Source organism: Phenylobacterium koreense (assembly GCF_040545335.1).
GTDB classification, from domain to species: domain Bacteria; phylum Pseudomonadota; class Alphaproteobacteria; order Caulobacterales; family Caulobacteraceae; genus Phenylobacterium; species Phenylobacterium koreense.
This window is the reverse complement of record NZ_JBEPLU010000002.1, coordinates 389,949-501,100: the sequence shown is the minus strand read 5'-3', so window position 1 is coordinate 501,100 and position 111,152 is coordinate 389,949. Positions and strand designations below refer to the sequence as shown.

The 111,152-nt window shown below is 67.7% G+C and carries 105 protein-coding genes and 2 tRNA genes (2 of these 107 cut by a window edge); 55 read left to right on the top strand and 52 right to left on the bottom strand.

Going from position 1 to position 111,152, the window contains the following annotated elements; genetic code table 11:
- Both ABID41_RS14225 and ABID41_RS14220 read left to right on the top strand, forming a co-directional pair.
- A protein-coding gene (locus ABID41_RS14225) for a hypothetical protein (protein ID WP_331930405.1) crosses the window boundary here: on the top strand, nt 1–844 show its 3' portion. 719 nt of this gene lie to the left of the window's left edge; only the last 844 of its 1,563 coding nucleotides appear in the window; its start codon lies beyond the left edge, outside the window; its stop codon occupies nt 842–844.
- Between the two features lie 87 nt (nt 845–931).
- On the top strand, nt 932–3,607 hold the full coding sequence (locus ABID41_RS14220; RefSeq protein WP_331930407.1) for a TonB-dependent receptor domain-containing protein: 2,676 nt from the start codon (nt 932–934) through the stop codon (nt 3,605–3,607).
- Between the two features lie 140 nt (nt 3,608–3,747).
- Here ABID41_RS14220 and ABID41_RS14215 read toward each other — a convergent pair.
- Nucleotides 3,748–3,837 (bottom strand) — tRNA-Ser (locus ABID41_RS14215).
- A 187-nt stretch (nt 3,838–4,024) separates the two neighbouring features.
- Between ABID41_RS14215 and ABID41_RS14210 the strand changes: the two genes are divergently transcribed.
- On the top strand, nt 4,025–4,285 hold the full coding sequence (locus tag ABID41_RS14210; protein ID WP_331930409.1) for a hypothetical protein: 261 nt from the start codon (nt 4,025–4,027) through the stop codon (nt 4,283–4,285).
- A gap of 4 nt (nt 4,286–4,289) precedes the next feature.
- Here ABID41_RS14210 and ABID41_RS14205 read toward each other — a convergent pair whose 3' ends face one another.
- The 3 genes from ABID41_RS14205 to ABID41_RS14195 all read right to left on the bottom strand — a co-directional run bounded on the left by ABID41_RS14205 (nt 4,290) and on the right by ABID41_RS14195 (nt 6,936).
- Nucleotides 4,290–4,997 carry a hypothetical protein gene (locus ABID41_RS14205; RefSeq protein WP_331930411.1) on the bottom strand — a complete coding sequence of 236 codons (708 nt, stop codon included), beginning with the start codon at nt 4,995–4,997 and terminating at the stop codon, nt 4,290–4,292.
- A gap of 74 nt (nt 4,998–5,071) precedes the next feature.
- Nucleotides 5,072–6,343, bottom strand: coding sequence for a M20/M25/M40 family metallo-hydrolase (locus tag ABID41_RS14200; protein ID WP_331930413.1), 1,272 nt, complete (start codon nt 6,341–6,343; stop codon nt 5,072–5,074).
- Between the two features lie 56 nt (nt 6,344–6,399).
- A complete protein-coding gene (locus tag ABID41_RS14195) occupies nt 6,400–6,936 on the bottom strand; it encodes a sigma-70 family RNA polymerase sigma factor (protein WP_331930415.1) in 537 nt (178 codons plus the stop codon).
- A gap of 200 nt (nt 6,937–7,136) precedes the next feature.
- Here ABID41_RS14195 and egtB point away from each other — a divergent pair, with 200 nt between their 5' ends.
- Nucleotides 7,137–9,359 (top strand): ergothioneine biosynthesis protein EgtB, encoded by a 2,223-nt coding sequence (gene egtB, locus ABID41_RS14190; protein ID WP_354297888.1) that lies wholly within the window; start codon nt 7,137–7,139, stop codon nt 9,357–9,359.
- Here the strand turns inward: egtB and ABID41_RS14185 are convergent.
- The 5 genes from ABID41_RS14185 to ABID41_RS14165 all read right to left on the bottom strand — a co-directional run bounded on the left by ABID41_RS14185 (nt 9,356) and on the right by ABID41_RS14165 (nt 14,355).
- Entirely contained in the window at nt 9,356–9,574 is a 219-nt protein-coding gene (locus ABID41_RS14185) for a con-10 family general stress protein (RefSeq protein ID WP_331932899.1), read from the bottom strand. The two genes, egtB and ABID41_RS14185, sit on opposite strands and share 4 nt — an antisense overlap.
- A gap of 350 nt (nt 9,575–9,924) precedes the next feature.
- Entirely contained in the window at nt 9,925–11,280 is a 1,356-nt protein-coding gene (locus ABID41_RS14180; RefSeq protein ID WP_331932900.1) for an ATP-binding protein, read from the bottom strand.
- Nucleotides 11,277–12,026 (bottom strand): response regulator, encoded by a 750-nt coding sequence (locus ABID41_RS14175; RefSeq protein ID WP_331932901.1) that lies wholly within the window; start codon nt 12,024–12,026, stop codon nt 11,277–11,279. The genes ABID41_RS14180 and ABID41_RS14175 overlap by 4 nt, the downstream gene beginning before the upstream one ends.
- A gap of 42 nt (nt 12,027–12,068) precedes the next feature.
- The gene (locus tag ABID41_RS14170; protein ID WP_331932902.1) at nt 12,069–12,734 is read right to left on the bottom strand and encodes an MBL fold metallo-hydrolase; all 666 of its coding nucleotides are present in this window, start codon (nt 12,732–12,734) and stop codon (nt 12,069–12,071) included.
- A gap of 67 nt (nt 12,735–12,801) precedes the next feature.
- The gene (locus tag ABID41_RS14165) at nt 12,802–14,355 is read right to left on the bottom strand and encodes an amino acid permease (RefSeq protein WP_331932903.1); all 1,554 of its coding nucleotides are present in this window, start codon (nt 14,353–14,355) and stop codon (nt 12,802–12,804) included.
- 175 nt (nt 14,356–14,530) lie between these two features.
- Here ABID41_RS14165 and hrpB point away from each other — a divergent pair, with 175 nt between their 5' ends.
- The gene (gene hrpB / locus ABID41_RS14160) at nt 14,531–16,966 is read left to right on the top strand and encodes an ATP-dependent helicase HrpB (protein WP_354297887.1); all 2,436 of its coding nucleotides are present in this window, start codon (nt 14,531–14,533) and stop codon (nt 16,964–16,966) included.
- Here hrpB and ABID41_RS14155 read toward each other — a convergent pair.
- The 4 genes from ABID41_RS14155 to ABID41_RS14140 form a co-directional block, all read right to left on the bottom strand.
- Nucleotides 16,963–17,748: a TrmH family RNA methyltransferase gene (locus ABID41_RS14155; RefSeq protein WP_331929578.1), complete on the bottom strand. Its 786-nt coding sequence runs from the start codon at nt 17,746–17,748 to the stop codon at nt 16,963–16,965. The two genes, hrpB and ABID41_RS14155, sit on opposite strands and share 4 nt — an antisense overlap.
- Nucleotides 17,745–18,650 carry a class I SAM-dependent methyltransferase gene (locus tag ABID41_RS14150; protein WP_331929576.1) on the bottom strand — a complete coding sequence of 302 codons (906 nt, stop codon included), beginning with the start codon at nt 18,648–18,650 and terminating at the stop codon, nt 17,745–17,747. Before ABID41_RS14150 ends, ABID41_RS14155 begins: the two co-directional genes overlap by 4 nt.
- Nucleotides 18,651–18,699: 49 nt before the next feature.
- A complete protein-coding gene (locus ABID41_RS14145; RefSeq protein WP_331929574.1) occupies nt 18,700–18,921 on the bottom strand; it encodes a hypothetical protein in 222 nt (73 codons plus the stop codon).
- 72 nt (nt 18,922–18,993) lie between these two features.
- Nucleotides 18,994–20,247, bottom strand: coding sequence for a GNAT family N-acetyltransferase (locus ABID41_RS14140; protein WP_331929572.1), 1,254 nt, complete (start codon nt 20,245–20,247; stop codon nt 18,994–18,996).
- Nucleotides 20,248–20,429: 182 nt separating this feature from the next.
- On the opposite strand from ABID41_RS14140, the gene ABID41_RS14135 reads away from it, so the two are divergent.
- Nucleotides 20,430–21,065: a TetR/AcrR family transcriptional regulator gene (locus ABID41_RS14135; RefSeq protein ID WP_331929570.1), complete on the top strand. Its 636-nt coding sequence runs from the start codon at nt 20,430–20,432 to the stop codon at nt 21,063–21,065.
- A 288-nt stretch (nt 21,066–21,353) separates the two neighbouring features.
- Here ABID41_RS14135 and ABID41_RS14130 read toward each other — a convergent pair whose 3' ends face one another.
- Nucleotides 21,354–21,965 carry a peptidylprolyl isomerase gene (locus tag ABID41_RS14130; RefSeq protein ID WP_331929568.1) on the bottom strand — a complete coding sequence of 204 codons (612 nt, stop codon included), beginning with the start codon at nt 21,963–21,965 and terminating at the stop codon, nt 21,354–21,356.
- Nucleotides 21,966–22,256: 291 nt separating this feature from the next.
- Between ABID41_RS14130 and ABID41_RS14125 the strand changes: the two genes are divergently transcribed.
- Entirely contained in the window at nt 22,257–23,075 is an 819-nt protein-coding gene (locus ABID41_RS14125) for an aldo/keto reductase (protein WP_331929566.1), read from the top strand.
- A 13-nt stretch (nt 23,076–23,088) separates the two neighbouring features.
- Here the strand turns inward: ABID41_RS14125 and ABID41_RS14120 are convergent, their stop codons facing one another.
- Together ABID41_RS14120 and ABID41_RS14115 are read right to left on the bottom strand one after the other, a co-directional pair.
- Nucleotides 23,089–24,987: a sensor histidine kinase gene (locus tag ABID41_RS14120; protein ID WP_354297886.1), complete on the bottom strand. Its 1,899-nt coding sequence runs from the start codon at nt 24,985–24,987 to the stop codon at nt 23,089–23,091.
- A gap of 111 nt (nt 24,988–25,098) precedes the next feature.
- Entirely contained in the window at nt 25,099–27,252 is a 2,154-nt protein-coding gene (locus ABID41_RS14115) for a lytic transglycosylase domain-containing protein (protein WP_331929562.1), read from the bottom strand.
- Nucleotides 27,253–27,377: 125 nt separating this feature from the next.
- On the opposite strand from ABID41_RS14115, the gene dapA reads away from it, so the two are divergent.
- The 3 genes from dapA to ABID41_RS14100 are packed head-to-tail and all read left to right on the top strand — an operon-like array spanning nt 27,378 to nt 29,445.
- Nucleotides 27,378–28,262 (top strand): 4-hydroxy-tetrahydrodipicolinate synthase, encoded by an 885-nt coding sequence (dapA, locus tag ABID41_RS14110; protein WP_331929560.1) that lies wholly within the window; start codon nt 27,378–27,380, stop codon nt 28,260–28,262.
- Complete coding sequence (gene smpB, locus ABID41_RS14105; RefSeq protein WP_354297885.1) at nt 28,262–28,717, top strand: SsrA-binding protein SmpB; 456 nt, start codon at nt 28,262–28,264, stop codon at nt 28,715–28,717. The genes dapA and smpB overlap by 1 nt, the downstream gene beginning before the upstream one ends.
- Entirely contained in the window at nt 28,717–29,445 is a 729-nt protein-coding gene (locus ABID41_RS14100) for a GNAT family N-acetyltransferase (RefSeq protein ID WP_331929556.1), read from the top strand. Before smpB ends, ABID41_RS14100 begins: the two co-directional genes overlap by 1 nt.
- Here the strand turns inward: ABID41_RS14100 and ABID41_RS14095 are convergent.
- Nucleotides 29,442–30,089 (bottom strand): uracil-DNA glycosylase, encoded by a 648-nt coding sequence (locus ABID41_RS14095; protein WP_354297884.1) that lies wholly within the window; start codon nt 30,087–30,089, stop codon nt 29,442–29,444. The two genes, ABID41_RS14100 and ABID41_RS14095, sit on opposite strands and share 4 nt — an antisense overlap.
- Nucleotides 30,089–30,691 (bottom strand): LabA-like NYN domain-containing protein, encoded by a 603-nt coding sequence (locus ABID41_RS14090; protein WP_331929710.1) that lies wholly within the window; start codon nt 30,689–30,691, stop codon nt 30,089–30,091. Before ABID41_RS14090 ends, ABID41_RS14095 begins: the two co-directional genes overlap by 1 nt.
- Here ABID41_RS14090 and folK point away from each other — a divergent pair.
- From folK to ABID41_RS14070, 4 genes are all read left to right on the top strand, one after another.
- On the top strand, nt 30,690–31,229 hold the full coding sequence (gene folK, locus ABID41_RS14085; protein WP_331929708.1) for a 2-amino-4-hydroxy-6-hydroxymethyldihydropteridine diphosphokinase: 540 nt from the start codon (nt 30,690–30,692) through the stop codon (nt 31,227–31,229). The two genes, ABID41_RS14090 and folK, sit on opposite strands and share 2 nt — an antisense overlap.
- 93 nt (nt 31,230–31,322) lie before the next feature.
- Nucleotides 31,323–31,961: an HAD hydrolase-like protein gene (locus tag ABID41_RS14080; RefSeq protein WP_331929706.1), complete on the top strand. Its 639-nt coding sequence runs from the start codon at nt 31,323–31,325 to the stop codon at nt 31,959–31,961.
- An 84-nt stretch (nt 31,962–32,045) separates the two neighbouring features.
- Nucleotides 32,046–32,405, top strand: coding sequence for a DNA-directed RNA polymerase subunit omega (gene rpoZ / locus ABID41_RS14075; RefSeq protein WP_331929704.1), 360 nt, complete (start codon nt 32,046–32,048; stop codon nt 32,403–32,405).
- Between the two features lie 92 nt (nt 32,406–32,497).
- Nucleotides 32,498–34,666 (top strand): RelA/SpoT family protein, encoded by a 2,169-nt coding sequence (locus ABID41_RS14070; RefSeq protein WP_331929702.1) that lies wholly within the window; start codon nt 32,498–32,500, stop codon nt 34,664–34,666.
- A gap of 28 nt (nt 34,667–34,694) precedes the next feature.
- Here ABID41_RS14070 and ABID41_RS14065 read toward each other — a convergent pair whose 3' ends face one another.
- The 4 genes from ABID41_RS14065 to ABID41_RS14050 all read right to left on the bottom strand — a co-directional run bounded on the left by ABID41_RS14065 (nt 34,695) and on the right by ABID41_RS14050 (nt 36,976).
- Nucleotides 34,695–35,114 (bottom strand): CBS domain-containing protein, encoded by a 420-nt coding sequence (locus ABID41_RS14065; protein WP_354297883.1) that lies wholly within the window; start codon nt 35,112–35,114, stop codon nt 34,695–34,697.
- A 140-nt stretch (nt 35,115–35,254) separates the two neighbouring features.
- Nucleotides 35,255–35,698 (bottom strand): DUF378 domain-containing protein, encoded by a 444-nt coding sequence (locus ABID41_RS14060; protein ID WP_331929698.1) that lies wholly within the window; start codon nt 35,696–35,698, stop codon nt 35,255–35,257.
- A gap of 117 nt (nt 35,699–35,815) precedes the next feature.
- A complete protein-coding gene (locus tag ABID41_RS14055; RefSeq protein ID WP_331929696.1) occupies nt 35,816–36,241 on the bottom strand; it encodes a group II truncated hemoglobin in 426 nt (141 codons plus the stop codon).
- A 54-nt stretch (nt 36,242–36,295) separates the two neighbouring features.
- Nucleotides 36,296–36,976 carry an alpha/beta hydrolase family protein gene (locus ABID41_RS14050; RefSeq protein WP_354297882.1) on the bottom strand — a complete coding sequence of 227 codons (681 nt, stop codon included), beginning with the start codon at nt 36,974–36,976 and terminating at the stop codon, nt 36,296–36,298.
- A 275-nt stretch (nt 36,977–37,251) separates the two neighbouring features.
- Here ABID41_RS14050 and ABID41_RS14045 point away from each other — a divergent pair, with 275 nt between their 5' ends.
- The 5 genes from ABID41_RS14045 to acpS are packed head-to-tail and all read left to right on the top strand — an operon-like array spanning nt 37,252 to nt 42,014.
- Nucleotides 37,252–38,985 (top strand): N-acyl-D-amino-acid deacylase family protein, encoded by a 1,734-nt coding sequence (locus ABID41_RS14045; protein WP_331930578.1) that lies wholly within the window; start codon nt 37,252–37,254, stop codon nt 38,983–38,985.
- The gene (locus ABID41_RS14040) at nt 38,985–40,241 is read left to right on the top strand and encodes an amidase (protein WP_354298077.1); all 1,257 of its coding nucleotides are present in this window, start codon (nt 38,985–38,987) and stop codon (nt 40,239–40,241) included. Before ABID41_RS14045 ends, ABID41_RS14040 begins: the two co-directional genes overlap by 1 nt.
- Nucleotides 40,242–40,279: 38 nt before the next feature.
- Nucleotides 40,280–40,864 (top strand): orotate phosphoribosyltransferase, encoded by a 585-nt coding sequence (pyrE, locus tag ABID41_RS14035; protein ID WP_331932486.1) that lies wholly within the window; start codon nt 40,280–40,282, stop codon nt 40,862–40,864.
- Entirely contained in the window at nt 40,861–41,619 is a 759-nt protein-coding gene (locus ABID41_RS14030) for a pyridoxine 5'-phosphate synthase (RefSeq protein WP_331932487.1), read from the top strand. Before pyrE ends, ABID41_RS14030 begins: the two co-directional genes overlap by 4 nt.
- On the top strand, nt 41,616–42,014 hold the full coding sequence (gene acpS / locus ABID41_RS14025; protein ID WP_331932488.1) for a holo-ACP synthase: 399 nt from the start codon (nt 41,616–41,618) through the stop codon (nt 42,012–42,014). Before ABID41_RS14030 ends, acpS begins: the two co-directional genes overlap by 4 nt.
- Before the next feature lie 5 nt (nt 42,015–42,019).
- On the opposite strand, the gene ABID41_RS14020 is transcribed toward acpS, so the two are convergent.
- Nucleotides 42,020–42,934 (bottom strand): EamA family transporter, encoded by a 915-nt coding sequence (locus ABID41_RS14020; RefSeq protein WP_331932489.1) that lies wholly within the window; start codon nt 42,932–42,934, stop codon nt 42,020–42,022.
- Between the two features lie 179 nt (nt 42,935–43,113).
- Here ABID41_RS14020 and lepB point away from each other — a divergent pair, with 179 nt between their 5' ends.
- The 7 genes from lepB (at nt 43,114) to aspS (ending at nt 52,114) form a co-directional block, all read left to right on the top strand.
- Nucleotides 43,114–43,893: a signal peptidase I gene (gene lepB, locus ABID41_RS14015; protein WP_331932490.1), complete on the top strand. Its 780-nt coding sequence runs from the start codon at nt 43,114–43,116 to the stop codon at nt 43,891–43,893.
- The gene (gene rnc / locus ABID41_RS14010) at nt 43,890–44,588 is read left to right on the top strand and encodes a ribonuclease III (protein WP_331932491.1); all 699 of its coding nucleotides are present in this window, start codon (nt 43,890–43,892) and stop codon (nt 44,586–44,588) included. The genes lepB and rnc overlap by 4 nt, the downstream gene beginning before the upstream one ends.
- On the top strand, nt 44,585–45,520 hold the full coding sequence (gene era, locus ABID41_RS14005) for a GTPase Era (protein WP_331932492.1): 936 nt from the start codon (nt 44,585–44,587) through the stop codon (nt 45,518–45,520). The genes rnc and era overlap by 4 nt, the downstream gene beginning before the upstream one ends.
- A gap of 174 nt (nt 45,521–45,694) precedes the next feature.
- Nucleotides 45,695–46,426: a DNA repair protein RecO gene (gene recO, locus ABID41_RS14000; protein ID WP_354297881.1), complete on the top strand. Its 732-nt coding sequence runs from the start codon at nt 45,695–45,697 to the stop codon at nt 46,424–46,426.
- An 81-nt stretch (nt 46,427–46,507) separates the two neighbouring features.
- Nucleotides 46,508–48,757, top strand: a complete 2,250-nt coding sequence (parC, locus tag ABID41_RS13995) for a DNA topoisomerase IV subunit A (RefSeq protein ID WP_331931200.1) — start codon at nt 46,508–46,510, stop codon at nt 48,755–48,757.
- Nucleotides 48,758–48,822: 65 nt separating this feature from the next.
- Entirely contained in the window at nt 48,823–50,157 is a 1,335-nt protein-coding gene (locus ABID41_RS13990; RefSeq protein WP_354297880.1) for a serine hydrolase domain-containing protein, read from the top strand.
- 127 nt (nt 50,158–50,284) lie between these two features.
- Complete coding sequence (gene aspS / locus ABID41_RS13985; RefSeq protein ID WP_331927736.1) at nt 50,285–52,114, top strand: aspartate--tRNA ligase; 1,830 nt, start codon at nt 50,285–50,287, stop codon at nt 52,112–52,114.
- A gap of 74 nt (nt 52,115–52,188) precedes the next feature.
- On the opposite strand, the gene ABID41_RS13980 is transcribed toward aspS, so the two are convergent.
- Both ABID41_RS13980 and ABID41_RS13975 read right to left on the bottom strand, forming a co-directional pair.
- Nucleotides 52,189–53,007: a pentapeptide repeat-containing protein gene (locus ABID41_RS13980; RefSeq protein WP_354297879.1), complete on the bottom strand. Its 819-nt coding sequence runs from the start codon at nt 53,005–53,007 to the stop codon at nt 52,189–52,191.
- Nucleotides 53,008–53,184: 177 nt separating this feature from the next.
- Nucleotides 53,185–55,665: a TSCPD domain-containing protein gene (locus ABID41_RS13975; protein ID WP_354297878.1), complete on the bottom strand. Its 2,481-nt coding sequence runs from the start codon at nt 55,663–55,665 to the stop codon at nt 53,185–53,187.
- 170 nt (nt 55,666–55,835) lie between these two features.
- Between ABID41_RS13975 and ABID41_RS13970 the strand changes: the two genes are divergently transcribed.
- Nucleotides 55,836–56,231, top strand: a complete 396-nt coding sequence (locus ABID41_RS13970; RefSeq protein WP_354297877.1) for an NADH:ubiquinone oxidoreductase subunit NDUFA12 — start codon at nt 55,836–55,838, stop codon at nt 56,229–56,231.
- A 2-nt stretch (nt 56,232–56,233) separates the two neighbouring features.
- Entirely contained in the window at nt 56,234–56,926 is a 693-nt protein-coding gene (locus ABID41_RS13965) for a DUF2155 domain-containing protein (protein ID WP_354297876.1), read from the top strand.
- Here ABID41_RS13965 and aat read toward each other — a convergent pair.
- The 4 genes from aat to ABID41_RS13945 form a co-directional block, all read right to left on the bottom strand.
- Complete coding sequence (gene aat, locus ABID41_RS13960; RefSeq protein WP_331927869.1) at nt 56,866–57,513, bottom strand: leucyl/phenylalanyl-tRNA--protein transferase; 648 nt, start codon at nt 57,511–57,513, stop codon at nt 56,866–56,868. The two genes, ABID41_RS13965 and aat, sit on opposite strands and share 61 nt — an antisense overlap.
- A gap of 79 nt (nt 57,514–57,592) precedes the next feature.
- Complete coding sequence (gene accC, locus ABID41_RS13955; protein ID WP_331927867.1) at nt 57,593–58,945, bottom strand: acetyl-CoA carboxylase biotin carboxylase subunit; 1,353 nt, start codon at nt 58,943–58,945, stop codon at nt 57,593–57,595.
- A gap of 7 nt (nt 58,946–58,952) precedes the next feature.
- A complete protein-coding gene (gene accB, locus ABID41_RS13950) occupies nt 58,953–59,441 on the bottom strand; it encodes an acetyl-CoA carboxylase biotin carboxyl carrier protein (RefSeq protein WP_354297875.1) in 489 nt (162 codons plus the stop codon).
- A 21-nt stretch (nt 59,442–59,462) separates the two neighbouring features.
- Nucleotides 59,463–59,900: a type II 3-dehydroquinate dehydratase gene (locus ABID41_RS13945; RefSeq protein ID WP_331928113.1), complete on the bottom strand. Its 438-nt coding sequence runs from the start codon at nt 59,898–59,900 to the stop codon at nt 59,463–59,465.
- 87 nt (nt 59,901–59,987) lie between these two features.
- Here ABID41_RS13945 and thiS point away from each other — a divergent pair, with 87 nt between their 5' ends.
- The 4 genes from thiS to ABID41_RS13925 are packed head-to-tail and all read left to right on the top strand — an operon-like array spanning nt 59,988 to nt 62,446.
- Entirely contained in the window at nt 59,988–60,188 is a 201-nt protein-coding gene (thiS, locus tag ABID41_RS13940) for a sulfur carrier protein ThiS (RefSeq protein WP_331928114.1), read from the top strand.
- 1 nt (nt 60,189) lies between these two features.
- Nucleotides 60,190–60,978 (top strand): thiazole synthase, encoded by a 789-nt coding sequence (locus ABID41_RS13935; RefSeq protein WP_331928116.1) that lies wholly within the window; start codon nt 60,190–60,192, stop codon nt 60,976–60,978.
- Nucleotides 60,978–61,631: a 2-hydroxychromene-2-carboxylate isomerase gene (locus ABID41_RS13930; RefSeq protein ID WP_331928118.1), complete on the top strand. Its 654-nt coding sequence runs from the start codon at nt 60,978–60,980 to the stop codon at nt 61,629–61,631. The genes ABID41_RS13935 and ABID41_RS13930 overlap by 1 nt, the downstream gene beginning before the upstream one ends.
- Before the next feature lie 17 nt (nt 61,632–61,648).
- Nucleotides 61,649–62,446, top strand: a complete 798-nt coding sequence (locus ABID41_RS13925) for an SDR family oxidoreductase (protein ID WP_331928120.1) — start codon at nt 61,649–61,651, stop codon at nt 62,444–62,446.
- Nucleotides 62,447–62,454: 8 nt separating this feature from the next.
- Here the strand turns inward: ABID41_RS13925 and ABID41_RS13920 are convergent, their stop codons facing one another.
- The 4 genes from ABID41_RS13920 to ABID41_RS13905 form a co-directional block, all read right to left on the bottom strand.
- On the bottom strand, nt 62,455–63,948 hold the full coding sequence (locus ABID41_RS13920; RefSeq protein WP_331928122.1) for an FAD-dependent oxidoreductase: 1,494 nt from the start codon (nt 63,946–63,948) through the stop codon (nt 62,455–62,457).
- A 110-nt stretch (nt 63,949–64,058) separates the two neighbouring features.
- Nucleotides 64,059–64,811 (bottom strand): DsbA family protein, encoded by a 753-nt coding sequence (locus ABID41_RS13915; protein WP_331928124.1) that lies wholly within the window; start codon nt 64,809–64,811, stop codon nt 64,059–64,061.
- A gap of 40 nt (nt 64,812–64,851) precedes the next feature.
- Nucleotides 64,852–66,255: a M48 family metalloprotease gene (locus tag ABID41_RS13910; RefSeq protein WP_331928126.1), complete on the bottom strand. Its 1,404-nt coding sequence runs from the start codon at nt 66,253–66,255 to the stop codon at nt 64,852–64,854.
- Nucleotides 66,256–66,362: 107 nt separating this feature from the next.
- Nucleotides 66,363–68,990, bottom strand: a complete 2,628-nt coding sequence (locus ABID41_RS13905) for an Rne/Rng family ribonuclease (RefSeq protein WP_354297874.1) — start codon at nt 68,988–68,990, stop codon at nt 66,363–66,365.
- A 450-nt stretch (nt 68,991–69,440) separates the two neighbouring features.
- Here ABID41_RS13905 and ABID41_RS13900 point away from each other — a divergent pair, with 450 nt between their 5' ends.
- From ABID41_RS13900 to ABID41_RS13885, 4 genes are all read left to right on the top strand, one after another.
- Nucleotides 69,441–70,604, top strand: coding sequence for an N-acetylmuramoyl-L-alanine amidase family protein (locus ABID41_RS13900; RefSeq protein ID WP_331930461.1), 1,164 nt, complete (start codon nt 69,441–69,443; stop codon nt 70,602–70,604).
- A 136-nt stretch (nt 70,605–70,740) separates the two neighbouring features.
- The gene (locus ABID41_RS13895; protein WP_414695940.1) at nt 70,741–73,092 is read left to right on the top strand and encodes a penicillin-binding protein 1A; all 2,352 of its coding nucleotides are present in this window, start codon (nt 70,741–70,743) and stop codon (nt 73,090–73,092) included.
- A gap of 90 nt (nt 73,093–73,182) precedes the next feature.
- Nucleotides 73,183–74,305 (top strand): peptide chain release factor 2 gene (prfB, locus tag ABID41_RS13890; RefSeq protein ID WP_331930457.1). Its coding sequence is split into 2 segments (ribosomal slippage): nt 73,183–73,251 and nt 73,253–74,305, totalling 1,122 coding nucleotides; the frame shifts between segments, so codons are not numbered across the junction.
- Nucleotides 74,306–74,557: 252 nt separating this feature from the next.
- Nucleotides 74,558–75,265 (top strand): 2-phosphosulfolactate phosphatase, encoded by a 708-nt coding sequence (locus tag ABID41_RS13885; RefSeq protein WP_331930455.1) that lies wholly within the window; start codon nt 74,558–74,560, stop codon nt 75,263–75,265.
- A 2-nt stretch (nt 75,266–75,267) separates the two neighbouring features.
- Here the strand turns inward: ABID41_RS13885 and ABID41_RS13880 are convergent, their stop codons facing one another.
- From ABID41_RS13880 to tyrS, 5 genes are all read right to left on the bottom strand, one after another.
- Nucleotides 75,268–75,636, bottom strand: coding sequence for a tRNA-binding protein (locus tag ABID41_RS13880; protein ID WP_331930453.1), 369 nt, complete (start codon nt 75,634–75,636; stop codon nt 75,268–75,270).
- Entirely contained in the window at nt 75,636–76,082 is a 447-nt protein-coding gene (locus ABID41_RS13875) for a bactofilin family protein (protein WP_331930451.1), read from the bottom strand. The genes ABID41_RS13880 and ABID41_RS13875 overlap by 1 nt, the downstream gene beginning before the upstream one ends.
- On the bottom strand, nt 76,063–77,226 hold the full coding sequence (locus ABID41_RS13870; protein WP_331930449.1) for a M23 family metallopeptidase: 1,164 nt from the start codon (nt 77,224–77,226) through the stop codon (nt 76,063–76,065). Before ABID41_RS13870 ends, ABID41_RS13875 begins: the two co-directional genes overlap by 20 nt.
- A 365-nt stretch (nt 77,227–77,591) precedes the next feature.
- Nucleotides 77,592–78,056, bottom strand: coding sequence for a peroxiredoxin (locus tag ABID41_RS13865; protein WP_331930447.1), 465 nt, complete (start codon nt 78,054–78,056; stop codon nt 77,592–77,594).
- A 10-nt stretch (nt 78,057–78,066) separates the two neighbouring features.
- The gene (gene tyrS / locus ABID41_RS13860) at nt 78,067–79,377 is read right to left on the bottom strand and encodes a tyrosine--tRNA ligase (protein ID WP_354297873.1); all 1,311 of its coding nucleotides are present in this window, start codon (nt 79,375–79,377) and stop codon (nt 78,067–78,069) included.
- Nucleotides 79,378–79,568: 191 nt separating this feature from the next.
- Here tyrS and ABID41_RS13855 point away from each other — a divergent pair, with 191 nt between their 5' ends.
- Both ABID41_RS13855 and ABID41_RS13850 read left to right on the top strand, forming a co-directional pair.
- Entirely contained in the window at nt 79,569–80,681 is a 1,113-nt protein-coding gene (locus ABID41_RS13855) for an anhydro-N-acetylmuramic acid kinase (protein WP_354297872.1), read from the top strand.
- Between the two features lie 14 nt (nt 80,682–80,695).
- On the top strand, nt 80,696–81,997 hold the full coding sequence (locus ABID41_RS13850) for an amidohydrolase (RefSeq protein ID WP_331932436.1): 1,302 nt from the start codon (nt 80,696–80,698) through the stop codon (nt 81,995–81,997).
- Between the two features lie 4 nt (nt 81,998–82,001).
- Here ABID41_RS13850 and ABID41_RS13845 read toward each other — a convergent pair whose 3' ends face one another.
- The 3 genes from ABID41_RS13845 to ABID41_RS13835 form a co-directional block, all read right to left on the bottom strand.
- Complete coding sequence (locus tag ABID41_RS13845) at nt 82,002–82,838, bottom strand: hypothetical protein (RefSeq protein WP_331932435.1); 837 nt, start codon at nt 82,836–82,838, stop codon at nt 82,002–82,004.
- Nucleotides 82,835–84,298, bottom strand: a complete 1,464-nt coding sequence (locus tag ABID41_RS13840) for an oligosaccharide flippase family protein (RefSeq protein WP_331932434.1) — start codon at nt 84,296–84,298, stop codon at nt 82,835–82,837. The genes ABID41_RS13845 and ABID41_RS13840 overlap by 4 nt, the downstream gene beginning before the upstream one ends.
- Nucleotides 84,299–84,425: 127 nt before the next feature.
- Nucleotides 84,426–85,076, bottom strand: a complete 651-nt coding sequence (locus ABID41_RS13835; RefSeq protein ID WP_331932433.1) for an alpha/beta hydrolase — start codon at nt 85,074–85,076, stop codon at nt 84,426–84,428.
- Between the two features lie 180 nt (nt 85,077–85,256).
- On the opposite strand from ABID41_RS13835, the gene ABID41_RS13830 reads away from it, so the two are divergent.
- The 10 genes from ABID41_RS13830 (at nt 85,257) to ABID41_RS13785 (ending at nt 93,775) form a co-directional block, all read left to right on the top strand.
- Entirely contained in the window at nt 85,257–85,700 is a 444-nt protein-coding gene (locus ABID41_RS13830) for an Rrf2 family transcriptional regulator (protein ID WP_331932432.1), read from the top strand.
- Nucleotides 85,697–86,830, top strand: coding sequence for a cysteine desulfurase family protein (locus tag ABID41_RS13825; protein WP_354297871.1), 1,134 nt, complete (start codon nt 85,697–85,699; stop codon nt 86,828–86,830). The genes ABID41_RS13830 and ABID41_RS13825 overlap by 4 nt, the downstream gene beginning before the upstream one ends.
- Before the next feature lie 13 nt (nt 86,831–86,843).
- Nucleotides 86,844–88,313, top strand: a complete 1,470-nt coding sequence (gene sufB / locus ABID41_RS13820) for a Fe-S cluster assembly protein SufB (protein ID WP_331932039.1) — start codon at nt 86,844–86,846, stop codon at nt 88,311–88,313.
- A 26-nt stretch (nt 88,314–88,339) separates the two neighbouring features.
- Nucleotides 88,340–88,714: a hypothetical protein gene (locus ABID41_RS13815; RefSeq protein ID WP_331932040.1), complete on the top strand. Its 375-nt coding sequence runs from the start codon at nt 88,340–88,342 to the stop codon at nt 88,712–88,714.
- A complete protein-coding gene (gene sufC, locus ABID41_RS13810; RefSeq protein ID WP_331932041.1) occupies nt 88,714–89,460 on the top strand; it encodes a Fe-S cluster assembly ATPase SufC in 747 nt (248 codons plus the stop codon). The genes ABID41_RS13815 and sufC overlap by 1 nt, the downstream gene beginning before the upstream one ends.
- Nucleotides 89,457–90,491 carry a Fe-S cluster assembly protein SufD gene (gene sufD, locus ABID41_RS13805; protein ID WP_331932042.1) on the top strand — a complete coding sequence of 345 codons (1,035 nt, stop codon included), beginning with the start codon at nt 89,457–89,459 and terminating at the stop codon, nt 90,489–90,491. The genes sufC and sufD overlap by 4 nt, the downstream gene beginning before the upstream one ends.
- The gene (locus tag ABID41_RS13800) at nt 90,491–91,705 is read left to right on the top strand and encodes an aminotransferase class V-fold PLP-dependent enzyme (RefSeq protein WP_331932084.1); all 1,215 of its coding nucleotides are present in this window, start codon (nt 90,491–90,493) and stop codon (nt 91,703–91,705) included. The genes sufD and ABID41_RS13800 overlap by 1 nt, the downstream gene beginning before the upstream one ends.
- Nucleotides 91,706–91,713: 8 nt before the next feature.
- Nucleotides 91,714–92,076, top strand: a complete 363-nt coding sequence (locus ABID41_RS13795) for an SUF system Fe-S cluster assembly protein (protein WP_331932043.1) — start codon at nt 91,714–91,716, stop codon at nt 92,074–92,076.
- Between the two features lie 19 nt (nt 92,077–92,095).
- Nucleotides 92,096–92,497, top strand: a complete 402-nt coding sequence (locus ABID41_RS13790; protein WP_331932044.1) for a HesB/IscA family protein — start codon at nt 92,096–92,098, stop codon at nt 92,495–92,497.
- A gap of 84 nt (nt 92,498–92,581) precedes the next feature.
- On the top strand, nt 92,582–93,775 hold the full coding sequence (locus tag ABID41_RS13785; protein WP_331932045.1) for a low temperature requirement protein A: 1,194 nt from the start codon (nt 92,582–92,584) through the stop codon (nt 93,773–93,775).
- On the opposite strand, the gene ABID41_RS13780 is transcribed toward ABID41_RS13785, so the two are convergent.
- The 5 genes from ABID41_RS13780 to parE form a co-directional block, all read right to left on the bottom strand.
- Nucleotides 93,762–94,559 (bottom strand): enoyl-CoA hydratase/isomerase, encoded by a 798-nt coding sequence (locus ABID41_RS13780; protein WP_331932046.1) that lies wholly within the window; start codon nt 94,557–94,559, stop codon nt 93,762–93,764. The genes ABID41_RS13785 and ABID41_RS13780 overlap by 14 nt on opposite strands.
- A 74-nt stretch (nt 94,560–94,633) precedes the next feature.
- A complete protein-coding gene (locus tag ABID41_RS13775; RefSeq protein WP_331932047.1) occupies nt 94,634–95,683 on the bottom strand; it encodes a GGDEF domain-containing protein in 1,050 nt (349 codons plus the stop codon).
- A gap of 109 nt (nt 95,684–95,792) precedes the next feature.
- Entirely contained in the window at nt 95,793–97,283 is a 1,491-nt protein-coding gene (locus ABID41_RS13770; protein ID WP_331932048.1) for a DEAD/DEAH box helicase, read from the bottom strand.
- A 113-nt stretch (nt 97,284–97,396) separates the two neighbouring features.
- On the bottom strand, nt 97,397–98,575 hold the full coding sequence (locus ABID41_RS13765) for an acyltransferase family protein (protein ID WP_331932049.1): 1,179 nt from the start codon (nt 98,573–98,575) through the stop codon (nt 97,397–97,399).
- 64 nt (nt 98,576–98,639) lie between these two features.
- Nucleotides 98,640–100,697 (bottom strand): DNA topoisomerase IV subunit B, encoded by a 2,058-nt coding sequence (gene parE, locus ABID41_RS13760; protein ID WP_331932050.1) that lies wholly within the window; start codon nt 100,695–100,697, stop codon nt 98,640–98,642.
- 118 nt (nt 100,698–100,815) lie between these two features.
- Here parE and ABID41_RS13755 point away from each other — a divergent pair, with 118 nt between their 5' ends.
- Entirely contained in the window at nt 100,816–101,256 is a 441-nt protein-coding gene (locus tag ABID41_RS13755) for a methyltransferase family protein (RefSeq protein ID WP_331932051.1), read from the top strand.
- Nucleotides 101,257–101,320: 64 nt separating this feature from the next.
- Here the strand turns inward: ABID41_RS13755 and glnA are convergent, their stop codons facing one another.
- Complete coding sequence (gene glnA, locus ABID41_RS13750) at nt 101,321–102,733, bottom strand: type I glutamate--ammonia ligase (RefSeq protein ID WP_331932052.1); 1,413 nt, start codon at nt 102,731–102,733, stop codon at nt 101,321–101,323.
- A gap of 38 nt (nt 102,734–102,771) precedes the next feature.
- Nucleotides 102,772–103,110, bottom strand: coding sequence for a P-II family nitrogen regulator (locus ABID41_RS13745; protein WP_331932053.1), 339 nt, complete (start codon nt 103,108–103,110; stop codon nt 102,772–102,774).
- 230 nt (nt 103,111–103,340) lie between these two features.
- Between ABID41_RS13745 and ABID41_RS13740 the strand changes: the two genes are divergently transcribed.
- The 3 genes from ABID41_RS13740 to ABID41_RS13730 are packed head-to-tail and all read left to right on the top strand — an operon-like array spanning nt 103,341 to nt 106,920.
- Complete coding sequence (locus ABID41_RS13740) at nt 103,341–104,876, top strand: acetyl-CoA acetyltransferase (protein WP_331932054.1); 1,536 nt, start codon at nt 103,341–103,343, stop codon at nt 104,874–104,876.
- A gap of 4 nt (nt 104,877–104,880) precedes the next feature.
- Nucleotides 104,881–105,450, top strand: coding sequence for a histidine phosphatase family protein (locus tag ABID41_RS13735; RefSeq protein ID WP_331932055.1), 570 nt, complete (start codon nt 104,881–104,883; stop codon nt 105,448–105,450).
- A gap of 21 nt (nt 105,451–105,471) precedes the next feature.
- Nucleotides 105,472–106,920 carry an NAD(P)H-hydrate dehydratase gene (locus ABID41_RS13730; RefSeq protein ID WP_354298076.1) on the top strand — a complete coding sequence of 483 codons (1,449 nt, stop codon included), beginning with the start codon at nt 105,472–105,474 and terminating at the stop codon, nt 106,918–106,920.
- A 15-nt stretch (nt 106,921–106,935) separates the two neighbouring features.
- On the opposite strand, the gene ABID41_RS13725 is transcribed toward ABID41_RS13730, so the two are convergent.
- Nucleotides 106,936–107,020, bottom strand: a tRNA-Leu gene (locus ABID41_RS13725).
- Nucleotides 107,021–107,349: 329 nt separating this feature from the next.
- Here ABID41_RS13725 and tig point away from each other — a divergent pair.
- The 3 genes from tig (at nt 107,350) to ABID41_RS13710 (ending at nt 110,030) form a co-directional block, all read left to right on the top strand.
- Nucleotides 107,350–108,708, top strand: coding sequence for a trigger factor (gene tig, locus ABID41_RS13720; protein WP_331932056.1), 1,359 nt, complete (start codon nt 107,350–107,352; stop codon nt 108,706–108,708).
- 163 nt (nt 108,709–108,871) lie between these two features.
- Nucleotides 108,872–109,486 carry an ATP-dependent Clp protease proteolytic subunit gene (locus ABID41_RS13715; protein WP_331932057.1) on the top strand — a complete coding sequence of 205 codons (615 nt, stop codon included), beginning with the start codon at nt 108,872–108,874 and terminating at the stop codon, nt 109,484–109,486.
- Nucleotides 109,487–109,493: 7 nt separating this feature from the next.
- A complete protein-coding gene (locus ABID41_RS13710) occupies nt 109,494–110,030 on the top strand; it encodes a Rossmann-fold NAD(P)-binding domain-containing protein (RefSeq protein ID WP_331932058.1) in 537 nt (178 codons plus the stop codon).
- On the opposite strand, the gene ABID41_RS13705 is transcribed toward ABID41_RS13710, so the two are convergent.
- The 3 genes in view from ABID41_RS13705 to ABID41_RS13695 are tightly spaced (at most 3 nt apart) and all read right to left on the bottom strand, a layout consistent with a single transcriptional unit that may run on beyond the window.
- On the bottom strand, nt 109,978–110,271 hold the full coding sequence (locus ABID41_RS13705) for a hypothetical protein (protein ID WP_331932059.1): 294 nt from the start codon (nt 110,269–110,271) through the stop codon (nt 109,978–109,980). The genes ABID41_RS13710 and ABID41_RS13705 overlap by 53 nt on opposite strands.
- A complete protein-coding gene (locus ABID41_RS13700; RefSeq protein ID WP_331932060.1) occupies nt 110,271–110,660 on the bottom strand; it encodes a nucleoside triphosphate pyrophosphohydrolase in 390 nt (129 codons plus the stop codon). Before ABID41_RS13700 ends, ABID41_RS13705 begins: the two co-directional genes overlap by 1 nt.
- Before the next feature lie 3 nt (nt 110,661–110,663).
- On the bottom strand, nt 110,664–111,152 hold the 3' portion of the coding sequence (locus tag ABID41_RS13695) for an HAD-IB family hydrolase (RefSeq protein ID WP_414695987.1). The gene runs 177 nt beyond the window's last position; only the last 489 of its 666 coding nucleotides appear in the window; its start codon lies off the right edge, out of view — the gene reads right to left on this strand; its stop codon occupies nt 110,664–110,666.

The following is a 111,152-nucleotide window of genomic DNA, read 5'->3' as shown; positions in this document are numbered from 1 at the left end:
GTCCTACGTCCAGATCCGCTACTCCGGGTTCGTCCTGGGCGCGAACGTCGAACTGCAGTCGCTCACCACCGAAGGCGTCGGCTCGGGCACGGTGCTCGACCACATCATGAGCTTCAACAGCTCCGACGACGGTTCCGAGCACTTCGGCGGCTCGCCGACCATGAAGTACTACATCGCCGTCGGGGCCGACGACGACAGCGTCGATGTCGACACCGGCGCCCAGGCCAACTTCCAGTACGGCCTGCTGATCCAGCGCCCCGGCGCCGGCGACGCCCTGATGGAAATCGACAGCAACGGGTTCGAGGCCGACACGCCGCGCACCAAGCTGCAGGTCTCGAACTTCACGATGGTTCAGGGCCAGGTCAGCAGCAACAACGAAGCCAACGACCAGGCTTCCGTGCTGTACCGCGGCAACTCGGACGTGACGCTGGTGAACAGCATCATGGCCACGCCGAACAACGAGTGCATCCGGATGAACGGTTCGGGTACGACGCCGTCGACCCTCACCGCGCGCTCGGCGGTGCTCACCTGTAACGCGACCAAGTACATCGGCAGCGGCGCCTACACGGCCGCTCAGGTTGCGACCTTCTTCGGCGCCGGCTCGAACGGCAATCGCGACGACTTCACCTCGACGCTCTCCAACGGCTTCGTCAACGGCTCCAACGAGATGGGCGTCGCGGCGTTCAACGTGAGCGGCCTGGGCAGCGCCTTCACGGCCGTGACCCACATCGGCGGCGTCAAGGACAGCACCGACACCTGGTACGCCGGCTGGACCTGCAACAGCAGCACCGCGAACTTCGGCAGCGGCAACACCGGCCTCTGCACCTCGCTGCCGACCACCTGATCCGCCGCGAGACTTTGTTCCGGGGGGGCGGCCGGCGACGGCGGCCCCCCCTTTTTCAACAATCGAGCTTCCTGAGGGGGACCGGAAATGATCACGCGGCGGCTCACGTCCTTATTGCTGCTTTCCACCGCGCTGACCGCGCCGACACTGGCCCACGGCGCGGAGCCCGCTGCGCCGCCGGCCGCTTCTTCCGCGGCCTCCGCCTCTACGCCGGCCGCGGCGTCCGAGCAGGAGGCGCCCGAGGTTTCGATCCCCGGCGTGTCCGAGGTCGTGGTCGTCGGCGAGCGCACGAACGTCGTGCGGTCCACCACCCAGGTCCTGTCGGTCCTGTCGACCCAGGAACTGGCGCGAAGCGGCGAGGGCAACATCGCCGGCGCGCTCACCCATCTCACCGGTCTCAGCCTCGTCGGCCGGGGCTACGTCTATGTCCGCGGCCTGGGCGACCGCTATTCGCTCGCCCTGCTCAACGGCTCGCCGCTTCCGAGCCCGGAGCCGCTGAAGCGGGTCGTCCCCCTCGACCTCTTCCCCAGCAGCATCGTCTCGTCCGCCCTGGTGCAGAAGAGCTACTCGGTGAACTTCCCCGGCGAGTTCGGCGGCGGGGTGATCAACCTCACGACGCGCTCGATCTCCAAGGACGACTTCTTCAGCATGGATGCTGGGATCTCGATCGACACCGAGACGACGAACCAGCTCGGCTACACCTACTACGGAAGCAAGACCGACTGGTCCGGCTTCGACAACGGCGATCGCGACAAGTCGCCGGCGCTGAAGGCCTTCCTGGCGAGCGGCGAACGCATGAGCTCGGGCAAGGTGAATACGGGCGCGATCGCCCGCGAACTGGTCACCGGCCGCAACGCGGTCCTTCAGAAGGATAACCACCTGCCGGCCAACTTCTCGCTGGGTCTGGCGGGCGCCAAGTCCTTCGAGCTGGACACCGTGAACCTCGGCCTGATCGCCGCCGCCGGCTACAGCAACAAGTACCAGACGCGCGAGGCCATCAACCAGATGTCGCTGCAAGGCGACCTGTCGGACCTCGAAACCAACTTCCGTCGCATCACGACGGATAACCGGATCGTCTGGAACGGCCTGTTCGGCCTGGCCGCCGAGTTCGGCGACAACAACCAGCACAAGGTCCGTTGGACCAACGTCTACATCCACGACACCGTCAAGGAAGCCCGCCTCGGCATCGGCAATCGCCACGGCACCGATGTCGACTACATGCCGCAGGACACCGCCTGGTACGAGCGGCAACTGGTCAACACGCAGGTGGTCGGGGAGTTCAAGCCGACCGAGAATCTCGACGTCGACGTCCGTGCGAGCTACGCCGAGACGAAGCGCGATGCGCCCTACGAGCTGACCTTCGAATATGTCCGCACCAACGCGGAGGCCGACCCCTTCGGCCAGTACTTCATCAATCGCCTGAACAACGGCAACAACGGCGACGCCAAGGTCAGCTTCTCCGAGCTTGACGAGCGTCTCTGGTCCGGTGGCGCCGACGTTTCCTACCGGTTCTCGCCCGATCTCGCCGCGACCGTGGGCTACGCCTACAACGACACGCGCCGCACGAGCACGCGTCGCGACTTCCAGTTCCAGGCCCCGAACACGTTCCCGGCCGGGGTGGACATGTTCCGCCCGGATCTCCTGCTGCAGCCGTCCGTCGTCGACACCTTCGGCATCACCATGGTCGAGGCCAACGAGGGGACCCCGGCCTTCCTGGGGACCCTGAAGAACCACGCCGGCTATGGAAAGCTGACCGGGCGGCTGCTGGACTCGCTGAAGTTCGACGTCGGCGTCCGCTACGAGACCGCCAAGCAGTCGGTCTCTCCGATCCAGGTGTTCAACATCCCGGGCGCCTCGACCGCGGTGACCGATCTCGAGAAGGACTACTGGCTGCCGGCCGCGACCCTGACCTGGGAGGTCCGCGACGACATGCAGGTCCGCGCCAACGCGTCCAAGACGCTGGCCCGGCCCCAGTTCCGAGAACTGATCTACCAGTTCTACTTCGATCCCGACTCCAACCGCATGTATCGCGGCAACCCGCTGCTGACGGACAGCGAGCTGACCAACGCCGAGGTTCGCTGGGAGTGGTACTACGACGCCGATCAGCGCATCTCCGCGGCGGGCTTCTACAAGCACATCGACCGGCCGATCGAATCGTTCGTCTCCGGCGAGTCCTTCACCACCAGCTTCGCCAACGCGCCCAAGGCCGACCTCTACGGCCTGGAGCTCGAAGCCCAGAAGTATTTCGAACCGTCCGACTGGCTGAGCGGCGACTTCTGGTCGACCCGGCGCCTGCTGGTGGCCGGCAACTACACCTTCTCGAAGTCCGAGCTGAAGGTGTCGGCGGACGACTCGGTCGCGGTCTTCGCCTCGAGCTCGACCCTTGCCACCGACTTCTTCCGGGACGGCGCGCCGCTCACGGGCCAGTCGCGGCATATGGCCAACCTCGAGATCGGGTTCGAGGACAGCAAGGGCCTGTCGCAGCAGACCCTGATGCTCAACTACGCCAGCAAGCGGGTCACCAGCCGCGGCCTGGCCAACACCGGCCAGCCCGACATCTACGAATATCCGGGCCTCAGCCTCGATCTGGTCCTGCGCCAGGGGATCGAAGTGGCCGGCCACGAAGTCGAGCTGAAGTTCGAAGCCCGCAACCTCACCGGTCGCAAGTACAAGGAGTACCAGGAGACTGACGGCGCCCGCGTGAACGTGAACACCTACCAGCTCGGCCGGATCTTCAGCCTCTCGGCCAAGACCACGTTCTGATTCCAGGCCAACGGAGTAGCCCGCCAACTCCTCCAACGTGCGCCGCTCCGGTCCTCCGGGGCGGCGCTTCTCGTTTCAGAGCGGCCGCAGCCCGGGGCTGCGCCAGCGCCGCGAGGAGGGGACAGATTTCAGGGATTAGGTGGCGGTGACGGAGGGATTCGAACCCTCGATACCCTTTCGAGTATGACGATTTAGCAAACCGTTGCCTTCAGCCACTCGGCCACGTCACCAGCCCTGATCGGCTGCGGCTTCGGAAAGCCTGCGGGCCAAATCGGGTCGCACTCCATAGCCGAAACCGGCGGCCGGGAGCAACGGCCCTGGGCAAAGAAAAAGCAGCCTCGCTGTTTCCTCCGCGTTCGAGGCTTGAGCGTGGGCCCGTTAGGGTTAAGTCTGCGCCTCAAGCCAAGGCTCGGACCCATGACTGAAGGCCTCCAGAATCGCCTGAACGCCAAACTCGCCGAGCTTCGCGCCGCCGGCCGCGTCATCCTGCGCATCTCGGCAAGCGCGGACAGCATCGAGCGCCTGTTCGTGGAGGGAGGCGACGGCGCGATCCTGCTGGACTGCGATCCGCAGCGCGACACCGCCTGGTACGGCGACGTGGAACTGCAGGTCTCCGACGTCCCTGGCGCCTGGGTGATCGTGGCGGGGGAGGGCGGTCCCCAGCAGATCGCGGTCTGAAGGCCTAGACCTTGTCTTCGGGCGGGGTTTCGCCGCCTTCGCTCTCCGGCGCCGTCAGCGGGCCCTGCTGGTTTCGCCAGTCCGCGAAGCTGCGCTCGAAGTGGTCGCGGCGCTGGGAGCGGAAGGCGACATATTCCGCGTCGTACTTGCGCCGCTGTTCGTCCCGCCAGTCCGCATACTCGCGGTCATGGGCGCGGAGCTGTTCCTCGCGCCAGTCCAGATAGTCGAGTTCGAACTCGATGTCCGAATCCGGGTGATAGGCATAGTCGGCCGGCGGTCCGAACTGCCGGACCCCCTTGTCGGTCGGGTCGATCTCCTGGTCGCCATAGGGCATCTCGGGCCTTGTCCTGACCGGTCCTGGGCGACGCCGGACGATCGGCTCGCGGTGGCCGTGCGGCTCGATGCCGAACTCCTGACCGCCGTGCGGGCCTTCGAGGCTGTAGTAGCCGCGGGTCAGGGCGTCTTCCTCGTCATAGGGAAGCTCCAGGTCCGGCTGGCGCCCCGCATCGTAGCGGCCGCGCCGCCACGCCGGCCGCTCGCCGATCGGCCGGTGGGTGGCCAGCGAACTGAACGAGCGGTTGTCAGCCCCGTAGTAGCGGGCCTGGTCTGACGAATAGCGGCCTTCCTCGCCGAAGCTCCGCTGAGGATCGCGCTGCGATGCGCCGGAGCGCGGGGCGTTGGCGCGCGGGTCGTCGGGAGAGCGATTTCGCATCGTTTGATCCTCCTCGGCTCTTGAAGAGAAACGATATGGCCTGGGTCCCCGTTCCGGCGCGCCGACGAGCCTGATCAGTCCGTCCCGGCGACCGCCAGTATGGCGGCCAGGCCGACGCTCATCGCCTTGGCGCGGCCTTCCTTCGCCACGTCGATCCATTCGTCCAGGGAGTGGGCACGCCCGCCCTTGCCGCCGCCGCCGATGGTGATGGCCGGGACGCCCAACGCCATCGGGGCGTTGGCGTCGGTGGAGGAGGCGTCATACTGGGGCTCGTAGCCCATGGCCTCGATCGCGGCGGCCATGCTCTGCACCAGCGGCGTGTTCTTTGCGGTCTGGCCGGCGGGGCGGTCGCCGATCGGCTTGATCTCGACGCTCACCTTGCCGACGCTCGTGGAGCGGGTGGCGTTCTCGTGGTCGACCGCCTGCTGCATGATGGTCTTGAAACGAGCGTCCAGCTTGGCCAGTTCGCCGGCGTCGGCCGAGCGCATGTCGAACTCGGTGAAGACCTTGCTGGGGATCGCGTTGACCGAGGTTCCGCCGCCGGTCACCGAGGCGGAATAGGTCACTTTCGGGCTGGTCGGGACCTGCACCTCGTAGAAGTCGGTGATCGCCTTGCCCATTGCCGCCATCGGATTGACGATCCCGAACGCGCCGTAGGAGTGGCCGCCGGGGCCGGAGAAGGTCACGCGGTAGCGCTTCGATCCCACGCCGATGTGGGTGATGCCGCTGGGGCTCAGTCCGTCGACCGAGAAGAACGCCTTGGTGCGGTCCTTGTACTTGCCCTGATTGAAGAAGTAGCGGACCCCGCGCAGGTCGCCGGCGCCTTCCTCGCCCACGGTGGCGACGAACAGGATGTCGCTCTTGGTGCGGATCTTGGCCGCGTCCAGAGCGCGGATCCAGGCCAGCAATACCGCGAGATTATGGGTGTCGTCGGCGACGCCTGGCGCGTAGAGCTTGGTTCCCTCGCGGCGCACCTTCACGTCGGTGCCTTCCGGGAAGACGGTGTCCAGGTGGGCCGAAACCACCACGACCGGCCCCCCGGCAGTTCCCTTGCGAAGGCCCATGACGTTGCCTTCAGGGTCGATCTCCACATCGGTCAGGCCGTGGGCCTCGAGCATCGCCTTGTACGCCTTGGCGCGCTCGGCCTCCTTGAGCGGCGGGGCGGGGATCTCGGTCAGGGTGACGATGTCGGCGACCGTGCGGTCGTGGTCCTTGTCCAAGGTGGCCGTCACGGTCTTGAAAGCTGGGCTCCTGACGATCTTCGCCACGTCGTCCCTTGGCGCGGCCGTGGCGGAGGAGGCGGCGATGACGGACAGGGCGAGCGCCAGGGGCAGGCTGCGGGACATGGAGGCTCCGGTCGAATTCGAGTCGACCGGCATAGTAGCGGTGGTGACCTCCGCCGCTAGGCCCGGCTTGCCTCGGGGGTGTCCTGCGCCATGACGTCGGAGGCTTCCTCGGCGTCCATGATCTTCAGGAGGCGCGCGCGGGCGCGGTTGACCCGGCTCTTGATGGTGCCGAGCGCGCAGCCGCAGATTTCGGCCGCCTCCTCGTAGGAGAGGCCCGCGGCGCCCACCAGAATCAGCGCCTCCCTATGCTCGGGCGGCAACTGCGCGAGGGCTGACTGCAGCGCGCGCATGGCGACGCTCCAGTCCTGGGTCGGGGGGGTGCGGACGTTGTTGGCGTACTCGCCGGATTCGTCGCGCACCTCGCGGCGGCGGCGGATCACCTGGGTGTAGTAGGTGTTGCGCAGGATCGTGAACAGCCAGGCTCGGAGATTGGTCCCGGGCTCGAACTTGTCGCGGTTGGTCCAGGCCTTGATCAGCGTGTCCTGCACCAGGTCGTCGGCGTCGGAGCCGTTATGGCTCAATGACCAGGCAAAGGCCCGCAGCGCGGGGATCATCGCCACGACCTCGCTGCGCCATTCGCCGTCACCGCCCATGCTGACCTCAATTCGCCCGCCTTGGCCTGACGCCGGCGCGCGATTGCGTGGCCTTTCAACGTTCCCTTTGATCAACCGTTCCGGCTTGCGCTTCGTGGTTCAGCCACCAGATTTGGGAACCAAGGGCCGGTTGCCTGCGCTGCGGTCCTGTCGGGGTGAAGGGCGCCTGACGCCGGAAACCAATGACCGTGGAGCAGACGATGTCACCGACCGACAAGGCGATCTTCAGTCCTGCGGCAGAGCGGCCCACCGACGCCCGCGGGGCGCTGGGCCGCTTTCGACGGGTCCGGGAGGCGACCCTCGCCCTGGCCGCGCCTCTGTCGCCAGAGGACCAACTCGCCCAGTCGATGCCCGACGCCAGCCCCACCAAGTGGCACTTGGCCCATACGACCTGGTTCTTCGAGACCTTCCTGCTGACGCCGCATCTTGCGAACTACCGGCTGTTCGATCCGGCGTTCGGCTACCTCTTCAACTCCTATTACGAGGCCATTGGCCCGCGGCAGCCGCGCCCGCAGCGCGGCCTGCTGACCCGGCCGCCGCTGGAGCGGGTGCTGGCCTATCGCGCGCACGTGGACGAGGCCATGGGCCGGCTGCTGGCCAAGGGCGCGCCGGGTGAGCTGGCCGACCTGCTGAACCTCGGCCTGGCGCATGAGGAGCAGCATCAGGAACTGATCCTGATGGACATTCTGCACCTCTTCGCCCAGTCGCCGCTGAAGCCCGCCTATGCGCCGGCGCCGGCGTTGCCGGTGGGCCGTGATCCTGGCCCTGCCGGCGAGGTGGCCTTCGCGGGCGGGCTGGTGGAGATCGGACACCAGGGCGGCGGCTTCGCCTTCGACAACGAGGGCCCGCGCCACAAGGCCTATCTGGAACCCTATCGGCTGGCCGATCGGCTGGTCACCAACGCCGAGTGGCTGGCCTTCATGGCCGATGGCGGCTACGCGCGCCCCGAGCTCTGGCTGTCGGAAGGCTGGGCGCGCGTCCAGGCCGAAGCCTGGGAAGCCCCGCTCTACTGGGAGCGCGGGCCGGACGGGGCCTGGCTGGCCATGACCCTGCAGGGCCGCCGCGCGCTCGCGCCCCACGCGCCGGTGACGCATGTGAGCTTCTACGAGGCGGACGCCTTCGCCACCTGGGCCGGCGCGCGGCTCCCGACCGAGGCCGAGTGGGAAGCCGCTGCGGCGCTCGTGGATGTGTCGGGCAACTTCCGCGAGCAGCGCCAGTTCGGCCCCGCCGCCGCCAGGTCCCAGCCGGGCCTGCGGCAGATGTTCGGCGATGTGTGGGAATGGACCCGCAGCGCCTATTCGCCCTATCCGGGCTTCCATCCCGCGGCCGGGGCCGTCGGCGAGTACAACGGCAAGTTCATGGTGGGCCAGATGGTCCTGCGCGGCGGCTGCTGCGCGAGCCCCGAGGGGCATGTGCGGGCGAGCTACCGCAACTTCTTCTATCCCCATCAGCGCTGGATGTTCTCGGGGGTGAGATTGGCCTGGGACGAGGATATGCGAACCGACGCGTCGAGCTTCGAGCGGGATGTGCTGGCCGGCCTGGGCAAGCCGCGGAAGGCGCTGCCTGCCAAGTATTTCTACGACGCCGAGGGATCGCGGCTGTTCGAAGAGATCACCGAGCTTCCGGAGTATTATCCGACCCGGACGGAACTGTCCCTGATGCGGGACAAGGCCGCCGAGATGGCGGCGGTCATCCCGCAGGGCGCGGCCCTCGTGGAACTGGGTAGCGGCGCCAGCACCAAGACGCGCCTGTTGCTCGACGCAGCGCCCCAGGTGGCGACCTATGTCCCGATCGACATCAGCCGTTCGGCGCTGGACGAAGCGGCCCGCGCGATCGCCCGCGACTATCCGAACCTGCGCGTCGCCCCGCTGGTCGAGGACTTCACGAAGGCCCTGGCCCTGCCGGCCGAGGCCAAGGATCAGCCGCGGGTCGGCTTCTTCCCGGGATCGACGATCGGCAACCTCACGCCTGGCGAGGTGGTCGAGTTTCTCGAGAACGCCCGGCGGCTGCTGGGCGAGGGGGCGGAGTTCCTGGTCGGCATAGACCTGGTCAAGGACGAGGAGACCCTCGTCGCCGCCTATGACGATGCCCAGGGGGTGACCGCCGCCTTCAACCTGAACCTCCTGACGAGGATCAATCGCGAATTAGGCGGCGACTTCGATCTCGCCAAGTTCCGCCACAAGGCCGTCTGGAACGGCGAGGCGAGCCGGATCGAGATGCATCTGGAGAGCAAAGTCGAACACGCGGCGCATGTCGCTGGCCGCGTGTTCCGCTTCGCCGCGGGCGAAACCATCCACACCGAGAACTCCTACAAGTTCACGGTCGAAGGCTTCGGTCGGCTGGCGGCGCAGGCAGGTTGGAAGCTGGAACGGGCTTGGGAAAGCGCCGCTCCGAGCTTCGCAGTCGTCCTGCTGCGCGCTTAGCTTTCCAGCCTGTCGCCGCGGCTGCGGCCGCCGCCGCGCGAGGACTCGCCACCTTTACGTCCGGCCGAAGCGGCCAGGTCGCGGTCCTTGGCGAAGCTGCGCTTCTCGCCGGGCACGCTGGCGCCGCCCTTGCGGGCGATCTCGCGGCGGCGTTCGGGATTCATAGCTGCAAATCCGCGGCGGGACTTCGGCTTGGCGTTGGTTTCAAGATCCATGAGCGGCTCCTCTACGCATCGACCGTCTTGGGGAGGGCGGTCGACGCCTCACTTCCGGTTACGGTCAAGCAAACTCGCCAAGGGCGGCTGAGGTTGCGCGTAAAATGCGAAAGAGCCTGCGACTATTCGCGCACTGGGGGATCGCAGAATCGATTGAGCGTCGATTGGGCCGGGCCCGAAATCTTGCGGCGAGCCGGGGCGAAGGCGCGAAAACGGGGCGCGCTAAGTAGTTGTCGCGAAAAATTCTGACCTTCGTCGCGCCGCAAAGCTGAAAAAAGCGCTTCGCGAAATATCAGCCGTCGGATCGTCGAAAGGCGCATCCAACGACAAAGTGATCGTCGGCGCTTGCGTCAGAGCGGCAATTGGACCCGCGCGGTCAGGCCCCCGCCCGGCCGATTGACCAGGAAGGCGTCGCCGCCGTGACCCCTGGCGACCGAGCGGACGACCGCCAGGCCAAGGCCGATGCCCCCGGTCTGGCGGCTGCGTGAGGGTTCGCGGCGATAGAAGGGGTCGAAGACGCGTTCGGTCTCCTCGGGCGGGATGCCGGGACCGTCATCCTCGATCTCGACCACGGCGTTGGTCCCGTCGGTGAAGACGCGGGCGCGGGCGCGCTCGCCGAACTTCACGGCGTTTTCCAGCAGATTGGTGAAGAGCCGGCGCAGGGCGACGGGATCGCCGGTCAGGACCACCTTCTCGCCGCGCTCCACCTCGATGTCGAAGCCAGTCTCGGCCATCTCGTCGCACAGGCTTTCCAGCAGCGACGACAGTTCCAGCCGCGTCCGCTCGCCCGGGCGGTTGGTGTCGCGCACGAAGGTCAGCGCGGCCGAGATCATCTCCTCCATCTGGTCGATGTCGCCGACCATCTTGGCGCGGGCGTCCTCGGGCGCCGCCTCGACCCGGAACCGTAGCCGGGTGAGGGGCGTGCGCAGGTCGTGGGCGATGGCGCCCATCATGGTGGTGCGGTCCTCCACGTAGCGGCGCAACCGCTCCTGCATCTCGTTGAACGCCCTCACCGCGACAGCGATTTCGGCCGAGCCCTTGAGGGAGCGTGGCGACAGCGGCGGTGCGCCCGGGTCGCGGCCCAGCCGTTCGGCCGCGTCGGTGAACAGGCGGATGGGCGCCGACAGCCGCCGCGCCACGACGAGAGCGGCTGGAGCCATGGCCAGGGTCGAAAGGATGAAGACGAGAACCAGCCGCTGCTGCCAGGGGCTGAGGCCTATGCCGCGCTCGGGACGGACGACCTTCCATTTTCCGTCCGGCTGCGCCACCGCCACGTCGAAGGGCGCAATGAGGAAGTGTTCCTCTTCCTCGCCTGCCCGCGCCATGCGATCGCGGATCACCCGGAAGACCCGGCGGTCGGAGACCGGGAACCGCGAGGCCGAGGAGATCACCACGCTGTCGACCGGAACGCCGAGGCTCTTGGCGAGCTGAGCGCGGATCTTGGGGGTGACGTTGCTTTCGATCGCCATCGGCGGCGGCTCATCGCTGATCCTGACGATCAGGGGGCGTCGGTCAGTGATGTTCGGGGGCGGCCCGCGCAGCGCCTGCGTGATCTCACTGGCCCGATAGAAGTCCGGCGCCGGCGGCGGCAGGTTGAACAGCAGGATGAGGCTGATCGCCTGGGCGGCGACCAGACTGGCGCCGATCAGGGCCAGCAACTGCCAGAAGAGCGAAGCGGTCGGCCAGCCCTTCAAAGGGCGGGTCATGAACGCTTCACCTTCGGGGTGAACATGTAGCCTTCGTTGCGCACCGTGCGGATCAGGTCCTGGCCGCCGCCGTCGTCCAGCTTCCGACGCAGCCGGCTGATCTGGACGTCGATGGCCCGGTCGAAGGCGTCGGAGTCGGGGCCGCGGGCGAATTCCAGGAGCTGGTCGCGGGTAAGGACGCGCTGGGGACGCTCCACGAAGGCTCGCAGGAGCGAGAACTCGCCCGAGGAAAGGTTCACAACCACCCCCTGGGGCGAGCGCAGCTCACGCCGGACCAGATCCAGGCGCCATCCGGCGAACTCGCAGCCGGCGTTCACCGAGTTCGTCTGGCCGCGCTGCTCGGCGCGGCGCAGCACCGCGCGCACCCGCGCCAGCAGCTCGCGCGGATTGCAGGGCTTGGAAAGATAGTCGTCGGCGCCGAGCTCCAGGCCGACGATGCGGTCGGTGTCCTCGCCCATGGCCGACAGCATGATGATCGGCGGACCTTCGCTGACGGCGAGGCGCCGGCAGATGGCCAGTCCGTCTTCGCCGGGCAGCATGACGTCCAGAACGATCAGGTCGATGGGGCCGCGCTCCAGCGCCTGCTCCATCTCACGGGCGTCGCCCGCCGTTTCGACCTGATATCCGTGCTTGGCCAGAAAGTCGGACACCACGTCCCGGATGCCCGGGTCGTCATCGACCATCAGGATGCGGGCTGCAGTCTGGCCAGCCGCGGACTGTTCGGTACGCGTTTCCATGTTCAGCATATTAGCAGATTGCGTAACCGTGAGATTTCACGCCTGAAAGCATTAGGCGCCGGCCAGCACCTCGTCGGCCACGAAGGGATTGGTCTGCCGCTCCTGGCCGAAGCTGGACATGGGGCCGTGGCCGGGCACGAAGCGGACGTCGTCGCCGAGCGGCCACAGCTTCTGGGTGATGGAATCGATGAGCTGCTGATGGTTGCCCCGCGGGAAATCCGTGCGGCCGACGGATCCCTGGAACAGGACGTCGCCGACCTGGGCGAAGCGGGCCTGCCGATGGAAGAAGATCACGTGGCCCGGCGTGTGCCCCGGACAGTGCAGGACCTCGAACTCGGTCTCTCCCAGCGACACTCTGTCGCCGTCGCCCAGCCAGCGGTCGGGCGTGAAGGAGCGGGCGTCGGGCATGCCCCACTTGGCGCCCGAAGCGGTGATCTCGTCGATCCAGAAGGCGTCGTCCGGGTGCGGCCCTTCGATGGGAACGCCGGTCGCCTCCTGCAGGGCGGCCGCGCCTCCGGCGTGGTCCAGGTGGCCGTGGGTGATCCAGATCCGGTCGAGGGTGAGCTTGTGCTGCTCCAGGGCCTGCAGCAGGCGAGGGACCTCGCCGCCGGGGTCGATGATGGCGGCCTTGGAGGTCTTCGAGCACCAGACGATGGTGCAGTTCTGCTGCAGCGGGGTGACCGGCGCGATCAGGGCGCGGATGGGAGGCTCTTGCATGGCGTCCCTAACATCGGGCCTCGCGCCCGATAAGAAAAGGCCCGGGGCGAACCCCGGGCCTTCGATGTCAGCCGCGATCCCCTGGGGCCGGGGCGTCCGGCATGGGAGGAACTGCGGTGGGCGGGGCGTCCGCGGACAGCTCGGGAACCTCGACGAGGCCGCGGGCGACGTGGCTCTTGCGGAAGCCGTAGGCGAAGTAGAGCACCAGGCCGATCGCCGACCACACCGGGAAGACCAGTTTGGCGGCCGACGGCAGGAACATGAACAGGGTGATGCAGCCGGCGATGGCCACCGGCGCCACGACGAACACCGCCGGCGTCCTGAAGGGGCGGCGGCGGTTGGGATCGGTCTTGCGCAGCATCATGACCGCGACGGCGACCACCAGGAAGGCGAAGAGCGTCCCGGAGTTGGAGATGTCCGCAAGTTGGCCGACCGGGAAGAAGGCGGCGGCGAAGGCCACCGCCGCGCCGGTCACCATGGTGATGATGTGCGGGGTCTTGAAGCGGGGGTGGATCCTGCTGAACACCTCCGGCAGCAGGCCGTCGCGCGACATCACGAAGAAGATGCGGGTCTGGCCGTAGATCATCATCAAGATGACCGAGGGCAGGGCCAGGCCGGCGGCGAGGCCGAGCAGGTTGCCGATGACCGGATGGTCGATCTCGCGCATCACGTGGGCCAGGGCCTCGCGCGAGCAGACCAGCGGGGTTTCGGCGATTGCCGAGACCTCGGCGCAGCGGGCGGCCAGGGCCGAGGAGCCGGCGGCCAGGACCTCGCCGTTCGGGCCGCTGACCGGCTGGGCGCCGAAGGAGCCGATCGCGCCCGCGGCGACCAGGATGTAGAACAGGGTGCAGATCGCCAGCGAGCCGATCAGCCCGATGGGGACGTTCCGTTGCGGATCGCGCGTCTCCTCGGCGGCCGTGGACACCGCATCGAAGCCTACGTAGGCGAAGAAGATCGACGCCGCCGCGGCGATGATGCCGGGGGTGCCCATCGGGGCGAAGGGCCGGAAGTTCGCATCGTTGATGACGGGGATCGACAGCACGACGAAGGCGGTCAGCGCGGCGACCTTGATCGCGACGAGCACGGCGTTGACGGTGGCGCTCTCGGTGGTGCCGATGACCAGCAGCCCGGTGACGGCGAAGGCGATGACGATCGCCGGGATATTCACGATCCCGCCGGCATGGGGTCCGTTGGCCAGGGCGTGCGGGATGACTATGCCCAGGGAGTGGTCGAGAAGGCCCACGACATAGCCTGACCAGCCCACGGCCACGGCGCTCGCCGCCACCGCGTATTCCAGGATCAGCGCCCAGCCCACAAGCCAGGCGACGAATTCACCAAGCGAAGCATAGGAATAGGTGTAAGCCGATCCAGAAACCGGGGCCATCGCCGCCAGTTCCGAATAGCAGAGCGCCGCGACGGCGCAGACGACGCCGGCGATGACGAAAGAAATGAGCATCCCCGGACCGGCCTTCTGGGCCGCTTCCGCGGTAAGGACGAAGATGCCAGTACCGATGATTCCGCCGATCCCGAGCAGGGTAAGCTGTATGGGGCCCAGCGACCGGTGCAGTGATTTCTTTTCTGCGGTCGCTAGAATCGCGTCGAGCGATTTAACTCGCCACATATTTCCTCCAGGAAACTCCGGGCGGCCCCCGCCGCGCGGTCAATTGGCGCTACGTGGCCCGGTCCCAAGGTCGTGGTCAAGCGGCAAGCAACATGACCCCCTTGCCCCAAAGTCGGCGCCTGCGGGACAGGCGTGGCGACTTGGAACCGGATGCCGGCGCGGCTAGACCCGCTCCATGCTCCCCGTTGAGGAAATTTTGCCCGCGCTGACCTCGGCGCTCGCCTCTCGCAACAGCGCCGTGCTGGTGGCGCCGCCGGGCGCGGGCAAGACGACGGTCGTCCCGCTCCGCCTGCTGGATCAGGCCTGGCTCGGCGATGGCAAGGTCGTGATGCTCGAGCCGCGGCGTCTCGCCGCGCGCGCCGCCGCCGAGCGCATGGCCAAGACCTTGGGGGAACGGGTCGGCGACCGGGTCGGCTATCGCGTGCGAATGCAGTCCAAGGTCTCGGCCCGCACGCGCATCGAGGTGGTGACCGAGGGCGTCTTCAGCCGGATGATCCTCGACGATCCCAGCCTTGAGGGCGTGGGCGCGGTCATCTTCGACGAGTTCCACGAGCGCAGCCTGGACGCGGACCTCGGCCTCGCCCTGGCCCGCGACGCTCAGGGCGTCCTGCGCGAGGACCTGCGTCTCCTGGTGATGTCGGCGACACTGGACGGGGCCGCGGTCGCGCGCCTGCTGGACGATGCGCCGGTGATCGAAAGTCTGGGCCGCGCCTTCCCGGTCGAGACCCGCTATCTCGGCCGTGACGAGCGGGTGCGGCTGGAGGAGCGCGTGACTCGCGCCGTGCAGCGGGCGCTGGCCGAGGAGACTGGCAGCGTCCTTGTCTTCCTGCCAGGCCAGGGAGAAATCCTGCGGACGGCGGACCTGCTGTCGGAGCAGGTGAAGCGGCCGGATGTCGTGATCGCGCCGCTCTACGGCGCGATGGACCCCGCAGACCAGGACCGGGCCATTTCGCCCTCCGAGCCTGGCTTACGCAAGGTCGTCCTCGCCACCTCCATCGCCGAGACCAGCCTGACCATCGAAGGCGTGCGGGTGGTGATCGATTCCGGCCTCGCCCGCGTCCCGCGGTTCGATCCGGCCAGCGGCCTGACACGCCTGGCGACCGTCCGGGTCAGCCGGGCGGCGGCCGATCAGCGACGCGGCCGCGCAGGTCGTACCGAGCCCGGCGTCGCCTATCGCCTGTGGGAAGAGGTCGAGACCCGCGCCCTGCCGGCCTTCGCCGATCCCGAGATCCTCGACGCCGACCTCTCCGGCCTGGTCCTCGACCTCGCCCGCTGGGGCGCGCGCGTCCCGGCCGCCCTGGCCTTCCTCGATCCGCCGCCAGCCGCCGCGTTCAACGAGGCGCGCAGCCTGCTCGTCCGTCTGGAAGCCCTGTCCGAGGCCGGCGTGCTGACCGCCCACGGAGAGGCGCTCAGCGAGTTTCCGTTGCCGCCGCGGCTGGCGCACATGGTCCTGAAAGCGAACGCCTCGGGCCAGGCTGGCAGGGCGGCGTCGATCGCCGCGCTTTTGACCGAGCGGGGGCTGGGCGGCCGCGACGCCGACCTTCGTCACCGCCTCGAAGCCCTGCAGCGGGACCGTTCGCCGCGGGCGCGGGACGCAAAGGCCCTGGCCTCGCGCTGGGCGGCGCTGGCCGGCAAGCCGGGCAGGGAAGGCGAGATGGCCGATGGCCTGCTGCTGGCCTTTGCCTATCCCGAGCGGATCGCCAAGGCGCGGGGCGGGACCGGCGAGTTTCAGCTCGTCACCGGCCGCGGCGTCTTCGTCGAGCCGACCGACGCTCTGGCGCGGGAGAAGTGGCTGGCGGTGGCCGAGATGGGCGGAGGCGATCGCCGCGACCGGGTCCTGCTCGCTGCGCCTCTGGACGATGTCGAACTAACCAGCGGCTTCTCCAGCCAGTTCGAGGTCGAGCAGCGCCTGGACGAAAGCGGCGGCGGCCGCCTGCGGGTCAAGCGCGTGACGCGGCTCGGCAAGCTGACGGTCCGCGAAGAGATCGACGACAACCCGGACCCGGCCCTCATTGCCCAGGCGCTTGCGGCCAAGGTCCGCCAGGACGGCGTCGGCAAGCTCGCCTGGGGCGATGCCGCGACCTCCCTGCGCGAGCGGATCGCCTATCTGCGCGGCCAGGGCCAGGACTGGCCCGACCTCTCGGACGCGGGGCTGGCGGAGCGGGCCGACGAGTGGCTGATCCCGCTGCTGCACGGCCGCCGTGCATTGTCGGAGCTGAAGCCTGACCTGCTGGACGGCGCGCTACGGGCGCTCGTTCCCTGGGACCAGCAGCGGCGGCTGGACTCCGAGGCGCCCGCGCGCTGGACCGCGCCCACCGGCAACAGCTTCGCCATCGACTATGCTGCCGAGGGCGGTCCCAGGGTCGAGGTCCGCGTGCAGGAGGTGTTCGGCCTGTCCCAGCATCCCACCGTGGGCGGTCAGCCCCTGACCCTCTCCCTGCTGTCGCCGGCGCATCGCCCGATCCAGACCACCAAGGATCTGCCGGGCTTCTGGCGGGGCTCCTGGAAGGATGTGCGGTCCGACATGCGCGGCCGCTATCCCAAGCACGTCTGGCCCGAAGACCCGGCCAGCGCCGCGCCCACCACCCGGGCCAAGCCGCGAGGAACCTAGGTGGCCGCGTAGATCATGATCCCGGTCGCCACCGACAGGTTAAGGCTGTCGGCCCGGCCGCGCATCGGGATCTTGACGTTGACGTCGCAGAGGGCGGCCATCTCCGGCGTCAGGCCCTGTTGCTCGTTGCCCATCAGCACCATGGCGGGCTTGGCGTAGGTCGCCTGGCGATGGTCGACGGTGGCGGTCAGCAGGGTGCCGACCACCGAGCCCGGCCAGTTCGACCGCCAGCCGGCGAACTCCGCCTCGCTGGCCTTGACGATCGGCACCGCGAAGATCGAGCCCATGGTCGCCCGGACCGCTTCCACCGAATAGGGATCGCAGCACTCGCCCACCAGGATCACCGCCCCGCAGCCGGCCGCGTCGGCGGTGCGGATGATGGTGCCCAGATTGCCCGGGTCGCGGACCCGGTGCAGGGCGACGAAGCACGGCGCCGACTGAGGCTTCAGCTCGGTGAGCGACGTGTAGCCTTGTGCGAACACCGCCACCACCGCCTGCGGGTTATCGCGCCGCGAGACCTTGGCCAGGATCTCGTGGGTGACCTCGATCACTTCGCCGCGGGCGGCTTGGGTCGCCTGGATGGCCCGCTTGAGCAGCGGATGACCCTCGGCGTCCTTGCCGTACATCAAGATGCGCGGCGCGTGGCCCAGCTCGACCGCCTCGGTGACGATCTTCAGGCCCTCGGCGACGAACAGGCCCGAGGCGTCCCGCTCCTTGCGCAGATGCAGGGCGCGGACCGACTTGACCGTCGGGTTGGTCAGGGAAGTGACGGCGCGGCTCATGCGGACCACCGGCCATAGAAGGACATGCCGATCTGCCGGTCGCCGGCCTCCTCGACCAGGGTCAGTTCGCCCCAGTCGACGGTTCCTCCGCGGCCGCGCAAGGTCGCCGCGCACAACGAGGAAAGCGCCGCGCCGGAGATCCGCTCGGCGTAGGCGTTGAGCAGCAGGAACGACGCATTATCCGAGAGAAGTTGTGCACATAGCTCGAAAAGCTCAGGCAGGTTCTCGAACAGGCGCCACACCTCGCCGTCCGGGCCGCGCCCGTATTTCGGCGGGTCGAGGATGATGCCGTCGTAGCGCGAACCGCGTCGTACCTCGCGCTGGACGTAGCGGCGGGCGTCCTCGCAGATCCAGCGGACCGGCCGGTCCTCCAGGCCCGAAAGGGCGGCGTTCTCGCGCGCCCAGGCCACCGCTTTCTTGGAGGCGTCCACATGGGTGACATGCGCGCCGGCCGCCGCGCAGACCAGGCTGGCCACGCCGGTGTAGCCGAAGAGGTTCAGGATCTTCGGCTGGCCTCCGGAGAAGCTGCGCACGCGCTCGTCCAAGAACGCCCAGTTGGCCGCCTGCTCGGGAAAGAACGCCAGGTGCCGGAAGGCTGTGAACCGGGCGTGATAGCGCACCTGGCCCCAGCTCATCGGCCAGCTTTCCTTCGGCTTGCCGCGGAAGCGCCAGCGCCCGGCGTCCTCCTCGTCGGTGGGATCGAACACCGCGTCGGCTCGCGCCCAGACATCCTCGGGCAGCCGCGGCGACCACATGGCCTGCGGTTCTGGCCGCACGACGCTGTAGGGGCCGTAGCGCTCGAGCTTGCGGCCGCCGCCGCTGTCCAGCAGGGCGTAGTCGGCCCAGCCTGTCGTGCGCATGGCGCCGGGCAGGTCGGCGACGATGGGAGCGGTCCTGGTCATGGCGAGGCACTAGTTGTTCGCCGCGGCGAGGTCCAGCCCCAGCGGAGGTTCAGTGGCCCTGGAGCGCGGCTTCCGTGCCCTCGATCTCCTCGCGGATCCAGTCGTGGCCATTTGCCGAGAGGACGCCGTCGAGGGCCGTGATGTGGACGCTCAGCCGGTCCCGGATCTCCGGATCGACATCGTCGCGCCCGGCCATCCACTTGGCGATCAGGTGAAGGCCGAAGGCGCTGTGCAGCGCCAGGCGTTGCAGTTGGTCGTCGGGCAGTCGCATCGCCGCTCCTCGATTCTGAAGGGTCTTCCGGCAAGAGAACGCACGGAAGCGCCAAACGGCGCCGTGGCGAGGTCAGGGCAGGGCGCGTTCCATGGCGTAGTTGTGCATCGGCGTTTCGCCGAGGCGGAATTCCCGGCGCTCGGTCACTCGGAATCCCTTGTGCTCGAACAGCGGCCGGGCGAGTTCGCTGGCCTCGACATAGAGCCGCGGATACCCGGCCGTCCTCGCGCAGGTCGTCAGCTCCTCGACGATCCGCGAGGCGACGCCGGTCCCAGCCGCGTCGGGACGGCAATAGAGATGATCGATGTGGCCGTCCGCCTCCAGGTCGCCATAGGCGATGACTTCGCCATGGGCGTTCTCGGCGATCAGCGTGGTGCGGCCATCGGCGGCGCGGGCGTGGAAGCGTACGGGATCGGCCGGCTCCGGCGCCCAGGCGGCCACCTGCTCGGGGCTGTACCCCCGCGGGCCGATGGCGCGGACCGAGTCGAAATAGAGCTGCGCCATGTGCGGCGCATCGCCCAGGCGATAGTTGCGGATGACGAGGTCGTCGGTTCGCGAGCGCTCCCACCACGGCGTCGACGGCGCCAGCACATCCTGGTCCGCCGTCAGGCGATCAGCGAGCGCCAGCGATCCTGCGTTCGGCTCCCGTGGCGCTTCGGCGACCTGACGCCAACCGTCCCAGGGCGAAGTCAGCCGGTCTCGCACGGCCAGGCGGTCGCGCATCAGATCCACATGGGCGAACCACAGCCCGCGCGCCTCGCCGTGACCGAGATCGGTCGGGGTAAGGTCATTGGTGCGGCAGCGTCGCCAGGCCTCGTCCGCGGTCAGGAAAACCTCGTCCGGCAGGTCGGCGGGATCGAAGTCGACGCCAAGCGCCTGGCGCATCACCGTGTCGAGCTGGGCGTCGATCCTGCGCCATCGGTGGCCGTCCTGGACCTCGCAGATCCAGTGGTCCTCCCATGGCGCGCCGCCGAGATAGGTCGCAAAGCCGCAGCGAACCCGGGCCGCGACGCCATGGGCGCGCATGGCCGAGCAGAGGAGGAGCGCATAGTCGCGGCACGTGCCGAGAAGCCGTGCTTCCGGTCTCCGGGCCTCATCGAGCGGTCGCTCGTCGGCGCCAAGAATTTCGCCCAGGCGCGCCGACACGCTCAGGGTTTCTCGGTCGAACTCGCCGGGCGGCAGGCCGTAGTGTTCGAGCGCGCCGCCGTGGATGAGCAGGCCCTGAATGACGTCCATGGCGCGCGCCGGGTCGGCAGGGACTGCGCTAAACGCCCCTGCATGCTCGCCGGGATCGGTGAAGGTGCTGTGATCGAGCCATCGCCGCATCGTGGTATTCGGCAGCGCAGAGCGCGAGCTTGCAAGGGGAATGGTCAAAAACCAGGGGTTGACGCTGCGGAATATGATGGCTCTTAGCCATGGAATTGGTTCGGGTTTTCCCGCGCCGGACTTGCAACGGTGTTCTTTTTGGTTTCCGTTTGTTACAGCGAAAGGACTCGGAGGGTAGTGCGTTGACGACGACGGTGACGACGCGGCGATCGGCGCGAAAGCCCAAGGGCGATGGCCATCTTCGCCGTGCGGAGATCCTGGAGGCGGCCGAACGCATCTTCGTGGCCGAGGGCTACGAAGGCGCGACGATCCGCAAGATCGCCGACGAGGTGGGCGTGTCCTCCACCGCCCTCTACATGCACTTCCCCGACAAGGCCTGCATCCTGTTGGAGATCTGCCAGGCGACGATCCGCAACCTGCTGGAGCGCAACGCCGAGATCGCGGCCCGTCCCATCGATCCGGCGTCGCGGGTCAAGCAGATGCTGGACAGCTACATGCGCTGGGGACTCGAGCATCCCAACGCCTACGAGCTGGTGTTCTGCAGCACCGAGCGGCCTTCCGCGGTGATCACCGAGGAAGACGCCACCGCCGACCTGGGCGCCCAGTGCTACGAGATCTTCTCCGGCGTGGTCCGCGAGATCGCCGCCGAGGGCCGGCTGAGGACCGGCACGGCCGACAGCGCCGCCCAGGCGTTGTGGGCCTCGTGTCATGGTGTCGTGGCCCTGATGATCACCCGGCCGAAATTCGGCTGGGCGCCTACCGACGAACTGCTGGCGGTCACCCTTGAGGGCCTGATGTACGGCCTGCTGGCCGATTGAGGCGCGGCGCTAGGGAACGCCTTTCGTCGAGGGGAATTTTCCAGAGCGTCAGGACCCCCCTGATCCTGGCGATGGCCCCGCTCCCTGTCACGCAGTCCCCAAGCCCGGAGCGGGGCCGATCGTCGGGCCTGGCTCCGGCGACATCCCCGAGACAAATGCAATCTAACCGGGAACGAGCGGCCCGGGCGTGAGTTGAATCCCCGTCAGATACTCTGACAAGTCGAGCAACGGCTCCGCCCACGCCCAGCCCTAACCGTGGGCGGGGCCAGCTCCGCCAAGGGCCTTCGATCAGGCGCGGCGCATGCTCACGATCGGCACCGGCGGCTTCAGCCATTGGCCGCGCTGGTCGGCGAACTTGGTCTCGCCGTTGGTCGGAAGGGACAGGATTTTCTCCGCCACCGCCATGCCCTCCACCACTCGGCCGAAAGCCGCGTAGCCGAGGTTGTCGCCCGGCTCTCCCGGATGGGCGTCCAGATAGGGCTGGTCGCCGACGCAGATGAAGAAGTTGTTGGTCGCCGTGCCGGGTGCGAACCGGCCCAGCGACAGCGTGCCGTTGAGGTGGCGCAGGCCGGTCTTGGTGGTGCTTTCGTGTCGGATCGGCGGGAAGGGGCGGACCTTGGCGTCCGGGGCCCCGACGATGGTGCCGTCCTTCTTCACGCCCGGCGTGCGCGCGGCGCGGAAGAAGGTTCCGCCGTCATAGGACTTGGCGTCCACATAGCGCAGGAAATTGGCGGAGGTCAGCGGCGCCTTGCCGGCCTCTAGCTCCACGATGATCGGTCCGCGGCCGGTCTTGATGACCACGCGCGGCTTGCCGGGCGCGGCCCTGACGATGCTAGGCGCGGCGAGGGCCAGCCCGCCGCCGACGACCAGGTTCCGGCGTTCGATGGTCATGCCGCTCATGCGCGATCTGCTCCTTGCTGCTCTCGATTCTAGCGGCTTGCACGGGCCGCGTAAGGAAGGCGAGGTCAAATGTGACAATGGGCTGCGGCCGCCGCGCGCCGACACATGCGGCATTGTAATGACAGCTTACATTATCGCTGCTCGGTAACGCGTCGGCCACAGCGTCTGCTTGTGGATGCTTGGGTTGAAGGGCCTTCACACAGCCTTAAAAAATATCGCCGAGGCCGCGCCTTGCGCCCGGCTCGGGCTGAGCCAATCTTCGGCATCCTTCCGGGATTAGAGGACCATTCGATGGACCAGCCGCTGATCACCTTCAACGACGGCGCGAGCCTCCCTCAGCTTGGCCTCGGGGTCTGGCAGGTTCCCGACGACGAGGCGGCCGTGATCGTCAAGGCGGCGGTCGAGGCCGGCTATCGCCATGTAGACACCGCTGCGGTCTACCAGAACGAGACCGGCGTCGGGGCGGGTCTCGCCGCGGCCGGAGTCGGCGAGGTGGCCGTCACCACCAAGCTGTGGAACGAGAGCCAGGGCTACGACCGCGCCCTGCGCGCCTTCGACAAATCGCTGCAGCGGCTGGGCCGCGAAAGCGTCGAACTCTATCTGATCCACTGGCCGTGCCCGACCCAGAACCTCTACGTCGAAAGCTGGAAGGCGCTGGTGCGGCTGAAGGAGGAGGGGCGCGTCCGCTCGATCGGCGTCTCCAACTTCAACCCCGACCACCTGCGCCGGATCGTCGATGAGACCGGCGTCGTGCCGGCGGTGAACCAGATCGAGCTGCACCCCCGCTTCCAGCAGGCCGACCTGCGCGCCGCGCACGCCGAGTTGGGCATCGTCACCGAGTGCTGGAGCCCGCTCGGCCAGGGGACGCTGCTGCAGGATCCGGTGATCGCGGCGATCGCCGCCAAGCACGGCAAGACCCCGGCCCAGGCCGTCATCCGCTGGCATCTCGACAGCGGCTTCATGGTGATCCCGAAGTCGGCGAACCCCGACCGCGTACGCCAGAACTTCGCGGTCTTCGACTTCGCCCTGGACGCCGAGGACATGGCCGCCATCGCCGCCCTGGACGACGCCGGCGGCCGCATAGGCCCCAACCCCGCCACCCTCGGCTGATCCTCCCTTATATTCAGGCCGCCGCAGGGCGATCCGTGACTAGGGCGTCTATCGTGCAGGTGACGCCGCTGGGAGGGTAGGCGAGGTCGACGGCGCCGCGGAGCTCCGCGGCCAGTCCCTTCGTCAGCAGCCTCGCCCCGAACCCGGTCGTCGTCGGCGCGCTGACCTGCGGGCCGCCCGTCTCCTGCCAGGTGAGATGAAGGTGCGTGCCCTCGGCGTCCGTGCGGGTGGACCACCTGATCGACACCTTCCCTTCCGGGGTGGAGAGTGCGCCGTACTTGGCGGCGTTGGTCGCCAGTTCATGGAAGGCCAGGGCGACGGCGATCGCGCTCTTCGGATTGAGATTGACCGGCGGGCCTTCGATCACGAAGCGGCCGGCTCCGTCGGTCTCATAGGGCTCGGCGGCCTGGCGGGCCAGGTCGTGCAGGCTGGCGCCGACCCAACGCTCATCAGTGAGGACGTCATGGGCCTTGGACAGGGCGAGCAGCCGGTCCGTAAAGGCCTCGCGCACCTCGTCGGGGACAGCGTCGCCGCGCAGCGTCTGGGCGGCGATGGCCTGCACGATGGCCAGCGAGTTCTTCACCCGATGGTTCAGCTCATTGACCATCAGGCGCAGATGGGCCTCGGTGGTCTTGCGGCTGGTGATGTCGAGCGCCGCGCCAACGACCCGCACGCAGCGCCCGTCGGGCTCGAAGATCCCGCGCCCCTTCATGGCCACCCAGCGGACCACCCGGTCTTCGCGACCGATCGTGCGGAACTCCACGTCGTACAGCGCGCAGCTCTTGGGATCTAAGGCCGCGGCGAAGGCCGCCGAGACCCGATCCACGTCCCCAGGGTGGATGCAGGCTGCGACGTCGCGCGGCGTCAGGGGCGTGTCCTGCGGCAGGCCGAACATCTTCCGGATGCGTGGCGAGAGAAAGAGCGTGTCGGAAGGGACGTCCAGGTCCCAGAAGCCCACCTCCGCCGCTTCGCTGGCGAGGCGAAGCTGCTCCTCGCTGTCGCGCAGGGCCTTGGTCGCGCAGATCGCTTCGGTGACGTCGAAGCCTTCGCAGAAGATGCCTGTGACCTGGCCGTCCTCGATGATCGGGGCGTAGACGAAGTCTAGGTAGCGGGTTTCTTCGGGCGCGTCGGGCGCACGGTGGTAGCGCACCGGCGTGGCCGCGAAGACCAGCCGCTCGCCGGTCTCGTAGACCTGGTCAAGAAGCTCGAAGAACCCCTGGTCGGCGATCTCGGGAAAGGCTTCGCGTACGGGTCGGCCCAGCCACGATTGGCTGTTGAACAGCCGGCGATGGGACGCGTTGACGAACTCGTGCACGTGCTCGGGGCCGCGCATGATCCCGATGAAGCTGGGGGCCTGTTCGAAAATTCGCCACCAGCGCTCGGCCTCCTCGGTCCGTCGCTTCTGGGCCAGGACGATCTCGGTGGTTTCGCTGCAGACCACCAGCACGCCGCCGACCGCGTTCCGGGCCGCCTCGTCGTGGATCGGGCTGAAGCTGTAGGTCCAGTAGACCTCTTCCAGGTGGCCGTTGCGGGTGATCGGCGCCAACTGGTTCTCGTGCCAGGTGCCGGGGCCGCCGGACATCACCTGTTCGATCTGCGGCCCGATCACCGGCCAGGTCTCGGCCCAGCAGTCCTTCGCGCGCTGGCCGAGGGTGCTCGGGTGCCGCTCCGGTCCGATGGAGAGCGAGTAGGCGTCGTTGTAGATCTGGATGAGCTCGGGACCCCACCAGACGACCATCGGATGGCGGGTGGTCAGCAGCAGCCGCACGATCGTCTTGAGCGACTGCGGCCAGCCCCTGGGCGCGCCGAGCGGCGTGCGCGCCCAGTCATGCGCGCGGATCAGCACCCCCATCTCGCCGCCGTCCTGCAGGAAGTCCAACGTCGAGCTGTCGGGGGGGACGCGCGATACCACAGACCCGCCGTTGGGAGGCACGCTGGTTTCCCCAGGTTGTCGGGTAACCCTATTCCTGGCGGGCGAAGTGTGGAAGCGGCTGCGCGGCAGCCGAAGGTTGAGCTTTCTGTCCTAAGGGTTTGGAATCGGAGCGTTGCTGCCGGCCACCGGCGCGGGCGGCGCCGTCTCGGTCGGGCCCGCATAGGCGCCATAGGCCCCGCGCTTGAGGTCGGCGGTCAGGGTGATCGGCGCCGAACCGCCGTTCAGCCGGGCGCGATAGACCTGCATGCCCTCCATCACCCGCATGACGTAGTTGCGGGTCTCGGTGAACGGGATGCACTCGATGAAGTCGATCGGGTCGGTGGTCGCCCCGCGGGGGTCGCCGCAGAAGGTCACCCACTGGGGCGGCCGGCCGGGACCGGCGTTGTAGGCGGCGATCGCCATCGGATACGAGCCGGAGAAGTTGCTGACCTGGCGGCCAAGGAAGGCCTGGCCGATCTGCATGTTGTAGTCCGGCTGATAGAGCATCGAGGCGTCGAAGCTCACCCCGATCTGACGGGCGGTGGAGGCGGCGGTGGCGGGCAGCAGCTGCATCATCCCGCGTGCGTCGGCGCCGGACCGGACCATGGGGTCGAAGCCGCTTTCCTGCCGGGTGATGCCGAGGGTCAGCGGCAGCTCCGGCGCGCCGGGCGCCGACGGCGGCGTGCGGACCGGATAGCCGCGCTCTGTCAGGATGAAGCCGCGCTGGGCCGCCGTACGCACCACGCGCATGGAGGTGTCCTGGTCGGTGGTCGAGCGCGCGAAGTCGACCAGCAGGGCCTGTTCCTCGACCGTCGGCAGGATGTCGTCGAGGGCCAGGATGAAGGTCTTTAGCAGATCGCGTTCGCCCGCTTCGCTCAGCATCCGGGCGGCCCGCACGGTTTCGCGGCCCTCGAAGCGGGCGTGGTCGGTGGCGGTGAGCTTCGGATCCGAAGCCAGGACCAGGCGCTGGCCGAGCTTCTCGGCGGCGAGCTGGCCGTAGAAGGTCGTGTAATACTGCGCTCCGGCCCCGTAATAGCCACGGGCGGACGTGTCGTCGCCGCGCGCCTCGGCCGAACGGCCCAGCCAGTAGAAGGCGCGGCCGCGGGTGATCGGCGATTGCCCGATCCGTTCGAGGTTGGCGAAGTGGACCTGGGCCTGGGCAGGGTTCTTCAGGCGGGTGAGGGCGATCCAGCCGGCGTAGAACTCGGCGTCGGCCGCCGGTCCGCCGGAGGTCAGTCCGCTGTTGGCCGCCGCCGCATAGGCGCCGGCCGCGTCGCCGTTGCGCAGGGCGTACAGGATCAGCCGGTAACGCTCGGCCCAGATGCGGCTCGCCATGTCCCCGTGCGCCAGGTCGGTCGGGAAGTAGCGCAGATTGCCGATCGCCAGGGTCTCAAGGTTGCGCTGGCGATAGTAGCTGGCCCGCTCGAAGGCGACGCCGGGGCTGTTGACGAGGTTCGCCGGCAAGGCGGCGGCCATCTCGTTCGCGGTGGCCAGGCCCGAGCGGTAGGCCATGCGGACCTGGGCCGCCTGAAGCTGGTCGGGCGGCAGCAGGGGCAGGATGTCGCGCGCGGCCGGGCCTTGCGGGCCATAGAGCAGGATGTCGGCCCGGCGGACGTGGTCTTCCGGCGTCAGCAGCGCGCCGAAGCGCGCCAGCATGGCCTGCTGCTGCGGCTGTTCGAACAGCCGGTCGCGCCAGAACCCGCGAATGAGGTTGGCGGCTTTCTTCTGGTCGCCTGTGGCCTGATAGGCGCTGGCCAGGGCCATGCCGCCCTCGGCGGTCTGCGGCTCGGCGCCGTCGAACCAGGCGATGATCTCCTTGGGCGACTTGCCGGAGGTCTCGATCAGCTTCTCGGCCGCCTGTTGCCGCCGGGCCGGGCGCGGCCAGCCTTTCAGGTCGCGACGGGCCTGGTCGAGTTCGTAGAACGACATGGCGTCGGGCGCGGTGTCGATCAGCGCCCAGGTGGCCAGCTTCTTGGCGGTCGGATCGGTCAGGGCGGCGATGGCGCTGCGCGCGGTCATGGCGTCGCGGCGCTTGGCCGCGGCGAGCGCTGAACGCAGGGTGGCCGAGTCGGTCATGGACAGGCGCGCATAGGCGCCCGTCGGCGGCGTCTGGTTCAGCTCGATGGGCCGCGGGCCCTGGGCGAACGGCGTGTAGGGCCCCGGCGCGGGGGCGCCTTGTGTCGGCGCCTGCTGGGCGTTGGCCACCGTCGCGAGAAGAAGGACGGAGGCGGTGCTCAGAAACGCTTTGCGGGCCTTGCGAGCCAAGGTGGGGAACTCCATCGCGGAAAAGGGAACTAGATATGTTGCGGCGCAGGGGTGCGCCGCCATATTGTCCGGCCAAATCTTTAGGCCGCAACAACTGGCCTTCTCTTCACGGCTTTTTGCAGACCATGTCAGAAGTTTTGTTCAAGGGCGTCATGCCCGCGTTGGTGACTCCGTTCCGCGACGGCGCCGTGGACGAGAAAGCGTTCGTCGCGCTCGCCGAGCGCCAGATCGCCGGCGGCGTGCACGGCATCGTGCCGGTGGGCACGACCGGGGAAACTGCGACCCTTTCCCACGACGAGCACCGGCGCGTGGTCGAGCTGGCGGTGAAGACGGCCGCCGGCCGGGTCCCGGTGGTCGCCGGCGCCGGCTCCAACTCCACCGAGGAGGCCATCGAGCTGGTGGCGCACGCCAAGGCCGTCGGCGCGGACGCGGCGCTCGTGGTCACGCCCTACTACAATCGCCCCAGCCAGGAGGGCCTCTACGCCCACTATGCGGCGATCAACGAGGCGGTGCAGCTTCCGGTGCTGGTCTACAACGTGCCCTCGCGCACCTCGGTGGACATCTCGAACGACACCCTGGCGCGGTTGGCCAAGCTGCCGAACATCGTCGGCGTCAAGGACGCCACCGGCGACATGACCCGTGCGACCGCCCAGCGCCTGCTGTGCGGCGAGGATTGGGTGATGCTGTCGGGCGACGATCCGACCGCGCTCGGCCACATGGCCCATGGCGGCCACGGTTGCATCTCGGTGACCGCCAACGTGGCGCCGGACCTCTGCGCGACCTTCTTCAACGCCGCCATGGCGCATGACTGGAAGACGGCGCTCTACTGGCAGGACCGCCTGTTCCGCCTGCACAAGTCGCTGTTCACCGACGCCTCGCCGTCGCCGACCAAGTTCGCCCTGGCGCATCTGGGCCTGTGCCTGGAGGACGCGCGCCTGCCGATCACGCCGGCGTCGGAAGCCAGCCGCGCCGAGGTCCTGGCTGCGATGAGGGAAGCCGGCGTCGTCTGATGGCGGGCAAGGTCATCGCAGAGAACCGGCGCGCCCGGTACGACTATTTCCTCGAGGAACCCTTCGAGGCCGGCATCGTGCTGACCGGCTCGGAGGTGAAGTCGCTGCGCACCGGCCGCGCCAACATCGCCGAATCCTACGTCTCCGTCGAAGGGGACGAGGTGATGCTGATCAACGCCGACATCCCGCCCTTCGCCCAGGCCAACCGCTTCAATCATGAGCCCCGGCGGCACCGGAAGCTGCTGCTGCATCGCAAGCAGCTCGATCGGCTGATCGGGGCCGTGCAGCGGGAAGGCCGGACCATCATTCCGACCAAGCTCTATTGGAACGACAAGGGCCTGGCGAAGCTCGAAATCTCGATGGCCAAGGGCAAGAAGCTGCACGACAAGCGCGAGGCGACCGCCGAGCGCGACTGGCAGCGCGACAAGGCCCGGCTGCTGCGCGACCGCGGCTGATGGACGTCGAGGCGATCGAGCGGGCGACGGTCGCGGCCGTCGCGCCACGCGAAGTCCTGGAGATCGGCGGCTGGCTGGTCGCGCTCGATCCCGGAACCATCCATCGGGCTCGCAGCGCGGTTCCGCTGAGCCATGACCTCGCCCCCGACGCCGCGGTGCTCGACGCCATCGAGGCGGCCTATGTCGAGCGCGGCCTTGCGCCAGCCTTCCGGATCGGCGACCCGCCCGGCCTGCAGGGCCTCCGAGACGAACTGACCCGCCGCGGCTACCGCCCCGAACAGCCGACCCTCGTGAAGATCGGGACCGCGACCGGCATGATCGCCGCGGCGCGCGGCGAGCCGGCCGACGTCTGCGGCGCGCCCGTGGGCGCCTGGGCCTCCGTTTTCACCAGCGAGGGCTTCGATCCGGCCGATGGGGCCAACCGGGTGGCCGCGCTGAGTCGCTCGCCGGACGCCGTCTATGGCGGGATCGGGGAGGGGGAGCGGATGCTGGCGGTCGGCGTCGCCGCCTTCGGCTACGGCTGGGCCAGCGTGCATGGCATGCGCACCGACCTGGCTCGCCGCGGCGAAGGCCTGGCCGGCCGCGTCCTGGCGGGCCTGGCCCGGTCCGCCCAGGCCCGGCGCATCGAGCAGGTCTTCCTGCAGGTCGAAGAGGGCAACGAGGTCGCGCGCAGCCTCTATCGCCGCGCCGGCTTCCAGAAGGCCTGGCGCTACTTCTACTGGAGCTAGGCGTCCAGCAGCGCCCGGGCGCGGCGGAAGACCGCCTCGAACATCTCGGCGGTCAGGCGGCCGGTGTTCGTGTTGAGCCGCGAGCAATGATAGCTGTTGAGGATCACGTAAGGCCCTGCGTGGAACTCGGTCCCGTGGCCTGGCAGGCCGGCCGAGGCCTTCAGCCCCAGCGCCTTCAGCACGTTCCTGCGCGAAACGTCGCCTAGGGTGACGATGACCTTCAGATTCGGCAGGTCCTCCAGCCGCTTCGTCAGGAACTGGCGGCAGGTGTTTTCCTCGCTGGTCTCGGGCTTGTTGCCGGGCGGAGCACAGCGCACAGCGTTGGTGATCATGCAGTCGGTCAGCTCGAGCCCGTCGTCGGTGCGCGCATCGAACCGGTCGTTGGCGAATCCCGTCTTGGCCAGGGTGTCGTAGAGCATCCAGCCGGCATGGTCGCCGGTGAACGGCCGGCCCGTGCGGTTGGCGCCGGTGCGGCCCGGCGCCAGGCCCGCCACCAGCAGCCGCGCCGCCGGATCGCCGAACGACGGGGCCGGGCCGTTCCACCAGTCAGGATGCTGGGCCGCGTTCGCCTGGCGATAGGCCACCAGCCGCGGGCAGAGCGGGCAATCGCGGGGCGGCTCGGCGCCCCAAAGCTCAACGGACATCAGATATCGGCGTCGACGTCGTGGCCGTGCTCGTCGCGGGCGGCGCGGCTTTCCTGAATGAACCTGGGCAGGCGCGAGGGCCGGCCGATGATCTCGGCCAGATCCGCCAGGTCCACGAAGTTGTCCGCCTGCCGCCGCAGGTCGTCCGAAGCCATGGGCGGCTGCGACTTCACCGTCGAGACGACGGTCACCCGCGAGCCGCGCCGCTGCACGGCCTCGACCAGCACGCGGAAGTCCCCGTCGCCGGAGAACAGCACCAGATGGTCGGCGTGCTCGGCCATCTCCATCATGTCGACGGCGATCTCGACATCCATGTCGCCGCGCCAGCGCTTGCGGCCCTGCGCGTCGGTGTACTCGCGCGCCGGCTTGGTCACGAGCCGGAAGCCGTTGTAGTCGAGCCAGTCGACCAGCGGCCGGATGGGCGAATATTCCTGATCCTCGACCAGCGCAGTATAGTAATAGGCCCGCACCAGAACCCCGCGCTTGCGGAATTCCTCGAGCAACTTGCGATAGTCGATGTCGAAGCCTAGCCCCTTGGCGGCGGAATACAGGTTCGCTCCATCAATGAAGAGCGCCAGCCTGTCCGTGGGGTAGAAAGTCATGATTGCGAATATTCCTGCGAAAATGTCTCTGGGCTTAAAAAATCCGGACGATGCGGCTGTTGTCGCCTTGGGCAGCAATATGCCTGGCGACTATGGTTCGTCCGAAACCCTTCTCGAGGTAGCGCTTACTCGTTTCGCGGCGGCGGGATTGCCCATCCTGCGTCGGTCCTCCTGGTGGCGCTCCGCCGCGTGGCCGGACCCGAATAGTCATGAGTATCGTAATGGAGTCGTGCTTGTCGAGGCTCGCCAGCCCCCTGAGACGCTAATCAGGACACTGTTCATGCTGGAAGACGAATTCGGGCGCACGCGGCTCGCGCGAAATGCGTCCCGGACGCTCGATCTCGACCTGATCGCCTATGGGCGAATCGTTTCCGACGACCCGTCCCTGACCCTGCCGCACCCCCGCGCGCACGAGCGCCTGTTCGTGATGGGACCGTTGGCCGAGATCGCGCCCGAATGGCGCCATCCGGTGCTGGGCAAGACCGCGGCGGAACTGGCCCGCGAGGCTCCCGTGGGGCGCGACGCCCGCCCGGCCTGACGGCGGGCGTTCGCTGCGCCGGTGAGCCGCGTTGACGCAGCCGCCCAGGGGGTATACCCGCCGGCCCCTTCTGGAACGCGGGAGCCCCGAAGCTTGGGTTATCGCCTCATCATCTTCGACTTCGACGGCACCTTGGCCGACAGCGCCGCCTGGTTCGCGGTCGCCCTTAACGGGATGGCCCGGCGTTACGGCTTCCGGGAAATCGACGTCGCCGAAATGGCCCGGCTGCGAAGCCAGCCCAACCGCGAGATCATGCGCCGCCTGCGCGTCAGCCCGTGGAAGCTGCCCTTCATCGCCGCCCATGCGCGCAAGCTGGCGGCGGAGGCCGCATCCTCGATCAACCTGTTTCCAGGCGTGGCCGAGATGCTGCGGCGGCTGCAGGGCAGGGGCGTGAAGCTGGCCATCGTCAGCTCCAACTCCGAAGCGACGGTCCGCAAGGTGCTCGGCCCGGACCTGGCCGGCCTGGTCAGCCATTACGGCTGCGGCGCCTCGGTGTTCGGCAAGGCCCGCAAGTTCCGCGACGTCATCCGCAAGGCCGGCGTGGCCGAGGCCGACGTGCTGAGCGTGGGCGACGAGGTTCGCGACATCGAGGCTGCGCGCAAGGTGCGCCTGGCGACCGGGGCGGTGACCTGGGGATACGCCAATGCGGACATCCTGCGGGCCCAGCGGCCCAGCGCGCTGTTCGAAACCACCGACGACGTGCTGCGCGAAGCTGGTCTCTGCGGCATCTGAACCGGGGTCATCGCCGGTTGCGGCGTTGCACAATCGCGCCGAACCCTATATTTTATCGAGTTCTACCGCCCTTCTGAGGATTACATGGCCCGCGTCACCGTCGAAGATTGCGTCGAGAAGGTCCCCAACCGCTTCAGCCTCGTGCTGCTGGCGGCTCATCGCGCCCGTGGCATTTCCGCCGGCGCCCAGCTGATGGTCGACCGGGACAACGACAAGAACCCGGTGGTCGCCCTGCGTGAAATCGCCGATGACGTGGTGGACGCCGACGACCTGCGCGAAAACCTGATCGGCACGCTGCAGCGCGTCGACGAGCGTTCGGAAGCCGAGGAAGAGGCTGAAACCCTCGCCCTGCTGGCCGATCCGACCCACATGCAGATGAGCGAGCTGGAACTGGTCCGCGCCCTGCAAAGCGACCGCGACGGCGGCCAGGAGGAGCGGTACTGAGCCCGGACGGCGCAGACCCTCTCACTGTCGCGGCGGCGGCCGAAACCTCCGCTGATAGAAACGATGCGCCGGTCGCCAAGTCGCGGCCGAAGATGCTTCGCCAGTATGAGCTGATCGAAAAGGTCCGTTCCTACGATCCGACCGCCGACGAGGCGGTGCTGAACCGCGCCTATGTCTACGCCATGCGCATGCATGGGTCGCAGAAGCGCGCGTCCGGCGACCCCTATTTCGCCCATCCCATCGAGGTGGCGGGTATCCTGACCGACTATCGGCTGGACACCGCCACCATCGTCACGGCCCTGCTGCACGACGTGATCGAGGACACCTCGGCCACGCCCGAGGATATCCGCGGCCTGTTCGGGCCCGAGATCACCGAACTGGTCGAGGGCGTCACCAAGCTCACCAAGCTGGAGCTCAACAGCGAGCACACCAAGCAGGCCGAGAACCTCCGCAAGTTCATCCTGGCGATCTCCAAGGATGTGCGGGTGCTGATGGTGAAGCTGGCCGACCGCCTGCACAACATGCGGACGCTCCACTACATCAAAAGCCCCGCAAAGCGGGAGCGGATCGCCCGCGAGACCCTGGACATCTATGCGCCACTGGCGCGGTCCATCGGCTGTCACCGCATCTGTTCCGAGCTCGAGGAGCTCGCCTTCGAGCATCTCAACCCCGTGGCCCGCGACGCCATCGGACGTCGGCTGGAAGCGCTGCGCAACGAGCAGGGCCGGGCGGTGTCGGTGGTCTCGGGCGAGATCGCCGCCAAGCTGGAAACCGCGGGGATCGCGGCGCGGGTCTTCGGCCGCGAGAAGCACCCCTATTCGATCTGGCGCAAGCTGCAGCGCAAATCGATTGGGTTTTCTCAGCTTTCCGACATCTACGCCTTCCGGGTGATCGTCGATACCGAGGCCGATTGCTACGCGGCCCTCGGTGTTATCCACCGGGCCTGGCCGAGCGTGCCCGAGCGCTTCAAGGACTTCATCTCCACCCCCAAGCGCAACAACTACCGCTCGCTGCACACGACCGTGGTCGGGCCCAAGGGCATGCGGATCGAGATGCAGATCCGCACCGAGACCATGGACCGGATCGCCGAGGACGGCGTGGCCGCCCACTGGCGCTACAAGAACTCGTCCTACGGCTTCGACGCCGAGGCCCAGGCCGCCGACGGCGGGCGCGATCCGCTGGTGAACCTGCGCCACCTGGTGCAGGTGCTGGAGCACGGCGGCGACGTCGAGGAACTGGTCGAGCACGCCAAGCTCGAAATGTACCTCGACCAGGTCTTCGTCTTCACGCCGAAGGGAAAGCTGGTCAGCCTGCCGCGCGGGGCCATGCCGCTGGACTTCGCCTACGCCGTCCACACCGATGTGGGCGACACCTGCATCGGCGTGAAGATCAACGGCGAACTCAAGCCCTTACGGACGATTCTTCAGAACGGCGACGTGGTCGAGGTGATCCGCGGCGCCCGGCCCGTGGTGCCCGCCGACTGGCGCTCGCTCACCGTGACCGGCCGCGCGCGCTCGGCGATCCGCCGCCATATCCGCCAGACCGAGAAGGAGGAGTTCGTCCGCCTCGGCGCCGCGACCATCGACCAGACCTTCGAACGGGCCGGCAAGTCGCGCAAGGACGTGCTGCTGAAGCCGTCGCTGGAACGCTTCGCGGTGGCCAGCGAGGAAGAGCTCTTCGAGTTGGTCGGCCGCGGCCGCATTTCCCCGACCCAGGTGCTGGACGTGATCTTCCCCGGGCTGAAGGCCTCGGAGCGGGATGCGGCGGCCGCCACCCGGCGGATCGAAGGCGGCAAGGGCGCGAGGCTCTATGTGCGGGGGGGCGGCCTGACGCCGGGGGTTTCGCTGAACTTCGGCCAATGCTGCACGCCGGTGCCGGGCGACCGCATCGTCGGCATCCTGGAGCCGGACGGCACGGGCCTGACCATCCACACCATCGACTGCGCGCGCCTGGCCGAGTTCGAGGATCGCGAAGAGCTCTGGCGCGACCTGCAGTGGACGCAGGAGGCCGAGCGCAACACGGTGACGCTGTCGAAGCTGACCGCCACCATCCGCAACGCGCCCGGCGTGCTGGGCCAGGCCTGCACGGCCATCGGCGAAGCCGGCGGCAATATCGTGAACCTGCGCATGCACCGCCGGCAGTCGGACTTCTTCGATGTGGATTTCGACATCGAGGTGAAGGACGCCCGGCACCTCACCCATATCGCCGCGGCCCTGCGGGCCTATCCCAGTATCGAAACGGTCGATCGGGCGAAGGGATAGGTCCGCGCGGCGCGCAGATTGCCGTCCTCTAGTGGAACGTCTGGGAATGCTCGCCGCCGGGGCGGGAGATTCCGCCCAGGGCCTCGCCGGTGCGGGCGGCCTGGCTGATCGAGGCCAGATCGGCGATCGAGACGATGCCCACCAGGCGCTTGTCGCGGTTCAGCACCGGCAGGCGGCGGACCTGGATGTCGCTCATGTTCTGCAGGACGGCTTCGCTGTCGTCGTCCTCGAAGCAGTACCGAACCTCGCGGCTCATCACGTCCTTGACCTGGGCCTGCGGGCCCTTGCCGGTCGCGACGCCGCGCACGGCGATGTCGCGGTCGGTGATCATTCCGACCAGCCGATCTCCCTCACTGACCGGAAGGATGCCGGCGTCGAGGTCGGCCATCGTCCGCGCCGCGTCCTGCAGGGTTTCGCCGGGATTGGCCATCTTGACGTTTCGGGTCATGCAATCGCTCACCTTCATGGGGCGAACTCCTTGGACGTAGGTGGAAATCCAGGCCCGCCCTTGGCGGGCGGGCCTGATGGCGAAACCTGCGGACGGCCGGGTTGTTCCCGAACGCCTGGAGCCGGAGTGTTCCCGAACGCCTAGTGGCGCAGGCCCCGGTGATGCAGGTCGGCCTCGGCGTCGATTTCGCCGACCCGGACCGAGCGGAAGAGCGGCGCCAACTGCCAGAGGGCCGAAAGGCCGAACAGGCCGTAGGCGATCCGCGCGCCGATCGTTCCGTCGCCGCCGAATGCGTTGGCGATCACGTCAGCTCCATGGCCGCCAAAGGCGACGAACCCCCAGTTGAGGCCGCCGATGACAGCGAGAGCCAAGGTGATGAGATTGAGCCACTTCATTGTCTCCTCCTGGAGAGGAAGCTTCACGACATAACAACCAACGGCGAGCGAACGCTGTTCCGGCATGCGCGATTTTGTGAGGGGCCCCAGATGCAGCGAAGCCCGGGGGTTCGAGACCCACCGGGCTTCCTGTCCGACTATCATTTTCCATTTCTGGACGATTTGCCGGGCGTGGTCTTCGATTTTCATCTCCGACCGAATCATCAACGGGCAGGCCGTCAGCGGAGTTCCGCGGCGACTGAAAAATTTCCGGATGCGGACGGAATGGGGCGGGCGGGACCTCTCGCGACGCCGGGCCGCCTGAGTTCAGGCTCGCGTGCGGTCGTTGCGCAGGCCCAGGCACATATCCATGAACACTGGCTCGATCAGGCGCCGGGCGGGCTCCGGCGTTTTCGCCCGCGCGAAAGCCTTCTTCATGCAAGCCATCCAATCCTCGGCCATGGCGTCGTCGATCGTGAAGGGCGAATGGGCCGAGACGATGCAGGGCCGTCCCGGGTGTCGCTCGGCGTAGACACGTGGGCCGCCCATCCACTGGGCGAGGAAGTCGGCGAGGCGTGCTCGTACGGGGCCGAGGTCCGCCGCGTGAATCGCGCGCAGCTCCACGAACGCCGGGTCCTGCTCCATGGTGTCGTAGAAGGCGGCGACCAGGCGCCGGACGCCTTCCTCCTCGCCGATGAGCACGTAAGGGAACACACGCGGGCGTGCGGCGGCGCGTTGGACATGATCGCTCATGCGACAATTGTGGGCGCGGGCCCGAAAGCCGCGTTGATCTGGATCAAGGGCGCGTCAGGACGCCGCCTGAAAGCCCGTCATCCAGTCCGCGGCGCCGTCGAGAATATCGTTCAGGACTTCGGCGTCCTTGCGGCCTGTGCGGGCAGGGACGTGGAAGGAATGGTCGGCGCTCTCGGCCAGGATCAGGGTCGCGCGCTCGCCGAGGCTCGAGACGACCGGCGCAAGCAGCTCGAGCTGGGCCAGGGTGTCGGCCGTTCCTTGCAGGAAGAGCATGGGGATGGCCACGTCCGCGAGGTGATCGGCCCGCTCGACGCCAGGCTTGCCGGCCGGATGTAGCGGGAAGGCGAAGAACACGAGGCCGCGGACGCCCTCAAGCGGCGCGAGCGCCTGGGCCTGAGACGTCATGCGTCCGCCGAACGAACGGCCGCCGGCAAAAAGCGGCGCCCCGCCGGACCGGCGCGCGGCTTCGGCCGCGGCCGCGCGGACCGCTGCATGGGCGATGCGCGGCGGGTCCGGCCGCTTGCCGCCCTTCTCCATGTACGGGAACTGGAAGCGAAGGGTCGCGACGCCTCGGGCCTCCAGGCCGTCGGCGGTGGCGGCCATGTGCCGGTGCGTCATGCCTGCGCCGGCCCCGTGCGCCAGGCTCAGCACGGCCTTCGGGGCGGCCGGCGCCTGCCAGAGCGCCGAGACGGTTTCGCCATTCGGAAGGTCAAGGGTCAGGGTTTCGCCAGCCATGGCGCCAACATAGCGATCCGGCGCGGGCTTGGCATGGGTCTGGCGCCGAGGGGGCTGCTCGGAGAGGGACCCCAAGCGAAACGAAGCCCAGGAGGGGGATCCTGGGCTTCGCTGTCCGATCGAATTTGCGTTTCGGGATCGGGCTATGTCCATGTTCGCGTGGACAAGTCTTGAACCTCCTTCCGCGCAGGCGGTTCCTTCTGCGGGCGGATTTTTGCCACCTTGCCGGGCAAGCGGCGCCTGACAGGCGGGAAATTCTGGCTTCACATGGGCCCATGCAAAAACCCGTCCTCCTGAGTCTCGCCGCCTTCCTGCTCGCAAGCACCTCGGCCTGGGCGGCGTCGCCGCCGGCCTATGACCTCCTGATCCGCAACGCCGAGATCTACGACGGTTCGGGCGGCGCGCCGTTCAAGGGCGAGGTGGCGATCAAGGAGGACCGGATCGCCTATGTCGGGGCCAAGGCGCCGGAGACCGCGGCGAGCGTGATCGACGCCGGCGGCAAGGCGGTTTCTCCCGGCTTCATCAACATGCTTTCCTGGGCGACCGACAGCCTGATCGCCGACCCGCGCGGCCTCTCCGAACTCAAGCAGGGCGTGACGCTGGAGGTGATGGGCGAGGGCTCGTCCATGGGGCCGTGGTCGCCGGAAATGAAGCGGCTCGAAACCCAGCGGATGGGTGACATCAAGTACGACATCGCCTGGACCACCCTGGACGAATACATGTCCTGGCTGACCCGGCGCGGCGTCGCTCTGAACGTCGCATCCTTCGTCGGCGCGGCGACGGTGCGCGAGAATGTGCTGGGCGAGGGCGACGTCGATCCCACGCCCGAGCAACTCGCGCAGATGCGCAGGTTGGTGGTCGAGGCGATGGAGGACGGCGCGCTCGGCGTCGGCTCCTCGATCATCTATGCCCCGGGCAGCTATGCCGAGACGCCGGAACTCATCGCTTTGGCCACCGAGGCCGGACGCTGCGGCGGCATGTACATCAGCCACATGCGCTCCGAAGCCGATCGCCTGCTGGAGGCGATCGACGAGCTGATCGAAATATCCAAGGCGTCGGGCGCGCCGGCCGAGATCTATCACCTCAAGCAGGCCGGCAAGACCAACTGGGACAAGCTCGACCCGGCCATCGCGCGGATCGAGGCGGCCCGCGCCGCGGGGCATCGGATCACCGCCGACATGTACACCTACACCGCTGGCTCCACCGGCCTGGATGCGGCCATGCCGACCTGGGTGCAGGCGGGCGGCGTCGAGAACTGGATCGCGCGGATGAAGGACCCGACGACCCGCGCCAAGGTCCTGGCCGAGATGCGCCAGGAGAAGCCGGACTTCGAGAACCTCTACCGGCACGCCGGCGCGGAAGGCACGCTGCTGGTCGGGTTCAAGAACCCGGCGCTCAAGCCCCTTACCGGCAAGACCCTGGCGGAGGTCGCCAAGGAGCGCGGCGTCTCGCCCGAGGACGCGGCCATCGACCTCGTGATCGAGGACGGCAGCCGGGTGCAGGTGGTCTATTTCCTGATGTCCGAGGAGAACGTCGCCCGCCAGACGGCGCTGCCCTGGATGAGCTTCGGCTCGGACGCCTCGGCCCAGGCGCCGGAGGGACCGTTCCTCAAGTCCAGCACCCATCCGCGGGCCTACGGCAATTTCGCTCGCCTGCTGGGCAAGTACGTCCGCGACGAGAAGACCACGACCCTGGCCGACGCGGTCCGGCGGCTCTCGGCCTATCCGGCGCAGAACCTTGGCCTGAAGGACCGCGGCCTGTTGAAGGTCGGCTATCACGCCGACGTGGTGGTCTTCGATCCCCAGACGATCGGCGATGTGGGGACCTACGAGAAGCCCGCCCAATTCGCGACCGGCGTGCGTGACGTGATCGTCAACGGCAAGCTGGTCCTCAAGGACGGCGAGCCCACTGGCCAGCTCTCCGGCCAGGTGGTGCGCGGCCGCGGCTGGAAGGGCTGGGCCGACGGCGGCTGCCGCGTGAGCGCCAAGGACTGGAGCTGGGCCTGGTGATGACGCCGGACGAGCGCCGGCGCTTGGGCGAACGGCTGCACGCCTTCGTCACGACGTTCGATCCGCCGCTGAGCGCCGGGGGCCCGACCCTGGCGGTCAAGGACCTGATCGACGTCGCCGGGGTTCCGACCGGCGGCGGGGGCGTGGTTCCCCTCGATCCCGCGCCGGCCTGCCACGCGACGGTCGTCCAGCGCCTGATCGACGCCGGCTATGGCGTGGTGGGCAAGACCCACACGGTCGAGCTGGCCTGCGGCGGCTGGGGAACCAACCGTGTGGTGGGCGCGCCGTGGAACCCCTGGGACCCCTCGGTGCATCGCGCGCCGGGCGGCTCGTCGAGCGGATCGGCCGTGGCGGTCGCCGCCGGGCTCTGCGACGTGGCGCTCGGCACCGACACCGGCGGCTCGGTGCGGATCCCGGCCGCGGCCTGCGGCGTCGTAGGGATCAAGCCGGGCAGGGGCCTCGTCTCGACCCGCGGCGTCCATGACCTGGCGCCCAGCCTCGACACAGTCGGGGTGCTGGCGCGATCGGTGGCGGACGCGGCGCAGGCGCTGGCGGCCATGTCCGGGCCCGATGACGGCTTTTCGGCCCGTCCTGCGTTCGACGCGGCCGCCGCGCTTGCGACGCCGGTCAAGGGCTGGCGCGTGGCCGCGCTTCCGCTGTCGGCGGTCCCGGACATCCACCCGGACGTCGCCGCGCACTACGAGGAGGCCCTGCGCAAGCTTCGGGCTCTGGACGTGGTGGTCGAGGAGGCGCGGTTGCCGCGGCCGTTCTCGGACTATTTCGCGCCCAATGGCTGGCTGATGACCGCCGAGGGCTGGCGGGTGCGCGGGGCGCACGTCGAGGCGCATGGCGAGCGCATGGACCCTTGGATCCGCCGGCGCTTCGAAGCCGGCCGCGAGGTGACCGACGCCCAGCTCGCCCAGGCCCAGGCGCAGCGGGCGGCCCATCAGGCCGAATTCGGCGCCTGGATGGCGTCCTATCACGCCCTGGTCAGCCCGACCTCGCCGATCCCGGCCCCGCCCATCGCCGAGGCCGACGAAACCACCTCGCCGTTTTCGGCCATGACCCGCGCCGGCAACTATCTGGACATATCGGCAGCAAACCTGCCGATTGGGCTCGCAAAAACAGGGATGCCGATAGGCTTCCAGGTCATGGGCGGCGACGCCGACGAGACCTCCGTCGTCGCCCTCGCGGCGGCCCTGGAGAGGGTGTCGGGATGGAATGGGCGCATGCCCGACCTTTCGGGGTTCTCCTGACCGGCAGATTTGCGATAAGCGCAGATCAGGAGACCCAAATGAACACTGAAGACGTCCTGGAAGAGTTCCGCGCCTCGGGCGCCCTGCGCGAAGGCCACTTCGTCCTGTCGAGCGGCCTGCATTCCGGGACCTTCCTCCAGAAAAACCTGGTTTTTCAGTATCCGGAGCGCACCGAGCGGCTGTGCAAGGCGCTGGCGGCGAAGATCAAGGAAGCGGTCGGCGAGGTCGATCTGTGCATCTCGCCGGCCGTCGGCGGGATCATCCCCGGCTACGAGACCGCCCGCGCCCTCGGCGTTCCGTCGATGTACGTCGAGCGGGAAGGCGGAGAGTTCAAGCTGCGCCGCGCCTTCGCGATCCCGCCGGGCGCGCGGATCGCCATGGTCGAGGACATCGTCTCGACAGGCCTTTCATCGCGCGAGTGCGTCGAGGCGATCAAGAAGGCCGGCGGAAACGTCGTCGTCGCGGCCTGCATCGTCGATCGCTCCGGCGGCCGGGCCGATCCGGGCGCGCCCTTCGTCGCCCTGGCCCGGCTGGACGTGCCGGCCTATCCCGCCGACCAACTGCCGCCGGAACTGGCGGCGATCCCCATCGAGGACCCCGGGAGCCGGAGGCTCAACAAGTGAACAAGCTTCGGCTGGGCGTGAACATCGACCATGTGGCGACCATCCGGAACGCCCGTGGGAGCAACTATCCCGACCCGGTGCGGGCGGCCGAACTGGCCATCGCGGCCGGGGCCGACGGGATCACCGCTCACCTGCGCGAGGATCGGCGGCATATCTCCGACGCCGATATCGACGCCTTGGCCGCGATCACCCGCAAGCGTGGCCGGCCGCTGAACTTCGAGATGGCGGTGACCCCCGAAATGGAGGCCATCGCCCTGTCGCACCTGCCGCATGCGGCCTGCCTGGTGCCCGAGCGGCGCGAGGAGCGCACGACGGAGGGCGGGCTGGACGTGGTCGGCGGCCACAACCACATCGCCCCGGTGGTGAGCAAGCTGGCCGCCGCGGGCGTACGCGTCTCCTGCTTCATCGACGCCGACCCGGCTCAGGCGGCCGCGTCCAAGGCCATGGGCGCCCAGGTGGTCGAACTGCACACCGGCGCCTATTGCGACGCCGTCCGCGATCGCTCACCCAATGCCGGCAAGCTGCTGGAGGCCCTGCGCGTGACGGCCGCCGAAGCCGGGCGGCTCGGCCTGGAGGTCCATGCCGGCCACGGTATCGACTATGAGACCGTCAAACCGGTCGCCGCGATCCCCGAGGTCATGGAGCTGAACATCGGCCACTTCCTGATCGGCGAGGCGATCTTCGTGGGCCTGGCCCCAGCGATCCAGCGGATGCGGGCCCTGATGGACGAGGCGCGCGCCGGGAGGGCGGCTTGATCATCGGCATCGGCTCGGATCTTTCCGATATCCGTCGGGTGGCCGAGACCCTGGAGCGGTTCGGCGACCGCTTCACCCAGCGCATCTTCACCGAGATCGAGCGCACGCGATCGGACCGCAAGCCGGACCGAGCGGCCAGCTACGCCAAGCGCTTTGCGGCCAAGGAAGCCTGTTCCAAGGCCCTGGGCACCGGGCTCAGGGCCGGAGTCTTCTGGCGAGACATGGGCGTGGTGAACATGCGCTCAGGCCAGCCGACCATGGCGCTGACCGGCGGCGCGGCGAAGCGGCTGGAGGCCATGACCCCGCCCGGCCATAAGGTGGTGATCCACCTGTCGCTGACCGACGACCACCCCTATGCGCAGGCCTTCGTGATCATCGAGGCCGTGCCGGAGTAGGCGCCTCAGCCCTCGGTCTGGCTGGCCGGACGCGTGAGGCGGCCTTCCAGCCTGGGCCAGAAGATGTTGAGCGCCAGGCCGCTCATGACCAGCGCGGCCGCGCCGAGCTTCCAGCCGGGCAGGCTCTCGCCCAGGAAGATCGCCGAAGCGCCCATGCCGAAGACCGGGACCAGCATGGCCATGGGCGTGATGGTCGCGGCCGGGTGGCGCGACAGCAGCCATCCCCAGGCGGCGTAGCCGAAGAGCGTATTGCCCACCGATTGCCAGAGCACCGCGGCCCAGGTGGCGGCGTTGGCGGCGCGCACGCCTTCGATCATTGCGCCGGGGCCTTCGACGGCGAGGGCCAGGGCGATCAGGGCCGGCGCCGAGAAGAGGCTGGCCCAGACGACGTAGGCCAGCATGTTCACCTGGCCCGCGGCGCGTGAGAAGGCGTTGCCGCCGGCCCAGCTCGCCGCCGCGCCCAGCACCAGCAGCAGGCCAAGCGGCGTCACCGAGGCGTCGGTGTTGTGGCTGATGATCACCAGGAGGCCGATGGCCGCCAGGGCCAGGGCGAGGATCTGGAAGGAGCGAATGCGTTCCTTCGCAAGCCACATGGCCAGGCCGATGGTGAAGAACACCTGGGTCTGGACGACCAGCGAGGCGAGGCCGGGCGAGATGAAGCCCTTCATGGCGATGTAGAGCAGGCCGAACTGGCCTGCGCCGATCAGCACCCCATAACCGGCAAGGTTGCCCCAGGGCACGTCCGGCTTCTTGAGGAAGAACACCGCTGGGAGCAGCGCGAAACTGAAGCGCAGGGCCGCGAAGGTCAGCGGCGGCAGGTGGTCCAGGCCGATCCGGATGACCACGAAATTGGTCCCCCACACCGCGACCACGGCCAGGGCGAGGAGAATGTGCGAAGCTGGGAGGGCGGGCCGGCTCATGGGCGCTTAATAGACCCGTAGGGCAGGGCTTCAATCCACGAAAGCTGAGAGTGCGTCGACTTGCGCTGGGGTCAACCACGTCACCCCATGACAGAGAGTTCACGGGGCGCACGCTTGCCTGTGACCCGGCCAGCGTCTAGCTAGGCGAACTGTCCGTTGCTTCGGACCAAGGAATGAAGATGACCGACCGCGCACAGACCGCCCAGCACCCGGAGAAGGCGAGCGGGGTGAACGACTTCGTCGAAATCGTGAAGACCGTCGCCTACGCCCTTCTCATCGCGCTGTTCCTGCGCGTCCTGTTCTTCCAGCCGTTCACCATCCCGTCGGCCTCGATGGAGCCGACCCTGCTGGAAGGCGACTACATCATCGTCTCGAAGTACTCCTACGGCTATTCGCGCCACTCGATCCCGTTCAGCCCGCCGCTCTTCAGGGGCCGGATCATGGAACGCTCGCCGCAGCGGGGAGACATCATCGTCTTCAAGCTGCCGCGCGACGGCCACACCGACTACATCAAGCGCCTGATCGGCCTGCCTGGCGACCGCGTGCAGATGCGCGAGGGCCGTCTGTGGATCAACGGCAAGGAAATCCCGCGCAACGAACTGCCGCCGGTGATGATCGATTCCGGCTTCGGCTTCACCCGCAACGTCCAGCGGTTCCAGGAGACGTTCCCGAACGGCAGGACGTTCGTGACCTATGACTTCGGACCGGACGGGGAGATGGACAACACTCCGACCTTCGTGGTGCCGGAGGGCCACTACTTCTTCATGGGCGACAACCGCGACAACTCCCTCGACAGCCGCGCGCCGATGGAGATCGGCGTCGGCTTCGTCCCGGCGGAGAACCTGGTGGGCAAGGCGCAAGTCATCCTGCTCTCCTGGGATCCTGCCGCATCGCTGTTCAAGCCGTGGACCTGGGTGCTCGACGCCCGGCCCAGCCGGTTCTTCAACGTCCTGCAATGAATAGGCGAGAAGCCGCGGTCGCCGCACTCGAAGGCCGCATCGGCCACGTTTTTCACGACCGCGAGCTTCTGGAACGCGCCCTGACCCACGCCAGCGTGGGGGAGGGCGCGCTGAAGGTGCGGCATTACGAGCGCCTCGAATTCCTGGGCGATCGGGTGCTGAACCTGCTGGCGGCCGAGCGGCTGATGGCGCTGAATCCGGATGCGCGGGAAGGCGAGATGAGCCGGCTGATGGCGGGGCTGGTCAACTATCACGCCTGCGCGCGAGTGGCTCGGCGGATCGGCCTGCCCGAGGCGCTGCGCATGGCGCCCAGCGCCACCAAGATCGGGGCGAGGGACAAGGACACCGTCCTGGGCGACGCCTGCGAGGCCCTGATCGGCGCCCTATATATCGACGACGGGCTGGAAGCGGCGCGCGCCTTCTTCCTGGAGTTCTGGACCGACGAGTTCGCCCGGCTCGATGAGCCGCGGACCAAGGACCCCAAAACCCAGCTTCAGGAGTGGGCGCAGGGCCGCGGCCTGGCGTTGCCCGCCTACAAGGTGGTCGGCCGCGAAGGGCCCGACCACGCCCCGGTGTTCACCGTCTCGGTGAACGTCGGCGACTACGAACCCGAGCAGGCCGAAGGCCATTCCAGGCAGGAGGCCGAGAAGGCCGCCGCCACGATGATGCTGTTGAAACGAGAAGGACCTAAATGACCACCCGCGCCGGCTTCGCCGCGATTATCGGAGCCCCCAATGCGGGGAAATCGACCCTGACCAACCGCCTGGTCGGGGCCAAGGTCACCATCGTGACCCAGAAGGTCCAAACCACCCGCTTTCCGGTGCGTGGCGTGGCCATGGCCGGCGAGGCCCAGATCGTGCTGGTCGACACCCCCGGTATCTTCTCGCCGCGCCGGCGCCTCGACCGGGCGATGGTCCGTTCGGCCTGGGGCGGCGCGGACGAGGCGGACGTGACCGTGCACCTGGTCGACGTCCAGGCCGAGCTGGCCGCCGCTGAGCCGGGCGCCAAGGCCGCCGACAAGCGCTCGGCCGCCGACGTCGAGACGATCGTCGAAGGGCTGAAGACCGCCGGCAAGCAGGTGATCCTGGCCCTCAACAAGATCGACGGCGTCAAGCGCGAGCGCCTGCTGGGCCTGGCCCAGCGCCTGTTCGACACGGGTGTCTACTCCGAGGTCTTCATGATCTCGGCGGCGGACGGCGCTGGCGTGGACGACCTGAAGGCGCGGCTGGCCGAGCTGATGCCGGAAGGGCCCTGGCTCTACCCGGAGGAGCAGACCGCCGACCTGCCGGCGCGGCTGCTGGCCGCCGAGATCACCCGCGAGAAGCTGTTCCTGCGGGTGCACGAAGAGCTGCCTTACGCGGCCGCGGTCGAGACCACCGCCTTCCAGGAGCGCAAGGACGGGTCGGTGCGGATCGAACAGTCGATCTATGTGGAGCGCGAGAGCCAGCGGCCTATCGTGCTGGGCAAGAACGGGCAGACGCTGAAGTGGATCGGCCAGAGGGCGCGTGAGGAACTGATCGAGCTGCTGGACCGGCCGGTGCACCTGTTCCTGCATGTGAAGGTGGACGAGCGCTGGGCCGACAAGCGGGAGTTCTACGGCGATGTGGGCCTGGACTTCGACGCCTGACGTATTGAGATCCTCCCCCTCTGGGGGAGGTGGCGCGCGTAGCGTGACGGAGGGGGCCGCCGCAGGCGGTCCCACCTCTCCGCAGCAATCCTCCCCTGGCGGGGAGGCCCCCTCAGTAAGCCATTCGGCTGACAGCTCCCCCGGTGGGGGAGCATCTGCGGGAAGCCATCCCTGATGGAGTTCGAGGACGAGGCCTTCGTGCTGTCGGCTCGCGCCTATGGCGAGACCGGGGCGATCGTCGAGCTGCTGACCGCCCGGCACGGCAAGTACGCCGCGCACGTGGCCGGCGGCGCGTCCCGCCGGATGAAGCCGTTCCTGCAGGCCGGCGCGCGGACGCTGGTGCGCTATCGGGCGCGGGTGTCGGACCAACTCGGCTCGGCGGCCCTCGAGCCGGTCGGGGAGGGGCCTGCAGTCCTGTTCGACGACCGGATGGCGCTGGCCGGTCTTTCGGCCGCGGCGGCCGTAGCTGCGGCGGCGTTGCCCGAGCGCGAGCCGCATCCGGGAGTCTTCCTGGCGTTCGAGGCCCTGACCGCCGCCCTGATGATCCCCGACATCTGGCCGGCGGTGTTCGTGCGGTTCGAGGCGGGTCTGCTTCAGGAGCTCGGCTTCGGCCTCGATCTCTCGAAGTGCGCCGCGACCGGCGCCGTCGACGACCTGATCTATGTGAGCCCCCGCACCGGCCGGGCCGTCAGCCGGGCGGCCGGGGAACCCTACAAAGACCGCTTGCTGCCTCTGCCGCCCTTCATGCTCTCGGCGCAGACGGGCCTGGCGGAGGGCGACGTGAAGGCAGGTTTCGACCTGACCGCCCACTTCCTCGAGCTCTTCGTGTTCGGCCCGCTCAACAAGCCGCTGCCGCCGGCGCGGGTGTGGCTGATGGAGCGCCTGGCCGAGGGCGGGCGGCTTTAGGCGCGAAAGCCGATCGATCGGCCGCGGCGACTTCCGCGGCGTCGAGGGCTAGAACAGACGTGAACGACGAGTCCGATTCGAATGACCAAGCACACTCCACCGCCCGGTGAGGGCGACGGCGATCGCATTATCGACGAGCCGCTGACCGAGGCTCTTTCTCGGCGCTACCTGGCCTATGCGCTCTCGACCATCACCGGTCGGGCGCTGCCGGACGTGCGCGACGGGATGAAGCCGGTGCACAGGCGGCTGATGTACGCCATGCGTCAACTGCGGCTCGACCCGAACACGACCGCCAAGAAGTGTGCGCGCGTGGTTGGGGACGTGATCGGTAAGTATCACCCGCACGGTGACGTGGCGGTCTATGAGGCGCTGGTGCGCCTGGCCCAGGACTTCGCCCAGCGCTATCCGCTGGTCGATGGCCAGGGAAACTTCGGCAATATCGACGGCGATAACGCCGCGGCCATGCGATACACCGAGTGCAAGCTCACGGTCGCCGCCCAGCTCCTGCTGGACGGCATCGACGAGGACGCGGTCGACTTCCGCCCGACCTATGACGGCGAGGACGAAGAGCCGGTGGTGCTGCCGGCCGGCTTCCCCAACCTGCTGGCCAACGGATCGAGCGGCATCGCCGTCGGCATGGCGACCTCGATCGCGCCGCACAACGCCGCCGAGCTGATCGACGCCTGCCTCGTGCTGCTGCAGGACCCGAACGCCGACACCGCGCGCCTAATGGAACACGTGCAGGGTCCCGACTTCCCGACCGGCGGGGTGATCGTCGAGCCGCGAGAGAGCTTGATCGAGACCTACGCCACCGGCCGCGGCGGCGTGCGGGTGCGTGCGCGCTGGGAGAAGGAAGAAGCCGGCCGCGGGACCTACCAGATCGTCATCACCGAGATTCCGTATCAGGTGAAGAAGGCCGACCTGGTCGAGCAACTGGCCGACCTGATCGAGACCAAGAAGGCTCCGCTGCTGGGCGACGTGCGCGACGAGAGCGCCGAGGACGTGCGCCTGGTGCTCGAGCCCAAGAGCCGCAACGTCGAGCCCGAAGTGCTCATGGAGAGCCTCTTCAAGCTTTCCGCCCTGGAGAGCCGGTTCCCGGTCAACATGAACGTCCTGGACGCGCGCGGCGCGCCGGGTGTCATGGGCCTGCGCCAACTGCTGCAGTCGTTCCTGGACCACCGCCGCGAGGTGGTGGTGCGCCGGGCGCGGTTCCGCCTCGACAAGATCGAGGCCCGACTGCACATCCTGGACGGCCTGGTCATCGCCTTCCTGAACCTGGATGAGGTGATCCGCATCGTCCGCTACGAGGACGAGCCGAAGGCGAAACTGATCGAGGCCTTCGCCCTCACCGACATCCAGGCGGACGCGATCCTCAACACCCGACTGCGGCAACTGGCCAAGCTCGAGGAAATGGAGCTGCGCCGCGAGCATGCCGAACTGGTGGAAGAGCGCGATGGCCTGCTGAAGATGCTCGCCTCCGATGCTGCTCAGTGGAAGCTCGTGGGCGTGGGACTGAAGGACGTGAAGGCGATCCTCGGACCCGACACCAACCTCGGCCGCCGGCGCTCGACCTTCGACACCGCGCCGGTGGTGGACGCCGATGCGGCCATCGAGGCGATGATCGTGCGCGAGCCGATCACGGTGATCCTCTCGGCGCGGGGCTGGATCCGGGCCGCCAAGGGCAAGGTCGAGGATCCGTCGGAGCTGAAGTTCAAGGAGGGCGACAAGCTCGGCTTCATCGTCCCTGCCGAGACCACCGACAAGCTGCTGATCTTCGCCTCGGACGGCCGGTTCTTCACGATCGGCTGCGACAAGCTGCCGGGGGCGCGGGGCCATGGCGAGCCGTTGCGCCTGATGCTCGACCTGGAAGACAAGGTCGATATCGTGGACATCTTCCCTCATAAGCCGGGGACCAAGCGGGTCATCGCGTCGAAGGAAGGCTACGGCTTCATCCTGCCCGAGGAGGAGGCGATCAGCTTCCGGCGCGCCGGCAAGCAGGTGCTGAACGCCGGCGAAAAGGGGGCGGCCTTCTGCCTGCCGATGAGCGGCGACCACTTCGCGGTGATCGGCGACAACGGCAAGATCCTGATCTTCCCGCTTTCGGAGCTGCCGGAGATGCCGCGCGGCAAGGGAGTGAAGCTGCAGGCCTACCGCGAGGGCGGCCTGCGCGACGGGATGGTGTTCGCGGCCGAGGAGGGCGCGAGCTGGATCGACACCGCCGGGCGCACGCGCGTCTGGGGCGAGTGGCGCGACTGGCTGGGTCGGCGTTCGGCGGCCGGCAAGCTTGCGCCCAAGGGTTTCCCGACCAGCAAGCGATTCAAGCCCAAGTAGCAGCTTGCCCGAGCCGGAGCGGCCACTAAGCTTCACCCAACCATGTTCGGGGAGGGGAAGTTTTCATGACGCGTCGGCTGTATCTGTTCGCCAGCGCCATTGCGGCGGCGTCCATCACCTGGAGCGCGGCGCCGGGCGCACTGGCCAAGGAGCCCGCGGCGGCCCTGGCGAAGGCCGCCAGCCCGGAGGCGCTCGGCTTCGACAGCGCTCGGCTGGCGCGGGTGGACCAGGCGATGGCGCAGGCCGTCGCCGATGGCCGGGTGGCGGGCGTCCAGACCCTGCTGGCGCGCCACGGAAAGGTCGTCTCGTTCAGCAGCCATGGCGCGGCGAACCTGGAGGCCGGGACGCCGCTCAAGGACGACGCGATCTTTCGCATCTACTCGATGTCCAAGCCGATCACTGGCGTGGCCATGATGATCCTCTTCGAGGAGGGGCGCTGGCGCCTGGACGATCCCGTCACCCAGTATCTGCCGGAACTGAAGGACCTGAAGGTCTGGAAGGGCGTGGACGCGAGCGGTCAGCCGATCCGCGAGGCGGCGAGGCGGCCGCCGACCATGCGCGAGCTGATGAGCCATACGGCCGGGTTCGGCTATGGCCTGAGCGACAAGCATCCCGTCGACGTCATTTTCCGGGAGCAGCGGGTGCTCGGCTCGCCGAACCTCAAGGAGATGACCCAGAAGGTCGCCGGCATCCCGCTGATGTATCAGCCGGGTGAGCAGTGGAACTATTCGGTGGCGGTGGACCTGCAGGGCGCGATCATCGAGCGCCTGTCAGGCCAGACCCTGGGCCAGTTCCTGGAAAGCCGGGTCTTCAAGCCGCTGAAGATGACCGACACCGCCTTCTACGTGCCGGCTGAGAAGGTGGGCCGTCTCGCCTCGGTCTATGTCGGCGATCCCAAGACCGGGAAGATCATCGAGGCCAAGCAGGCGTTCGGCATGCCGGCGCAGGATTTCACTCAGCAGGGCCGGATGGAGTCGGGCGGCGGCGGCCTCGTCTCGACCACCCGCGACTACGCCCGCTTCGCCCAGATGATCGCCAACGGCGGTGAGCTGGACGGGGTGCGGATCCTCTCGCCGGCCGCGGTCGAGCTGATGGGGACCAACGTCATCCCGGAGGCGGCGCTGGTGTCGTCCAACGGTTCGGTGGGCACGCGGTTCAACAAGGCGGTCGGCTTCGGCCTGGACTTCATGGTGGTCAATGATCCGCGCCAGGCGGGGTCTCTGGAAGGCAAGGGGACCATGAGCTGGGGCGGGGCGGCCGGCACCTGGTTTTGGGTCGACCCGACCAATGACATCGTCTTCGTGGGCATGATCCAGCGTTACGGCGGGACCGGCGGGCCGGACCTGGGCGGGCTGACGCGGACGCTGGTCTATCAGGCGCTGGTCAAGCCGGAGAAGTAGGCGCGAGCGCGTGACGACGCCTCTGTGGTGGCGAGCATCTGGGGCGGGCGACGGCCACCCGCCTTGACTTTCGGGCGCCTCCATGCGCCCTTCCGCCCTCGATTTTCAGAGCCTTAGTGACTCCCCAATGCACGCCTACCGCACCCACACCGCAGGCGCCCTGCGCACCGCCGACACGGGCAAGACCGTCCGTCTTTCCGGCTGGATCCACCGCAAGCGCGATCACGGCGGCCTCGTCTTCATCGACCTGCGCGACCATTACGGCCTGACCCAACTGGTCATCGACCCGGAAACGCCTGGCTTTGCGACCATCGAGCGCCTGCGCGCCGAGAGCGTCATCAAGGTCGACGGCGAGGTGGTGGCCCGCAGCGCCGAGACGATCAATCCGAACCTGCCCACCGGTGAGGTCGAGGTGCGCGTGCGCATCGTCGAGGTGCTGTCGGAAGCGGCCGAGCTGCCGCTGCCGGTCTTCGGCGAGCCGGAATATCCGGAAGAGATCCGCCTGAAGCACCGCTATCTCGACCTGCGCCGCGAGACCCTGCACCGGAACATCGTGCTGCGCTCGAAGGTCATCCACTCGATCCGCAACCGGATGATCGAGCAGGGCTTCCTGGAGTATCAGACGCCGATCCTGACGGCCTCGTCGCCGGAAGGCGCGCGTGACTTCCTGGTGCCCTCGCGCCTGCACCCGACCAAGTTCTACGCGCTGCCGCAGGCGCCCCAGCAGTTCAAGCAGTTGCTGATGGTGTCGGGCTTCGACCGCTACTTCCAGATCGCGCCCTGCTTCCGCGACGAGGACCTGCGGGCCGACCGTAGCCTGGAGTTCTACCAGCTCGACGTCGAGATGAGCTTCGTGACCCAGGATGACGTGTTCGCGGCCATCGAGCCGGTGATGCACGGCGTCTTCACCGAGTTCAGCGGCGGCAAGCGCGTCTCGCCGATCGACCAGCCGATGTCCTACGAGGACGACTTCGGCAAGACGATCGAGCACAAGGGCTTCGAACGCCTGACCTATGTGCAGTCGATGTCGCGCTATGGCACCGACAAGCCGGACCTGCGCAACCCGATCGTGATGCAGGACGTCTCCGAGCGCTTCCGCGGCGGCGGCTTCGGGCTGTTCGCGCGCATCCTCGAGGACTCCAAGAACGCCGTCTGGGCGGTTCCGGCGCCGAAGGGCGGCAGCCGCGCCTTCTGCGACCGCATGAACTCGTGGGCGCAGGGCGAGGGCCAGCCGGGCCTGGGCTACATCTTCTGGAGCGAGGACCAGGGCGGCTGGGGCGGCCCGATCGCCAAAAACCTCGGCGCCGAGGCGACCCAGGCGCTGATGGACCAGATCGGCATGGGCAAGGGCGACGCGGCCTTCTTCGTCGCCGGCGATCCCAAGGCGTTCGCGAAGTTCGCGGGCCTCGCGCGCACCAAGGTCGGTACGGACCTGGGCCTGATCGACGAGGACCAGTTCAAGTTCTGCTGGATCGTGGACTTCCCGATGTTCGAGTGGAGCGAGGAAGAGCAGAAGGTCGACTTCTCGCACAACCCGTTCTCCATGCCGCAAGGCGGCCTGGACGCGCTGCTGAACCAGGATCCGCTGACGATCCGGGCCTATCAGTACGACATCGTCTGCAACGGCTATGAGCTGTGCTCGGGTGCGATCCGGAACCACCTGCCGGAGCTGATGGTCAAGGCGTTCGAAATCGCCGGTTATGGCGCGAATGTGGTCGAGGAGCAGTTCGGCGGCATGCTGAACGCGTTCCGTCACGGCGCTCCGCCGCACGGCGGTTTGGCGCCTGGCATCGACCGCATCGTCATGCTGCTGGCCGGCGAGACGGCGATCCGCGAAGTCATCGCCTTCCCGCTGAACCAGCAGGGCCAGGACCTGCTGATGAATGCGCCGTCGGAGGTGACCGACAAGCAGCTCAAGGAACTGCACATCCGGACCGCTCCGCCGATCAAGGTCTAGGACCAGATAGGATCAAGGTCTAGGACCAGATAGCAAGAAGCCTCCCGATCGGGAGGCTTCTTCATTTTTGGGGCTCAGTCGACAGCAACGAGATAGCGCGGCCTTGCGGGCGGCGCTGGAGGGGCAGGCGGACGTGGCGGCGCGGGCGGCCTCACGCGGGCGCCGCGATGGCAGGCCTTGGCCACCAGGCCCGCGGGCACGCGGGTCGAACCATCGGCGCACGCGTCGTCAAGCTGATCCTGATCCAGTCCCTTCGAGCGCGAGAGATCGACCCCGGCGATATTGGCCGATTGCAGGTCGGCGCCCCGGAAATCGGCGTTGATGAAGGTCGCACCGCTGAGGTTGGCGGCCGTCAGATCCGCATCGCGGAACGAGGCGTGGTCGAAGATGCCGGCGACCAGATTGCTTCCGGTCAGGGCGGCGTCGCGGAAATTGGCGCTGCGGCCGTTGGTCCGGCTGAGGTTTGCGGCCGACAGCTCGGCGCCTTGCAGCACGGCGTTGGCGAGGTTGGCGCGGGCAAAATTGCCGCCGCTGGCCGAGGCGTCGCGCAGGTCCGCCCGGGAGAGGTCGGCGCCGCCGAAGTTGACGCCCGGGGCCTCCACGTCGCGCAGGCGCGCGTCGGTCAGCACGGCGGCCCCGAAATTGGCCCCGACCATCTGGGCGTCGGAGAGATCGGCCCGGGAGAGGTCGGCCCTCGAGAAGTTCGCGCCTACGAAACGTGCGTCGCGCAGGTCGGACCCGACGAGGGAAGCCTGGACGAAGTTCGCGCCCATGAACTGGGCCCCGGCCAGCTTGCGGCCGGAAAGCTCGCATTTGGCGCAGGCCCCGCCGAAGGAGACCATCCGCGCCACGTCCTTGTCGCCCATGGCGGCGGTGGCGAGACCGGGCGCCATCGTCAGGGAAAATACGGCGATGCCACCGAGAAGCGACGCGATGCGCGAAGGCGAGAACATCGATGCCCGGTTCTGTTGGTCCATAGCCTGAGCATGTGCGCCCGTGGCCCTGTGGATGCTACTTAATTCGCGGTAATTGTCAGAGGCTTACGCGGTAAAATACTGATTTGGGATGGGCTAGCCGGCCAGATCCTCGCCCTGCTGGGCGGCGCGCGTCCCGCAGGTCTCGCAAATCAGGCTGGCGCCTTTGCGGACCACGGCGATGTCGCCGCAGGCGGCGCAGACGTCGGCTTCGGCGGCCAGGCTGCGCTGGTTGGCGCTGGGCAGGAAGACGAGATTGTCGGGCGCCGCGCCGCGAGCAAAGCCTCGGGAGATGAAGTGGCTGGCGGGCTGGGGCTCGTCATCGTCCTTGCCGCGGCCGAGGCCATCGGCGTTAAGCTCGTCGGGGTCGACATTGGCGAGGTCGGAGCGGCCGAGATAGGAGACGCCGAGCTCGCGGAACAGATAGTCGAGGATCGAGGTGGCCGAGCGGACGGAGTCGTTGCCGGTCACCGGGCCCGCCGGCTCAAAGCGGGTGAAGACGAAGGCGTCCACGAACTCGTCGAGCGGCACGCCGTATTGCAGGCCGATCGAGATGGCGATGGCGAAATTGTTGATCAGCGACCGGAAGGCAGCGCCTTCCTTGTGCATGTCGATGAAGATCTCGCCGAGTTCGCCGTCCTCGTACTCGCCGGTGTGCAGGTAGACCTTGTGGCCGCCGACGCTGGCCTTCTGGATGTAACCTTTGCGGCGGTCCGGGAGCTTTCGGCGCGTGCGTTCGCGCTCGACGATCCGCTCGACGATACGTTCCTGGGGCGTCGCGGCGGCCTTGGGCTCGGCCGCTGGCTCCGGCGCGCGCGTGGGGCGGGCCTCGGTCTTTGGCAGGTCGAGGACGAGGCTGGCCGGGGGCGGGGCGCGGCGAACCCGGATGGCCGGGACGCTGAGCTGCGCGGCCAGGGCGATCAGATCCTCCGCATCGCCGGGCGCGGCGTCCCACTCAAGCTCGAGGTCGGCCATCGGCGGCACGGCCAGGGCGTGGGCGATGGTCGAGAGCAGGTTGAAATAGGGCTCGGGACCGAGGTCGTCGGCGGTGTGGAATACCGCCTGCTGGGCGGGCGTGAGGAACGGAGCCTCGCTGAGGGCGCCGGTGCCCAGGGCGAAGGCCTCGGCCTGGGCGACCTGGGCCGCCGTGAAACCGGCGTGCTGGAGCACGTCGAAGTCGGGGTTGGCGAGATCCGCGTCGGTCGCGCCCAGGACGTCGCAAAGGAAGCCGGGGTCGATGTCGGCGAAGGCCTGGGAGAGGCTCGAGGCGAAGGGCAGGGCGGCCTCGGCCTGGGCGATCTCATGTTCGGTGAAGCCGCGGGCGTTGAGCGCCGCATGGTCGATGCCCGGCGCTTCCGAGAGATCGCCGCCGCCAAGCAGCCAGGCGCGGGCCTTGGCGGGCTCGGCGCCCAGGGCGGCAAGGCCGAGCAGCGAGGCTTCAGACATGACCCGCGCCATGGCGCCGTCCTCGGTCTCGGCGACGGTCACTGGACCAAGCCAAGGGGCGGCGGAGGCGCCCAGGCCGCCGAGGCGGAGCGCCAGCTCTGGATCGTCGAACACCGCCAGGCCGCCATTGAGGCGTGCGCCGGAAGCGACGCAGGCCGAAGCCGCGTGCCGATAGACGTCACGGACGGCTGTGAGGCCTTCGGGGCTCTCGTAGGCAAGGCCCTGGGCCACCAGCCAGTCGGCCACGCCCGCCAGGCCGAGCTGAACCGGCTCCTCCCCGGCGAGGGCGGCGAGCGCCGTGGCCAGCAAGGCGACCGCGGCCGCGAAACCCTCGGAATCGAAGGCCTCGCCAGCGCCGAAGGCGAGCAGGTTGATGGCCCCCCGAGCGCCGGTCCAGGTACGGGCGACGCCGCGGGCCGCCTCCGGCGTGAAGGCGACGGCTACGGCGCTTGTCTCCCAGGACACCGAGGCCAGGCTCGGATCGGGCGCTCGATCGGAGAGGCACACCAGCGAAAGGGCTTCGGCGTCCGCGACATCCGGCCCTACGGCGCCCCACTCGGATTCACCGGCCTTCGCCAGGGCGATGGCGTCTAGGATCATGGCGTCGGAAGCGCCGGCCTGGCGGGCGGCTTCGGCGCTGCGGGCGAGGTTGGCGTTGGAGCGGATGTCGGCGCAGGCCGCGGGATCGCCCTCGCAGCGCAGGATGCTGTCCATCACCGCCTGCAGCCGGCCGCTGATCTCGCGTGCGGCCGCGCGCGCCATGGCGCGGCGGCGGTGGCGGGTGCGAAGGTTGGAGAGCGCGGCCGGAACGCTATCGGCTTCGACGACCGCAGGATCGGCCACAGGCCGCGGGCTGCTGAAGGCGATGCGCCCGCCGAGCATCGCAGTCGCCAGGTCGCGGCGAAAGGCCGCGCGGGCGCGGGCGGTCTCGAACAGATGGCGATTGTCGCCGTGCCGGACCAGGTCTTCGGCGAAACGTGCGATCGCCGCGGGAAGGTCGGAAACCTCCTCCAGCCAGTCCAGCCAGGCCTCGACACGGGCATCCGTCCAGGCCGCCGGCGCTAGCACTTCGGCCAGGGAAGCGGCCCGCTCAAGCGTCCGCTGTTCGATCCTCGCTGCTTCGATAGGCATGTCCGGTTCTCCCGAAGACCGAGTCTAGGGGGCGCTCAGGAGGCGGGCAATAGATGTTGGGGGTCGGCAGTCTTCTATCCCCAAGATATTGCGGCGCGTCGGCCGCTGGACGGTCGGGGTTCCGGCGCCTATAGTCCGGCCGCTTCCTGTCTGTCCGGAAACTCCGAAAAGTGCTCAAGAATCTCTTCACCTGGTGGAACGGCGCGACCATCGGCATCCGCAATACGATCCGCCAAGGCGTCTTTGTCGGTAAGGACGAACTGGGAAACAGCTATTACGAGGCCAAGACCGACCGCGACTCCTACGACAAGGGCCGCAAGCGTCGCTGGGTCGTCTACAATGGCTATGCCGAAGCCTCGAAGGTGCCCCCGGATTGGCACGGCTGGCTGCACTACACGTTCGACGAGCCGCCGACCGTCGCGCCGCTGAAGCGCCAGGTCTGGGAACGCGATCACATTCCGAACCTGACCGGCACCGTGCACGCCTGGCGGCCGAAGGGCGCGATCGCCCGCGGCGGCGAGCGCCAGAAGGCGGCTGGCGACTACGAGGCTTGGCGGCCCGAATAGGCATGGCGCGGACCCCTGACATGCGCATGCGCGGTCGGGTCATCGCCGCAATGGCCGCGGCCGCCGCCAGCCTGGGCGCGGGCGCCGTGCTTGCGCAACCGGCTCAGGCACCCGCGCCGCCGGCTAATGGCGGCCAGCAATCGCCTGCGCAGAGCGGGACGCCGGCGCAACCGCCCTTGATTTCGCCACCGCCCCCGGCTCCGCCCGCCAAGGAAGAAGCGCCGCCAGCCGAGGTCACTGCGCCGGCGCCGGTGGCCGCCCCGCCCATCGAGGCCGAAGAAGTCGCGCCGGCTCCGCCCCCCAAGGCGCAGGTGGCCGCCAAGCCGACCGAAGCGGCCATCAAGCGGGCGCGTTACGATGTCGCGGTGATCCAGGCGCTGGACAAGATCTCAGCGGAATCCATGCGCTTCGAGGCCGCTGTCGGTCGGCCAGTCCGCTACAAGAACCTGGTCTTCACGGTTCGCGCCTGCGAGCGCTCCGCCGGGGACGAGGCGGTCGAGGACTCGATCGCCCACGTGACGGTGGAATCGCAGCCGCGCGCCGCGCCGGGCAAGCCGACCCCGCCGCCGCGCCAGGCGTTCCGCGGCTGGATGTACGCCTCGTCACCGGGCCTGAACCCCCTGCAGCACCCGATCTACGACGCCTGGCTGATCACCTGCAGGGCCGCGGCGCCGGGACCGACCGCCGCTCGCTGAAACTCGGCCTGGCCCTCCAAGGCTCGGGCGAGACGGCGGTGATACTCGGCGCGCGGGATTTCCAGCGCGCCGAAGGTGCTGAGGTGCTCGGTCATGAACTGGGCGTCGAGCAGTTGGAAGCCGTCCGCCAGCAGTCGTGCCACCAGATGGACCAGCGCGACCTTCGAGGCGTTGGTGCGCCGGCTGAACATGCTCTCGCCGAAGAAGGCGCCGCCCAGCGAGACGCCGTAGAGCCCGCCGACCAACTCGCCGTCCTTCCAGCATTCGACGCTGTGGGCGTGGCCCATGTCGAAGAGCTGGCCGTAGAGGTCTTCGATGACGCCGTTGATCCAAGTGTCGGTGCGGCCGGGCTTGGGCGCCGCGCATTCGAGGACGACCTGCCGGAAGGCGGTGTCCATGCGGATATCGAAGGGATCGCCCCGGACGGTGCGGGCCAGGCGGCGCGGAATGTGGAACGCATCTAGCGGCACGACGCCGCGTTTCTCCGGATCGATGAGGAATATCCGGTCATCGTCGCGGGCGTCCGCCATGGGGAAGACGCCGCGCGCATAGCACTCCAGGAGCTCGCTGGGGCCGAAGCGTTTCATGGGCGCAGCTTAGCGGGTTTGGGGCGGATTTTCGCGCCCGAGAAGGCCGACGGAGAGGCGTCCCTCCGTCGGATTTGGCTCAGGCCTCGTCCTGCTGGCTCTTCATCCAGCGTTCGAGCCAGTGGATGTTGTAGTCGCCAGCGATGATGTCCGGCTGCTGCAGCAGCTCCTGGAAGAGCGGGATCGAGGTCTCGATGCCGCCGACCACCATCTCGGCCAGGCAGCGGTTCAGCCGGGCGATGCATTCGGCGCGGTCGCGGCCGTGCACGATCAGCTTGCCCACCAGGCTGTCGTAGTAGGGTGGGATCGAGTAGCCGGCGTAGAGCGCCGAATCCAGGCGCACGCCCAGGCCGCCCGGCGCGTGAAAATCGGTGACCAGGCCCGGCGACGGCGCGAAGGTCTTCGGGTTCTCGGCGTTGATCCGGCATTCGATGGCGTGGCCCTCGAACACCACCTCTTCCTGCGTGAAGGAGAGCGGCAGGCCGGCAGCGATGCGGATCTGCTCGCGGACCAGGTCAATACCGGTGATCGCCTCGGTGACCGGATGCTCCACCTGAAGGCGGGTGTTCATCTCGATGAAGAAGAACTCACCGTTCTCGTAAAGGAACTCGATGGTCCCGACGCCGAGGTAGCCGATGGCCTTGATCGCATCGACGACGATCTTGCCGATCTTGGCGCGCGCCGCAGCGTCGATGACGGGCGAGGGGGCTTCTTCCAGCACCTTCTGGTGACGGCGCTGCAGCGAACAGTCGCGCTCCCCGAGATGACAGACGTTGCCGAACTTGTCGGCGATGACCTGAATCTCGATGTGCCGAGGGGTCTGGAGGTAGCGCTCCATATAGACCGCGTCGTCGCCGAAGGCGGCGCGGGCCTCGGAGCGGGCGGTGGAGACGGCCTCGGCGAGGTCATCCTCGGTCTGGGCGACCTTCATGCCGCGTCCGCCGCCGCCGGCGGCGGCCTTGATGAGCACGGGGAAGCCGATCTGGCGGGCGGCCGCGAAGGCCTCTTCCTCGGTCGTCACCGCGCCGTCCGAGCCGGGCACCACCGGGATGCCGGCGTCCTTCACCGCCTGCTTGGCGGTGATCTTGTCGCCCATCATCTTGATGTGCTCGGCGGTCGGACCGATGAAGGTGAAGCCGTGGGCCGTCACGATCTCGGCGAACCGGGCGTTCTCGGAGAGGAAGCCGTAGCCCGGATGGATCGCCTGGGCGCCGGTGATCTCGGCGGCGGCGATGATCGAGGGGATGTTCAGGTAGCTCTTGCCGACTGGAGCGGGGCCGATGCACACGCTCTCATCGGCCAGCCGCACCCACATGGCGCCGGCGTCGGCCTCGGAGTGGACCGCGACGGTGGAGATGCCCATCTCCTTGCAAGCCCGGTGGACCCGCAGGGCGATTTCGCCTCGGTTGGCGATAAGGATCTTGTCGAACATCGACCGGTTACTCGATGACGATCAGCGGCTCGCCGAATTCGACCGGCTGAGCGTCCTGGACGATGACCTCGGTGATCTTGCCGCCGCGGGGGGCGGGGATCGGGTTCATGGTCTTCATGGCCTCGACGATCATCAGCGTCTGGCCGGCGGTGACGGTATCGCCCACCTTGACGAAGGGCAGCGCGCCAGGCTCCGGCTGCAGATAGACGGTGCCGACCATGGGCGAGTTCACCACATCGCCCCGACGCTGCGGCTCAGCGGCCGCAACTTCGCCGGCCGGAGCGGCATGGGCCGCGACGGGCGCCGCCACAGGGGCCGGCGCATGGGCGTACTGCACCGCGGCGGGAGCGGCGGTCACGGTCTTGGCGACACGAATCTTCAGGTCGTCGCGTTCGACTTCGATCTCGGTCAGGCCGGTTTCGGTGAGAATGTCGGCCAGTTTGCGCACCAGACGCGCGTCGATCGGGTCGGCGGGGGCCTTCGGACTGCTAGCCATGAAATAATCCTTGAATTGGCTTCAGCGGGCCAGGCCCGCGGCGGCCTCGACGGCCAGTTCGTAGCTCGCCCCGCCGAAACCGGAAACCAGGCCGGTCGCCGCGAGGGAGACGTAGGTTTCCCGGCGGAACGCTTCGCGCGCCGCCGGGTTGGAGAGGTGACACTCGACGATAGGAATATCGAGCGTCTTGAGGGCGTCCAGCAGGGCCACGGAAGTGTGACCGTAACCGGCGGGATTGATCACCAGGGCGCAAGCCTCCGTCCGGGCTTCCTGAACCCAGTCGATGAGTTGGCCCTCATGGTTGGTCTGGCGGAACACGATGGCGCGGCCAAGGCCGCCGGCCCGACGTTCGCAGCGCATGCGCACGTCCTCCAGCGTTTCCCTTCCGTAAATCTCCGGCTCCCGGACCCCCAAGAGGTTGAGATTGGGCCCGCTGAGCACATAGATCGGTTGCGACATTCGGCTCCGCCGTCGATTCCGCCGTCTTGTACCGGGCTGCGGCGGGGGTCACAAGCATCCGCAACCCTGAAGCTTCACGAGGTCGTCATGACCCTGACCATTAACGGCGAACCGCGCACCCTGGGAACGGCCTCGACGGTGGCCGCCCTGGTGGCCGAGCTGGGCCTGGACGCCCGGAAGGTGGCGGTGGAACGCAATCTGGAGATCGTGCCCCGATCGGCCTATGGACAGACCGCGCTCGCTGACGGCGACCGCATCGAGATCGTGCATTTTATCGGAGGCGGCTGACATGGACGGATCGGTCCACGCGGAAGACACCTGGACGGTGGCGGGGCGCACTTTCACCTCGCGCCTGATCGTTGGGACCGGGAAGTACAAGGACTACGCCGAGAACGCCGCCGCAGCCGAGGCGGCCGGCGCCGAGATCGTCACCGTGGCGGTGCGCCGGGTGAACCTGTCCGACCCGAACCAGCCGATGCTGGTGGACTATGTGAAGCCCGACCGGTTCACCTTCCTGCCCAACACCGCCGGCTGCTTCACCGGCGAGGACGCGATCCGAACGCTGCGCCTGGCGCGTGAGGCCGGCGGCTGGGACTTGGTGAAGCTAGAGGTGCTCTCGAACACCAAGCACCTACTTCCGGATATGGAAGAGACCCTGCGGGCGCTGAAGCTGCTGGTGGCCGACGGCTTCCAGGTGATGGTCTACTGCTCGGACGACCCGGTCTACGCCAAGAAACTCGAGGACGCGGGCGCGGCGGCGATCATGCCGGCGGCGGCGCCGATCGGCTCGGGACGCGGCATCCAGAACTTTCTGAACCTCGGGCTGATCATCGAGCAGGCCTCCGTGCCGGTGCTGGTCGACGCCGGCGTCGGCACCGCGTCGGACGCGGTGCTGGCCATGGAGACGGGCTGCGACGCCGTGCTGATGAACACCGCCATCGCCGGCGCCAAGGATCCGATCGGCATGGCCACGGCCATGAAGCACGCGGTGCTGGCGGGCCGGGGCGCATTTTTGGCAGGACGCATGCCAAAACGTATGTATGCTGAGCCGTCGTCTCCACTTTCCGGCTTGATTTGATGGCGCTGACCCTCGACGTCTTCTGGTCCTTCCGCAGTCCCTATTCCTACCTGGTGACCCCGAGGCTGCGGGAATTGGCGGAGACCTACGACGTCGAGGTCAGGATGCGGCCGGTCTATCCGCTGGCCGTGCGCTCGGAAGGGTTCTTCACCAAGCAGGACCCGCTCTTCATCCCCTATCTGATGCGCGATATCCGTCGGCTGGCGGATTATCTCGGTCTGCCGCTGGCCTGGCCGAACCCCGACCCCGTGGTGATCGACCGCGCGACCCTGAACGGCGCTCCGGACCAGCCGCATCTGGACCTGCTGATGCCGCTCGGCGTCACGGCGGCTCACAAGCCGCAGTCGCTCGCCTTCTATGACGAGGTCTCGCGGCTGATCTGGAGCGGCCAGGACATGCCCTGGAACGAAGGCGACAAGCTGGAACGAGCCATCGCCCGCGCCGGCCTCGACCTGGCCGAACTGGCGACGGAGGCTGAAAAGCGGCCGACCGCCATCGCCGCCGAGATCGAAGCCAGCCAGGAAGCCCATCGCGCCGCGGGCCACTGGGGCGTCCCCACCATGGTCTTTGAAGATGAACCGTTCTTCGGTCAGGATCGCTTCGATGTGCTGGTTTGGCGCATGAAACAGCGGGGCCTTGCTCCCCGCACGTAGGCGATGGGGAGGACGGCATGGGCGCAGCCAACGGGCGGCAGGCCATTTTCATCACCGGGGCGGCGTCCGGCATGGGGCGCGAAACCGCCAGGTTGTTCGCCAGACACGGCTGGTTCGTCGGCGGCTATGACGTGAACGAGGCGGGGCTTGCGGCCCTGGCCGACGAGCTCGGCGGGGAGAACTGCGTCGTCCGGCGGCTCGACGTCACCAACCGCGACGATTATCGGGGGGCGCTGGCGCAGTTCGCGGTCGCCTCGGGGGGGCGGCTGGACGTGCTCTACAACAACGCCGGAATCGGCCGGGGCGGGCCGTTCGCAGATCAGCCCTTCGAGGACGTGATCGCAGTCGTGCAGGTGAACCTGATGGGTGTGCTGATCGGCATTCATGAGGGGATCGCACTGCTCAAGGCGACGCCGAACTCGCTGTGCTTCACCACCTCCTCGTCCTCGGCGACCTTCGGCATGGCCAATATCGCGGTCTATTCGGCGACCAAGCACGCGGTGAAGGGGCTGACCGAGGCGCTCTCCGTCGAGTTCAAGGCCTACGGCGTGCGCGTGGCGGATGTCCTGCCGGGGCTGATCGATACGCCGATCCTGCCACCCGGCGCGGCCGATGCCGCGCCCAAGGAAGGCATGTTCCGGGCGATCCCGCCCATCGAGGTCGCCAAGGTGGTCTGGGAGGCCTACCACTCCGACAAGCTCCACTGGTACGTGCCGCCGGAGATTGTCGAACTGGACAAGGCCGCGACCCTGACCCCGGAGGCCGTGCGCGACCAGATGGCCCAAGGCGGGCTGTTCAACGCCGCGGTCGAGTAGGGACGCCTTTATCGCGCCCGGATCATGTCGGCCTCCGCAGAGAGCCCCAAGGCTGCGAACATTTCCGAGCGTGTCGGTCCAGGCTTGGGTGGATAGGCGTCCGCCTTTAACTCCCGGCGCGTCGCCCAATAGCGCAGGACCTTGCCGAGATTGTCGGGCCGTTTCAGCCACGCCGAGGGGTGTTCCAGCATGTGGAAGCCGCGAAGCGCCTCGCGCAGCAGGTCGGGATCGGAGCGGACGGCGATGTTCACGCCGTCCTCCAGGAAGCTTTTGACGATGCGGCTCTTGATGCTCGGCCGGAAGCCGGGCGTGAGCTGATGGCGTGCGCGTCGCACGGCCGAGCGATCCTGGTCGCGCATGTTCACGTAATAGGGCCTCAGTTCGTCGGTGACCTTGGCCTGGAAGGCCGCGATGCGCTCGGCCGGGTCGGTCGTCGAGACGAGGACATCGCGCAGGATGTAGGCGGTGATTGCGGCGAACGAGCATCCGCGGCCATAGAGCGGGTTGGTTCGGACCAGGCAGTCGCCGACCGGGAAATAGCCGAGGACGGCCATGGCCTCCTCCCCTCCGATCTCGCGCCAGCGGCTGTGGAGCTCGCCCATCCCGAAGACCCGACTGGCGCCCTCGGAGATCTCGGGATCGACCCACGGGGCGAGGCCCGGAAGCCGGGCGCAGATGGCGTCGAAGACCTCTGGCTGGACGATCGCCTTGCGCAGCTCGATCTCCGGCTCGGGGACGCAGAGGGTGATGGAGAACCGGCCATTGTCGGCGGGAAAGACGCCGAACTTCAGGAAGCCAAGGTCGCCGGTGCCGCCGGCCCTGGTGCGCGGCGGCTCGCCGACACCGGGCCGCAGCCGGAAGTGACGCGTGAAGTAGAGGATGCCGGCGCTCTCGCTCTCCTCGCTTATGGGAGCGCCTTCCTCGATGAGCTGTTCAATGCCGGAGGAAGTGCGGCCGCCCGCGTCGATCACCACGTCGCCGATGATGTCCCGCGCTCCGTACGCGTCGGCCACCGAGACGCCGACCACCCGCAAGCCCTGAGGATCGCGCTGGGTCAGCAGTTTGCGGACGAAGGTCTCGGAATCGATCCGGACATTGGCATACCGTTCCACATAGCGCCGGATCACCAGCTCGAGGGTGGTGCGGCGGCTGGTGAGGACCACGAACTCCCTGTCCGCTGCCTGCGGCCGGTAGACCTTGCGATGGAGGTCCGTGAGCATCCGGTCGAAGCCGAGTTCCCGGCAGCCGGCGTTCAACAGCGCGAGATGGAGGTCTGGGTGCTCGGACCTGATGATCGTCCGAAGCCTCGCCAGGAAGGCGTGGCTGTGGCGTAGATGTCCGACGCCGCGGCGCGCCCAATCGTCGAAGGCCTGGTCGGCGCCGCCGGCCGGCGGCGGCGGGTCGCGCTCAAGTATGACGATGTCCCGCCCGGTTGGGGCGAGGGCCAAGGCCGTACAAAGGCCGGCGATCCCGGCCCCGATGATCAGCACAGTCTCGTGCATGCCCTTCGCCGTGGGTGGACAGGCAGACTCTCAAAGCACTCGCTTGGAAGCCTAGCTGCGTCGTTCCACGGCGAAAAGCGTGACTTGGGGGCAGGCCGAGTGGCCCTCGATCAACCTTTGTCTAGTTCGGGCGATCCCGGCGTCTTCAACTTGCCGGTCTTCACCTCGGCGATCGCCGCGCGCAGGGCGGCCATGTCGGCGCCGGGGATCATGCGGTCGCCGACGATGAAGGCCGGAGTTCCCTCAATGCCCAGCGCCATGGCGAGGGTCCGGGTGTCGGCGATGTGCTGCTTCACCTCGGCCGTCGAGCCGCCGGAGCGGGCGGCGGCGGGATCGACTCCGACGGCGCGCAGGTGGCGGTCGATGGCGGCCTCATCCAGCGCCTTCTCGCCCATGAACCGTTCGAAGAGCTCCAGGTTCTTCGGCTTGCCGGCAGGCGACAGCGCAACTTCGGCGGCCAGGTTGCTTTCGGCGCCGAAGATCGGGAATTCCTTGAACACGAAGCGGACGTCCGGATTCTCGCGGATCAGCTTCACCACTTCGGGGGCGCTCACCTTGCAGTAGCCGCAGCGGTAGTCGAAGAACTCCACCACGGTGTGCTTGCCGCCCGGATTGGCGACGAAGTCACGTGGGTCATGCTCAAGTTGCTGGCGGTGCTTGGCCAGCATCGTCTTGGCGCCTTCGGCGGCGGCCGCCTGCTTGTTCTGCTGCAGCTTGACGACAGCCTCCTCGATCACTTCGGGATGCTCGAGGAGATAGGCGCGGACCTTCTGGCCGAAGTCTTCCTCCTGCTTCTTTCCGCAGGCGGCCAGGGGGAGGGTGAGCGCGGCGCTGAGTAGCAGGGCGCGGGAAATCTTCATCATAGGTGGCAAATAGGTCAGAAGCTGTGCTTTGCGAAGGGGATTAGCGCGAGGTCCGGCTGACCACCGCGCCTTCGGCGGCCAGTTCTTTCAGATCTTCACGGCTGGGATTCGAAGTCAGGACGATATCGGTGGCGCGCCGCCATTCGGGAGTGTCTTTCTCCAGCTTCTCTCTCGCCCGCATGGCGAAAATGCGGGCTTGGGTCGGATCGCCCACAGCAAAGAAATATTCGCCAGTCGCCAGGCGGGCGAGCCCGTCCTTGCCTTGCTTGTCATAGGCCTGGGCCAGAATGCGCCACGCGGTGGCGTTGTCGTGCTCCTGACTCAGGGCGCGCTTCAGCTCTCCGATACCTTCCTCGACCTTCTTGTCGTCACTGAGGGCGATCAGGGTCTGGCCAAGGTTGATCCGCAGAAGCGGGGCTTCGGGCTTCAGTTCGACCGACTTGCGTTGCGGGGCTTCGGCCTCTTCCGCGCGGCCGAACTCGAAGAGCACCTGACCCTTCAATTCCCAGAGATAGGGGTTGTTCGGTTGTTCGGCGAGCAGGGCGTCGATCAGCTTCAGCGCCCGGTCGGGCTCCTTCATCTGATAGTAGGCGATCGCGCGCGCGTAGCGCGCCGGATAGGAGGTGTCCTTCTCGGTGTACTTCGTGATCGCGATGGTCGGGTTGATGAAGCCGTCGAGCTTGGCCTTCATGATCTCGTGCTCGGCGATCGCCTCGGGCGAGTCCGGCGTCTTGAAGTGCGCATTCTGCTCGACCCGATGCCGCAGGGCGTCGATCCGGGAGGACGAGAGCGGGTGGGACCGGAAATAGGCGTACTGTCGAGCCTGGGAGAAGACCTCCTGGAAGCGGAAATTGTCGAAGAAATCGACGAGGCCCTCGCCGGAAAGCCCGGCTCGTTCGAGCAGCATGGCGCCGGCCTGGTCGGCTCGGCTTTCCTGCTCGCGGCTGTAGCCCATGGCGCCGATGGCGCCGAAATAGCTGGCGCTGCCGATGAGGCCGGCGGCGCCTTCGCCGGAGCCGGCAAGGGCCGCGAGGACGCCAAGCCCCATGGTCAGCAGGAAGGGCTTCATCCCGGCCGCCTGCATGTCGCCGGACCGGGCGGAGTGGCCGGCTGCCAGGTGGCCGACTTCGTGGGCGATGACGCCCTGGAGCTGGTTGGGATTCTTCGATTCCAGGATCAGGCCGGTGAACACCGCCATGGTCCCGGGCGCGGCGAAGGCGTTGAGGTCCTTCGAGCCGATCAACAGGATGTTGATGGACGTCGAATCGACGCCGGCCGCCTTGAAGATCGGTTCGGAATCCTTGCGCAGGATTTCCTCGATCTCGGTGTCGCGGATGAGACTCATGCTCTCTTCCGCGCGGGCGGGAGCGGCCTGCAGCGTAAGGCTCAGGGCTGTCAGCGCCACGAGGGCGGCCTTTGACAGCGAACGGGCAGGGGCGACCATGCCGAACAACTCCAAGCGCCCCCCTCAAAGCCTCAGGATGTGAAGCCTAGCGCGCTTCAGCTCGGCTGGAAACCGGCCCGCAGGCCGGTTTCCATGCCTTGCGTCGGTTAGCCCCGACGCCACCAGCCGCGCTTGGGCGCGGGCGGGGGACCGGCGATCTCGTTCGGATCGGACCGGACCGGGGCTGGCGTCTCGGCGACGGCCTGAACCGGTTCCGGAGCCGGCTCGGGGGCTGGCTCAGGTTCGGCGACCGGTTCGGGCGCCGCCTCGACCACCGGTTCGGCCGCGGTCACTGCGTCGGCCTTCTTGGTGCGACGGGCGCGCGGCTTCTTGGCCGGGGGCGCTTCAACCACAGGTTCCGGCGTAGCGGCCTCGACCACCGGCTCGGCGGGCGCTTCGACCGCCGGAGCGGCTTCGGCCTCGTCGACCGCCTCGACCGGCGCGGCCTCGGCCTCGGCGGCCTTGCCGCGGGCGCGGCTGCGGCGCGCACGGGTCTTTTTCGGCTTTTCCTCGACCGCCGGCAGCTCGACCCAGACGTCGAGTTCGACGTCCGGCTGCTCGTCGCTCACCTTGGGCGCGGGCGCGGCGGCGATTTCGGCGACCGCCGGAGCGGCGGCGGCTTCAGGCTGGCTGGCCTGGCCCGGCGCGGGGCTGCGGGCGGCCGGGAAATCCTCGGCAGGGTCATGCCAGACGAAGGGATCCTCGCCATAGGGCACCCACGGACGGGTCCAGGCGAACATGTCGGCCGGACGACCATCATCGCGCATCCGGCGGCCGCCGCGGCGGCCACGACGACGGCGGCGACCGCCTTCGTCTCCATCGCGATCTTCGCTGCGCGCGGCGGGGCGCTCGCCGCCTTCACGGGCCTCGGCGCCTTCGCGACGTCCGCGGCGGCGGCGGCGGCGGCCACGGCGACCGCCGCGTTCGTCGCCGTCTTCCTCATGGTCCTGGAACCGATGCTCGGCCTCGTCGTCGTCGGTGGCTTCGCGCTCGAGATCCAGTTCGTCCTCTTCTTCCTCCTCCTCTTCGTCGAAGACCTCATCGAAGTCTTCGTCGACCGGCTGGTAGGGCTGGACGGGGGTGTGGTGGATGAGGGCGGCGTGCTCGGGCCGGGTTTCGCTGGCGGTGCGCTCGATCTCGTGATCGGCGTGGGCCAGACCGTCGTCGATGACGATGGTGACGAACAGGCCGAGGCTCTCGTGGATGCGCGCCAGATGGTTGCGCTTTTCGTTGAGAATATAGAGGCCAACGGCGCGCGGAACTTTCAGGGTGGCTTCGCCGCCGCCTTTCAGCGCCTCGATCTCCACGGCGCGCAAGGCCGAGAGGGCGCTGGATTCCACCGAGCGCACGCGGCCGGTGCCGGCGCAGTGCTCGCAGACGTGGGTCGTACCTTCCAGGACGCCGGAACGGCGGCGCTGGCGGCTGATCTCCATCAGGCCGAAGGTCGAGATCTTGCCCATCTGCACGCGGGCGCGGTCGTCCTTGAGAGCATCCTTCAGCTTCTTCTCGACGGCCCGGTTGTTCTTCGCCTCATCCATGTCGATGAAGTCGATGACGATCAGGCCGGCCAGGTCGCGCAGGCGGAGCTGGCGCGCGGCTTCCTCGGCGGCCTCGAGGTTGGTCTTGAGGGCGGTGGCCTCGATGTTCCGCTCACGCGTGGCGCGGCCGGAGTTCACGTCGATGGCGACCAGGGCCTCGGTCTGATTGATCACCAGGTAGCCGCCCGAGCGCAGGGGCACGACCGGTGAGTAGATCTGCGAGAGGTGGTCCTCGACCTTGTGCTTGACGAAGAGCGGCGCAGCCTCCCGATAGGGCTGCACCTTCTTGGCCTGGGACGGCATCAGCATGCGCATGAACTCGCGCGCTTCCTTGAAGCCGGCCTCGCCCTCGACCCAGACCTCGTCGATGTCCTTGTCGTAGAGGTCGCGGATGGTCCGCTTCACCAGGTCCTCTTCCTCATAGATGAGGGCGGGAGCGACCGAGTGGAGGGTGGTGTCGCGGATGTTCTCCCAGAGGCGCAGGAGATATTCGTAGTCGCGCTTGATCTCGGCCTTGGTGCGCTTGGCGCCCGCGGTGCGGACGATCAGACCCATGCCTTCCGGCACTTCCAGGCTCTGCACCACGCCCTTCAGGCGCTTGCGGTCGGTGGCCGCGGTGATCTTGCGGCTGATGCCGCCGCCGCGCGCGGTGTTGGGCATCAGCACGCCGTAGCGGCCGGCCAGGGACAGGTAGGTGGTGAGCGCCGCGCCCTTGTTGCCGCGCTCTTCCTTGACGACCTGGACCAGCATGATCTGCCGGCGGCGGATCACTTCTTGGATCTTGTAGCGACGCATCAGCCGCCGACGACGCCGGGCGACCTCTTCTTCCATGACGTCGTCTTCGTCGCCTTCGAGTTCCTCGTCCTCGTCGTCGGATCCGCGCACGCGGCTTTCGGCGATGTCGTCTTCCTCGTCAGCCTCTTCGCGCAGCAGGGCTTCGCGGTCGGCGACGGGGATCTGGTAATAGTCGGGGTGGATTTCGTTGAAGGCGAGGAAGCCGTGGCGGTTGCCGCCGTACTCGATGAAGGCCGCCTGCAGCGACGGCTCAACGCGCGTCACCTTGGCGAGATAGATATTCCCTCTGAGTTGTTTGCGGTTCTGGCTCTCGAAATCGAACTCTTCAACACGGGGCCCATCGACCACCACGACACGCGTCTCTTCGGCGTGTGCGGCGTCGATCAACATCTTCTTGGACATAAAAAGCGTCTCCGAGGCGCGCCGCGAACTCTCGGTTCGGGCGCCGCCGGTCTGTCAGGAGGGCGCGCACGCCACCGCCCGTCGCAGAGTCGGAACCGACAATGCGGGCGGTAGGCCGAAATAGGGCTCGAGCTGCGCTGCCCATTGGTGTGTTCCCAGGCGCGCCCTCTACGAAGGGCGCGGATCGGATGGCGCGTCGTCGCCTTAGGGCGGAGCCGACGCAAAGCTTGTCGCGCGGGCGGCGGCCTTGCGACGCAAGGCGCGCGGGTCCAGCGCGGGCGGACATTGCAACACTGGCGACAAAAAGGAAAGCGCCGCGCCGCAAAGGTGAAGCGTAAGGACTGGGTTAACCCTTTGTCCACGCGCTCACCGTCTATATGGGGTAACGGTGTATGATTACTAAGCGGGGCTGCGCGTATGGGCGGCGTGTTCAGGAAGGGTAGGAACCGTGTGCTGGCGGTGGCTGGCGCCGTGGTCTGCTGCCTGGCGGCTGTGGCCGGAGCTCAGGCTGCGGGAACCAAGGCTGACGTCCTGAAGGTCCGCTTGGGCGGCGACCGCGCCGAGACCCGCATCGTCATCGATCTCGACCGTTCGGCCACCGGCAAGGTGGCCTCCGACGGCGCCAGCGACCGCCGCGTGGTGGTGAACATGCCCGGCGTCTCCATCGACAGCGCGCTGCAGGGCGGGGGGCTGGGCCTCGTGAAGGCCTGGATGGTCGATGAAGGTCCGGGCGGCGCGCGCCTGCGCGTGGACCTGGCGGATGACGCGGTGATCAAGCGCCGCTTCCTGCTGCCGCCGGCGGACGGCGCGTCGAACTATCGCTATGTGATCGACTTGGCGGCCAAGAATACTTCCGGGGGCGTGCGCACCGCCGCGGCCGGGACCGCGCGCTTCATTTCCGCGCCGGTGAAGCCAAGCAAGGCTGCTCTGCCCCTGAAGAAGGTTGTGGTGATCGACGCCGGCCACGGAGGCAAGGATCCCGGCGCGCGCGGCGCCCAGGGCGCCGAGAAGGACGTCACCCTGGCGGCGGCCCGCGCCCTGAAGAGCCAGCTTGAGCGGACCGGACGCTACAAGGTCGTGATGACCCGCGACAAGGACGTCTATGTCGACCACGCCGTGCGGGTGCAGATCGCCCGGCGCGCGGACGCTGACCTGTTCATCTCGCTTCATGCCGATTCTTCGGGCAGCGACCCGACCTTGCGGGGCGCCAGCGTCTACACCCTGGCCGACCGGGCGACCGGACGTTCGGCCAAGTTCGTCAGCAAGGACGACTGGTTCATGCGGGCCGGCGCCGGCGGAGATCGTGGCGTTTCCACCATCCTGCTGGACCTGACCCAGCGCATGACCCGCAACCGCTCGGCCACCTTCGCCGAGGTGCTTCTGGAGCGGGTGAGCGACCATCAGCCGCTGCTGCGCCGTAGCCATCGCGAAGCCGGCCTGGCCGTTCTGCTGGCTCCGGACGTGCCGGCGGTGCTGCTGGAAATGGGCTTCATCACCAACCGCGACGACGAGAAGACCCTGCGCGATCCGGGCCGTCGCGAGCAGCTGATGGGCAGCGTCGCCGTGGCCATCGACGACTATTTCGGCGCAGGCACCAAGCTGGCCGCCTTCTAGGCAGACACGCGCCAAGCTGACGCATGGGCGTTGGCGCCCGGGCCGATGCACGTTAGATCAACCTAGCGGGCGGGGTTCGCCCCGCGGAGGTCGGTCAGTTTTGAATCCCCCAGGAAGATGGATCGCGATCGCCGGCGTGACCGTGCTCAGCGCCATTGCGCTGGCCGGATTCGCCATCGCCATCTATGCCGCCTGGCTGTTCCACGACATGCCCGATGCAGGCGACCTGGCCGACTATCGGCCACCGACGGCGACCCGCGCCTACGCATGGGATGGCGTTCTTATCGGCGAGTTTTCTCGCGAACGGCGCATATACGTGCCGTACGACAACATGCCGCCGCACCTGGTGCAGGCTTTCCTGGCGGCCGAGGATCGTAACTTCTTCTCGCACGGCGGCGTGGACGCCATGGGCCTGACACGGGCCATGGCCAAGAATGTCCTGAACGCGGCGAACGGTCGGCGCCTCGAGGGCGGCTCGACCATCACCCAGCAGGTCGCCAAGAACGTGCTGCTGACCAGCGAGGCGACGGTCGGGCGCAAGCTCAAGGAAGCGATCCTGGCCGGGCGCCTGGAACAGACGCTCAACAAGGAACAGATCCTCGAGCTCTATCTGAACGAGATCTGGCTGGGCTATCGGTCCTATGGGGTCGGGGCCGCCGCCTACAACTATTTCGGCAAGTCGATCACCGACCTCAGCCTGGCAGAGGCGGCCTATCTGGCCTCGCTGCCCAAGGGGCCGGACAACTATCACCCGATCCGCCGCAAGGCGCAGGCCGTCGTCCGCCGCAACTGGGTGCTGGACCAGATGGCCGACCTGGGCTGGGTGAGCCGTGAGGACGCAGAAGCGGCCAAGCGCGAGGACCTGAAGGTCCAGAAGGCCCCGACGCGCGCCAAGTACCGCGACGCCGACTTCTTCGTCGAGGAAGTCCGCAGGCGCGGCCTGGCGACCATGGGCCAGCGCCTGAACGAAGGCGGCTATTACATGCGCACCACGCTGGACCCGAAGCTGCAGACCGCAGCTCGTGTGGCGCTGATGAACGGCCTGGAGCAATACGACCGCCGCCACGGTTGGCGCGGCGCCTGGGGCCATGTGGACACGGCCGACGGCTGGGAAGCCGTGGCCAAGCAGAAGAGCCCGCCTTCGGAGCGCCGCGGCTGGCGCGCCGCCCTGATCACCGACGTCTCCGGCGGCAATGTCCGGGTTCGCGTGGCGGGCGAGGGGACCACCGGCTCGATTGTCGGCCAGGACGTCGCCTGGGCGCGGGCGGGCAAGGGACTGCGGTCCGGCGACCTGATCTTCGTCGAGCCGGCGGAGAGCGGCGGCGGCTTCCGCCTGCGCCAGGTGCCGGCGGTGAACGGCGCGCTGGTGGCGATGGAGCCCTATTCCGGCCGGGTGCTGGCGATGGTCGGGGGCTATTCGTTCTCGCTGTCGAGCTTCAACCGCGCGACCCAGGCCATGCGTCAGCCGGGCTCGGCCTTCAAGCCGATCGTCTATGCCGCGGCGCTCGAGAACGGCTACACGCCCTCGAGCGTAGTGATGGACTCGGCGATCACCCTGCGCGGCGCGGGCGGACAGGCCTGGACCCCCGAGAACTACAACCGCCGCTACTACGGCGCGCTGACCCTGCGGCGCGGCCTGGAGCTGTCGCGCAACGCCATGACCGTGCGCCTGGCCCAGGGCGTGGGCATGAAGAAGATCAGCGACCTGGCCGTGAAGATGGGCGTGGTCAACCGCATGGACCGGGTGCTGGCCATGGCGCTGGGGGCCGGAGAGACGACCCCGTTCAAGCTGACGGCGGCCTACGCCGCCTTCGTCAACGGCGGACGCCGGATCGATCCGCACCTGATCGAACTGGTCCAGGACCGCAACGGCGAAACCATCTTCCGCGCCGACAAGCGTGACTGCCCGCGCTGCGAGGCCGGCTTTAACGGCGACGAGAGCCCGCGCATCCCGCCTGGCGGCGAGCAGGTGATGGACCCGATCACCGCCTACCAGATCACCTCGATGCTGCAGGGGGTCGTCCAGCGCGGCACGGCGACCTCGGCCTCGGTGCTGGGTCGGCCGGTGGGCGGCAAGACCGGCACCACCAACGAGTACCGCAGCGCCTGGTTCGTCGGCTTCACCCCGCAGATCGTGGCTGGCGTGTTCGTCGGCTTCGACGACAACCGCAGCCTGGGCGACGGCGAGACGGGTACGACGGCGGCGGTGCCGATCTTCATCGAGTTCATGCAGGAGGCGACCAAGGGCCTGCCGAAGGACGAGTTCAAGGCGCCCAAGAACGCCAAGTTCGCGACCGTCCGCGGCATTCGCGAAGCCTTCCGTCCCGGCACCGAACCGAAGGTGGTGACCGCGCCGGTGGGCCTGCCCTCGGGACCGATGCCCTACAGCCAGGTCTGGCCGGACGGGAAGCTGACGACGCCGGCGCCCTCTGCGCCCGCCGCGGCGGCGGCGCCGAAGAAGAAGGACGATATGAGCGGCCTCTACTAAGGGCGCTCTTGGGGGGCGCCGCCATTGTAATCGTCCTCGGCGCGCGCTATCTGCCCCGACCCCAGAACGGTTCTGGACCTGGAGATTTCCATGAGAGCGGATGTCGAGGCCTCGAAGGCCGACATCGAGCAGTCGATCGAACTGCTCAGGAGGCGACTTTGACTGGGAACCGGCCCTAAGAAAGCTCGATGAGCTGAACGCCCGCGTCGAAGATCCGACCCTGTGGGACGACGCGGCCGCCGCCCAGGCGATTACTCGCGAGCGGTCCAAGCTGGCCGCGTCCGTCGAGGCCGTGCAGTCGCTGGAACGCGACCTGGCCGACGCCATCGGTTACGCCGAACTGGCCGACGAGGAAGACGACGAGGCCACGCTCGACGAGGCGCGCGAGCAGCTCAAGGCGATCAAGGAACGCGCCGCTCGCGCTGAACTGGAAGCCCTGCTGTCGGGCGAGGCGGATAGCAACGACGCGTTCATGGAAATCAATTCCGGCGCCGGCGGCACCGAGTCCAACGACTGGGCCGGGATGCTGATGCGCATGTACACCCGCTGGGCCAGCGCCCACGGGATGAGCGTCGACTTCCTCGAAGAGACCGCGGGCGAACAGGCCGGCATCAAGTCGGTGACCCTGCAGATCAAGGGGCCGAACGCCTATGGCTGGCTGAAGAGCGAAGCCGGCGTCCACCGCCTGGTGCGCATCTCGCCGTTCGACGCCGCCGCCAAGCGCCATACGAGTTTCGCCTCGGTCTGGGTCTATCCGGTGGTGGACGACACCATCGAGATCGACATCAACCCCTCCGATGTGCGGACCGACACCTATCGCGCCTCCGGCGCCGGCGGCCAGCACATCAACAAGACGGACTCGGCCGTGCGCCTGACGCACATCCCGACCGGTGTGGTGGTGGCCTGCCAGATGGGCCGTTCTCAGCACCAGAACCGGGACGAGGCCTGGAAGATGCTGCGCGCGCGCCTCTATGAACTGGAGTTGCAGAAGCGCGAAGCCGAAGCCCAGGCCCTAAACGACCAGAAGACCGACATCGGCTGGGGCCACCAGATCCGCTCGTACGTGCTGCAGCCGTACCAGATGGTGAAAGACCTGCGGACCAACGTGGAGACCTCCGACACGCAAGGCGTGCTGGACGGCGATCTGGACGAGTTCATGGGGGCGGCATTGGCTCAGCGGGTCGGCTCGACCCGGGACGGGGCGGGGGCTTAAGGGGCGGCATCGCACCTGACGCCTTCTCCCCTTGTGGGAGATGGTGGCCCGCGCAGCGGTCGGATGAGGGGAAGCGGACTATCGGCCTGTACAAGGGTTTGTCGGATGGGCCCGAAACCCCTCATCCGTCAGCCTTCGGTCGACACCTTCTCCCACAAGGGAGAAGGACGACTGACCGCCGCGAAGCAGTCCTTTACGGCCTAGTTTGCATTCGCGCGCGTATCGGCGTTCGATCCGGGACGGAGGCGCGCTATGCAGAAAGTCCATTGCGAGTGGGGGCTGAACGGCATCGAGTTGCTGCGCGAGCGCGCGGCGGTGGTGGTGATCGTCGATGTGCTGTCGTTCTCAACGGCGGTGGACGTCGCGGCTCATCGCAAAGCGCGGGTTCATCCCTTTCCCTATGGCGACGAGGACGCGGCGCGCAGCGAGGCCGCAAGGGTCGGCGCGCGGCTGGCCGCCAGCCGGCGGGCCGGAGGGCAGCTCAGCCTGTCGCCCGCGAGCCTGATGAAGCTGAACCCGGGCGAGCGGCTGCTGCTGCCGTCGCCGAACGGATCGCTGCTGTCCCTGGCCTGCGGACAGGCGCGCGTGCTCGCCGGATGCCTGCGCAACGCCAAGGCGGTGGCGGCCAAGGCCTTGAGCCTGGCGGACGGGCGCGACATCGCAGTGATTCCGGCCGGCGAGCGGTGGGCCGACGGTTCCCTGCGTCCGGCCATCGAGGACCTGATCGGCGCCGGGGCCATCGTCGAGGCGATCGGGTTCGACGGCGAACCGGAGGCGGTGACGGCGCGCGACGCCTTCCGCAGCGCCCTGCCGCACCTGAAGCAGACGCTGCTGTGGTGCCGGTCAGGCCGCGAGCTGGTCGAACGCGAGCACGAACTGGACGTGGAGATCGCCGCCGAACTAGATGTCAGCCATTGCGCGCCGGTGCTGCGGAACGGCGCCTACGAGGACGCAGCCTGACGCTATTTCAGCCGGGCGCCCTTGGGCGCGGCCTTGTCGGGCGTAGCCAGGACGATGCGGCCGGCCTCGTCGGGGAAGCCAAGCACCAGCACTTCGGAGCGGACCGGGCCGATCTGGCGCGGGGGAAAGTTGATGACGGCCATCACCGATTTGCCGCGCAGGTCATCCAGCCCATAATGGTCGGTGATCTGGGCCGAGCTCTTCTTCAGCCCGATCTCCGGCCCGAAATCGATCGTCAGGCGGTAGGCCGGCTTGCGGGCCTCGGGGAAGGGGTCAGCCGAGACGATCACGCCGACGCGGATGTCCACCTTGGCGAAATCGTCGAAGACGATCTGCTCGGCCGCGGGTTCGACGCCATTGCCCTGAGACATCAGGCGCTCTGTGCTTCCGGCGCGGCCTCTGGCTCGGGCGCGGCCAGGGCGGCGGGCGCCTGGTGCTGAAACTTCAGGCTGCGGCCCTGGAAGAAGGCGCCGGCTTCTACCGAGAGCTGCTCGTGGGTGATGTCGCCATCGACATAGGCGGTGCTGTAGAGGCGCACCTGCTTGGCGGCGACCGAGCCGATCACGCGGCCGCGGATATCGACCGTGTCGGCGACGATGGAGCCTTCCACATGGCCGGTGTCGCCCAGGGTAAGGCGGTCGATGCGGACATCGCCGCGGATCACGCCGTCGACATGCAGGTCGCCTTCGCCGCTGACGCCGCCTTCGATGGTGACGGCCTGGCTGACGAGCGAGGCGGCGACAGGCGCCTTGCGCTCGGCGGTGACGGTTGCGGAAGGGGCCGGAGATTTGCCGGCCTTAGCCGCCTTGGAGAACATAATCGCCAGCCTTTACAAAACGCGACGGGTTCTGGGCGCGTCCATTGACCCAGACTTCATAATGCAGGTGCGGGCCGGTCGAGCGGCCGGTAGAACCCATGCCGCCGATGCGGGAGCCGACGGTGACCCTCTCACCCGGGCGAACGCCGATGGCCCGGAGGTGGGCGTAGCGGGTCTTGAAGCCGCGGCCGTGGTCGATCTCGATAGTGTTGCCGTAGCCCGACCGGACTCCGGTGAACGAAACCACGCCCGGCGCGGTCGAATAGATCGGGGTGTTCGGAGACCCGGCGAAGTCGAGGCCGGAGTGGAAGGCCGGTCGGCGGGTGAAGGGGTCGAAGCGCACGCCATAGCTGCTGGTCTGCGGAGCCGCGGTCGTCGGGCGCGCGAAGGGCAGCCTGGCGGCGGCGTCGGCCAGGGCGCCGGCCTCAGAAAGATTGGTCGCGGCGTGCTGTATGCGTTCGGCGAAGTCCTCATCCACGTCGAGCACGGCGGCCAAGGCGCGCGGATCCTTGGTCTCGATCAGAGGGCCGCCCAGGGAGCCGGTCTTGGGTAGGTAGGAGGAGGGGGTGAGGCCGGCGAGACGGAAGGCCAGGCGCAGGCGGTCGCCGCGGCTCTTGGCGTAGTCGTCGGCGGCGTCGATGAGGCGTTCCTGGCCGGCGCGGACCAGCTCGATGCGGCGAAGAGGGTTGACCTCGGGCGAGGTGCTGGTCGCCTTGACGATGGTCGGCTCGAGCGCGGCCTGAGCGCCGGGGGCGCCTTTGAACTCTGTGAGGAGCATGGCCAGGGCCGCGTGGCGGCGTTCGACCGTGCTGGCGAGGGCCCCGACGCCGCCTTCGGCCTGGTTGAGCTGGACCATGGCGCTGTTGAGGCGCGCCTCGCGGTCGGCGACCAGGCGTTCGGACTTGGCCTGCAGGCGGGCGAGCTGCTGGTCGTGGCTGGAGGCCGAGAGCGCGCCGACCAGCATCGAGGCGGTGCTGATACCCATCCAAAGCGCGCCCGCCGCAACGCCGCCGGCGATGGCCATCTGACGGCCCGTGGTGAGGACGAAGGAGCGCATTTCGCCGCCGGACCGCACATAGAGGTGGCGTTCCGGGAACAGCTCTTCGAGCGATCGGCGAAGGCGCGCAAAGCGTGTCATGCTCACCGTATCGGTTACGGAAAACTGCGGGACGCCGCGATATGCAATGAGATTGGAGGCGCGCGCAAGCTTTAGGCGCAGCTTTCAGGGCGCGCCGAGCGGCGAGAAGTCTCTATGGTCGTGGTTAACAAAGGGTGTCAGCGGGCGCCAAGTGATGATGCGGCGCGAGGGCGTTTCGCGGCGAAATTAGGGGCCGCTGCGGCAAATCTACAACGAGACGTGTCATCCCGGTTTGTGAACCAAGACCGGGACCCATACGCGCTGCGCCTGATCAGGTTGGCGCGGTCCAGCCATTTCTGAGAAATCCCGTGTTCATGGGTCCCGGTCTTCGGCCTGCGGCCGAAACCGGGATGACGCCCTGAAGCGGGATCTTAAAGCGCCTGGGCGGCCTTGAGGACCTCTGCGGCGTGGCCGGGGACCTTCACCTTGCGCCAGATACGGGCGAGCTTGCCGGAGGCGTCGATCAGGAAGGTCGAACGCTCGATGCCCATGTACTTGCGGCCATACATGTTCTTTTCGACCCAGGAGCCGTAGGCGTCGATCATCGCGCCTTCCGGATCGGAGGCCAGCGGCACGGTCAGGTCGTACTTGGCGGTGAACTTGGCGTGGCTGGCGACACTGTCCTTGGAGACGCCGAGCAGGGCGACGCCAGCTTTTGCGAAGTCCGCCGCCAGGGCGCTGAACTCCTGGGCCTCCTTGGTGCAGCCGGAGGTGTCGTCCTTCGGATAGAAGTAGACGACCAGCGGCTTACCGGCGAAGTCGGCGAGCTTCACCGGGCCGGAGGCGCCGGTCAGTTCGAAGTCGGGCGCGGCGGCGCCTTCGCTAAGGGCGGACATCGAAGGTCTCCTATACCGGCTTCACCAGGACGATCTTCTTCTTGCCAGCGGCGATCTTGACCACGCCGTCGACCAGGTCGGCGGAGGTGACGGCGCGCCCGGCGTCGGCCTCGGCCTTGTCGTTGACCCGCAGGCCGCCGCCCTGGGCCAGGCGTCGCGCTTCGCCGCGCGAGCCGGCGAGGCCGGCGTCGTGGACGAGGGCGGCGAGCATGATCCCAGCTTCGAGATCGGCGGCCGGCACCTCGTGGGTCGGCATGTCGCCGGAGACGGCCCCGACCTCGAAGGCCATGCGCGCGGCCTCGGCCGCAGCCGCGGCGGCTTCCTCGCCGTGCAGCATGCGGGTGGCTTCGCCGGCCAGCACCTTCTTGGCCTCATTGATGTCGGCGCCCTGCATGGCCTCGTAGCGGGCGATCTCATCGAGCGGCATGTCGGTGAACAGGCGCATGAAGCGGCCGACGTCGGCGTCCTCGGTGTTGCGCCAGAACTGCCAGTAGTCGTAGGGGCTGCGCATGTCGGCGTTGAGCCAGACCGCGCCGCCGACCGTCTTGCCCATCTTCTGGCCGGAAGCCGTCGAGAGCAGCGGCGTGGTGAGGCCGAAGGACGGTTTCTGGTCGACACGGCGGATCAGTTCCACCCCGTTGACGATGTTGCCCCATTGGTCGGAGCCGCCCATCTGCAGGACGCAGCCGTATTTCCGCTCAAGCTCCAGGAAGTCCACCGACTGCATCAGCATGTAGTTGAACTCGAGGAAGGTCATCGGCTGCTCGCGTTCGAGCCGGGCCTTGACGCTCTCGAAGGCCAGCATGCGGTTGACCGTGAAGTGCACGCCGTAGTCGCGCAGGAACTCGACATAGCCGAACTTGGACAGCCACTCGTCGTTGTCGACCATGATGGCGTCGGTCGGGCCGTCGCCGAAGGTCAGGAATTTGGCGAACACCGTCTTGATCGAGGCGATGTTCGACTGGATCTGCTCTTCGGTAAGCAGCGGGCGCGACTGGTCCTTGTCGGTCGGGTCCCCGACCTTGGTGGTGCCGCCGCCCATCAGCACGATAGGCTTGTGGCCCGCCTGCTGCAGCCGGCGCAGCATCATGATCTGGATCAGGCTGCCCACGTGCAGGCTGGGCGCGGTGGCGTCGAAGCCGATGTAGCCGGTGACGATCCCGGAGGTCGCCGCATTGTCCAGCTCGGCCGGGTGCGTGATCTGATGGATGTAGCCGCGCTCCTGCATAGTCTTCAGCAGGGCGGACTTAAAAGGCTGGTCGGCGGACATGGGCTTGGACTCGGGGATAAGAACTGCGGGCTCTAGCACTTCGGACGGCATCTGACAGACTCCAAATATGGCCGGAGACCGTCAGTTCCTTGCGATGGGGAGCGGCGCCGACCGAGACGAGGGTGGCGCAAGGGATCGTTCCGCGCCTGCTTTCAGGGCAGGCGGTAATAGCGGCCGGCGAGGGGGGCGCGGATGATCATGGCCCCTAGCTACGGCGCGCATAGCGTGGCAGTCAAGCCGACATGCGAGTTCTGGGGTTCATGACCGGCACATCCCTGGACGCCTGCGACATGGCGATCCTGGAGACCGACGGCGACGCGATCACGGCTTTCGGCCCGGCGGGAGAGCGCAAGCTGACCGAGGAAACCCGGGAGCTGGCCCTGGCGGCCACGGAGGCGGCGCTGAAGTGGGAGCGGGGAACGCCCGAGCCGGAGGTGTTCGCGGCGGCGGCGGCGGCCGTGGCCAAGGAGCACTTCGAGGCCGCCGAAGGGTTTCTGGCGCAGAACAAGCTGGGCTGGGCCAATATCGACCTGATGGGCATGCACGGCCAGACGGTGCTGCATGAGCGGCCGCAGGAGGGTCGAGTAGGCCGGACGGTGCAACTGGGCGACGCCCAAAGGCTGGCCGACGCGGCCGGCGTGCCGGTGGCCTACGATTTCCGCACGGCCGACGTGGCGGCGGGCGGCGAGGGCGCGCCGCTGGCGCCGATCTACCACCTGGCGCGGGCGAGGGCCGCCGGCATGGCCGCGCCGCTGGCGATCCTCAATGTCGGCGGGGTGGCGAACATCACCTTCTGGGCGGGCGGCGAGGATATCGCGGCCTTCGACACCGGTCCCGGCAACGGGATGATCGACCAACTGATGCAGTCGCGCGGGGCGGGGCGATACGACCCCGACGGCAAGTACGCCAGCGTCGGCCAGGTGGACGAGACGATGCTGACCGGCCTGCTGGCCCATCCCTATTTCCAGGCGCCGCCGCCGAAGTCGCTGGACCGCTACGATTTCTCGCTGGAGCCCCTGGAGCGGTTGCGGCTGGAGGATGCGGCCGCGACCCTGGTGGCGTTCACGGCCGAGGCGGTGAAGCTGGCCTTCGGGGTGATGGGCGGCTCGCCGACCGAACTGGTCGTCTGTGGCGGCGGCCGGCACAATCCGGTGATGATGCAGGCGTTCGCCGAGCGCCTGTCGGTCCCGGTGACCACGGCCGAAGACCATGGCTGGCGCGGCGACTCCATCGAGGCCGAGGCCTTCGCCTATCTGGCGGCGCGCACGGTGCGCGGGCTGCCGATTTCCTTTCCGAAGACCACGGGCGTGGCTGCGCCCATGACCGGCGGGCGCGTCGCCCAGCCGGCCGGATAACATCAGGAGCAAGCATGTCGAAACGGGTTTGGCTGGCGGGCGTCGCCGCGGCTGTGGCGATGGTGGGGACGGCGCAGGCTCAGGAAGCGCCGCCGCCGCCCAAGCCCTATGACGCGGCGGTGTTCGCCAAGGCCAAGGACCTGCAACCGAAGGTCATCGCCTGGCGGCGGGACTTCCACGAGCATCCCGAACTCTCGAACAGCGAAGTGCGGACCGCCAAGATCGTCGCCGACCACCTGCGCAAGCTGGGCATGGAAGTCCGCACCGGGGTTGGCAAGACCGGCGTGGTCGGCGTCCTGAAGGGCGGCAAGCCTGGCAAGGTCGTCGCCCTGCGCGCCGACATGGACGCCCTGCCGGTGGCCGAGCAGACCGGCCTGCCGTTCGCCTCGAAGGTGACGGCGCAGTACAACGGCCAGACCGTGCCGGTGATGCACGCTTGCGGCCACGACAGCCACGTCGCCATCCTGATGGGGACGGCCGAGGTTCTGGCCGGGATGAAGGACCAGATCCAGGGCACGGTGGTGTTCATCTTCCAGCCCGCCGAGGAAGGCCCGCCGGCGGGCGAGGAGGGCGGCGCGCCGCTGATGGTGAAGGAAGGCGTGCTGACCAGCCCCAAGGTCGACGCGATCTTCGGCCTTCACGCCTTCCCTGGCGACGTCGGCGCGCTGGTCTGGCGGCCGGGCCCGATGATGGCCGCCTCCGACCGGTTCGAGATCAAGCTGAAGGGCAAACAGGCGCATGGCTCCATGCCCTGGCAGGGTATCGACATGTCGTCGGTCGCCGCCGACATCGTCACCGCCTTCAACCAGATCTCCTCGCGGCAGATCAACGTCTCCAAGACCCCGACGGTGCTGACCATCGCCACCATGCACGGCGGCATGCGCTACAACATCATTCCGGAGGACATGGAGATGGCGGGCACCCTGCGCACCTTCGATCCGGGCATCCGGACCGATGTGATCGCGCGGGCCGAGAAGGCGGTGGCCTCCATCTCGGAGCGCTACGGCGCGACCGGTAAGATCGAGTGGGGCACGCCCAATCCGGTGACCGACAACAATCGCGCCCTGACTGCGCAGATGAAGCCGACCCTGGCCCGCGCCTCGCAGGGCCAGTTCCACGATGACATCGACTACATCATGGGGGCGGAGGACTTTTCCTACTTCCAGCGGGAGATTCCGGGCTTCTTCTATCATCTGGGCGTGGGCCATCCGAAGGGCGGCAACCACTCGCCGTTCTTCGACGTGGATGAGCGGGCCATGGAGACCGGCGTGCGCGCCCAGGCGCTGATGGCGTTGGACTATCTGAGCGCGAGCTGACCGGCTACCAGCCGATGGCGATGCGCCCCGGCCCCAGAACGCTGGCGCGGTCCAGAGAGACCCCGAGCCGCGCCAGCATCGCACGACCTTCGGCCACCGCGCCGGCGGAGTCGTAGGCCGTGGCCACCGGCCGAAGGTGGCGGATGGGGGCGCCGTCGACCACGCCCATCCGCCAGCCGCGCGCCGTGGCCAACGCCGACCAGTAGACGTCGATCCCGTAGCACCAGCGCGAGGCTGGAAATGGGACGAGGTCAGCGTAGGTGTCGCGCCGCAGGGCGGTGAGCGGTCCGATCTCCACAAAGCGCGTATGACGCACCATGGAGCCCCATCGGCGGTGGGTGAGGCGGTAGTTGGCGTAGGAATCGAACCTGTGGGCTGGCTGGGCGATCGCCAGGTCCGCGGCCTCGCTGGCGGCTACGAAATCGTCGAGGAAGGTCGGCGCGAAGTCGATGTCGTCATCGACGATGACGAGCCAATCGTAGCTGGCGAGTGGTGAGGGGGCCGCGGCGATGGCGACCTCTACATTGGCGAACTTGCCCCGGTCGCCCATGGCGACGATCGAGGTTTCGATCTGGTGCCTGGCCGAGGTGAGGCCGGCGATCACCCGGGTCATCTCGCCGGGACGGCTGGGGGACTCCACGCCGGCGATCAGGATGCGGCGGGCCGTCGCCGTCGCCGCGTTTTGCCGGATGCGCCCCACGACTCCGCTGGCCGCCATGCCGGCGTCGTAGGCGCGGTCGAGCAGCAGGGCCAGGCGCGGATAGCGGATCTTGTACTGGCGGGCCAGGCCCAGCTCGGACGAGAAGAAGTCGGGCGGTCCGATAGTCGCGTCGAACGTCATGGGGCGGCCTTCAGCACGCCGCGACTCGCGCCAAGCAGCTTCCTGGCGGTGACTGCGATCTCCGCCTGGAGCGGGTGGCGGGTCAGGCGCAGGGCGCCCAGCCAGAGGACGAGGCCGATGACGACCGAGGCGCCGACATAGAGCAGGGGCGTGGAGGCCGCTCCGCGATAGGCGATCATCAGGATTGCGGCGGGCGTGACGGCGACGGCGGCGACGAGGCCGCTTTTCACATAGATCGGTCTGAGGTCGGCGCCGGTGGTCCCGGTCATCCGGCGCAGGTGCGGGCGGTAGAGCGTGTAGGAAAAAAGCGCGTCGCCGATCTTTGCTGCGGCGGCGGCCGAAAGGCTGACGAAGGCGCCGGCGCAGAAGAGCGCGAGGCCGAAGCCTGAGCGGACCACCTCGATCCGGGCCTGGCGTGAGGTCTCGCCCGAAACCACGAAGACCTGCCAGGTCATAGTGATCGAAACCAGGATGATGGCGGCGATCGACAGCATGCTGAGCGGCAGGGCCGCGCCGAGCCAGTTGGGCCCGTAGATCAGGTTGATGAACGGGCCCGAGAGGATCGCCAGGCCCCCGAACGCCGGCCAGAGTGTCCCGGTCATGACCGCGACGACCCGAAGGTACCGCTCCCGGAACGGTACGCCGCGCCGTGCCAGATCGGCGAAATCCACCAGTAGTACCCGAGCCAGGACGATGTGGATGTTGTTCCACAGCAGGTTGAACATCGAAGACGCTCGTGAGTAGAGGCCCAGAGCCGCCAGGTCGATGATGCGCCCGAGCAGGATCTCGGCCAGCCGGTCGGCGAGGCTGTTGACCCCGGAGATGGCCAGCATCTGGCCGCCGAAGCGGCTCACGGCGCGCCAATCCTGGAACGAGAGGCGCAGGCTCGCGTGGCGCCATGCGACCGCGTGCAGGGCGAGCAGATTGAAGCCGGCGCCGGCGAGTTGGCCCCAGGCCAGGCTCATATAGCTGTAGCCGGCGAAGGCGAGCGCGACGGTCAGGCCCATGGCGATGGCCGAGCGTCCGGCCTTCAGCATGGCGAGGGTGCGGAAAGCGCCTTCCCGTTCGAGTCTGGCGGCCGGCAGGAACTCGAAGATGGAGATGAGCGGCAGGGCCGCCAGGACCAGCAGCACCTGGGCCACGCCCGTAGAACTGAGCAGCGCGCCGCCGAAGAGCCCCAGCGCTACAGTGAGCGCGGCCATGACGAGGCCGAGGACCGCATTCATCGTGAAGGCGGTGGCCGCGAGCGCCGGCTTCAGCTCCGCCTCGCGAATGATCAGGTTGCTGAGGCCGAACGCCTGGATGAGCGCCAGCAGCCCGGCGACGGCCAAAGCGATCGCGAAGACGCCCATATCGTGGGGGCTGAGCAGGCGGGCCAGAATGACCGATCCGCCGAACTGGAACACGAAATAGCCAGCCTGGGCGGCGGCCATCCAGACAAGCGAACGACGCGTCGACATTCTCGGCCTTCCCAGCGGAGGCTAGGGGCCAAGCAAAGCGTCTTAGGTTGACGCGGGTCAAGCATGGACCGCGGCGGGGCCGCGTTTGGAAACGGCCGCCCAACAAATGGGCGGCCGCAGTGCAATCCTAGATCGGATCGGCTTCGATACGCTTGTCGAGATAGGAGCCGACGCGCTGCTCGACGTCGGGCAGGTTCTCCGCCCAGAAGTGGCTGGCGCCGTCGACGACTTCGTAGTCGATCACGATGCCCTTCTGGGTGCGCAGCTTGGAGACGACGCGCTCAACTTCAACCGGCGGGACCACGGTGTCGGCGCCGCCGGTCAGGATCAGGCCCGAGGCGGGGCAGGGCGCCAGGAAGCTGAAATCGTACATGTTCGTCGGCGGCGAGACGCTGATGAAGCCGTCGGTTTCCGGACGGCGCATCAGAAGCTGCATGCCGATCCAGGCGCCGAAGGAATAGCCGGCGACCCAGCATTGCGATGCGGCCGGGTTGGTGGCCTGCAGCCAGTCGAGGGCGGTGGCCGCGTCGGCCAGTTCGCCGATGCCGCTGTCGAATTCGCCCTGGCTGCGGCCGACGCCGCGGAAATTGAAGCGCAGGGTCGAGAAGCCGCGCTTCATGAACAGGTGGAAGAGCTGCACCGCCACCGGATGGTTCATCTGGCCGCCGGCCTTGGGGTGCGGGTGCAGGATCAATGCGATGGGCGCCGTCGGGCTCTTGCCCTGCGTGTACCGGCCCTCGATCCGCCCGGCGGCGCCGGTCAGAACCACTTCTGGCATGCCATTCCTCTCGTCAGGCGCGGCGTCAGGAATACTTGACTAACGCGCTCGGTCTTCCTAGATCGCGACCGTCGGCCGGTTCCGGCGACAAGCCCCGTGCAAGCGGGGGCCTGTAACATAGGGACCGCGGCAGATGCTCGAAAAAAAGCAATCTGGCGACTGAGAGTTTCGCGGAGCGACATGCGCCTTTCGACCAAGGGACGTTATGCGGTGATGGCCATGGCCGACCTTGCGCGCCGGCAGGCGTCGCTGGCCGATGGCGATCGCGCGGTGACCCTGGCCGATATCGCCCAGCGCCAGCAGATTTCGCTCTCCTATCTCGAACAGCTTTTCGCCCGCCTTCGCCGTCGCGGCCTGGTGACCAGCCTGCGTGGGCCGGGCGGCGGCTACCTGCTTGCCAAGGACGCCGCGGAAACCAACATCGCCGACATCGTGCTGGCCGTAGACGAGCCCTTGCGGGCGACGCGTTGCCGCACCCAGGGCAAGGGCTGCATGCTCAAGGGCGAACGGTGCATCACTCATGACCTATGGGATGAGATGGGCCGTCACCTGGAGAGCTATCTGGCTTCGGTGACCCTGGCCGACCTCGTGGCAGGACGCCTGGCGTCCAGGGAGGCGGCGTGAGCGGGGTTTATCTCGATTATAACGCTACGGCGCCGGTGCGGCCGGAAGCGGCCGGCGCGGTCGCGCGGGCTTTCGAGATCGGCGGCAATCCCTCGTCGGTGCACGCGCGCGGCCGGGCCGCGCGGGCGATCGTCGAGGATGCGCGTAACGCGGTCGCCGCGCTGATCGGTGGGCCGGCCTCGACGGTGATCTTCACCTCGGGCGGCACCGAGGCCAATGCGCTGGCTGTCGAGAGCGCGGTCGCGACCGGTTCCAAGCGTCTGATCGTCAGCGCCATCGAACACGACAGCGTGCTGGAGAGCGCCAAGGCCTCCGGCGCCGAGGTGGAGTTCCTGCCGGTGGACCGGCAGGGCGTGGCCGATCTGGCCTGGTTGGCCGAGCGGCTGGCGCGCTGGGACGCCGCCGATGGGCGTCCGTTCGTCGCGTTGATGCACGCCAACAACGAAACCGGCGTGATCCAGCCGGTGCGCCAAGTCTCCGAGATCGTGCGGGCCGACGACGGTTGGCTGCACGTGGATGCGATCCAGACGGCTGGAAAGATCATGACCGACAGCCGCGCCCTGGGCGCGGACACCCTGGTGGTCTCGGCCCATAAGCTTGGCGGTCCGCAGGGCGTTGGCGCGCTGACCTTCGGTCCGCGGGCGACCATGGTGCGCCGCCAACATGGCGGCGGCCAGGAGCGCGGACGCCGGGCGGGCACGGAGAACGTCGCTGGCATCGCCGGCTTCGGGGCGGCGGCGCTTGCGGCCATGAAGGATCGCCAGATCGACCCGGCCTGGCGCGACGCCGCCGCCGAGCGGCTGAAAGCGGCCGGCGCCGTGGTGATCGGCGAGGATGCGCCGCGACTGGCCAACACCCTTTGCGTCGCGACGCCGGACTGGGGCTCGGAGCTGCAGGTCATGGCCCTGGACCTGGCCGGGGTGATGATCAGCGCCGGCTCCGCCTGCTCTTCGGGCAAGGTCAAGGCAAGCCATGTCTTGACGGCCATGGGGCTGGGCGATCTCGCCGGCTGCGCTATCCGTATTTCCGGTGGGTGGGCCACCACTCCCGAGGACTGGGCCGCCTTCGCGCAGGCCTGGGAACAAGTTCATTCCCGTCACGCCGCGCGTCATCGCGCGCCCGCGGCGTGAGGAGGTAGTCAGTATGCCCGCTGTCAAGCAGACCGTCGAACACATCGAAAGCCTCGAAAAGTACAAGCACGGCTTCGTCACCGAGATCGACCAGGAGTTCGCGCCCAAGGGGCTGTCGGCGGAGATCGTGCGCTTCATCTCGGCCAAGAAGAACGAGCCGGAATGGATGCTGGCCTGGCGTCTGGACGCCTTCGAGCGCTGGCAGGCCATGGAAGAGCCGACCTGGGCCAAGGTCCACTTCCCGCGCATCGATTACCAGGACGCCTATTACTACGCCGCGCCCAAGGCCAAGGAAGGCCCCAAGAGCCTGGAAGAGGTCGACCCCGACATCCTGGCGACCTACGAAAAGCTGGGCATCCCGCTGCGCGAGCAGGAGGTGCTGGCCGGTGTCCAGGGCGCGCCGCGCTATGCGGTCGACGCGGTGTTCGACAGCGTCTCGGTGGTCACCACCTTCAAGAAGGAACTGGCGGCGGCCGGTGTGATCTTCTGCTCGATGAGCGAGGCGATCCGCGAACATCCCGAGCTGGTGCAGAAATACCTGAGCTCGGTGGTGCCGGTTTCGGACAACTACTACGCCTGCCTGAACTTGGCGGTCTTCTCGGACGGCAGCTTCGTCTATGTGCCGCCCGGCGTGCGCTGCCCGATGGAGCTCTCGACCTATTTCCGCATCAATGCGGAGAATTCCGGCCAGTTCGAGCGCACCCTGATCATCGCCGATAAGGGCGCCTACGTCTCCTATCTGGAAGGCTGCACCGCGCCGATGCGCGACGAGAACCAGCTTCACGCGGCCGTGGTCGAGCTGGTGGCGCTGGAGGATGCCGAGATCAAATACTCGACCGTCCAGAACTGGTATCCCGGTGATCCCGAGACCGGGAAGGGCGGCATCTACAATTTCGTCACCAAGCGCGCGGACTGCCGCGGGGACCGTTCAAAGGTCTCGTGGACCCAGGTCGAGACCGGCTCGGCGATCACCTGGAAGTATCCGTCCTGCGTGCTGCGCGGCGCCGAGAGCGTCGGCGAGTTCTATTCGATCGCCATCACCAACGGCCGCCAGCAGGCCGACACTGGGACCAAGATGATCCACCTGGGTGAGGGCACCCGCTCGCGGATCATCTCGAAGGGGATTTCGGCGGGCAAGTCGTCGAACACCTATCGAGGCCTCGTCTCGGCGCATCCGAAGGCGAAGGGGGCGCGCAACTTCACCCAGTGCGACAGCCTGCTGATCGGCAAGACCTGCGCTGCGCACACCGTGCCCTACGTCGAGGCGCGCAACGGCAGTTGCGTCTTCGAGCACGAGGCGACCACCACCAAGCTGTCCGAAGACCAGCTCTTCTACGCCATGCAGCGTGGGCTTTCGGAGGAAGAGGCCGTGCAACTGCTGGTCAACGGCTTCGTCAAGGACGTGCTGCAGGAGCTACCCATGGAATTCGCCGTGGAAGCCCAGAAGCTCGTCGCCATTTCACTCGAAGGCTCAGTGGGATGAGCCAAGCAACCGCAGGGACCGCTTCAATGTCCATCCGCCGCGCTTTCGAAGCCGAGCACGCTCGCCGCGATGCGATCCGCCACGCGCGTGAAGAGGCCGAGCGAAAGCAGCAGGAGGAGGATCTGGCGCGGGCCGAACAACTCCACGACCTGCTGGCCGAGGATGCTCAATTCCTTCGGGAAAAGGGCCTGGTCCTCGATCGCCGCCGATACACGGTCAGCCTCAACCACGAGGACTATCTGATCGACGCCTATTTCGAGGCCGGGAGAACCAGCGTGCGGGCCGCCGACAAGCGCACCGCCACGACAGCCACCGCCGCGCCGCGCAAGCAGCAGACCGTAAACACGGTCGAAGAAGCCCTTCAAGTGATGGCCGAATACCTGGCCGACGAGACCAACTGATGCTTTCGATTTCCAACCTGCGCGCCGAAGTCGACGGCAACGAGATCCTCAAGGGTGTGAGCCTGGAGGTTCCGGCCGGCGAGGTGCATGCCATCATGGGCCCGAACGGCGCGGGCAAATCGACGCTGTCCTACGTGCTGACCGGCCGTGAAGGCTATGAAGTGACGGGCGGGACCGCGAGCCTCGACGGCCAGGACCTGCTGTCGCTGGAGCCTGCCGAACGCGCGGCCAAGGGGCTGTTCCTGTCCTTCCAATATCCGCTGGAGATTCCGGGGGTTCCGGCCTTGACCTTCATCCGCACCGCGATGAACGCTCAGCGCAAGGCGCGCGGCGAGCCGGAGATGACGGCGCCGGAATTCCTGAAGCTCGCCAAGGCGGCTGCCGCGTCGTTGAAGATCGACTTCGACATGCTTAAGCGCGCGCTGAACGTCGGCTTCTCCGGTGGTGAGAAGAAGCGGATGGAAATCTTTCAAATGGCGATGCTTTCGCCGCGGTTTCTGATCCTCGACGAAACCGATTCCGGTCTCGACATCGACGCCCTGCGGATTGTTTCGGAAGGCGTCAACGCCATGCGGGCTCCGGACCGCGCCATGCTGGTTATCACGCACTATCAGCGGCTGCTGGACTACATCAAACCCGACCGTGTGCACGTGCTGTCGGCGGGGCGCATCGTCGCCTCCGGCGGACCCGAACTAGCGCTGGAGCTCGAGCGCGAAGGCTACGACAAGTATGCGAGGGCGGCGTGAACGTAGCTGAGGCGATCACCTCCGGCGACGCGAGCCTGCTGCCCGGCAAGCGGGACGAGGACTGGCGTTGGACGGACCTGCGCGGTCTGGTCCGTCAGGTGCCGGCGGCCTCCCCGGAAGGGCGCGCGTGGGCCTGGACGAGCCCGCTCGCGGGGCGGGTCGACACTGAGGTCCGCGTCGTCAATGGGCGCGGCCCGACCGATCTTGAGGTCGTGGCAGGCGAAGAGCGGTTCGTCGCGTGGCGTTTCCTGTCGACGGCCGAAGCCGGCGCGCACAACGCCGAGCTATGGGTGTCGGTGGGCGAGGGCGGAACACTGACTCTCGTGGAAAGCTACGAGGGCGCCGGCGCTGGCTATCTGTCCAACACCCGGATCAATATCCGCCTGGCCAAGGGCGCGCGGGTCGAGCGGGTGGTGCTGGCCGATGACGGCGCCGAGGGCGTCTCGGTGGTCGATGCGAGCGTCGAGCTGGCGGCGGAGGCTTCCTTCGCCCAGACGGTCCTGACGAACGGCGCGCGGCGCCAGCGGATCGAGACCCGCGTGGCCCACCCCGGCGCCGGCGCGAAGCTTCGGCTGGATGGCGCCTATCTGCTGGCCGGCCAGCGCAATTCCGACCTGACCACCATCGTGGACCATCAGGCCGTGGACGGCGCGACCATCCAGCTCACCAAGGGCGTGGTGCGGGATCAGTCGCGCGGCGTCTTTCAAGGCCGGATCGTGGTCGCCGAGGGCGCGGACCGCACGGACGCGCGGATGGGGCACCATGCGCTGATCCTGTCCGACAAGGCCGAGGTCGACGCAAGGCCCGAACTGCTGATCTTCGCCGATGACGTACAGTGCGCTCACGGCAACACGATCGGCGCCCTGGACGAGGATGCGCTGTTCTATGCCGAGCAGCGGGGCATGCCGGCGGAAGTCGCGAAGGCGCTGCTGACCCAGGCTTTCGTCGGCGAGGTGATCGAGCGGATCGAGAACGAGGCGGTACGCGAGGCTGCGGAAGCCTGGGCCGCCGAGCGGCTGGAGCTCTCATGATGGCCTTCGACGTCGAGGCCGTTCGCGCCCAATTCCCGATCCTCAGTCGGCAGGTGAACGGCAAGCCGCTGGTCTATCTGGATAGCGCCGCCTCGGCCCAGAAGCCGCGGGCCGTGATCGACGCTATGACCGCGGTGATGGAAAGCTCCTATTCCAACGTCCACCGGGGCTTGCACACCCTGGCCAACGAGACGACCGACGCCTACGAGGCCGCTCGCAAGTCGATCGCCCGGTTCGTCAACGCCGGCGAGAACGAGATCGTCTTCACCAAGGGCGGCACAGAGGCGGTGAACCTGGTGGCTTCGGGCCTAGGGGCGACGATCAAGCCGGGCGACGAGATCGTGCTCACCGTGATGGAGCACCACGCCAACATCGTTCCTTGGCATTTTCTGCGCGAGCGGCTGGGCGCGGTGCTGAAGTTCGTACCGGTGCTGGAAGATGGCCAGCTCGATCTGGCGGCGTTGCCGGGCCTGCTGACCGAGCGGACCCGGATGGTCGCGGTCACTCAGATGTCCAATGTGCTGGGGACGATCAATCCGATCGCCGAGATCGCGCGCATCGCCCACGCGGCCGGCGCCCAGGTGCTGGTCGACGGTTGCCAGGGCGTCGTCCATCAGCCAGTGGACGTGAAGGCCCTCGACGTCGATTTCTACGTTTTCTCCGGCCACAAGCTCTACGGGCCGACCGGGATCGGCGTGCTGTACGGCAAGAGCCAGGCGCTGGCCGCCCTTCCGCCCTATCAGGGCGGCGGCGAGATGATCGGCGAAGTGCGGCTGGAGGCGATCACCTACGCCGATCCGCCGCATCGGTTCGAGGCCGGCACGCCGCCGATCATCGAGGCCATCGGCCTCGGCGCAGCCGTCGAGTGGCTGAACGGCATCGATCGAAAGGCGGCGGCAGAGCACGAAGCGCGGCTCTATGCGCGTGTGCGCGAGGGCCTGAGGGGCGCCAACTGGCTGCGAGTCATCGGCGAGGCGCCAGGCAAGGGCGCGATCATGGCCTTCACCGTCGACGGCGCTCACGCCCATGACGTGGCCCAGATCCTCGACCGCTATGGCGTGGCGGTCCGCGCCGGCACCCATTGCGCCGAGCCGCTGATGCGGCGTTTCGGCCTGACCGCAAGCGCCCGGGCGTCCTTCGCCCTATATAACACCGAAGGGGAGGCCGACGCTTTCGTCGACGCGCTGACCCGCACCCAGGCCTTTTTCGCTTGAGTATGATCATGGACGACGCCGCCTCCATCGAGCCGATCACGACCCCCGCGCTGTCACAGGCAGAGCTGGATGCGCTGACCGATCAACTGATCGAGAAGCTGAAGACGGTGTTCGACCCGGAGATCCCGGTCGACATCTACGAGCTGGGCCTGATCTACAAGGTCGATGTCTCCGACGACAAGGACGTGGCCATCGACATGACCCTGACGGCGCCAGGCTGCCCGGTCGCCGGCGATATGCCGGGCTGGGTGCAGGATGCGGTCAGGGAAATTCCGGGCGTACGTAACGTGACTGTCGAGCTGGTCTTCGACCCGCCGTGGGATCCTTCGCGCATGTCGGACGAGGCCAAGCTTCAACTCAACATGTTCTGACCCCATATAGGATTCGAGCATGACCCAACTGTCCGCCAGCCCTGCGCCCCGCGCCCGTCGTCCCCGGCCCAAGGTCGTCACCTTGACCGAAGCGGCCGCCGCACGCGTCCGCGAGATCATGGACAAGGCCGAAAAGCCTTATGCGGGCTTGCGCGTAGGGGTGAAGAACGGCGGCTGCGCGGGCCAGGAATATATCCTGGAATATGCCGAGCAGGCCGGGCCGCTGGACGAGGTGGTCGAGGACAAGGGCGTGACCATCCTGGTCGAGCCGAAGGCGGTTCTGTTCCTGATCGGGACCGAGATCGACTACGTCGCCACCCGGCTGGCGGCGAAGTTCGTGTTCCGGAACCCGAACGAGACGGACGCCTGCGGGTGCGGCGAGAGCGTCACCATCGAACCCGCCAAGACCCTCGACTCCTAATTTCGTAAAATTGCACATCGGGAGGTGACGCCGAACGCGGCGCGCCTCAGGCTCCGCCGATCCGGTTCGGACGATGGAGAAGGCATGTTCAGCTCGCGGATCGACCTGCAGCGTACGCGGACGGGACACGATCATCACCGCGTTACGTTCGTCGAGCTGTTCTTCGACCTGGTCTTCGTCTTTGCGGTGACGCAGCTCTCGCACGGCCTGCTGAAGAACCTCACGCCGATGGGGGCGGTAGAGACCGGATTGCTGTTCCTGGCGGTCTGGTGGGTCTGGATCTTCACCTGCTGGATCACGAACTGGCTCGACCCGGAGCGCCAGGCAGTGCGGCTGATGCTGATCGTCCTGATGCTGGCGGGCCTGTTCCTGACCATGTCGCTGCCCGATGCCTTTGGGGAAAAGGGGCTGCAGTTCGCCTGCGCGTTCGTCTTCATGCAGGTGGGGCGGTCGAGCTTTGCGCTGTGGGCCTTGCGCCGGCATAACCCTCAGAACTACTTGAACTTCGTTCGCATCACCGCCTGGCTGGCCTTCTCAGGAATCTTCTGGATCGTGGGGGGGCTCTCGGAGGGGGGAGCACGCCTGGCCCTATGGGCGCTCGCCGTGGCGATCGAGTTCGCAGGCCCTTCGATGGGGTTCTGGACGCCGGGCCTGGGACGCTCGGCTTCGACCGATTGGGTGGTGGAGGGCGGCCACATGGCCGAACGCTGCGCGCTGTTCGTGATCATTGCTCTGGGGGAGTCGATCCTTGTGACCGGCGCCACTTTCGCCGAACTGCCGATGACCGCTTCCGCAGCGACAGCATTCGGCGCGGCGTTCGCCGCCAGCGTGTCGATGTGGTGGATCTATTTCGACGCCGCCGCCGAGCGCGCTAGCCAGAGGATCGCAAAGTCCGACGATCCGGGGCGTCTTGCGCGGCTCGCCTACACCTATATCCATCTGCCGTTGGTCGCCGGCATCGTGGTCACAGCCGTCGGCGACGAGCTGGCCCTGACCCACCCGCTAGGCCCGGTGGACCTTGGGACCGCCCTGGTGTTGCTGGGCGGCCCTGGCATCTATCTCGCGGGCGACGCCCTATTCCGGCGGGCGACCATAGGCAAGGCGCCCCGCTCGCACCTGGGCGGTCTGCTGGCTCTTGCGCTGCTCGCGCCGGTCGCAGGCGCTATGACGCCGATGACTCTGAGCCTGGCGACTTCCGGTGTCCTCGTGGCGGTGGCGGGTTCGGAGACCCTCCTGCTGCGCCGCCGCGAACGGCGCGCGACCACTAGCGCCCCTTGAAGACGGCGGGCCGCTTCTGCAGGAAGGCGAGAACCCCTTCGCGATTGTCCTCGGTCCGTCCTGCAGCCTTTTGCGCCAGACGCTCGGCGTGGAGCTGGCCTGACCACTCGTCGTCCAGGCTGTCCCAGATGAGCTTGCGGATCGAGCCGAGCGCCTTGGGTCCGGTGGCGAGCGCCTTGGCGAACTCCATGGCGGTAGGCATCAGCCTGTCGTCGGGCACGCAGCGATTGATGAGGCCCCAGCTCTCGGCGGTCGAGGCGGTGATCTTCTCGCCGAGCAGAGCCATTTCCATGGCCCGAGCCTTGCCGATGAAGCGTGGCAGCAGGTAGGTCGACCCTCCGTCCGGAACCAGGCCGATGCGCCGGAACGCCTGGAGGAAATAGGCGCTCTCGGCGGCGACGATGATGTCGCCCATCAGGGCCAGGGAGCAGCCGACGCCCGCAGCAGGACCGTTCACAGCCGTGACGATCGGGATCGGATAGTCGCGGATCGCCGTCATGAAGGGGTTGTAGACGCTCTCCAGGACCGAGCCTGCGTCCGGTCCGTCCGGATCCGGGTTGGCCGGAGCGGTCCCGCGTCCCGAGAGGTTCGCGCCGGAGCAGAAGCCGCGGCCCTCGCCGGTGATGATCAGACAACGGATGACCTCGTCGGCCTTCATCGTGTCGGTGGCATGCTGTAGCTCGTCCATCAGGTCGAGGCCGGCAGCGTTCAAGGTCGAGGGGTCGGCCAAGGTGATGACGCCGATGCCGTCGGTCGTCGCCGTTCTGATCTTCTCATAGGCCATGACATCCTCCCTCGTGCGCCTTTTCGCGAGACTAAAGAGGATATGTCCTGACGTCAGGCTAGAGGGAAAGCGCCTCAGGCGGCGACGGAGTGCTCGGCAGTGCTCACGCGGTTGCGGCCGCTGCGCTTGGAGACATAGAGCGCTTTGTCGGCGCGCTCCATCAGGCCGTGGGCGCCTTCGCCGCCCCGTAGCTCTGCGAGACCAGCGGAAATGGTGATGGCTCCGAGGTCGTCATTGGTGGAGCGGCGCTTGAGCATGCGTGAGCCGACCTCTTCGCGGATGTCCTCCAGCACTGCGGCCGCCTGCTCGACGCGCTCTCTCGGAAAGATGAGGGCGAACTCTTCGCCGCCATAGCGGGCGGCGAAGCGGGGCGGGGCGCCGACACGCCCGATCACGCTGGCGACATAACGGATCACCTGGTCGCCGGTCTGGTGCCCCCAGGTGTCGTTGAAGGTCTTGAAGTGGTCGATGTCGATAAGGGCGAGGGTCAGGTTCTGGCCGTCGGAGACCGCGTCGGCGCAAGCGCGGGCGAGTTCTTCATCGAAGGCCTTGCGATTGGCGAGGTTGGTGAGGCCGTCGGTAGTGGCTTCGCGGCGCACCTGCTCCAGGTGCTCGCGCAGCTTGACCACCTGGCTGGTCGATTCCGAGAGGCGGGACTCGAGGAGTTTGTTCTCCTGCTGCACCTGACGAGTGGCGCTGATCAGCGTGTCGACCATCGCCTTGAGATCGAAGCCGGCGGGGCCTGTGAGGGTGCGCGAGGCGCCCGCTAGGGTGTCGCCATAGGCTTCGCTGGATTTCTGGGCGGTCTTGATCGCCAGGCTGACCGCATCCAGTTCCTTGGTGAGGGCGTCGCCCGCGTCGCGGATTTGCTCGGAGAGTTTAGCTTTCGGAAGATAGGCGGCGGCCAGTTCGTCGGCGACAAGATCGGTGAAGGCTTCGCCCGTGGAGAGGAGGCGGGCGATCTCCCGCCCGAGAGGGCTGTCGGGGGCCCCGACGAAATAGGTCCAGAGTTCGAAATTGACGGGTGTCGGCCAGGCCGCGTGCGCCTCCATGGCCGCCAGCGCGTGACGAGCCAGCGCATAGGCGCCAGGGCCGCGCAGCTTGGCTTCGATCTCTTCGGACATTCTGTCTTTCCTGAGTTCCTTCAGGTCACGGCCCTGCGGGCTGCGCCCCGGAAGTGAGGTCAGACTTAGTGTAGAGAGTCGAACGACCCGTTAAGGCCGTTAGTTAAGCTTATTCTGCCGAAGGCGTCAGCGGCGTCCGGCGGAGCAGGAAGGCCGGCACGTCGGCGCCGAAACCCACCACTTCCTTGTCGCCCTTATCGCCTTTGTCGCTCTCGCTGCGACGTGCGCTTCGGCGCGGAGGTTCAGGCGCGAACGGCGCCGGTTCGGCGGCCTCAGCGCGTCGCGAGGCCTTGCGCTTCGGCGTCGGTTCCTCAGCGGGAGCGGGGACGAGGGGCTCCATCGCGGCGACTTCGCCATGCGGCGCCACGGGGCGGGGGCGCTCGCGACCACGGCCGCGCTCACTGCTTCGACCGCCCCGTTCACGGCCGTTCGCACGGCGCTCGTCCTTGATGGCGGCGAAGTCGACGCCTTCGATGGTCACCTCTTCGGGGACCTTGCCGATCAGCTTGAGCACCTTGTCGATGTTCTTGGCGTCGGCCGGCGTGACGATCATGAAGGCCTCGCCGGTGCGTCCGGCCCGACCTGTCCGCCCAATGCGGTGCACGTAATCGTCGGCATGGTGCGGCACGTCGTAGTTGAAGACGTGGCTGACGTCCGGAATGTCGAGCCCCCGCGCGGCGACGTCCGAGGCGCAGAGCAGCTTCAGGCCGCCATTGCGGAAGCTTTCCAGGGTCCGCATCCGGGTCGTCTGGTCCAGGTCGCCATGAATGGCGCCGGCGTCGAAGCCATGTTTCTTCAGGGACTTGGCGACGATATCGACTTCCGACTTCCGGTTGCAGAAGACGATGCCGTTCTTGATGTCGCTACGCTCGATCAGCATGCGCAGCGCGGTCCGCTTGGCTTTCGGGTCGGAGGTCGGCAGGCGCAGGATGTGTTGCTTGATGGTCTCGGCCGTGGTGGCCGGGCGCGCGACCTCGATCCGCTGCGGATCGTTCAGGAACTGTTTGGTGAGCCGGGTGATCTCGGGCGGCATGGTCGCCGAGAAGAACAGGGTCTGTTTCTTGGGCGGCGTCAGCTTGAAGATGCGTTCGATGTCCGGGATGAAACCCATGTCGAGCATGCGGTCGGCTTCGTCGACCACCAGGATCTGTACGCCGGTCAGCAGCAGCTTGCCGCGCTCGAAATGGTCGAGCAGGCGGCCGGGGGTGGCGATGAGCACGTCGACGCCGCGGTCGAGTTTCAGTTCCTGGTCGCCGAAGGAGACGCCGCCGATGAGCAGGGCCCAAGAGAGGGTGCGCTTCTGGCCCCTGGAGTAGCGCTCGAACGAGGCGGCGACCTGATCGGCCAACTCACGCGTGGGCGCCAGGACCAGCGAACGAGGCATACGCGCCTTGGAGCGCCCGGCCGCCAGACGCTCGATCATCGGCAGGGTGAAGGCAGCGGTCTTGCCGGTGCCGGTCTGGGCGATGCCTAGGACGTCGCGTCCCTGTAGGGCGACCGGGATGGCCTGCGCCTGGATGGGAGTAGCGGTCGTGTAGCCCGTATCGGCGACGGCCTGAAGCGTCGCGGGGGACAGGCCCAGTTCGGAAAATTCGGTCATTCAGCAGCAATGGGAGCGGAAAGTCCGCTCAGGGTCAAAAGCCGGCGACGAGCCGCGGCGGCGCGAACGGCGATCGCCGTGCGCGCCGGAAGATACGGCGTGACGGGCTCAAGTCAAATCTGTTCTGCAGAAGGCGGGGCGGCTTGCGCCGCGATCAAGCCGTCGGCCGTCCGCGCGGGTGCGGAGGACGCCGCCCGCAGGCGGCGTCCCCACCGGCGACCAAGCTCCATGCCTGGGCGCTCGATGAAGGCATAGAGCACCCAGGCGATCGGGATCAGCGCGGCGGAGGTGACGAGCACCGCCAGCGGGAAGGTGACGCCGGACCCGCCGGGGATCTCCTGGATGCGTTCGTAGACGCCGAGTTGGCTGAGCACGAAGATCACCTGGGGATGCCCGAGATAGAGGCCGAAGCTGATCTTGCCGAGGAACTCGGTAGCGGGATTGGAGAGGATGGCGAGAGGCCGTAGCGCCATGCCCAGGCAGATCAGCGCGAAGGGCGCGCCCCAGGCCATCATGTAGAGGATATTGACGGTCCAGCCGATGCGGCCGGCCAGCATGCTCGCGCTCGCCCACATGGCTACCGTCATCACAAGGCCGGCGATTGTGAGGACGCCGCCCAGCCGCGGGCTGGCGAACTGGGAGAGTCTGAAGGCGATCAGGCCAAAGCCGAAATAGGGCAGGTTGAAGAGCAGTCCATGGACCACGAAGGACGGGTTCAGCTTCAAGCGCGTGCCGGTCGCCGCGAAGACTAGGGCGAGGCCGCCGAAGGCCACGGTCACGAGGATCGCCCGCGGAAGCGTCCGGGCCAGGGCCATCACGAACGGGAAGATCACGTAGAAGAGCATCTCCACGCCGATCGACCACGACGCCGGCGCGATGCCGTCCACCGCGTCGGGAGCGAGGTTGAACAGGAAGGTCAGGCAGAGGACCAGGAGCGAGAGGGACGGCGGCGGTCCGCCGATCAGCGCCATGGCCGCCATCCAGGTCGCCAGGGCCAGGTAATAGAGGGGGGCGATCCGCAGCAGCCGCCGCAGGTAGAACTCCTGCAGCCGGCCGTCGCCGAATACGCGCCCGTCATAGCCGTAGGCGAGACTGAAGGCGCTGACCACGAAGAACAGCGGCACGCCGTAGCCGAAGAAGTCCTTCATGAACTCCAGGCTTTGCGGAACCGGCGCCTGGGCCAGGTGGATAACGTGGAAGATGACGATGGCGAACGCAGCGTAGGCGCGCAGGGATTCAACGCCGCCCAGCCGCGGACGACCGCCCGCATTGCTCGCAGAACCAGCAACCATAACTCACCTCCACCGTGGGGTGCGAAACTAGAGGTGGATTCGAGCCTCGACCAAACCCTGTGGGTCAGACGTCGAGATCGGCGGTCGCGAACTCGGCGTTTTCCTGGATGAACCGGAAGCGCAGCTCGGGCTTGCGGCCCATGAGCGCCTCGACCAGATCCTCGACCGTTTCCTCGGCGCGCGGCAGCGTTACGCGAGCCAGGGTCCGGCGGGCCGGATCCATGGTGGTTTCCTTGAGTTGGCCGGGCATCATCTCGCCGAGGCCCTTGAAGCGGCCGATCTCCGGCTTCTTGCCCTTGAACTCTGTGGCCAGCAGTTCCTCGCGGTGGGCGTCGTCGCGAGCATAGATGGTCTTGCCCCCGTGGCTCATCCGATAAAGCGGCGGAAGGGCGAGGTAGAGCCGGCCTGAGCGGATGAGCTCGGGCATGGTGCGATAGAAGAAGGTGATCAGCAGGGATGCAATGTGAGCGCCATCGACGTCGGCGTCCGTCATGATCACCACGCGCTCGTAGCGCAGCTCTTCTTCCTTGAACTTCTTTCCGGGTTGGACGCCGAGCGCCAACAGCAGGTCTGAAAGCTCCTTGTTGGCGATGAGCTTGTCGAGAGAAGCCGAGGCTACGTTCAGGATCTTGCCGCGCAGGGGCAGGATCGCCTGGGTCCTGCGGTCGCGGGCCTGCTTGGCCGAGCCGCCGGCGGAATCGCCTTCGACTAGGAAGATTTCGGTGCCGTCCGTCGCCTGGCCCGAGCAGTCGGCGAGCTTGCCCGGCAGCCGCAGCTTGCGGGTGGCCGAGGCGCGGGCGACTTCCTTGTCGCGGCGGCGCTTCAGTCGCTCCTCCGCGCGGTTGATCACGAACTCGAGCAGCGCCGTCGCGGCCTTCGGCTGGGCGGTCAGCCAGTGGTCGAACGGGTCGCGCAGGGCGTTCTCGACCAGGCGCTGGGCTTCGGACGAGGACAGTTTTTCCTTGGTCTGCCCTTGGAACTCCGGATTGGCGATGAAAACGCTGACCAGGGCGCCGGCCTGCGCGATCACGTCCTCCGCGGTGATGAGGCCGCCACGCTTCTCACCGGTGAGCTCGGCATATTGCTTGAGACCGCGGGTGAGGACGGCGCGTAGGCCCGCCTCGTGGGTGCCGCCTTCGGGGGTGGGCACGGTGTTGCAGTAGGACTGCATGAAGCCGTCGGCCTCGCCGAAGCCCGCGGGAGTCCAGGTGATGGCCCACTCGACCTTGCCGGTCTCGCCCGGCCGCTCGTAACGACCGGCGAAGGGGGCGGGCGTTACGGTCTCGATCGTCTTGACCCGCTCTGCCAGGAAGTCGGCCAGGCCGTTGGGGAACCGGAAGGTCGCCTCGGGCGGGGTCTGGTCGTGGATGCGGGAGGGATCGCAGCTCCAGCGGATCTCGACGCCGCCGAAGAGATAGGCCTTGGAGCGGGCCATCCGATAGAGGCGCGCAGGCTTGAAGGCGCAGCCCTCGCCGAAGATCTGCTCGTCGGGCAGGAAGCTGATGGCCGTGCCCTTCTTGCGGGTCGGGTTCAGCTTTTCGATGGAGCCGAGGGGCTTGCCGCGGCTGAAGGACTGACGCCACTCGAAGCCGTCCTTCCACGCGGTGACGTCCACGCGCTCGGATAGGGCGTTGACCACCGAGACGCCGACGCCGTGCAGTCCGCCGGAGGTCTCGTAGGCCTTGCCGGAGAACTTACCGCCCGAGTGCAGGACGGTCATGATGACTTCAAGGGCCGATTTGCCCGGATGCTTGGGGTGCGGATCGACGGGAATGCCGCGGCCGTCGTCCTTCACCGTCAGTCGGCCGTCGGCGTCCATGCGGACCTCGATGACCTTGGCGTGGCCGGCCACCGCCTCGTCCATGGCGTTGTCGAGGACTTCGGCGAACAGGTGGTGCAGCGCCCGCTCGTCGGTGCCGCCGATGTACATGCCGGGCCGCTTGCGCACCGGCTCCAGCCCCTCGAGGACCTCGATGTCCTTGGCCGAATAGCCGCTCGTCGGCTTCTCGCTCAGCACCTCTGGATCGGGGCGCGGCTCATGCGGCTGGGCCAGCGGCGCAGCCGGCGCAGGATTGAGGGCGTCATCGAAAAGGGAGGCTTGGGGGGGAGCGGCCTGGGACATGCGACCCTGAAAATGGAACGATTCGAGGTCGCCATATGAATCGCCCAGGCGTTCAAATCAATGCGACCGGGCGCTGCCGCCTCTCACGCCTGTCCGTTACGCAACTCCAGGGAGCCGCATGATGAGGATATTGCCGCCCATATTGGTCCTGGGCCTGTTGATCCTGATGGCCCTGCTGAGGGCTGGCGCGCCGGGCCCGATCATTCCGCCGCCTTGGCCGTGGCTGGGCATGGTCCCGTTGCTGGCGGGCCTGGCGCTGCTGATCGCGGGGTCAGGGCGGTTCAGAGAGGTCGGGACCAATATCAAGACCTTCGACGAGCCGGATGTCCTCGTCACCGACGGGCCGTTCCGTTTCAGCCGCAACCCGATGTACCTGGGCTTCCTCCTGCTCCTGACGGGCGTGGCTGCGATCATGGGGGCGGGCAGCCCCTTCGTCGGCCCGCTGGTCTTCGCGCTCGCCGCAGGGCTCTGGTACATCCCATATGAGGAACGTGCGATGCGCGCCAAATTCGGCGAGGCCTACGAGGCCTATGCCCGGAGGGTGCGCCGCTGGATCTGAGACCTGGATGCGAAAAAGGCCGCGGATCGCTCCGCGGCCTTCGTGTTTTCGCTTCAAGCGTCGACTAGCACGCGAAGTACATGTCGAATTCCACCGGGTGCGGGTGGAGCTGGAGGCGCATCACTTCCTGCATCTTCAGCTCGATGTAGGCGTCGATGAAGTCGTCGTCCATGACGCCGCCGGCCTTCAGGAAGGCGCGATCCTTGTCGAGGTTTTCGAGGGCTTCACGCAGCGAGCCGCAGACTTCCGGAACCTTCTTCTGCTCGCGCGGCGGCAGATCGTAGAGGTTCTTGTCTTGCGCCGCGCCCGGGTCGATCTGGTTGATGATGCCGTCCAGGCCGGCCATCAGCAGGGCGACGAAGGTCAGGTAGGGGTTGCCCATCGGGTCCGGGAAGCGGGCTTCGATGCGCTTGGCCTTCGGCGAGTCGACGTGCGGGATGCGGATCGAGGCCGAGCGGTTGCGGGCCGAGTAGGCCAGCTTCACCGGGGCTTCGTATCCCGGCACCAGACGCTTGTAGGAGTTGGTGGTCGAGTTCGAGAAGGCGTTGATCGCCTTGGCGTGCTTGATGATGCCGCCGATGTACCAAAGGCACATCTGCGACAGGCCAGCGTACTTGTCGCCGGCGAACAGCGGCTTGCCGTCGGCCCAGATCGACTGGTGGACGTGCATGCCCGAGCCGTTGTCGGCGAACATCGGCTTGGCCATGAAGGTTGCGGTCTTGCCGTAAGCCGCCGCCACGTTGTGGATGACGTACTTATAGAGCTGCATCCGGTCGGCCATGGTGATCATGGTGTCGAACTTCAGGCCGAGTTCGTGCTGGGCCGGCGCCACTTCGTGGTGGTGCTTTTCCGGCTTCATGCCGAGCTCGCCCATGACCGCCAGCATTTCGCCGCGCAGGTCCTGGGAGGAGTCGACCGGGTTGACCGGGAAGTAGCCGCCCTTCGGGCCCGGGCGATGGCCCATGTTGCCTTCCGGATAGGCCTTGTTCGAGTTCACCGGTAGTTCGGTGGAGTCATAGGAATAGCCGGTGTCGTGCGGCGCGGTGGACCAGCGCACGTCGTCGAAGATGAAGAACTCGGCTTCCGGGCCGAAGAAGACGGTGTCGCCGATGCCCGAGGACTTCACGTAGTTCAGCGCGGCCTTGGCGATCGAGCGCGGGTCGCGGTTGTACGGGGTGCCCGTGTCCGGGTTCACGATGTCGCACATCAGGGCCAGCGTGGTCTGCTGGTAGAACGGGTCGATGATCGCGGTGTCCAGGTCCGGACGCAGCTTCATGTCGCTTTCGTTGATGGCCTTCCAGCCCGCGATCGACGAACCGTCGAACATCGTGCCGTCGGTGAGGAACTCATCATCGACAAGGTCAATGTCGAAGGTGACATGCTGCATCTTGCCGCGAATGTCGGTGAAGCGGACGTCGACGTACTTGACGTCCTTTTCCTTGATCAGATCCAAAATGTCCTTGGCGGTGGTGGCCATGGTCGTATCCCCTTGAAGAAGTCCGAAATTCTCGTGTGTCAGACGGCCGCTGCGCCGGTCTCTCCGGTGCGGATGCGCAGTACGTCCGAGACTTCCGAAACGAAGATCTTGCCGTCCCCGATGCGGCCCGTGCGCGCGGCGCTGACGATGGCTTCCAGCGCAGCCTCGAGTTGATCGTCAGCCACGACCACCTCGATCTTGATCTTAGGTAGAAAGTCCACGACGTACTCGGCGCCGCGATAAAGCTCGGTGTGGCCTTTCTGACGACCATAGCCCTTGGCCTCGATCACCGTCATGCCTTGGACGCCGAGCTCCTGAAGAGCTTCTTTCACTTCGTCTAGTTTGAACGGTTTGATGATGGCTTCGATTTTTTTCATACCAAGCTCACGCGTGTGCGCCGCCGAAGCGGTCGAGGGCTACGAGCACGCTCCGGGCAAGCTCTACAAGAGGCATGGGCTTGCGGTTCCGTCGCGGGATCGTGCGATAATGGGAATGCCTAGAATTTGATCAGGTGGCGCCTCCAATCCGATCAGCGCAGGAAATCCGCTTTTTTGCGCTGCTCAACAATGCGTCGCGCACCTGACTTGGCCGTGGAGGGAAGGACAGCATGGACGACAGGACGCCAGTTCTAATCGGCGCGGGGCAATTCACGTACAGGGGCGAGCCCGGCGTTTCTCCTTCCCCCACGGAACTGCTGAAGATTGCAGCGGAAAATGCCGCAAAGAACGCCGGTCTTGCCGTCGAAAAGCTCAGCGAGATCGACGGGCTGGCGGTGGTCGGCTTCACCGTGGACGCGCCAGGCGGCGCCCGCGTCGTGCCGCACTCGACCAATCCGCCCGTCACACTGGCGAAACGAATCGGCGCTGAGCCGGCCTATGCCGTTTATTCACACATGGGCGGAAACAGCCCGCAGCAACTGGTGAACATCGTCGCCGAACGGATCGCCAAAGGGGAGACGGAGTTCGCGCTGGTGGTCGGCTGCGAGTTCCTCGGCTCGGCCACCAAACGTCTGAAGGCTGGGCTGGGCTTCGATAATTGGGACGACGCCGAGGACCTTCCGGAACCCGAGCGGGTCGGGGATCCACGTCCGGGCGTCACGCCCTACGAAGCCAAGCACGGCCTTGGCCGGCCGATCAATTGCTATCCCTTGTTCGAGAACGCCCTTCGCGCGCGCGATGGCCGCTCGATTCCCGATCACCAGAAGCGGCTGGGAAAGCTGTTCGCGCCCTTCACCAGGGTGGCTGCGAAGAACCCGATCGCCTGGTTCCCAATCGAGCGGTCGGCCGAGGAGCTGGTGACGGTCGATGACCGGAACCGGATGATCGGCTTCCCCTATCCAAAGTACCTCAACGCGATCATGGAGGTGGATCAGTCCGCCGGCGTGCTGGTGACCAGCCTGAAGAAGGCGCGCGAGTTGGGCGTGGCCGACGACAAGCTTGTCTATCTGCACGGCTGCGCCGACGCCTCGGACCTCTGGTATCCGCTGGATCGCCAGGACTTCCATTCCAGCCCTGCCATGCGGCTCACCGGCCAGCGGGCGCTGGAGATGGCCGGCGTCGGCCTGGGCGACATCGCCCATATCGACCTCTATTCCTGCTTCCCAGTCGCTGTGGAGATCGGGGCCGAGGAACTGGGTCTGTCGCTGGACGACCCGCGCGGACTGACGGTGACCGGCGGTCTGCCGTACATGGGCGGTCCGGGCAACAACTACGCCATGCACTCAATCGCCGAGATGACGCAGCGACTGAGGGCGGATCACGGAGCCTACGGGCTGATCACCGCCAATGGCTGGTTCCTCACCAAGCAGTCGACGGGGATCTATTCGACCAGACCCCCGGCCAAGCCGTTCGACCGCCAGGACCCGAAGGTGCTGCAGGCTCAGATCGACGCCCTGCCGCATCCGCCTGTCATCGAAGAGCCAAGCGGATCAGCCACAATCGAAACCTATACGGTGGTGCACGGCCGCGAAGGGTACATGATGGGCATCGTGGTCGGACGTGATTCCGAGGGTCGGCGCTTCGTCGCCAATACGCCCTCGGACGAGGCGACCCTGGCCGATCTGGAGGCCCGGGAAGCGATCGGACGCACGGGGACCGTGAGCCGCTCCGACGACGGCGCCCGCAACATATTCGTACCGGATTGATCTGATGTCGCGACTTTACCTGATCCGCCATGGCAAGCCCGCAGCCGTCTGGGGCGAAGCCGACGAAGACCCCGGCCTCGACGAGGCCGGAAAGGCCCAGGCCAATGCGGCGCGCGACTATCTGATGTCGCTGCCGAAGGCCGATCGTCCGACGCGGGTCGTCAGCTCACCCCTGCGCCGGTGTCGCGAAACCGCGATGCCGACGGCGGAGGCGCTGGGCGTCGAGGTCGAGATCGATCCCTTGGTCGGGGAGATCCCGACCCCGCAGGCGTTGAACGCCGAGCAGCGCCCGGCCTGGCTGAAGTCGGTCTTCCAGGGCCGCTGGAAGGACGTCGAGGGCGATCTCGACTATGACGCCTGGCGCGGCGACGTGGTGCGGGCGTTGTATGCGCGCGCCGGCACGGCCGTCTTCTCGCACTACGTGGCGATCAATGCGGTGGTGTCGCAACTGGCCGGCGACGAGCGGGTGCTGGTCTTCCGACCGGACCACACTTCGATCACCACCTTGGAAACTGACGGTGAGCGCTTGACCTTGGTGGAGCAGGGGCGCGAAGCCTCGACCCAGGTCCTCTAGTTTCCGCAGGAGCAGCGCGTGATTGGGCGCAAGGTGCTGACTGTCGCCGAGATCGCCGGCGCCGATCGAGAGGCGATCGCGGCCGGCACGCCGGGTGCGGTGCTGATGGAGCGCGCCGGGGCCGCGGTGGCTGAGGCTATCGCCGAGCGGTTCTCGCTGCGGCCGGTCTGCGTGGTCTGTGGGCCTGGCAACAACGGCGGCGACGGATATGTGGTCGCGCGGCTGCTGGCTGAGCGCGGCTGGCCGGTAGAGGTGAGGGCGCTTGCCCCGCCAACGACGCCGGACGCCCAGGCTGCAGCAGCGGCGTGGGGCGGGGAACTGGCCGCCTTCGATGCGCCGCTGAACGCCCGGCTCTATGTGGACGCCATGTTCGGCGCGGGCCTTGCCCGCCCCCTGAGCGGTGAAGCGGCGGCGATGGCCAACCGGCTGGCGGCGCAGCCCGAGGCGGTCGTGGCGGTCGATGTGCCGTCCGGGCTGCTGGGTGACACCGGCGCGCCGGTCGGGCCGGTGGTGATCGCCGGGCTCACGGTCACGTTCCATGCCAAGAAGCCGGCGCACGTGCTTCAGCCGGGACACGAGCTGTGCGGCGAGGTGCTGGTGGCCGACATCGGGCTGGCCGATACGCCCAGCAATCTCATCGAGAACGGGCCGGACGTCTGGCTGGCGCATTTCCCCTGGCCGGCGGTGAACACCCACAAGCACGCGCGTGGCCGCCTGGTGGTGGTGTCGGGTGAGGCGTGGAACACTGGCGCCGCCCGGCTGTCGGCCCGCGCAGGCCTGCGGATGGGAGCCGGGCTGGTGACGGTGCTCTCGCCGTCCGAGGCGCTGCCGGTCAATGCGGCGCACCTGGAAGCGGTCATGCTGAAGGGTTTCGACACAGAGGCCGAGCTGGAACAGGCGGCGGCCGACGTTGATGCGGCGATCATCGGTCCGGCGGCCGGGATCACCGAGAACACTCTGGTCAACGTGCTGGCCCTGGCCCGGACCGGCGCGGCGCTGATCATCGACGCCGACGCCATCACCGTCTTCCGGGACGATCCGGAAGAGTTGTTCTCGGTGCTCGACGTGGACGACGTGCTCACGCCGCATCCCGGCGAGTTCGAGCGGCTGTTCCCCGGCGTGCTCAAGGACGCGCCCGAGCGCATCACCGCTGCGCGTAAGGCCGCCCAGCGCGCCGATGCGATCGTGCTGCTGAAGGGCGCCGACACGGTGATCGCGGCGCCAGACGGCCGCGCCTGTGTGAACACCAACGGCTCGCCCTGGTTGGCGACGGCCGGATCGGGCGACGTACTGGCCGGGTTCATCGGGTCGCTGATCGCCCAGGGCATGGAAAGCTTCGAGGCGGCGTGCGCCGCGGCCTGGATCCACGCCGAGGCGGCTGAACTGCACGGGCCGGGGCTGATCTCCGAGGACCTGCCGGGCCTGGCGCCGGCGGTGTTGCGCCGTCTCTATGAGGGACGTGTCGGCTGACCGCGAAGAAGGGGTTGGTGCGGGCGAGAGGACTCGAACCTCCACGCCTTGCGGCGCTGGAACCTAAATCCAGTGCGTCTACCAGTTCCGCCACACCCGCATCCGCGCCCACATAAGTGATCGCGGCCTTGAATCGCAAGGACATCCGGCGAGCGCCGCCTACCGGCGAAGACGGCCGTAGGTGAGGCGCACGCGGACCGTGCAGGTCAGCCCGCTCCATTAGGGGGGAGGGCGGACGTTTCGGTGTCGGCGCCGCCAGCCGTACCTTGTGGCGCGGCCAGAGCACCGTCTTTGCGCTTGGACAGACGCGTACGAAATGACATAAGAGCGCCCGCTCGCCGCCGCTCGTCCGGCGGCGCATACCTTTTCACCCCTAGGGCGGATCTGCCGGCGCGAGCCTGCGCCGCACTCCGGAATTCAAGAATGTCGATGCAGATCGTTGAAAAGTCTGGCGAAGGCCTGAGCCGCGTCTATGGCGTGACCGTCCCGGTCGCGGACCTGAACGAGCGGCTCGAGGCGCGGATCACCGAGATCACGCCGCAGCTCAACATCAAGGGATTCCGTCCCGGCAAGGTGCCGGCCGCCCACGTTCGTCGTCTGCACGGCAAGGCCCTGATGGCCGAAGTCGTCGAGCAAGCCATCTCCGAAACCGCCCAAAAGGTCCTGGAAGACAACAACCTGCGTCCCGCTGGCGAACCGGACCTGAAGCCGGAAGGCGACATCGCCCAGGTGATCGAGGGCAAGGCCGACCTGGCCTATGAAATGGCCGTCGAGCTGATGCCGGACTTCGAACCGGCCGACCTGTCGAAGATTTCGCTGACCCGTCCGGTCTACGAGCCGACCGAAGACGAGGTGAACGAAGCGGTCGAGGAACTGGCCAAGCAGAACCGGACCTACGAGCCGCGCACCGGCAAGTCGCTGAAGGCCAAGGACGGCGATCAGGTTCTGATCGATTTCGTCGGCCGTATCGACGGCGAAGCCTTCGACGGCGGTTCGGCCACCGACACCGAGCTGACGCTCGGCTCGGGTCAGTTCATCCCGGGCTTCGAAGAGCAGCTGGTCGGCGCCAAGCCGGGCGACGAAGTCATCGTGAAGGTCGCCTTCCCGGCCGATTACCAAGCCACTCAGCTGGCCGGCAAGGACGCCGAGTTCACCACCACAGTGAAGGAAGTCCGCGCCCCGGTGGAATCCAAGGCTGATGACGCCATGGCCGAGCGCCTGGGCATCGAGAGCCTGGAGAAGCTCAAGGAACTGTTGAAGTCCAACCTCGAAGCGCAATACGCCGGCGCCTCGCGCTTCAAGCTGAAGCGCGCCCTGCTGGACGTGCTGGACGAGAAGCACGACTTCCCGCTGCCGCCGAAGATGGTGGAAGCCGAGTTCGCCGCGATCTGGCAACAGGTCCAGGCCGACAAGGAACGCGGCTCGCTGCCGCCCGAAGACACCGAGAAGTCGGACGACCAACTGCAGACCGAGTACCGCAAGATCGCCGAGCGCCGCGTGCGCCTGGGTCTGGTGCTGGCCGAGATCGGCCGCGTGAACAACGTGCAGGTGACCGAGCAGGAACTGGTCGACGCCATGCGCAACGAAGCCATGCGCTATGGCCCGCAAGCCCAGCAGATCTTCGACATGTTCCGCCAGAACGCGAACATGCAGGCCCAGCTCCGCGCGCCGATCTTCGAGGACAAGGTCGTCGACCTGATCATCGGCAAGGCCGAGGTGAAGGACGAGAAGGTCTCCAAGGACGAGCTCCTCAAGGAAGACGACATGCCGGAAGGCTACGCCGACTAAGCGCCGGCCGATCGGGTTTCGGATCTACGGAAATCCCTCCCCATCGGGGGAGGGATTTTCTTTAGGGCCGATCGGTCACCTTGCGCTTGCCCCTCCGTCACGCGATATCGGAGGGGAACGCGGCTCTGCGCGCAGAGTCGATCCATAAGAGAGGCTTCCCTTTATGCGTGACCCGCAGATCACCGCGCTGAACCTGGTGCCCATGGTGGTGGAGCAGACCAGCCGCGGCGAACGCGCCTTCGATATCTTCTCGCGCCTGCTCAAGGAGCGGGTGATCTTCCTGAACGGTCCGGTCGAGGACGGCATGTCGGCGCTGATCTGCGCCCAGCTCCTCTATCTCGAGGCCGAAAACCCGAAGAAAGAGATCCAGATGTACATCAACTCCCCCGGCGGGGTGGTGACGTCCGGTCTCGCGATCTACGACACCATGCAGTACATCCGCTCGCCGGTCGTGACGCTCTGCATGGGCATGGCGGCCTCGATGGGCTCGTTCCTGCTGATGGCTGGCGAGAAAGGCCAGCGTATCGCACTGCCGAACAGCCGCATCATGGTGCACCAGCCCTCGGGCGGTTACTCGGGCAAGGCCTCGGACATCGAGCGCCACGCCGAGGATATCATCAAGACCAAGCGCCGGCTGAACGAGATCTACGCCAAGCACACCGGCCGTTCGTACGACGAGGTCGAGGAGAAGCTCGACCGCGACACCTTCATGACCCCGGAAGAGGCCAAGGAGTGGGGTCTGGTCGACCACGTGATCGAACGCCGCGCCGAAGACTGATCTGACGATGCCGCGCCACGTCCTGATCGTGGGCGGCTCGGGCATGCTTTCCGAAGTTGCAAGGGCGCTCGCCAGGGATGGCGGGCGCCTTTCGCATTTGTCCCGGCGAGCTTCGGCGGCGTGGGGCGAGGACGGCTACGACTGTGACTATCACGACGAGGTGCGGTTCGCCGCAGCCCTCGACCTCGCCATAGGGCGATGGGGCAGGCCCGACTTGGCTATCGCCTGGTTCCGAACGCTGAAGATCGCCGCGCCCCGGCTGCTGGCTCAGGCCGTTGACGGGCGGATGTTCCAGGTGCTGGGCAGCGGCGTGGCCGATCCGCAGCAGCCCGACCGGCTGAAGACGGCCGCGGCGGTGGCTGAGGGCCTGGAAGGCTGCCGACTGCGGCAGGTGGTGCTGGGCTTTCGGGTCGAAGATGGCGGCGCGCGGTGGCTGCGCCATGAAGAGATCGCCTTGGGCGTGCTCGGCGCGATCTCGGCCGATCGGACGTTCAGCGTGATCGGGGAGGTCGACCGTTGGCGGGCACGGCCTCGAAGCGCCTGATCGCTTGCGCCAGCAGGTGGGCGCGGCCTGCCTCGTCGTTCACCTCGAAGCGATCGAAATCGAGGCCGGCCTCATCGCGCAGGTCGGCGAAGAGGCCTTTCGGGTCCTCGTGGAAGTGCAGGAAGGCCTTGGCGCGCAGGTAGAAGACGCCGCGCTTCTTTTCGGCGAGACCAGGAAGGGTGCGGATCTGGGCCAGCAGCGGCTCGAGCAGGTCGAGGCTCTCCTGGCCGGCGTGGCGCATCAGTCCTCTCGCGGATACTGCGCCGGACGGGCCAGGTAATAATCGGCCGCCGGCAGGCCATCGACGGCCTCGACGGCGGCGTTGAAGATGCGCTGGTCGAAGCCGCCCCGGGCGGCGCGCTTGGCGAGGCGCTGGGTTTCGATCTCCTCCATCGTCAAGCCGCTGGCCTGCGCCAGGGCGGCGATAACCTCCATGACGTCGGCGAGTTCGGCCGCCAGCTCGGCGGGAGAGGCGGCGTCGCGAACTTCGCCGGCTTCTTCGGCCAGCTTGTTCTTGAGGGCTGAAACAAACTCGTCGTGGTCGAGCTGGCGCTCGAAGACCGCCAAGCCCTGGTCGCGCATCATCTGCGGCAGCCCGTCGCGGATCAGTTTCTGAACCCGGAAGCGCATCGGTCAGGGCTTCTCCACGAAGACTCGATAGCCGGGCTCTTCGGCGATGGCGAGCATCTCACGATCGCCGCTGGTGTCGCCATAGGCCGCGCGCAGGCGGATGTCGGCGCCGAAGACCTCCTGCAGGCGAAGGACTTTCTCGGCGCCGCGGCAGTTGGCGCTGGCGAAGGCTCCGGTCGCTCGGCCCTGCTCGTCGAAGACCAGTTCGGTGCCGAGGATCATGTCGGCGCCCAACCCGCGGGCGAACGGCGCGACGATGAGCTGTGGCGAGGCGGTCACGATCACCAGCTTGGCGCGCCGCTGGCCCCATCGGCGCCAGATGCGCAGGGCGTCGGGGCGAAGGAGGCGAGGGGCCATGAGCGTCGCGAAGGTTTGAGCGTCGGCCTCCAGCCGCTCGCGCGGGACGCCGCGCAGAAACTCGCGCGTGGCGGCCGCCTTGATCCGGCCCCGGTTGCGATGGCCCAGATAGGCGATCGCGGCCGGCGCCAGCCT

What these genes read in the sequence shown, in the direction of transcription:
- ABID41_RS14220 (WP_331930407.1), top strand. Translation starts at nt 932, where the DNA reads ATGATCACGCGGCGGCTCACGTCCTTATTGCTGCTTTCCACCGCGCTG.
- ABID41_RS14210 (WP_331930409.1), top strand. Translation starts at nt 4,025, where the DNA reads ATGACTGAAGGCCTCCAGAATCGCCTGAACGCCAAACTCGCCGAGCTT.
- ABID41_RS14205 (WP_331930411.1), bottom strand. Translation starts at nt 4,997, where the DNA reads ATGCGAAATCGCTCTCCCGACGACCCGCGCGCCAACGCCCCGCGCTCC.
- ABID41_RS14200 (WP_331930413.1), bottom strand. Translation starts at nt 6,343, where the DNA reads ATGTCCCGCAGCCTGCCCCTGGCGCTCGCCCTGTCCGTCATCGCCGCC.
- ABID41_RS14195 (WP_331930415.1), bottom strand. Translation starts at nt 6,936, where the DNA reads ATGGGCGGTGACGGCGAATGGCGCAGCGAGGTCGTGGCGATGATCCCC.
- egtB (WP_354297888.1), top strand. Translation starts at nt 7,137, where the DNA reads ATGTCACCGACCGACAAGGCGATCTTCAGTCCTGCGGCAGAGCGGCCC.
- ABID41_RS14185 (WP_331932899.1), bottom strand. Translation starts at nt 9,574, where the DNA reads ATGGATCTTGAAACCAACGCCAAGCCGAAGTCCCGCCGCGGATTTGCA.
- ABID41_RS14180 (WP_331932900.1), bottom strand. Translation starts at nt 11,280, where the DNA reads ATGACCCGCCCTTTGAAGGGCTGGCCGACCGCTTCGCTCTTCTGGCAG.
- ABID41_RS14175 (WP_331932901.1), bottom strand. Translation starts at nt 12,026, where the DNA reads ATGCTGAACATGGAAACGCGTACCGAACAGTCCGCGGCTGGCCAGACT.
- ABID41_RS14170 (WP_331932902.1), bottom strand. Translation starts at nt 12,734, where the DNA reads ATGCAAGAGCCTCCCATCCGCGCCCTGATCGCGCCGGTCACCCCGCTG.
- ABID41_RS14165 (WP_331932903.1), bottom strand. Translation starts at nt 14,355, where the DNA reads ATGTGGCGAGTTAAATCGCTCGACGCGATTCTAGCGACCGCAGAAAAG.
- hrpB (WP_354297887.1), top strand. Translation starts at nt 14,531, where the DNA reads ATGCTCCCCGTTGAGGAAATTTTGCCCGCGCTGACCTCGGCGCTCGCC.
- ABID41_RS14155 (WP_331929578.1), bottom strand. Translation starts at nt 17,748, where the DNA reads ATGAGCCGCGCCGTCACTTCCCTGACCAACCCGACGGTCAAGTCGGTC.
- ABID41_RS14150 (WP_331929576.1), bottom strand. Translation starts at nt 18,650, where the DNA reads ATGACCAGGACCGCTCCCATCGTCGCCGACCTGCCCGGCGCCATGCGC.
- ABID41_RS14145 (WP_331929574.1), bottom strand. Translation starts at nt 18,921, where the DNA reads ATGCGACTGCCCGACGACCAACTGCAACGCCTGGCGCTGCACAGCGCC.
- ABID41_RS14140 (WP_331929572.1), bottom strand. Translation starts at nt 20,247, where the DNA reads ATGCGGCGATGGCTCGATCACAGCACCTTCACCGATCCCGGCGAGCAT.
- ABID41_RS14130 (WP_331929568.1), bottom strand. Translation starts at nt 21,965, where the DNA reads ATGAGCGGCATGACCATCGAACGCCGGAACCTGGTCGTCGGCGGCGGG.
- ABID41_RS14125 (WP_331929566.1), top strand. Translation starts at nt 22,257, where the DNA reads ATGGACCAGCCGCTGATCACCTTCAACGACGGCGCGAGCCTCCCTCAG.
- dapA (WP_331929560.1), top strand. Translation starts at nt 27,378, where the DNA reads ATGTCAGAAGTTTTGTTCAAGGGCGTCATGCCCGCGTTGGTGACTCCG.
- smpB (WP_354297885.1), top strand. Translation starts at nt 28,262, where the DNA reads ATGGCGGGCAAGGTCATCGCAGAGAACCGGCGCGCCCGGTACGACTAT.
- ABID41_RS14100 (WP_331929556.1), top strand. Translation starts at nt 28,717, where the DNA reads ATGGACGTCGAGGCGATCGAGCGGGCGACGGTCGCGGCCGTCGCGCCA.
- ABID41_RS14095 (WP_354297884.1), bottom strand. Translation starts at nt 30,089, where the DNA reads ATGTCCGTTGAGCTTTGGGGCGCCGAGCCGCCCCGCGATTGCCCGCTC.
- folK (WP_331929708.1), top strand. Translation starts at nt 30,690, where the DNA reads ATGATTGCGAATATTCCTGCGAAAATGTCTCTGGGCTTAAAAAATCCG.
- ABID41_RS14090 (WP_331929710.1), bottom strand. Translation starts at nt 30,691, where the DNA reads ATGACTTTCTACCCCACGGACAGGCTGGCGCTCTTCATTGATGGAGCG.
- rpoZ (WP_331929704.1), top strand. Translation starts at nt 32,046, where the DNA reads ATGGCCCGCGTCACCGTCGAAGATTGCGTCGAGAAGGTCCCCAACCGC.
- ABID41_RS14070 (WP_331929702.1), top strand. Translation starts at nt 32,498, where the DNA reads ATGCTTCGCCAGTATGAGCTGATCGAAAAGGTCCGTTCCTACGATCCG.
- ABID41_RS14065 (WP_354297883.1), bottom strand. Translation starts at nt 35,114, where the DNA reads ATGACCCGAAACGTCAAGATGGCCAATCCCGGCGAAACCCTGCAGGAC.
- ABID41_RS14060 (WP_331929698.1), bottom strand. Translation starts at nt 35,698, where the DNA reads ATGAAAATCGAAGACCACGCCCGGCAAATCGTCCAGAAATGGAAAATG.
- ABID41_RS14055 (WP_331929696.1), bottom strand. Translation starts at nt 36,241, where the DNA reads ATGAGCGATCATGTCCAACGCGCCGCCGCACGCCCGCGTGTGTTCCCT.
- ABID41_RS14050 (WP_354297882.1), bottom strand. Translation starts at nt 36,976, where the DNA reads ATGGCTGGCGAAACCCTGACCCTTGACCTTCCGAATGGCGAAACCGTC.
- ABID41_RS14045 (WP_331930578.1), top strand. Translation starts at nt 37,252, where the DNA reads ATGCAAAAACCCGTCCTCCTGAGTCTCGCCGCCTTCCTGCTCGCAAGC.
- ABID41_RS14040 (WP_354298077.1), top strand. Translation starts at nt 38,985, where the DNA reads ATGACGCCGGACGAGCGCCGGCGCTTGGGCGAACGGCTGCACGCCTTC.
- pyrE (WP_331932486.1), top strand. Translation starts at nt 40,280, where the DNA reads ATGAACACTGAAGACGTCCTGGAAGAGTTCCGCGCCTCGGGCGCCCTG.
- ABID41_RS14020 (WP_331932489.1), bottom strand. Translation starts at nt 42,934, where the DNA reads ATGAGCCGGCCCGCCCTCCCAGCTTCGCACATTCTCCTCGCCCTGGCC.
- lepB (WP_331932490.1), top strand. Translation starts at nt 43,114, where the DNA reads ATGACCGACCGCGCACAGACCGCCCAGCACCCGGAGAAGGCGAGCGGG.
- rnc (WP_331932491.1), top strand. Translation starts at nt 43,890, where the DNA reads ATGAATAGGCGAGAAGCCGCGGTCGCCGCACTCGAAGGCCGCATCGGC.
- era (WP_331932492.1), top strand. Translation starts at nt 44,585, where the DNA reads ATGACCACCCGCGCCGGCTTCGCCGCGATTATCGGAGCCCCCAATGCG.
- recO (WP_354297881.1), top strand. Translation starts at nt 45,695, where the DNA reads ATGGAGTTCGAGGACGAGGCCTTCGTGCTGTCGGCTCGCGCCTATGGC.
- parC (WP_331931200.1), top strand. Translation starts at nt 46,508, where the DNA reads ATGACCAAGCACACTCCACCGCCCGGTGAGGGCGACGGCGATCGCATT.
- ABID41_RS13990 (WP_354297880.1), top strand. Translation starts at nt 48,823, where the DNA reads ATGACGCGTCGGCTGTATCTGTTCGCCAGCGCCATTGCGGCGGCGTCC.
- aspS (WP_331927736.1), top strand. Translation starts at nt 50,285, where the DNA reads ATGCACGCCTACCGCACCCACACCGCAGGCGCCCTGCGCACCGCCGAC.
- ABID41_RS13980 (WP_354297879.1), bottom strand. Translation starts at nt 53,007, where the DNA reads ATGGCGCCCGGTCTCGCCACCGCCGCCATGGGCGACAAGGACGTGGCG.
- ABID41_RS13975 (WP_354297878.1), bottom strand. Translation starts at nt 55,665, where the DNA reads ATGCCTATCGAAGCAGCGAGGATCGAACAGCGGACGCTTGAGCGGGCC.
- ABID41_RS13965 (WP_354297876.1), top strand. Translation starts at nt 56,234, where the DNA reads ATGGCGCGGACCCCTGACATGCGCATGCGCGGTCGGGTCATCGCCGCA.
- aat (WP_331927869.1), bottom strand. Translation starts at nt 57,513, where the DNA reads ATGAAACGCTTCGGCCCCAGCGAGCTCCTGGAGTGCTATGCGCGCGGC.
- accC (WP_331927867.1), bottom strand. Translation starts at nt 58,945, where the DNA reads ATGTTCGACAAGATCCTTATCGCCAACCGAGGCGAAATCGCCCTGCGG.
- accB (WP_354297875.1), bottom strand. Translation starts at nt 59,441, where the DNA reads ATGGCTAGCAGTCCGAAGGCCCCCGCCGACCCGATCGACGCGCGTCTG.
- ABID41_RS13945 (WP_331928113.1), bottom strand. Translation starts at nt 59,900, where the DNA reads ATGTCGCAACCGATCTATGTGCTCAGCGGGCCCAATCTCAACCTCTTG.
- thiS (WP_331928114.1), top strand. Translation starts at nt 59,988, where the DNA reads ATGACCCTGACCATTAACGGCGAACCGCGCACCCTGGGAACGGCCTCG.
- ABID41_RS13935 (WP_331928116.1), top strand. Translation starts at nt 60,190, where the DNA reads ATGGACGGATCGGTCCACGCGGAAGACACCTGGACGGTGGCGGGGCGC.
- ABID41_RS13930 (WP_331928118.1), top strand. Translation starts at nt 60,978, where the DNA reads ATGGCGCTGACCCTCGACGTCTTCTGGTCCTTCCGCAGTCCCTATTCC.
- ABID41_RS13925 (WP_331928120.1), top strand. Translation starts at nt 61,649, where the DNA reads ATGGGCGCAGCCAACGGGCGGCAGGCCATTTTCATCACCGGGGCGGCG.
- ABID41_RS13920 (WP_331928122.1), bottom strand. Translation starts at nt 63,948, where the DNA reads ATGCACGAGACTGTGCTGATCATCGGGGCCGGGATCGCCGGCCTTTGT.
- ABID41_RS13915 (WP_331928124.1), bottom strand. Translation starts at nt 64,811, where the DNA reads ATGATGAAGATTTCCCGCGCCCTGCTACTCAGCGCCGCGCTCACCCTC.
- ABID41_RS13910 (WP_331928126.1), bottom strand. Translation starts at nt 66,255, where the DNA reads ATGGTCGCCCCTGCCCGTTCGCTGTCAAAGGCCGCCCTCGTGGCGCTG.
- ABID41_RS13905 (WP_354297874.1), bottom strand. Translation starts at nt 68,990, where the DNA reads ATGTCCAAGAAGATGTTGATCGACGCCGCACACGCCGAAGAGACGCGT.
- ABID41_RS13885 (WP_331930455.1), top strand. Translation starts at nt 74,558, where the DNA reads ATGCAGAAAGTCCATTGCGAGTGGGGGCTGAACGGCATCGAGTTGCTG.
- ABID41_RS13880 (WP_331930453.1), bottom strand. Translation starts at nt 75,636, where the DNA reads ATGTCTCAGGGCAATGGCGTCGAACCCGCGGCCGAGCAGATCGTCTTC.
- ABID41_RS13875 (WP_331930451.1), bottom strand. Translation starts at nt 76,082, where the DNA reads ATGTTCTCCAAGGCGGCTAAGGCCGGCAAATCTCCGGCCCCTTCCGCA.
- ABID41_RS13865 (WP_331930447.1), bottom strand. Translation starts at nt 78,056, where the DNA reads ATGTCCGCCCTTAGCGAAGGCGCCGCCGCGCCCGACTTCGAACTGACC.
- tyrS (WP_354297873.1), bottom strand. Translation starts at nt 79,377, where the DNA reads ATGCCGTCCGAAGTGCTAGAGCCCGCAGTTCTTATCCCCGAGTCCAAG.
- ABID41_RS13855 (WP_354297872.1), top strand. Translation starts at nt 79,569, where the DNA reads ATGCGAGTTCTGGGGTTCATGACCGGCACATCCCTGGACGCCTGCGAC.
- ABID41_RS13850 (WP_331932436.1), top strand. Translation starts at nt 80,696, where the DNA reads ATGTCGAAACGGGTTTGGCTGGCGGGCGTCGCCGCGGCTGTGGCGATG.
- ABID41_RS13845 (WP_331932435.1), bottom strand. Translation starts at nt 82,838, where the DNA reads ATGACGTTCGACGCGACTATCGGACCGCCCGACTTCTTCTCGTCCGAG.
- ABID41_RS13840 (WP_331932434.1), bottom strand. Translation starts at nt 84,298, where the DNA reads ATGTCGACGCGTCGTTCGCTTGTCTGGATGGCCGCCGCCCAGGCTGGC.
- ABID41_RS13835 (WP_331932433.1), bottom strand. Translation starts at nt 85,076, where the DNA reads ATGCCAGAAGTGGTTCTGACCGGCGCCGCCGGGCGGATCGAGGGCCGG.
- ABID41_RS13830 (WP_331932432.1), top strand. Translation starts at nt 85,257, where the DNA reads ATGCGCCTTTCGACCAAGGGACGTTATGCGGTGATGGCCATGGCCGAC.
- sufB (WP_331932039.1), top strand. Translation starts at nt 86,844, where the DNA reads ATGCCCGCTGTCAAGCAGACCGTCGAACACATCGAAAGCCTCGAAAAG.
- ABID41_RS13815 (WP_331932040.1), top strand. Translation starts at nt 88,340, where the DNA reads ATGTCCATCCGCCGCGCTTTCGAAGCCGAGCACGCTCGCCGCGATGCG.
- sufC (WP_331932041.1), top strand. Translation starts at nt 88,714, where the DNA reads ATGCTTTCGATTTCCAACCTGCGCGCCGAAGTCGACGGCAACGAGATC.
- ABID41_RS13800 (WP_331932084.1), top strand. Translation starts at nt 90,491, where the DNA reads ATGGCCTTCGACGTCGAGGCCGTTCGCGCCCAATTCCCGATCCTCAGT.
- ABID41_RS13795 (WP_331932043.1), top strand. Translation starts at nt 91,714, where the DNA reads ATGGACGACGCCGCCTCCATCGAGCCGATCACGACCCCCGCGCTGTCA.
- ABID41_RS13790 (WP_331932044.1), top strand. Translation starts at nt 92,096, where the DNA reads ATGACCCAACTGTCCGCCAGCCCTGCGCCCCGCGCCCGTCGTCCCCGG.
- ABID41_RS13785 (WP_331932045.1), top strand. Translation starts at nt 92,582, where the DNA reads ATGTTCAGCTCGCGGATCGACCTGCAGCGTACGCGGACGGGACACGAT.
- ABID41_RS13780 (WP_331932046.1), bottom strand. Translation starts at nt 94,559, where the DNA reads ATGGCCTATGAGAAGATCAGAACGGCGACGACCGACGGCATCGGCGTC.
- ABID41_RS13775 (WP_331932047.1), bottom strand. Translation starts at nt 95,683, where the DNA reads ATGTCCGAAGAGATCGAAGCCAAGCTGCGCGGCCCTGGCGCCTATGCG.
- ABID41_RS13770 (WP_331932048.1), bottom strand. Translation starts at nt 97,283, where the DNA reads ATGACCGAATTTTCCGAACTGGGCCTGTCCCCCGCGACGCTTCAGGCC.
- ABID41_RS13765 (WP_331932049.1), bottom strand. Translation starts at nt 98,575, where the DNA reads ATGGTTGCTGGTTCTGCGAGCAATGCGGGCGGTCGTCCGCGGCTGGGC.
- parE (WP_331932050.1), bottom strand. Translation starts at nt 100,697, where the DNA reads ATGTCCCAGGCCGCTCCCCCCCAAGCCTCCCTTTTCGATGACGCCCTC.
- ABID41_RS13755 (WP_331932051.1), top strand. Translation starts at nt 100,816, where the DNA reads ATGATGAGGATATTGCCGCCCATATTGGTCCTGGGCCTGTTGATCCTG.
- glnA (WP_331932052.1), bottom strand. Translation starts at nt 102,733, where the DNA reads ATGGCCACCACCGCCAAGGACATTTTGGATCTGATCAAGGAAAAGGAC.
- ABID41_RS13745 (WP_331932053.1), bottom strand. Translation starts at nt 103,110, where the DNA reads ATGAAAAAAATCGAAGCCATCATCAAACCGTTCAAACTAGACGAAGTG.
- ABID41_RS13740 (WP_331932054.1), top strand. Translation starts at nt 103,341, where the DNA reads ATGGACGACAGGACGCCAGTTCTAATCGGCGCGGGGCAATTCACGTAC.
- ABID41_RS13735 (WP_331932055.1), top strand. Translation starts at nt 104,881, where the DNA reads ATGTCGCGACTTTACCTGATCCGCCATGGCAAGCCCGCAGCCGTCTGG.
- tig (WP_331932056.1), top strand. Translation starts at nt 107,350, where the DNA reads ATGCAGATCGTTGAAAAGTCTGGCGAAGGCCTGAGCCGCGTCTATGGC.
- ABID41_RS13715 (WP_331932057.1), top strand. Translation starts at nt 108,872, where the DNA reads ATGCGTGACCCGCAGATCACCGCGCTGAACCTGGTGCCCATGGTGGTG.
- ABID41_RS13710 (WP_331932058.1), top strand. Translation starts at nt 109,494, where the DNA reads ATGCCGCGCCACGTCCTGATCGTGGGCGGCTCGGGCATGCTTTCCGAA.
- ABID41_RS13705 (WP_331932059.1), bottom strand. Translation starts at nt 110,271, where the DNA reads ATGCGCCACGCCGGCCAGGAGAGCCTCGACCTGCTCGAGCCGCTGCTG.
- ABID41_RS13700 (WP_331932060.1), bottom strand. Translation starts at nt 110,660, where the DNA reads ATGCGCTTCCGGGTTCAGAAACTGATCCGCGACGGGCTGCCGCAGATG.